Consider the following 91,781-nt stretch of genomic DNA (forward strand, 5'->3'; position numbering starts at 1 on the left):
TCTGTATATGGGCTTAAGCCTAATGTTTGTTGTTGAACGAGCATGATATTATTTTTCTAACAGGCTCTAAGATATTAAAAAAGCATCAAGCCAAAGAGTAATTCTTCGGTTTGATGCTTGATAGTATGTTACTTTTTCAGTGGCCTCCAATTAATACAGACTCTTTTTTAGATTATAATTTTACTCGCTAAGCTGATCCTTTGTTCTACTCAGTAAAACAGAATCAGCAAGTTGAATAGCAGTAATTATCAGTAATACAAAGGCAATTGGATATTTGAATTTCAAGGCCAGGTCAAGAAGTATATTTGCCTGATTCACCTTAAAATAGAACAATAATGCCACCGTAAATGCAAATATCACAATTAACCCAAGGCTCATCATCAAATGCTTGAGCAAAGACTCACGTATCGATTTCCGTTTTTCCACCACTTCAGTTACCTGGTTGGCAAAATCATGGGGAATGGAAACCTGAAACTCCTCCTGTAAACTCTCTTTCAGTAAATTATCGACTAGGATTTTTTCATCTGCCGTCCAATCGACAATGCTCTTTTCGAAATCTTTCTTCTGACGATGCATAATCTATGCTTTTTGTTTTTTAATATCAGCAATCAATTCACTCTTAAGCATTAATTCTTTAAGCATTTTGCGTGCTCTAAAAATATAATTTTTCACAGTGCCTTCCGGTAATCCGGTAATTTCAACTATTTCGTTGTATGTCATTTCTTCCAGATGGTATAAAATCAACACTGTTTTATAGGGCGCAGGTAAGCGATTTATCATTTGTTTCACCAAGTCTTTCAATTCCTTTTCTTCTACAATTTTCTGCGGATGATCTTCGGTAATCATATCCTCATGAATAAATTTCTTTTCCGAATCATCAATATCAGCTACAGCTTTTCGTTTTTTTGTATGATTAATCGCCACCCGATAAGCAATGGTGGCAATCCATGTTGATAACTTGGAATCACCTCTAAAGTCTGGCAATTTCTGATGTACCTTAATGAAAACCTCCTGACAAACATCCTCCAAATCTTCCTGTTGATTCAGTAAACGAGCAGCTACATGAAATACCAGTCGCTCATATTGCTTCACCAAAAACCGAAAGGCTTGGGGATTTCCATTACAAATTTGATGTATCAGCTCAGTTTCGTTCATTGTTTGATGGAGTAGACAAGCATTGTCGGCAATAGGTTGCAATAAATCTAATGAAAAATTATTTTTTTAATTGGGGCGTTCCCCTGCGGGTCGGGTCATTCGCTAATACTCCTCGTGCCTACACACTTTCCAAGCCTACTGCGGGGTAACCGCTTCTACCCCTAACGCGGTGCTGCCTTCCAATTCAGTAGTCCTAAAGATAGGATATTTTTCTGCTTATGTTTTTATAAAAACATGCTTACGTTTTCATCAAAACATGCTTATGTTTTTATAAAAACCTCAGTACGTTTTTTTAGACAATATTTTTCTAAGGAATTTTCTTTTATTGCTACCAAGTTTGGTCTTATTAAAGCTTTCTTAAAACGAAAGATATTTTAAAAAGATACCACTGTTCAAGCTACTTAAAAACAAGCCCTTTATAGTGTTATTAACCTGAGTTCGATAAAATAGGACATAGGAAAGGAAGCAACAATTGCAGGTTTAACTTTAGTTGTCAGAAAATAATTTAAACTTTTTGCAACATTTAAAAAGCTTGCTTGGTCTAATGGGCAAATCGAGTTCAAAACTAAAATTTAAGAATATGTCAATAGGAGATTTATTAATGGCAGCAGTGGTATTCTTCAGTATTATCACTTTCGTAAAAATAATATCATCGCATTTTTTAAAGCGGAAAATTATCAAATCAGGACATTTTGATAGAGCCGGAATTTTGGAACAGGATGCAGAAATAGAAGTGAAAAAGCAAGTGAAGTACGATCAGTATCCTGCTTTAAAATGGGGTTTAGTAGCCTTTTTCGGAGGAATCGGATTTATTGTGATGGAAGTTCTGGCAGTTTCAAATCCAATTTTTAAGCAATACGATAGCACGATGCCTTACGGGATATTTTTTGTTTCTGTAGCCATAGGATTTTTGTTATACTATGTTATTATGAGCAGAAAAGTAAAAGAGTAGGCACGCAAAAAGCTTTTAAATTCAATAGAAAAACATCCGGCTCCCGAAATATCGGGAACCGGATGTTTTTATTTGTGCCGCTGCTGAGTGGTGCTAATTTGTTTCAGCATATTATCAGGAAAATCAAGCCTGGCATATCAGAAACAATACCGGTTTTCTTCTATCAACTTTTTGGCAATAAGCCGGCGTTCCTCCTTACTGTTGAGCCCGCTGTGTTTGGTGAATCGTTTTAATCCCAAAAGGATCATTCTCAGCTCATCGCCCTGTGCAATGGAATTGGCAGCATCTTTGGCATTTTTGTGTATTCTGTCGGCGGCATCGTAGAAGAATACTTTACACATGGCAATTTGTTCTGAACAGTTTTCCAAACCTTTCAAGTCTATTCGTTTTTTCACTCTTAGCAGGAGCGATTCAGCCTGATAGCAATCTATAATGATGTCCGCAATATTCATGAGTATTTCCTGCTCATCGCTTAGTTTCTTCATAAATTTTTGAGCTGCTGCTCCGGTAATCAGTAAGGCACACTTTTTAAAGCCTAATATCAATTTGTCCTCCAAAGCAAGTAAACTGGTATTTTCTTCTCCAAATTCAGGAATCGACATTAATTCTTTCACCACATTTTTAGAGGCTGACAGCAGTGGCAATTCATTTTTGAAAGCTTTTTTCAGAAGATAATCAACAATCAGCATTCTGTTGATTTCGTTGGTTCCTTCAAATATGCGGTTGATACGGGAATCGCGATAAGCTCTTTCCATGGGAGCTTCGGTAGAATATCCCATTCCGCCGTATATTTGAACACCTTCATCTACTACGTAATCCAAAGCTTCGGAGCTGGCAACCTTTAAAATAGCAGCTTCGGCAGCAAATTCTTTTTGAGCTTGAATCACTGCTTTTTCTTTTAATAAGCCATCTTCCATCAATTGATGCATGCTGTTTTGTATGTCGTTACTACAACGATATATTGCGGATTCGATGGTGTAAATACGTATAGCTTGTTGTGCCATTTTGTACTGAATAGCGCCAAAATTAGCAAGGGGGTTTTTAAATTGAACCCGCTCATTGGCATAGCTTACAGTATTACTGATTACTTTTTTTGCAGCTCCCAAAACTGCTGCAGCTAGTTTAATTCTGCCATTATTGAGGATATTCAGAGCAATCTTAAAGCCTTGGCCTCTCTCGCCCAAAAGATTCTCTACCGGAATCTTACAATCTTCAAAAAACATCATACATGTGGAAGATCCTTTGATGCCCATTTTTTTCTCCTCTTGCCCGAGGGTAATTCCGTTAAAATCTTTTTCAATGATGAAAGCACTCAGGTATTTATCATCATTAATCTTGGCAAAAACAGTATAGATATCAGCAAAACCACCATTGGTAATCCACATTTTTTGTCCATTGAGTAGATAATGAGTTCCATCTGCAGACAGGCTTGCTTTACTCTTGCCTGAATTAGCATCCGATCCGGCTTCTGGTTCGGTTAGGCAATAAGCTCCTTTAAATTCTCCACTAGCCAATTTGGGTAAATATTTTTTTTTCTGATCTTCGGTGCCATAATACAGAATGGGCAGGCTTCCAATTCCTACATGAGCTGCAAATGCAACTGCAAAAGAACTGTAGGTTCCCATAACTTCTGTACTCAATATCGAAGTGTTCATATCCTGACCAAAGCCACCATACTCCTCGGGAATAGAAATTCCTAATAATCCCAGCTCTCCGGCTTTATCCATGAGTAAGGGCATTAATCCTTCCTTTTGACTGTCGATTTCATCTAGTAAGGGAAAGATTTCTTTCTCCTGAAAATCACGACAGGTATCCATGATCATTTTTTGTTCTTCGGATATTTCTTCCGGAATAAAAATATTCTGAGGATCGCTTTGCTGAACTAGAAATTGTCCGCCTTTTACAGTTTTTATCTTTTCCATATGATTTGTGTTTATGCAGGTTTAATTTATAGTAATGGTCAATGGTAATTAGGAACTTGTTTTTAATGTTATTTTAGTTTTTATATGGTATTTGAAGCTTGTTATAGTAACTCAAAAATTCCGGCAGCACCTTGTCCGGAACCCACGCACATGGTAACCATGCCATATTTTTGTTTTCGACGTTTCATTTCGTGCAGTAATTGCACCGAAAGCTTAGTGCCTGTGCAACCAAGAGGATGTCCCAATGCAATAGCTCCTCCGTTCACATTTGTGATTTCGGGGTTCATATTCAACTCTTTCATCACCGCTAAAGCTTGCACAGCAAAAGCTTCGTTCAATTCAAATTGCTCGATTTGATTCATGGAAAGGCCGGAAAGCTTTAAGACTTTTGGAATTGCCTCCACCGGACCAATGCCCATATGCTTTGGTTCAACTCCTGCCACAGCATAGGAAACAAAGCGTGCGATAGGTTGCACATTTAACTGTTTTAGCATTTTTTCGGATACAACAAGAACGAAGGCAGCACCATCTGAAGTCTGTGAGGAATTGCCAGCAGTAACACTTCCGCCCTGTGCAAATACCGGACGTAGTTTACTTAATCCCTCTATGCTTGTGTCTGCTCTCGGACCTTCATCTATACTTACCAAATGTTCCTTGGTGATCATTTTTTCATTTGAATTCATGATAGATTCCAATACTCTTATTGGTACTATTTCATCGGTAAAACGATTTTGGGCAATTGCCTCTAAGGCTTTTCGGTGCGAATGGTAGGAGAATTCGTCTTGCTCCTGTCGTGAAATATTGTATTTCTTTTGCAAGGCTTCTGCCGTAATTCCCATATTCCAGTACCAATCGGGGTGGGATTTAGCAATTCCCAGATTCGGAACCATTCGCCAGCCACCAATGGGCATCAGCGACATCATTTCTACACCACCAGCAAGAATGCAATTGGCCAATCCGGCTTCAATTTTCGAAGCTGCAATGGCAATACTTTCCAAACCAGAGGAACAATATCGGTTGACGGTCATTCCGGGAATACGGATATTATCGAGTCCCATTAAGGCAATCATTCTACCAATATTCAAACCTTGTTCTGCTTCGGGGGTTGCATTGCCAACAATCACATCATCAATCATCATCGAATCTAATTGTGGTATTTCTTCCATGATGTGTTGAACCACTTTAGCAGCAAGATCATCAGGTCTAATAAAACGTAATTTTCCTTTTTTTGCTTTGCCCACTGCGGTTCGGTAGGCGGAAACTATATATGCGTTCATAATTGTTGTTTTTCTGTTTAGTAAATGAATTTATTGATCAGGCTTTAATCAATTTCTTAAAATCTTTCCTTTTTGAAGCAGGCTTTGCATTCGCTCTAATGTTTTTTTCTGCTGACAAAGTTTCACAAAAGTCATTCGTTCTAAATTCAGAAGATAGTTTTCCGATACTTTTGTAGGAATGCTCAACTCACCACCACTCAACACTTTTCCCAATTCAATGGATAAGTATTTGTCGTATTCCGAGATGTAGTTGCCAACTTCCATACCGTCGGCACCAGAGTATACCAGAGCGAGACCTTCGTTTCCCAAAACAGTGATATTGGTAGTTCGAAGTGGAGGAGTATAGCCTTTTTCAAGCATTAATAAAGCGGTTTGTTTTGCGTAAGTCAATTGATGTTTTTTGCTGATAATTACTTCATCTACATGCTTGCGCAGATATCCTAAGTTAAAAGCTTCGTAGGCTGATGTGGAAACCTTAGCCTGACCAATACTCAGGAATTTATCGCGAAAGCGGTTGGTTCGAATATCATCGGGAGCCATCTCTTTAGAGAGACGATAAGCGAATTCTTTTGTTCCTCCTCCGGCAGGGATTACTCCTACTCCTAATTCTACCAAACCCATATAAGTTTCGGCATGAGCAATTACCTTATCAGAATGCATGCAAAGTTCACATCCACCGCCGAGTGTCATTCCATGTGGAGCGGCAATAACCGGTACCGATGCATATTTTAATTTCAGCATGCTATTCTGGAAAGTACGAACTACCATATCCAGCTCCTCAAATTCCTGTTCCACGGCGAGCATGAATACCAAGCCTATATTAGCACCAGCAGAAAAGTTTTCGCCTTCGTTGGAAATGATTAATGCTTTGTAATCTGTTTCTGCCAATTCTATTGATTTATTGATTCCCTGGATAATTTCACTTCCAATGGTATTCATTTTGGTATGAAATTCCAGATTGATGATGCCATCCCCCAGATTAATAATACTGCATCCCTCGTTGTGCCAGATGGTATTGGATGAACGAAGATTGTTGAGAAGTATAAGATTCTCTGTCCCCGGTATTACTCGATAATCATTCGTGGCAATATCAAAGAATTGTTTTTTACCTTTGTTTAATTGATAAAAGTTAAAATCCTGATCCGCTATTTTATATACCCAATCGGCAGCTTTATATCCTAATTCTTCCATAAGCGGAAGCGTATTTTTTAAACCGATGGCATCCCATATTTCAAATGGTCCCATCTCCCATGCAAATCCCGAACAGATCGCTTCATCTATCTTGTATATTTCATCAGAAATTTCTGGAATTCTGTTCGATACATAAGCGAATAATCCTAAGAATAACTTCTGATAAAAGAGATTAACTTTTCCTTTGCCCTTTAATAAAGCTTTAAACCTTTTATGCAGATGAGGAATAACTTTTACTGCCTCTAATTCGGCAAATTTTACACGTTGCCTGTTTTGATATTCAAACTTATTCAGATCCAAACTCAATATTTCACTTTTTCCATCTGCTTTGATCTTTTTATAGAAGCCTTGTTCTGATTTTGTTCCCAGCCATTGGTTCTCCAGCATTTTCTGTATGTAGGAAGGAATACGAAATGTATCTGCTTTTTCATCTTGGGCAAGTGTTTTTTGTAGATTTTGAGCTACCAAAACCAAGGTATCTAATCCTACTACATCACATGTTCTGAAAGTGGCAGATTTAGGTCTTCCAATAATCGGACCTGTTAGCTGATCTATTTCTTCTACCGTAAATTCAAATTCATCCAACAAATGAAAGACCGACATCATGGAATAAACACCAATTCTGTTAGCTATAAAGGCAGGAGTATCTTTACAAATCACCACCGATTTGCCAAGGAATCGTTCTCCAAAATCGCTTAAAAACTCAATTACTTCTCTTGAGGTTTTATCCGACGGAATTACCTCCAGTAATTTTAAATATCTGGGAGGATTAAAAAAATGAGTACCACAGAAGTTCTCTGCAAAATCTTCTGATCTTCCTTGCAATAATAATTGAATGGGAATACCCGATGTGTTGGTACTTATTAAAGATCCGGGTTTTCTGTGTTCCTCTATTTTGGAATACAAACTCTGTTTAATACTCAGATTTTCGATAATTGCCTCAATTACCCAATCGCAATCTTTAATTCGGTGTAAATCATCTTCGAAATTTCCGGTATGGATTCTCGAAACATAGGATTGTAGATATAAGGGAGCAGGCTTGTTCTTCACCATTTTTGCCAAAAGTTGATTCACCATGCGGTTTCTTACTTTGGGATGATTAATGGTGAGTCCCATCTGTTTTTCGGATTCATTTAATTCTTTTGCAGGCATATCTAAAAGGAGAACTTCCAATCCTATATTTGCAAAATGACAGGCAATTTGGGCACCCATTACACCAGCACCCAGAACAGCAACTTTTCTTATTTTACGGGTCATCATCTTTTTTTTTAGTGTGTGTATATAAAATCTTGTATCAGGTTTTATGTTTTTAGTTACATAAAGCAGAGCTAACATTTAAAAATGAAGTACTTATTGCTTGGAATATATCTCTTGAATGATCTGATCGTATTTTTCCTTTAACACTCTGCGTTTTAACTTTAAGGTTGGTGAAAGTTCTCCCGTTTCGGGAGTCCAGACATCGGCAACCAGCCTACTTATTTTAATTTTTTTAGGACGATCGAGGTTGACATTTGTTTTTTCTACCTCTGTCCAAATACGTTTTTGAATTCTTTCATTTCGAATGATTTGCTCTGGATTATCAAAGGCAATCTTTTTGCGTTTACAATACTCTTTTAAAAATTCAAAATCAGGAGATATGATAACAGATGGGAATCGTTTGGATTCACCAATTACAATATTTTGATCTATAAAAGGAGATTCTTTCAGAAGATTCTCTATTACTTGAGGAGCAATATATATTCCACCTGAAGTTTTAAATATTTCTTTTTTCCTATCAGTTATTTTCAAGAATTTATTGTCTTCCCAACAGCCAATATCACCAGTATGAAACCATCCTTCCGAATCGATCACTTCCTTTGTTAGTTCCGGATTTTTATAATACCCAATCATAACATTAGGTCCTCGAGCTAGAATCTCACCATCTTCTGCAATTTTAACTTCCACACCTTCCAGCACCGGGCCAACTGTTCCAAATCTTACATCAGGGTATGCGTTTTGGTTGGCTGCAATAATAGGAGAGGTCTCTGTTAGTCCGTAACCTTCCTGAACAGGTATTCCAGCAGCCCAAAACAAACGCTCCAACCGTACTTGCAATGCAGCTCCACCCGAGCACATGAACTGGATATTTCCGCCCAAAGCCTCCTGCCATTTTATGAAAATGAGTTTCCTTGCAATTTTCAATTTGAATTCGTACCACCAACCATTGGCGCCATTTAATTCATACTTTTGCCCGAGATTTACTGCCCAAAGAAAAATGGATTTCTTTGGAAAGGATAAACTCTTTCCTTTTGCCATGATTTTGTCATAAACTTTTTCAAGTAATCGGGGAACTGTGGCAAATCCATGAGGTTTGAGTTCTCGTAAATTATCACCAATAGTCTCCATGCTTTCGGCATAATAAATGCTAATTCCTTTGTATTGATATTGGTAATTCACCATTCGCTCATAGACATGATTGATCGGTAAAAAGCTCAAAGCTTTATGAGATGAATCCAGAATGAGATGAGCAGCAGATGCCAATACATTACTCATGAAATTTTGATGGGAAAGCATTACTCCTTTAGGATTCCCTGTAGTTCCTGAAGTATAAATGATGGTGAGTAGATCTTCAGGCTTAATGTTCTTTTTTATATCTACTAGTTCATGCTTGAACTTGTTTTCTGCTTTTGTTCCAGTATCCAATAAATTACTCCAGTGAGCAACGGATTTTATCTTATTAAAAGAATAAATAAATTGTACTGATGGATGTTCTTCGAGAAGAGGAGCAATTTTTTCATATAGAATGGAATCAGATATGAAAATGGCTAAAGGTTCACAATGACGAATAATAAAATCATAACTCTTTGCACTAATGGTCGGATATAAGGGAACATGAACAGCACCAATTTGTGCCAAAGCCATATCTACAAAATTCCATTCGGGACGATTATTGGAAATGGTAATTACCCGGGCTCCTTTGGTGAAGCCATTCTCTAATAAGGCATAACTGATTAGATTGCTGTATTCTATATATTGAGCTGTGGAATAGGTAATCCAATTTCCATTTTCTTTTTTTACAAAAGCATCGGTTTTAGCTAAGAAATATTTCCTGTAATTATCCAACAAGTCAAAAGTGCGTGTTACCATAGTCATAGATTTAAGGATGTAAGCAGGCGGTGCAGTTCAACAATACCATGTTAATTGTTAAGATGCAAAAAAAAGACAGTCTCTATTTCGAGATGAGAGGATGTATTGCAGTCAATATTTTATATCATTGATGTAGAATGATTCGATCTGATTTAGAGAATCATATTTCACTTACATAAAATTTACGAAAAGGATTCCGAAAATAAAAGAATAAATGATAGGAAGCATATTTTATTTGGCGAGCGAAAAAAAGGGAAGCTTTAAGTAGCTTCCCTTTGAATATTATAAATGATAATTGGATATTTGTTGAAATCCACGGAGAAAATCTTCTGTTTTCATTCGTTTCTTTCCAGATTGTTGCAATTCTGTAATGTTGAGGAATCCACCTTTTACTGCTACTTTTAAGTAAGATTTACCATCTGTAATCAATGTTCCAATTTTTTCAGAATGTTGATTTGGCTCTTTTCTTGAGCTAAAGATCTTTAATCCAATTTTTTTTCCTTCATCATTAGGTAATAATTCTGTCCAGGCGGCAGGATAAGGACTCAGACCGCGGATTAAATTATGTATGTTTGCTATATCTTTAGACCAATCTATTTTACAATCTTCTTTGAAAATTTTAGGGGCAGATTTTAATACTTCACTATTGGAATTGTAGTTTTCCTGAGGTATTTGCTTATAATCTCCGCACTCAATTGCTTGTATTGTTTTTACAACTAAATTGGCACCAACATTCATGAGTTTGTCATGAATGATTTCTACATTATCATTTTCTGCAATATCAATTTTTTCCTGAAAAAGAATGTTACCAGTATCAATTTCGTGTTGTAGTAAAAAAGTGGAAACACCTGTTTCTTTATCTCCATTTATGATTGCCCAGTTGATTGGTGCAGCACCACGATATTGCGGTAATAGAGATGCATGAAGATTTAAGGTTCCATATTTTGGCATATTCCAAACCATCTCCGGTAACATTTTAAAGGCAACTACCACTTGAATATCGGCTTTTAATTCCCTAAGAGCATTCAGGAACTCTTCATTTCTGAATTTTTCTGGCTGAAGAATGGGAAGTTCTTTTTGTACTGCAAATTTTTTAACAGCAGCTTCTTTCAGCTTTTGACCTCTTCCTGCCGGTTTATCCGGATTGGTAACCACACCAACTACATTACAACCAGCATTTATTAATGCCTCTAAGGGAGCTACAGCAAAATCGGGAGTTCCCATATATACAATTCGTAAACTCATGTTATTCCTCTTTTAAAGTTCGGTTTCCCTTGTTGTGTTTTGGAAAATAGGGACAATGCTTACAACCATTTCCACAGCAATACCCTCGTTCACTTAAATATTTCTTAGTTAGAATCCGATATCCTTGCGGACTCATATAATAGTCAATATCTGGCTTTAAATCATCAAACATATTTTTCTTAATTCATATAAATGGAGGCATAACTATTAGTTATCCGCAGAGGATTTCCTTTTAAGAAGTTGAAATGGATTCAATTTTTTTAAGAAATCGATATAATTTTCAATATTGAATAAGGTGGAATCAGTAGTTGCTTTATAGGTTAAAATGATTCCCAGAGGCATAATAATAATTGTAGATGTCCACATTCCCCAAAATGGTTGCATAACCAATTCTTTAGAAAAACGTTCTGCAGTCATTGAAATAATGTAATAAATAATAAAGAATAATACAGAAATTATCACAGGCATTCCAAGTCCGCCTTTGCGTATAATAGCACCTAAAGGTGCACCGATAAAAAAGAAAATTAAACATGCGAAAGATAAGGTGAATTTTCGATGCCATTCATTTTTGTATTTTTGAATCCATTTTGTACTGGCGATAAATTCCTGGTCTTTTCGTGAAACATTTTCTCTAGCTTTTCGCGCATAACTTAAAGCATTACTGATAGAAGTAAGCTTTTTATTTACACTCAATGAAGAAAATAAAGAATCCACATCTGAAGTCTTTGCTAATAATTTCTTTCGTTTGATGCTATCTGTTCTCAGGCTTTTCATTTCCTTTCGGAAATAGTATTTTGCAATTAGTGATTTCCCGAAGTTTTCTTTTTTCTTCAAAAGGCCATTTTCTAAAGAATCTTTTTGATTTTCCAGCTGAGTAAGATTTAGCATTCTGTAGCTATTCTTAAACTTGTCTTCATCGGTTCTATGCAATTCATTTCCAGGTAATGCAATACTGGTTCTGTATGCGCCAAATTTAATCCTTCGAAAAGGATGATGTTTATTTCTTCTTCTAATTTTTTGACGAACCTCCTCATAAATGTTTCCACTATAAAGTGTAAGATTCATCGTTAATTTATCTGCTGATGTAATCATGGTTCCGGAATCAGCAACAGTAACATTGGTGTTGCCACGATTTTCACGATGATCGTAAATTAACAGATCATACAACATACCGGATTGTTTATCTATTTTTCCAACTTTAATACTAAATTTTGGTAAGTCATTTGTGAAGATGCCTTCTTTGAGAATTAATTCAGGGTTTTGTCTTTTTATATCATATAGTAATGAACTTGTCTTAAGGGAGGCAATGGGCATTATATTATTGGAAAAGAAAAATGCTCCCAAACTGATTAAAATAACCAAAATTGTGAGAGGCTTCATAATTCTTTGAAGCGAGATTCCTGCAGCTTTCATTGCAGTTAATTCATAGTTTTCACCCATATTCCCGAATGCCATAATGGAAGCAAGAAGAATAGCAAGTGGAAGCGCCATAGGAACAAGGGTTGCCGAAACATAAAATAAGAATTCAGCAATAACTGTCCATTCTAATCCTTTTCCAACAAATTCATCGATAAACCTCCACAAGAACTGCATTAACAGCACAAACATACATATCAAAAATGTAAAAGCTAAAGGTCCTAAAAAACTTTTAAGAATAAAGGAGTGTAATCGTTTCATTGGGTAAAATATTGATTTAATAAGCTTTGATAGTTACCAATTTATATGCTACAAATTATAAGTATATCAGAACTAAATTATCATCTAAAAAATAAGACCAATAACGAAAAGAAACTGGTCTTAGAGCTTACAAAAATAAGCTATTTTTTCAGGATTTGAGGATAGGTGGTGCTAAAATTTATATACCCAATACATGCTTTAATTCGGCTATTTGTGAATCCCATAATTCGATGCTTTCATCAATTTCGTCTTCCTCAGCAAAATCAGTAATAATTAAGGATAGATCATTGGTAAGTGCATCTATTTCAAGACGAAATTCAAAATAAGCTTCCTCGTCCTCACTTTCTGTCCATTTAAATCGAACTAATCGATTATCCTTTTTAGTTAAGAGCTGCGCTTCCTGCTCTGATCCATCCCAAAAAAAAGTGAAATTTTTCCCTTTTTGATTCACATCATCGGCAAACCATTCGGATAAACCACTTGCTGTGCTTAATCTATCAAAAATAACTTTTTGGGAAGCTTGCAATACATATTCAAGTTCAAATTTTTTCATTTATTGGGGCTTATAATTGTTATATTAAAATCAGAAAATATGCAAAAACCATTAGAAATAAATACTGGTTTTTGGAATTTGTTAAGCGTAAATTTAAATTTTGTCGCAAGATACTCAAGAATAAGTAATTTAAAAAAGAGAATTACAAAGTTTAACCATTACCATATTGTTAATATTAAGAATTCTCACGGATAAATTGACCTTTATAAGGTAATGAAAATTTTAGACTTGATTATGCAAAAAGAAATTGCGAGTCCTAATAAAAAAATGGAAATTGATTTTTTATTAATGAAAAAGGATTTTATATTTGCACCGCATTAGAAAAATTGGCGAGGTAGCTCAGTTGGTTAGAGCGCATGATTCATAATCATGAGGTCGGCGGTTCAACCCCGCCTCTCGCTACTAAGGAAGAAACGAAATTGATTGGTTCAGTTTCGTTTTTTTTTGCATTAGAAATTGTTTTAGTTATATTAAAAAATATTAACAGGTGATAAATCTGTGATTGAGCGAGTTTGCATGGGACGAGAGTTTTTCTGAAAAGTTTTTTGTCCGAAAGATTTTTTATTAATGAAAAAGGATTTTATATTTGCACCGCAATCACGCAAAAATGGCGAGGTAGCTCAGTTGGTTAGAGCGCATGATTCATAATCATGAGGTCGGCGGTTCAACCCCGCCTCTCGCTACAAAAGGGAAATAAGGAAACTTGTTTCCCTTTTTTTATAAAAATATTTATCCAATTCGATAACTTAAAAGGGATTGGATATTTTATCTTTGCTATCCTTTAAAAAATTAAAATTTCTATATCATGACAAATAATTGGTTTGAATGCAAGGTGAAGTATGTTAAAATGGACGAAGTATCAGGAAAAGAAAAAAAAGTTTCTGCTCCCTATCTAGTAGATGCTATGTCTTTTACCGAAGCTGAAGCGAGAATACATAAAGAATTGGAGCAAATGATTAGCGGGGACTTTAATGTTACTAATATCAGTAAATCGAATGTAATTGAGTTATTCCCGAATGAGAATGGGGATCGTTGGTTTAAAGCTAAAGTTGCCTTTGTAGATGTTGATGAAGCTTCAGGAAAAGAGAAGAAAACCAATCAATACATGTTAGCAGAAGCTAATAACGTGAAGCAAGCCTACGAATTTTTGGAAGAGTGTTTGAGCGATATGATCGTTCCTTACGAGATTCCTGCAATTACCGAAAGTCCGATTTTAGATGTCTTTCCTTTTTTTAATGATGGCGAAGAAGCTATTCCTGAAAATTTAAAACCGATTTCAGAAATTGAATCCAACAGTAATGAATTTGAATAATTATTGATTGTTGATGTCAAAACGACAATTTACATTATAGAATTTTTGAGAGAGGTTGATCCGTTTATTCGGTTTCATCCTCTTTTTTTAGTGGATAAATTGATTAAATTTAGACTAATTTATTGTTCTTAAAAGATAAAAAAATGTCGAAGATTAGTTTTAAGCCAATAGGTATCATACATACCATTTTCCAAACTATTGAAAATATGCCCATACAACCGATGGGAGCAAAGGGTGTAAAAGCAAAAATTGTATTACAAGACGAATTTGCCTCTGGCTTAAAAGATTTGGAAGAATTTACCCATCTTATTTTAGTTTATCATTTTCATGAAGTAAAAGGATACAAGCTACGCGTTACTCCTTTTATGGATCAGGAAGAGCGTGGATTATTTGCAACAAGAGCTCCTCGTCGACCGAATGCTATTGGGATTTCTATAGTTCAACTCCTCGAGATAAAAGATAATGTCTTGTATATTGAAGATGCAGATATGCTGGATGGGACACCATTACTGGATATTAAACCTTTCTTTGCGGAATTCGATAATCGGGAAAACACAAGTTCTGGTTGGCTAGATCGAAAATGGGAAGAAAAAAATAGAAATTTAAAATCGGATGAGAGATTTAAATAAAAAAAGTAAGCTTAGGAATAAATTGAATTAACTTTTAAATGGCACTAGCTATTAATTACTAAATCTTTTAAGCATTGTATCCATTTGGGATGATCGTTCAGACTTTCAACAAGAACTAATTTTTCTCCTCCATTTTTTTTAAATAATTCCCGGTATTCAATTCCAATTTCAACCGTAGTTTCTAAACAGTCGGCAACAAATGCAGGGCTGAAGATCAAGAGATTTTTACTTCCATTTTTGGCTTGTTCTGTTACAATTTTATCTGAAAATGGTTCTAACCAATTTTTATTCAGGCGGGATTGGAAGGCAACGGTATATTTTTCTTTTGGGATGTTGAGTTTTTTGGCCAATAATCTACTGGTCTCAAAACAAGTAGCACGGTAACAAAAATAATCTGTTGAGCGATCATATTGTTCGTGACATTTACAATCTAAACAATTTCTGTCAGGATGAACTTTGTTGATTTGTCTTACAGGTAGTCCATGATAGGAAAAGACAAAATGATCGAATTTATTCAAATCATATTTTTGAGCTTTGTCTACGATCGTGTTCAGAAATCCATCATGGTCAAAAAATTGCTTGACAAATTTTATTTCCGGAATCACTTCCCAGGTTTTTATAATCTCCATCGTTTTTTCAAGAGTAGAGCCAGTAGTAGAAGATGCATAATGAGGATACATAGGAAGAATAATCAGCTTTTCGGGAATATCTTTTCTGATCTTTTCCAAAACCTTATTCATGGATGGTTGCTGATATCGCATCGCTAATTCCACTTTGAAATTTTCCTGTAACTCCGCTTGAAGTAGTTCTTTTACTTTCTCTCCATAAATCATAAGTGGAGAACCTTGCTTTGTCCAAAGTTTTTTATAGATTTTAGAGGATTCTTTTGCACGAAATGGAACAATAATGAGATTTACTAATATTTTCCGAAGTAACCAGGGAATATCAATAACCCTCCTGTCATTTAAAAACTCAAAAAGATAGCTTCGAACATCAGATACATTGGGACTTTTTGGTGTTCCAAGATTAAGAAGTAAAACGGTAGTTTTTTTGGGCATAGCTAATTTTGGATTAGACAAATTAACAAGGAGATATTGCCATTATATTTTCCAGATGAAAGTACAAAAATTTTCTCTTGAATAGTAATACAAATGGCTAGCTAAATTATTCGATGGCTCAGATTATTATTGCGAGATCCAATCTATTTCTTTTTTAAGCAAGTGTAAGGTTTGTTCCTCCTTCGAAGCTTTTTCAATAGGATATTCATACGTCCATTTCACCTCAGGTGGCATGCTAACCAAAATAGACTCGGTTCTGCCATTAGTATCCAGACCAAATTTAGTGCCTTTATCCATTACCAGATTGAACTCCACATATCTGCCTCTGCGATGTAATTGCCAATCTTTTTCTTGTGCAGAATAGTTTCTACTGGAATTCTGCTCCATAATATCACAGTATAAGGGAGCAAATAAATTGCCAATCTCCATCACAAAATCAAACAGCTGTTTTTTGCTTTGCCCGTTTGCACCATTTAAATGATCAAAGAAAATTCCTCCAATACCTCTGGTTTCTTTTCTAAAGGGAAGATAAAAGTAATCATCAGCCCAAGCTTTAAAGTTAGAATAGTACTCAGCATCGTATTTATCACATACTTCCTTCAGTTTTTGATGGAAATATTTGGCTTGCTTCCGATCAATATAAATAGGAGTAAGATCAATACCTCCACCAAACCAATAACTACCATCGGGCAGTTCGAAATATCGAACGTTCATATGAATAATAGGAACATGGGGATTTTCGGGGTGCATTATTAAGGATACTCCGGTAGCAAAAAATTCATCTTCCTGCAATTGCAACTTCTGCTTTATTTTCTCTGGCAGCTGACCATGCACTGCAGAAAAATTAACGCCGCCTTTTTCAATAATATTTCCGCCTTGAATTACCCGGCTTCGTCCACCACCACCGCCTTCACGCTTCCAGTTGTTTTCTGTAAACTTAGCTTTGCCATCGGTATTTTCGATGGATTTAGTAATTCTATCCTGTAGTTTCTTAAATGCTTCTGCGATCTGATTCTTTTGCATAGGTATTTCTGTTGTGCTGTTTGAGGAGGATACAATGGGATTGCTGATCATGGAGTTGGAGTACTCTTTTTTTTTGGTAAAAAGCGACCAAGCATTTTCTTTTCGAATCTCCAGAAGAATTCAAACTGCCCCAACAGACTTCCTACGATAATGAGTAGAACCTGATAGCTAGGGGTTATTATGAGTATACTCAATACAATTTTAATGATCAAATTAGTATCTGGCCCTATAGAAAGATATTCAAATACGAACTTGCGCGCCGTAACGGCAAGGCTACCAGTAACAGAGAAGGCGATGAAAATAAGTACCAAGCGTATGTTAGAAGTAACTCCCCATCTCCTTTTAAGTTTTTCAAACATGAATTTTTATTTAGAATAGTTTTGAATAAGACAAATATAGTATAAAAATACTTTTAGGTCTGAAATAGGAGATGAAATTTCTGTTTGATTTCATTGATGTATAGATAGGAAACGACATAAACATTTACAATTTAAATCGATAGTATGGATTTTTAGGACCTTTTGCGAAAGCAGTGGAGTTTGCATAAAAAAAGAGCTATCGAAATAGTATCGATAGCTCTGGAATTATTTAATAGAATCGAGTTCCTATTTAGGATACCTTTTCCAGTTTTTTCATGATAGAGAAAATGAATGTAGCAGCAATGAAACACAAAACAATGAAGATGGTCCATACTTGCCAAATTTCAACTCTCTCGTATAAATAACTACCAACACCTAAAAACAGGTTACCAACAGCTGTCGCACCTAACCAACATCCTTGCATGATTCCCTGATATTTTGGAGGAGAAACTTTTGATACAAAAGATATTCCCATCGGACTCAAGAACAATTCAGCAATTGTCAAGGTGAAATAAGTACTAATCAACCAACCAGTACCAACACGAAGATGATTTGGATCTGCCTGCATTGCATTAAATGGATCTAAACCTAAGGAACCAATTAATAGAATTAAGAAACCAACAGAGGTAATGATCATACCAATACCAATTTTTCTTGGAGCTGATGGTTCTTTGCCTCTTTTGTTTAGCCATGCAAATAATCCCACAATTATCGGTGTAAGTAAAACAATCATCGTTGGATTAAAGTGCTGGAATAACTCTGGAGAGAATGGGTTCACCTCGGGATTTTGGCTATAAAAATAATAGGTTGATAGAGCCGAAACAGCAAAAACAACTGCACTGATTAATTTAGTTTTAGCAGAGGATTCTCTTTTTAGGAGAGAGCTTAATGCAAGAATTCCAATTACAATGGATAGTAAAGACCAAATATTAAATACCAGATAAGTTGCAGGCCCAACGCTTGTAACTGTATAGTCTCTGGCAAAGAAACTCATGGTCAAACCATTTTGATGGAAAGCCATCCAGAAGAAAATCACTACTCCAAATACAAGGAATAGGGCAGTAAGTCTTTGTTTTGTTTCTGCTTTCGACATTTCAACTACTGGTCCATTGGCTTCTTCTGCTTTTTGAACATCTGGAAGATGTCTTTTGTATATAGAATAAACAACCAGCGAAAGAATCATGGTTAATCCTGCTACACCAAAAGCATAGTTAAATCCATCGCTATATACAGAAAGATAATTGCTTGCAAAACTGGATAAATCAGCAACATGAGCACCAGATACTTTATCAGCCAGAGTTTGTAATTCAGAAGTTATTCCTGCATCAGGAGCAGCCTGAAATTTGTGAATTAAAGCAGGAAGTGCATCATCACGCAAAAATCCTTTTGATTTGATAAACCAATTGATGATTCCGGCTGCAGCACTTGGAGCAAATAAAGCACCAACATTAATCCCCATATAGAATACACTAAAAGCAGAATCTCTTAAATGAGAATATTTTGGGTCGTCGTATAACTGGCCAACTATTGCTTGTAGATTTCCTTTAAACAAGCCATTCCCAAATGCAATAATAAATAATGCAAAAACAGTGAATATCAGTCCAAAACCAGGGATAGCCATTAAAACATATCCGGCAAGCATGGTAATCAAACCAATGTAAATAATGCCTTTGTAGTTTCTCGTTTTATCGGCAAGTAATCCACCAACAAGGGCTAATCCATAAATGGAACCGTAAAATATGCTGTATATCATACCTGCTTTGGTGGCAGATAAACCATATTTTGCTGTTAGGTAGTAAACCAAAATCCCCATCATGGTATAGAAGCCAAAACGCTCCCCCAGATTGGCGAAAAATGCGACGTAAAGTCCTTTAGGATGTCCTTTAAACATAAATGTTAGTTTTAGTTATTTAATGGTTTCGTTTTAATTCTGAGATTGACAAATATATAGAAAAAAAGCACATGCCTATAATCAATTACTATGCTATTGGTCATATTTAAATCGATTTCGGTGTCGATTCCAGATTGAAAAGTTTAGTATCTTTGATTGTGGGGCTATAACAGGGTAGATTCCAGATGTTAGTAAGGCAGAATTGGAAGGCTAAAAGACAAAAAGGAAAGAGACTTTGTAAATTCTTATTCAATGCAAGTCAATAAAGCTCTGAATTAAAGTCGAAAATGAATTATTTACAGCATCCATTTTTAATCCGATAAACCGAAAGCACTTTGAGTAGTAAATGAATGCTATAAAAAGAATGGGATAGTATCCAATTGAGAAATAGAAATCAAAAATAATCCACAAGAAAATTATAACACATGAAAATATACTCTACCAAACAAATTGCTGCTATCGATGCTTTTACCATTGAAAATGAACCCATTTCCAGTATTGATTTAATGGAACGCGCTGCCGGAGAATTGTGTAAGTGTATTTTGGAAAAATTTCCGGAACCAATCTCCTGTAAGGTATTTGTCGGTCCGGGAAACAATGGTGGCGATGGTCTGGCTCTGGCTCGAATGCTTGCAGAAAATAAATATACGGTAGAGGTGTATGTACTTCAAATTAGCAGTCATCTTTCTGCCGATGCAACAACCAATTTACAAAGACTAAAGTTGTTGGGGAACATTGCATTATTTGAAATAGATGCAGCAGAAGCCATACCATGGATTTTCCCCGATGATTTGGTGATCGACGCTATTTTCGGAGCAGGTCTATCTCGCCCGATTGCTGGTTTTGCGCTTGATGTAGTAAATGCCATTAATGCAAGTGAAGCTACTGTTGTTGCAATTGATATTCCTTCGGGTTTAATGGGGGAAGATAATTCTCAAAATAATAGAAAGGGAATTGTGAAGGCAGATATTACCCTTAGTTTTCAATTTCCGAAACTGGCTTTTCTCTTTCCCGAAAACGAAGCATTTGTAGGGGATTGGAAGGTGTTGTCAATTGGTCTTCATCCTGATGCGATAGAGAAAGGAAAGACTCCCTTTAAAATGTTAAGTCGCGATTTTGTAAAAAACTTATTGATGCCTCGTAAAAAATTCGATCACAAAGGAACTTACGGGCATGGTCTCCTAATTAGTGGAAGCTACGGAAAAATGGGTGCTGCAATCCTGGCATCACGGGCAAGTCTGCGGTCGGGAATCGGATTACTCACCTCTCATATTCCGCGTTTGGGTTATCAAATCCTGCAAACAGCAGTTCCCGAAGCCATGGTAAGTATCGATCGGTCGGATATTATTTTCACCGAATATCCCGATTTGAGTCAGTACAAGGCAGTGGCCATTGGTCCGGGTATCGATAAAAAACAAAATTCCTTTCGGGCAATGGTTGACCTATTAAAGGAAGTGAAAGTACCTGTGGTTATCGATGCAGATGCCATAAATATAATAGGGGAACATCCCGAATTGAAGGAACATCTTCCAATGGGTTCTGTTTTTACACCACATGTAAAAGAATTTGAGCGATTGGTTGGGGAATCAAAAGATAGTTATACCCGAAATTGTATGCAGCGAGAGTTTGCCCAAAAACATAGTATTTGCCTTATTCTAAAAGGAGCTTATACGGCTATAGCTTGCCCCAACGGGAATTGCTATTTCAACCCGACAGGAAATCCGGGCATGGCAACTGCAGGTAGCGGGGATGTGCTGACCGGAATAATATTATCTTTGCTTTCGCAGGGATATCCTTCCAGAATTGCTGCAATTATCGCAGTATATTTACATGGCTTAGCAGGCGATTTGGCAGCAGAAGAGGTGGGGGTAGAGGCGTTAACAGCTGGTGATATTATTTCTTATCTGCCTAAAGCATGGCTAAGTCTTAAAAAATAATGGATATATAAACTCAGGTATGAGTTCAACTTGTACCAGTGGAATTCGATAATAAATTACAATTAGATAGCGCAATCAGCGTTTATAAGCGAAAACAATATATAAAATGATTTGAAAAGGCGTTTGTGCAACGTCTGCATCTAAAAAATATGTGAAATGAATCGATCGATAATTAAAAACTTTTCAGTAATTCTTTTACTTGTAGTATTGCCATGGAATACGATGGCACAGAAAAGAAGAGCTCTTGAAACGCCCAGTACTGTTGTTTATGCATTGCCAAAAACTGTTTTAAAACTAGATGTTGTAGCCGAAAAAACGATTTTAAAGCGAGGTCCATTTGCCGATTTTGCCGAGAAGTATTTAGGACTATCAGATATAGTGAACCAAGACGGATTGGACTGGAAACTAAAATCTGTAAGGCTTACTGGAGTAGGAGAAGTGGATTCGGAGCAGTATCATAAAGTTACTACATCGGTAGATTATGAACCTGGATTAATTGCTTTAACCCCCGAAGGGTTGATTCGTGGGTTTAATTTACAGAAAGGGGAGGAAAAGATTCAGATGCAAAAGACACTTGCTATTGTGGATGAGGATATAAAGATTGAGTATGGCAAATTCTCTATCGACCCGATTTTAAAATATCGGGAAGATACCATATATAAGGTGGTTGAAACCGATACTGCATTTATAAAAGTGCCTGTTCTCGAAAAACAAGCTATGGAGAAAACATTGGAGGAGAAAGCAGCCGAAGCTGCCCATCAGATTTTTAAACTCAGAAAACGACGTTTTAAAATATTAACTGCCAACTTCGATCAGTTGCCACCCGATGGAAAAGCATATCAGGTAATTGTTGATGAATTGGCAAAATTGGAAAAGGAATATATGTCCTTATTTATAGGGAAGAGAGTAAGTTTCATGAAGCACTATCAATTTTCCTATACGCCTAAAAAAGGAGAAAAAGGAGGTGTGATTTTTCGTATGTCCCCTAAATCAGGTCCCGTTGGAGTGGATGATCTTTCCGGTCGTCCCATCCGAGTTGATTTTAAGAACTTGAATATCACCGATGAATTGGTTCTCTTGTCGAGTGTAGGCGAGCAGCCCCAAAAACAAATTTATTATCGTATTCCGGGAATGGCAGATGTTACTGTTTCAAATGGAAAAGATATCCTGTTTAGCAAACGAATGGGCATTGCGCAGTTTGGTAAGATTGCCAACATGCCAGCCGAAGTATTACTAAACGAAAACTTTGGTATTGAATTCTATCCTAACTTGGGCTCTATTAAAAATATTAGCAAATAGATCTGCAAGCTATCTTGAGCTTTTCGGCTTGGATAGCTTACTGTTTCAATAAGAAAAACAAAAAATCCCTTTCCGTTTGGAGAGGGATGTTTATTGTCCTATAGATTTGAAAATTTTTATTAGAATCGGTACCCAAATAATAGGTAGAATCTTTGAGTTATGGATTGAATTGATTTAGACATACCATTTCCTTTCTCATATCGTAATTCAAAAGATATTTTTTTGTGTTTTACTCCTAAGCCCAAAAGAAAACTTTGTTCATAACTTCTCGAGTCATCTAGCGCCTTTCCTTTATCTGTACTAACTGTAGTACCACGTGTTGATTTTTTAATTTGACTGTTCGTTTCACTAAATGCAAAGCCATTAGAGATACCACCATTTAGGTAGATAAATAGTTTTCCAATTGGGTATCTATATCTAATCAAGTTGTTTAATTTTAAATACGATTCACCTATTTCATTATAGGTTATAGCGTAGCTATCTTCGTTTATATAGTCATCATATTGTGATGTATAAGTAGCAGATGTGTAAAACAATTCATTACAAATAGACCATTTTTTTTGCTTTTTAGATAGAATTAAATCTAAAAATATACCTGCAGCAAAGTCGGTTGATTTTGAGAAATTAGTCTTGGTTAGAGTGAAAAATTTGCTATTATTAAATTTAAGGCTACTGAAGGATGCACCCGATAGCAAACCTAATTCAACAGATATCTTTTCCTTCTTCTTTTGAAATGATATTTTTGTTTGGGATATTGAATAATAATATTGGAAGAGTTTCTTTAAACTCTTGAGATTATATTTATAGATTTTAAATTTTGATGAGCTTGTAATATAATCTTTTAGATATTCTGATAGTTGCCCCAAGTATTTTTTATTCTCAATTTGAATTTGATTTCCTTCTTTTTCTTTTAGGTACTTTTTGTAGATTAATAATTCAAATTTTGAATCTTTTTTGATGTAAAAATTGACGTTCCCATTTTTGCTTTTTAGATAGTAAAGACTTTTATTTCCTTTAATTACTGTCTGAAGAAAAATCGTATCCTTGTGCAAATGCAATGATGGATCAGTCGTTAATTTACCTGTATGATATGCGCTAGTTTCAAAATTAATGATGGCACTTTCATATATTTCATTTGCCACTCTAAATTCAAGTAAATCGCATGGTTTATAAATATTTACTTTATTGGTTATCTTATCTTTAAAAGTAATTTCGTGTGGGTTTTTAATCCAATCTCTAAAATCAATGAATCCAGATACAGTATCTTTCTGATTATTAATAATAATGCCTGGTTGAAAATTTTCCTGTGAAAAGGACACTTGAAATAGCAATATCCCAAGTACTAATAGTACTGTTTTTTTAACTTTCATAATGAAATAAATGTAGAGTTTGTGAGTTAAAGTGTTATTTATTTGAAATTGAAAAATAATCTGAAATAGGATGCCTTATTTTGAGCCAAATAATATTGTAAATATCAATTAAGTTGGATTTAGCGTGTTCCGATAATCCCAACTTTCTGTTGATTTATTATAGATATAAAATTCTAAGATTTAGAAAAATGTAATATTTTATTTACTCCTTCAACACCATGTCAATAGACATTACTGCTGCAAGAATCAAGAGTCTTAGCGGAGTATCAGCGGGTACTTTCGGTGCAATTTCCAGCATGTAATTATCTGCGCTGGTGAATAGTTCTTTGCCTAAGCCGTTCCATTTTTTTGCCACATGAGCAAATTCATCTTCGTTTTTGATAAACTTAAAATTCCAGCTGGTCCATTTTCCTTTTAGAGTACACAGGTAGTTATCGTTCGGGTCGAGAACATTAAATTTACCCCCAATAGAGAAGAATTGCTGTTTGAATTTACCTACCAGCTTATCCTTATCGTCGAGTACCTCAACTGTGGAAACAAAGAAGGAAACACCACGTTTCACACTTAGTACTTTTTCGCCTGTTTTGGTTTTTATTTCGATATGAAAAGGAGTCATCCTTTTATAATCAGTAAAGCGTAATAATTTTGTAAAGAAACCTAGTTTTTCTTCCCGGCATTCGAGTATGATTTCTTGAGTAGTTGGGTCGAGAATGTCGTAGTTATTGGCAGCTTTGAACAAACCAACATGTTCTTTTACAAAGAATAGGTTACGATTTAGAATTGGGTGCATAGTTCTTTAGTTTAGGTTTAATCTTTTGAGTTATAATTAGTTTCAAATTTTTTAAGTTTAATAACAAGTATTTGGATAAAACACCTATCATAAAAAAAATCAAATCTAACAAAATTATTTTATTTGTGATATAAATTTTTTCCTTATTTATGTAATTACAAATTAATATTGTCTTACACGTTTCTGATCGCTTATGTCTTTTATTGCAAACAAGATATTTATGGCTAATAACCCTATAAATGCCTTATTTTTGAACAATAGTATCTTGAGCAAAGCGCTAATTTATTAGGACAATTTGGATTAAAAACCCATTCTCTGGAAATGCTGTGTTAGCTGCATGATTATTAGTTGTAATATTTTGAGGCAGGAGAAATTTATCTATCATGAAGAACTACCATACACGTACAATCTATTTCATCTTATATAAACTCAGCTTCAAGTCTTCCAATACAAACTTCAAGTCTTCCAATTTGAATTTCAAGTCAACTATTTTACGCTTCAAGTCTTCCAATACAAACTCCAAGTCAATTATTTTACGCTTCAAGTCTTCCATGGCAAAGTTCAGGCCTTACATGGAGGTGTTAGCATTAGTAATGTATAGATGTAAACCCATAAAGCAAATCTGCAAGTCTGTTTAAATAAGGAATAAGCCTTTCATCATCAGAACAAAGGGTGTAATACTCCGCTGTCAGCCTATTATTAGTCGATGTTAGCCTTTAATTTTACGATACAAGCCTATAGTCTTCCAAGGCAAGCCAAACATTTTCCGGCACAAGCCAATCATATAGCTGGGCAAGCCTGTAAACATGCGCCATCCATTTATAATAGTAAGGGGAAAGCCAACGAATATAACCTACAATTCTATCATAGGCAGACAGTAGCTAATGTCAGAATTGCCTGAAAGAAACCAAAAGAGCTGCGTACATTGAACAGGTTTATTTGAAAAACGTCAATTATTAATAAGCTGTGAGAATAGAGCAATCTGTGAGTGTTAGGGGCCTGAGAATATATCCAGAGTAATGGCACTACCAAATTATGCAGCTGCGCTTTGATATATATTGCGGACAGGTTTATTTCTGTCATCCTGAATGGCGGAAATTAGGAAAGGATCTGCTCACATTCCGATAAGAATGTTGTGAAAGAAAGTTATAATTCAATACTTGGTGCATTAGTATCTGCTTTGTTTTAATATTATCCATCTTAATTAGAAATTAACTTCTGGGATTTGAATTGCTCTGGGATTTGAATTGCTCTGGGATTTATCCCAGAGACAAATATTAAAATATCTTAATTCCCACTCTCTTTTCCTGATTCTCTTTTCGACTTTCTCAAAAAATATTACCTTTAGTGCTCTTAAATAATTAACACTAAAAATTTAACGGAGGAAAAATATAATGAGCAAAGAAATTTTAAGCCTCGAGCCCAAGGCAATCTGGGAAAACTTTTATTCATTAACTCAGATTCCACGTCCATCGAAGCACGAAGATGCAATTCAGGATTTCATGTTGAAATTCGGTCAGGATCTAGGTTTAGAAACCATCAAGGATGCAACTGGTAATATCATCATCAAAAAACCAGCTACAGCAGGAATGGAAAATCGCAAGTGCGTAGTAATGCAGGGACACCTGGATATGGTACCTCAAAAAAATGCAGATACAGACCATGATTTTGAAAAAGATCCTATCACTGCAATTATTGATGGCGATTGGGTAACTGCACAGGGAACTACCCTTGGTGCCGACAATGGAATGGGTGTTGCTGCAGCAATGGCTGTTTTGCAATCAAAAGATATAGCACATGGTCCTATTGAGGCTTTGTTTACTGCCGATGAGGAAACCGGAATGACAGGTGCTTTTGGTTTAGAGCCAGGTATATTAAATGCAGATATTCTGCTTAATATGGATTCTGAAGACGAAGGCGAATTGTATGTTGGTTGTGCAGGTGGTATCGATGCTAACATTAGCTTAAAATATAAAGAGGAAAAACTAGACAAAGGATATGTAGCGCACAAACTATATATGAAAGGTCTTAAAGGGGGACACTCTGGAATGGAAATCATTCTTGGAAGAGGAAACTCTAATAAATTGTTGTTCCGTTTCTTAAGATATGCAACTAAGAACTTCAAAATGAAGTTGGCTGCTGTTGATGGTGGTTCTTTGCGTAATGCAATCCCTCGCGAATCGTTTGCTGTGGTTGCTGTACCTGAGAAATACAACGAAAAATTTCTTGCTGCTGTTGCCGAATTCGAGGCTACTTATAAAGCCGAATTATCTGCTGTAGAGCCAGATTTGGCATTCTTTGCCGAAGCAACAGATACTCCTAAGAATGTATTCAAGAAAAAATATCAGAAAAAACTGATTAATGCTATTTATGCTTGTCCAAACGGAGTTATCCGCATGAGCGATGACATGCCGGGATTGGTAGAGACTTCTCTGAATTTAGCTCGCGTAGTAAGCGAAAATGGAGTAGTAATTATTCAGGCTTTATTGCGTTCTTCAGTAAATTCAGCAAAAGACGATTTGGGACAAATGGTTGCTTCTACTTTCGAATTAGCTGGTGCTAAAGTGAAATTGGAAGGCCAATATCCAGGATGGAAACCAAATATGGATTCTCCTATCCTAAAAACCATGCAGGAAGTTTATAATAACAAGTATGGCAAGATTCCTGAAATCAAAGCTATTCACGCTGGTTTAGAGTGTGGTTTACTAGGAGCAGTTTATCCTAATTGGGATATGATTTCTTTCGGACCAACCATTCGCTACCCACACTCTCCTGATGAAAAAGTGAAAGTGGATACTGTGATTAAATTCTGGGATTTCTTGGTGGAAAGTTTGAAAAATATTCCAGTTAAAGAATAAATAAATCGTTTATCGATTGCAAGGGACGTGCTAGGGTGCGTCCCTTTTTTATTAACCTATTCTCTTCCTGGTTTTAGGGGGTTCCCTTTCAGGTCGGGCTTTCCGCTACTACTCCTCGTGCCATCCCACCATCCGGCACCACTGCGGGGTAACCGCTACAATCCCTAACCCATCCGCTGCGAGCATAGAGCTACTTAGTGTGCGATCTATACCGAAATTGAAAGACGCTTACTAATCTATGTTTTTATCTGAATTTCTTTAATATCAAATAAGCCACTATAAAGAAAAGTGCACCAACCAAGAAGGCAAAAATCAAGGATCCGATTACAAATTGGTAATAGTTTTCACCAAGACTTTTAAAACTCATTAATTGGGGAACTTCCTTTTGAAATGATCCGGTAAGTACCAAAGCACCGGTTTGGTATCCGGCAATAAGAATCAAGGGGATGAAAGGTGGGATACTGCTAATATTAACAGTTATTAGAGTTAATGCTTTATTCAGCCGAAACAAAAAGGCAAGGGAAACAGCAAGCACAGTTTGAAATCCCCAGACAGGCGAAAAGGCAAGAAAAATCCCTAATCCCAGCGAGAGAGCAATAACAAGATCCGAATTGTTTGCACAGGTAACTTCCGTAACAATGGCTTTCTTTAGCTTGTTGAGTTGGAATTTTTGTAAATATTTGGGATAATTCATTTATTCAATTGTAAGCAGTAATTATTTAGGCATCATCTCCAGCCAATTTCCATCTGTACTTAAATACTGTCCCATCAGGTTGGCAGTTAAACAGGAGTGAACAGGCAGAATACCAATTAAATCGCCTATCTGAAAGCTATCGAATAAGCCATCGCTACAGCGTATTATTCCATGTTCCTGCGATAGACTTGCCAGGTAAGCACCTCCTAATATTTCGCCCCATCCATTTTCGGAGATCCGTACAATGCTGCCAAATAATTTGGTGCCTTCCTCATCGGCTTCCAAATATTCTTTCGACAGGTGAATGGCTCCTCCATAAATCACTAGCTCTTTTCTATCTATATTGCGGGCAATAATGGGGCAGGCCATGGCAACAGCAATCTGGTTTTCGTCGCAGGAGCCAAGTACATATTGCATAACATCATAAAAAACAAAATTACCCGGTCGTATTTCATCAATACCATAAAATTCTTCGCTAATGCTGCATGCCGGAGTATCGCCCAACGAAACGATCAGATTGGGAATATCTTTTCGAAACAGATCTTTCAGTTCATTTAAATCCAAGAGGGCTTTGCTGTGGTTTTTGTGAATTTCGGTTTGATCTTTAGCCTTGTAATTCTGCCCTGTATGAGCCAAAAAACCTTTGCATGTTAATTTTTCAGCATCTTTCATTAAATCAACCAGCATACGAACAGATTCTGTAGCCTCTGTTGGTATTCCACATCTTTGATAACCGGTATCTACTTTAATGAAAATACCTACAGCATGTTTTAACTCTGACTCCAGAAACAGAATACTTTCTCTTGATTCCACCACTAAATTCAATTGAATTTTTGAGGCTAGTTTATCAATTAAATCTATTTCGCGAACATTTACAGGAATAGCAAGGGTAATATCCATCCATCCGTTATCGGCAAAATAATTGGCCATGCTCATAGAAGAAACCGCAATGGAATTTATACCTCTATCCATAAACCATTTTCCAATTTCAGACGATTGATGTGTTTTAAAATGCGGACGAAGAATGGTATTAGATCGTTTCGCTTTGGCAATCATAGCGTCGATATTCATCAAACACTTTGCTTTATCAAGTAAAAGGGTAGGGCGGATTATTTTGGATTCTAACATGATTTATAGATTTAATAAATTTCAATTTACTTCTGAAACGCTATCGTCTATTTAATTTTTAGTCGAATATTCTTTAGCATCTGATCTCTTAATTTAAGGAGATTGGCGGAGATTCCTACTTTATAAATATGCGGACTAATAAAACGTTTGTGTCCTTCGGGAAGTTGTTTAAATCGTTTTAGCAGGTAGGCATTTATTTCGGCTGGATTTTGATCTTCAATCAGGATTTCTCCATTTTCCATCACCTTGTGCAGGAGTTCTTCGCAAGTATATTTACTTATATCGGTATTCTTATCAGCATGAAAGGGATGATACAAACGATCTGTAGTCTTTTCATCTTCTAATAAAATACCATCACGGAAGAACCTCCCCTCTGCATCAAAATAGCGAACCAGCTTCTTCCTGCCGGGCATTGTAATCTTTTCAATGTTCTCTGATATTTTTAAACGGGGAATACCATTGTTGTCCACCAATTTATATACACCATCTAACGCTCCGGCATCTTTTCCTGTCACCAATTCTGTTCCAATACCATAACCATCTATCTGAGCACCCTGTTCGTTCAAACTCTTAATAACATATTCGTTGAGTTGATTGGATGCGAATATTTGTACATAATCTAAGCCTGCATCATTAAGCATTTTTCTTGCCCTTTTACTAAGATAGGCAAGGTCACCGCTATCCAAACGTATACCTAGCATTTTAGATCCTTGTGCTTCCAATTCTTTAGCTACAATTATTGCATTCGGCACTCCTGATTTTAAAGTATTGTAGGTGTCCACCAATAAAACGCTCGAATCCGGATTGATGCAAGCATATTTTCTGAATGCTTCCAATTCCTCATCAAAACTCTGAATCCAGGCATGGGCTTGTGTTCCCGTTACAGGAATCTGATAATTAAAGGCACTATATACATTAGAGGTTGAGTTTGCACCTCCAATCACAGCAGCCCTACTGGCATGAATTCCTCCTAAGCCTTGGGCACGGCGCAAGCCAAAGTCGGCAAAGGTTTTATTGCCCAACACATATCTTATGCGGCAGGCTTTGGTAGCAATTAGGGATTGAAAATTGAGATAATTCAACAGTAGTGTTTCAATAAGCTGGGCTTCAATAATATTTCCCTCCACTCGCACGATGGGTTCGTTCGGAAAAGCAATTTCTCCTTCCTTAATACTATAAACACTGGCAGTAAATTTAAATTTTAGGAGATAATCAAGAAATTCCTCCTTTAAGCCTGTTTTTCTCAGAAAATCGATGTTTTCTTTACTGAAACTAAAATTCTTTAGAATATATAATAAGTCCTGAAGACCTGCAAAAACTAGATATCCACCTTGATAAGGGTTGGTACGATAATAGTAATCGAAAACAGTTTGTTCATTTTTCTTTCCGCATAAAAAATATCCCTGAGCCATGGTAAGCTCATAAAAATCGGTATATAAACCAGTATTCTCTGATAATGTATTCATAGTATTAAATTAAATAGAATCAAGCCAAAGATAGGGATTAATACGCATGTGGCCTAGAAATGTGGAATCAATATGTATTGAATGAAACATGACAAATGCTTTTTGTTTCTTTCCGGATTAATCTTAATTTAGCAGGCCTTAAAAACACTCACTTAAACATTAATTAGGAAATAAAACAAAAAATATGACTGAATTAATAAGACGTAGTCTTCGGGATTCGAAGGCAGCAAGATGGGGAGCATTGGGGATAATTTCTATCACCATGTTTGCAGGTTATTTTTTAACCGATGTAATGTCTCCTTTAAAACCAATGCTCGAAACTGAGTTTGGATGGTCAAGTACTAGCTATGGTATTTTCACAAGTGCCTATGGATGGTTGAACGTATTTCTTCTAATGCTTATTTTTGGTGGAATTATCCTGGATAAAATGGGCGTTCGATTCACAGGACTCTTGTCTTCATTCATTATGGTAATAGGTGCTGCCATTAAATATTGGGCTATTACAAATCCTACATTGGTAGATCATACTATTTGGGGAATTCATGCTCAAGTATTTCTTGCATCCATAGGATTTGCGATTTTTGGTGTAGGTGTTGAGATTGCGGGTATTACTGTTTCTAAAATCATTGTAAAATGGTTTAAGGGCTATGAGATGGCCTTGGCAATGGGAATGCAGATGGCTGTAGCACGATTAGGTACTATGTTAGCAATTGCTGCTCCTGTGCCATTGGCAATGTATTTCTCAAACATACACACTCAGGTAGTAAATGGAGAGTTGGTAGAAAAAATGGGTCCAAGTATTTCGGCACCTATTGCTTTTGCATTAGTTCTTTTGGTGATTGGTTTCATTGCCTTCTTTATCTATGTGGGAATGGATAAAAAGTTAGATGCTTCAGAAGCTGCAAATGGCGAAGAGGCTGAAGATCCATTTAAGTTTAGTGATATAGGACAAATTGTTACCAATAAAGGTTTTTGGTTGATTGCTTTCCTTTGCGTATTATTTTATTCTTCGGTTTTTCCATTTATTAAGTATGCTGCGGATTTAATGGTGAATAAGTATGGCTTAGATCAGCAAACTGCTGGTATTATTCCAAGTTTATTGCCTTTAGGTACTTTGTTTTTAACTCCTCTTTTTGGTGGTGTTTACGATAAAATTGGAAAAGGAGCAACCATGATGATTATTGGTGCTGTACTTATTATCTTCGTTCACACCATATTTGCCTTACCAATATTGAATACTTGGGTTGTGGCTGTTATATTGGTTATCATCTTGGGTATAGCTTTATCTCTTGTTCCTTCAGCGATGTGGCCTTCAGTACCAAAAATTATTCCTGAAAAACAATTGGGTACTGCCTTTTCATTAATTTTCTGGATTCAGAACTGGGGATTAATGGGAGTACCATTATTGATCGGTTACGTATTAGATAAGTCTAATCCTCAAGTTGCAATTGCAAAAGCACAAGGACTTGAAGTTCCTTTGTACGATTATACCAATCCTATGATTATTTTTGCAGCTCTTGGATTTTTAGCAATTATAGTAAGTCTATTGCTTAAAAGAGAAGATAGAATTAAAGGTTATGGTTTGGAATTACCAAACATTCAAAAATAATCTTTCTTCTAATATAATTATTGAAAGCTGTCCTTAGGGACAGCTTTTTTTGTTTTTGGAATTTCATAGTTCAATTTTTTTAATCATAGGGTAGGGCAAAGGCTCATGAAAGCGTTTTAGAAGTATACAAGTGAAATGCAAGAATGTATCGAGGGGTTGAATAATAAAGGCCGTGTTTCATTATAAAAATTTAAGGAAGAATATTAATTAATAATTGAAGCATATGAATAAATATTTCATCAGAATCAGCTTACTATTGATTTTATTAACCGGATTAATAGGGGTTTCAGGCCAAGCGGAAGCAAAAAGAGTGTATAAAAAGCATGTGGTAGTCCGTCACCGAAGATATCGAAGCTACCCAGCTAAAGGAACTGTTATTGTCAATGTGAAATCTGCTCATTCTTTTCGATATAATAAAAAAGCATATTATAGATCTAATGGAGTTTTTTATGCCAGATCAGGAAGAGGATATAAGATAATAGCAGCTCCAATAGGATTTAGATTAAGAACCTTACCTTCCAAACATGTGCGAATTCTTGTTCATGGTACATCCTACTTTTATCATTACGGAACTTTCTATATTACACAAGGGAATGAGTATGTTGTTGTTTTACCACCAGTTGGCTTACAAGTTGATGATCTGCCTGATGGATATCAGATTATTAAAAATAATGGTGTGAGATTTTATGTGGTAGATGGAGTTTATTATAAGAAAGTATATCTGAGAAATGGGCATACCGTTTTTGAAGTGGTAAAAGCAGCATAAAAAAAATCCCGCAATTGCGGGATTTTTTTTATGTGATGACTAGATATTAGTCAAGCATTCTTTCTATGGTTTGTTCTCTGTTAGGACCAACCGAAACAATTTTTACAGGAACTCCTGTCTCTTTCTCAATGAAATCAATATAAGCATTAAATTCTTCAGGGAATTCATTTTCATGCGACATAGAGGTCATGTCGGTTTTCCAACCTTTAAACTCTGTATAGACAGGTTGTGTTTCATCGTTCATTTCATATGGAACGTGTTCTACTTCCACACCGTTAAGATTATAGGCAGTACATATTTTGATCGTTTCGAAATCATCCATTACATCTGATTTCATCATAGTTAATTGGCTTACTCCATTAATCATGATTGAATATTTTAGAGCTACCAAGTCTAACCAACCACATCTTCGTGGGCGACCGGTTGTAGATCCAAATTCATTTCCATTCTCTCTTAACTTCTTGCCATCTTCATCAAAAAGTTCGGTTGGGAATGGTCCCATTCCTACACGGGTACAGTAGGCTTTAAAGATACCAATTACTCTTCCGATACGATTGGGGGCTATCCCTAAACCAGTACAAGCACCAGCACAAACAGTATTGGATGAGGTAACAAAAGGGTAGGATCCAAAATCAATATCAAGTAAGGTTCCCTGGGCTCCTTCTGCGAGAATACTCTTGCCATTTTTAAGCTCATCATTAAGGAATTGTTCACTATCTATTAATTGAAATTCACTCAATACCTTTATTCCGTCAAACCATTCTGTTTCATACTCCGAAATATCGTAATCAAATTCGTAGTACTTATCTAACATTAATTGGTGTTTGGTCACCAATTTGTCATATTTTTCTTTGAAATTATTTTTAATATCGCCTACACGTAAACCATTTCTTCCGGTTTTATCCATATAGGTAGGTCCAATTCCTTTTAAGGTAGATCCAATTTTAGACTTTCCTTTAGCAGCTTCAGAAGCAGCATCTAAAATACGATGTGAAGGCAATATCAAATGAGCCTTCTTCGAAATAAAAAGCGTTTTGGAAAGATCTATTCCCAGTTTTTTGATTCCTTCAATCTCTTTTTTGAAAATAACAGGATCAATTACAACTCCGTTGCCGATTACATTAATTTTATCATTTCTAAAAATTCCGGAAGGAATAGTGTGCAACACATGTTTGATTGCATTAAATTCCAAAGTATGTCCAGCGTTTGGTCCACCTTGAAACCGTGTTATTACATTGTACTTTGGAGTAAGTACGTCCACAACTTTTCCTTTACCTTCATCGCCCCATTGCAGGCCTAAAAGTACATCAACTTTCATCTCTTTATTATTTGATTTAAAATTCTGGCATGTTAGTCACCCTATAACTTCTCTATGGAGACTGATATTAGTGGCATGTATGCTAAAAATTATAGGTGGATATTACTGTTAACAGTCAAAGGTAGTAATATTTTTAGACTTTAGAGTCGGTAAAAGTTCCTTGTTAATAAGTCCTTTGAGGGTATTAAAAAACCCCTTTATTAAAGGGGTTTTGAAAATATTATTTGTTGATAATTATTTATTTTCAAGTTTACGACATTCAGGACATATACCATAAATGTATAAGGAATGATGAGACACTAAAAAATCCATATCGCTGGATACATTATCTTTCACGTCATCTAAACGGGTATCACAAAACTCCAAGACCTTACCACAGCGAGTACAAATTAAATGATCGTGTTTGTTGCTGTCATATGCTTTTTCAAATTGAGCTATATTTCTACCAAACTGGTGTTTGATTACCAATTTACAATCCTGAAGGAGATCAATTGTATTGTAGAGGGTTGCTCTACTCACCCGGTAATTTTTATTTTTCATGAAAATATAGAGGGATTCAATGTCAAAATGTCCTTCCCGGGAATAAATTTCATCTAATATAGCATATCTTTCAGGGGTCTTTCGGTGTCCTTTTTTCTGAAGATATTCGGTAAACATCTTCTTGACAATTTCTTTAGTGTCCTCGTAGCTCATATGTAAGAAATAACCTAAGTGTTATCTAATCTAATTTAAAATAATGGGTCTAAAATAGTGATTTTTTTTAGAAAAGGAATATTATTTAGAACAATTTTTAATTTAGCTATATTCCTCAATATTTTCGATACGTTTCACTGTATCAAGCCCTTTTATTTTTATTAATTTCATGATTAGATTGTTAAGGTCTTCAGTATTGTGAACATAGAGATGTATAAGACCTTCAAAAACGCCATCGTGACTTTCAAAGTGCAAGGATCTCATATTTACATCATGATCCTTAGAAATTATATTGGTGACATCATTTACAATTCCTATTTTATCAATTCCCGAAAGTTCGATTATCGCTAAAAAGGACATCAATCGATGGCTTGTCCAATCAGCAGCTAGTAATCTGTCTCCTTGGCTAGTCATAAGTTTTAGAGCATTCGGGCATTTCCTTTTATGTATTGTAATATTGTTTTCTGTATCCAAATAACCCAGAACCTCGTCACCGGGTATTGGATTGCAACAGGTAGCTATTTTATAACTTTCATTAGCAGCCATTTCACTTAAAAGGAGTGTTTTTTTCTTATCTACATTTGGCTTGCTTTCAGTTACATCTTTTTCTGCTTCAACGGTTTCTTCTTTTTCTTTAGGTTCTCCGAAAAATTGCAGTTTCCAGTATTTTATAAATTTACTTTTTGATTTTTTCTTTACAACAGCTTCAATTTCATGAACATCTATTTTTCCTAAGCCTATTTTATAGAAAAGTTCTTCTTTGTTGGATAACTTATAGTACTCCAACATTTTTCTGTAAGCTTTAGCATTGACCATTAAACCAGCATTATTTAATTGATCTTCTACCATTTTGGTTCCCTTTATAGTAAACTCTTTTCGTTCCTTCTTAAATGCGGATTTAATTTTCGATTTTGCTCGGGCAGTAACTGCAAATTCAAGCCATTCATGCTTAGGTTTTTGTTTTTCCGAAGTTAATATTTCTATCTGATCTCCACTTTTTAAGACATGACTCAATGGTACTAATTTATGATTTACTTTAGCACCAATACATTGGTTGCCTATATCTGTATGTATTTCGTATGCAAAATCAAGTGTTGTTGCATTCTTGGGTAAGGTTCTAATATGCCCTTTGGGGGTAAACACTTGAATTTCTTGTGAGAACAAGTTTAATTTGAACTCATCTAAAAATGCCAAAGCATCCGCTTCCGGATTATCAAGTATCTCTCTCACATCTTTGAGCCATTTGTCTAATTCTGATTCGCCGGATGCGTTGGTATTGTATTTGGATTGAACAGCAAAACCTTTCTCCGCAATATCGTCCATTCTTTCGGTGCGAATCTGAAATTCTACCCAATTGCCATAAGGTCCCATTGCGGTAACATGCAATGCCTCATAACCATTAGCTTTAGGAGTACTTACCCAGTCTCTTATTCGCTCTGGTTTAGGTTTGTAAATATCGGTTATCAGAGAATAAATATTCCAACATTGATTTTTTTCAGGAATATCTGGAATTGGCTTAAAAACAACACGAACTGAAATTAAATCATAGATTTCTTCTATGCTAAGGTCCTGAGTTTGAATTTTATTCCAAATAGAAAAGATAGATCGAGGCCTGTTTTTGATGGAACAGGTTACATTATTTTCTTTAAGTTTTAGCTCAATTGGAGCGATAATATTTTGCAAAAGCTCTTCCTGATTGGTTTCGTGAAGCTTTATTTTTTCGGATATGGATTGATAATCTTCCGGGTGCTCGTATTTTAAGCTTAAATTTTCAAGCTCTGTTTTAATGGTATACAGCCCCATTCGATGAGCCAGAGGAGCAAATAGAAATAGCGTTTCACCGGCTATTTTCATTTGTTTACGCAGTGGCATGGAATTTAGCGTTCTCATGTTATGCAGGCGATCGGCAATTTTAATCAATATTACCCTTAGATCATCAGAAAGTGTAAGAAGCATTTTTCTGAAATTTTCCGCTTGCATGGAGGTTTGTTGATCAAAAACTTCGGATATTTTTGTTAGTCCATCAACAATTTGAGCAACTTTTGCTCCAAATAAATTTTGAATATCATCTAGTGTGTAATCCGTATCCTCTACTACATCATGTAATAGTGCCGAAACAATTGATTTTGTTCCCAGTCCCATTTCCTTGGCTGCAATATGAGCTACTTCTATGGGATGAATGATATATGGTTCTCCGGATTTTCTGCGTACTCCTTTATGTGCTTCCCATGCAAAATGGAATGCTTTATCTATCATCTTAAGACTTTCCGGACCTTTACTCCTTTTAAAGTCTTTTAATAATAGCTTATAGGCTTCATTAACCAGTTGTTTATCTTTTTCCGTTTCTACACTCATTTTAATCTACTCTGTGGTTTGATGTTCCTCCTAAATGTAGCGAAAACTAACAATTTTTAGTACGAATGAGCATTCTTATTTTTCCTTTTTTCAAAGATTAACCTTCATCTTTAAGGCTTAAATTAAAGATGAGTTGTTATACAGACTTTAACTTTTATATCAGAAATAAATTTAGTTAAGAGTCATAGTTGGTGCTATCTTCTGAACCACAGACAATAAGATATAGGTCTTTTTCCTGAAGATATGTGTTCGCAAGTTTAGTTATTTGGTCTGGACTGATTTTTTTTAATTCAGAAATAAATTTTTGATAATAGGAATTGTCAAAGCCGAATGCAAGATTGCCTTTTAGACTTTCCGAAAGAGCAAAGGGACTATCTAGATTCCTCAGCATCTCTCCTGAAATATAGTTTTTCACTAGATCCAGTTCTTCCTCAGGGATCCTTTCTTCTCGCAATGTTTTTATTTCCTTAAAAATCTCTCTAATCGCATTTCTGCAAACATCTTTCCCAACTTCGGTTACGATAGCAAAGTGCCCAGCATTCAAGTGGGATATCATAAATGAATTAATACCATAGGTATATCCTTTGTCTTCTCGTATATTTTGCATTAATCGAGATCCAAAATATCCGCCTAAAACAAGATTCAACAACTGCATAGCAGTATAATCTTTATGGGTTTTATTAAAAATTGGACGACCAATTCGAATGCTGGATTGTACTGCATCTTTCTTTTCAACAAATGCTCTTCTCTTATTTGTAGCCCGAAGATTATATTCTTTCTTAGGGAGATTTGTTTGCAATGGCCATTTATTAGAACCAAATAGAGCTTCTAATAAATCTAATATCTCTTGATTGATTTTTCCAGCGATGATAATTTTACAGTTATTGGGGGTATAATGTTTTTGGTAAAATTCCTTTACGGATTTATAGTCGAGACTGTCAAACACCCCAATATCGTAGGTATTTGCATAGGGATGATTTGAGCCGTAAACCAATTCATTAAACTTATCCTTAGCCAATACGTTTGTCTTTTGGTGATTAATTTGATATTTCTGCTTCTTGTTTAATAATATGGTTTGAAATTCTTTTTGAGGAAATGTTGAGTTCTTGATTATGTCTTCCGTAATCTTCAAGGTATCCTTAATATGTTTGGTTAAGGTGTAAAGACTTATACTCGCATCATGTTTTCCTGTTGAAAATCCAATATATGCACCATAAAAATCAATTTTCTCCGCAAGTTCTGAAGCTGTATAATTAGTAGTGCCTTCATTAAGCATACTATTAGCCATACTTGCTACTAATGGAGAATTCTGATGCCAAATGCCCGCCTCAAAAATAAATTCTATTTTTAATACATCCTGGCTTCCTCCATTAATAATGTGTATTGGGATATTATTGCTTAATAGTTGTTTCTCAGAAGGTAAAATATCAATAGAATCAATAGTTTTAAAAGCTGGAGCTATATTTCTTTGTGTAGGATTCATGCTTATTTTTTTGAATGGTAATAAAGGGTTGAGCAATTCTCTTTTCTAAAAAGTTTCGCTGATGCATTTAGAATATCCTCAATATTAACTTTTCTGTATAGCAACACTTCGGTATTGATTATATTTGCATCTCCTAATATTTCATAGGTAGCGAGATTCATTGCTTTGTTCAGATAACTTATTTCTGAAAAAACCAATGAGGATTCAATTTTGTTCTTCACTTTCTGAAGTTCATATTCTGAAACTTTACTTTCCTTCATTTTATTTAGCTCTGTCCATATTGCCTGCTCCGCTTCTTCCATGCTGACACCATCCGAAAGTTTTCCGGTTATCAGAAATAATCCCGGATCAAAATCACCAGTTAAGTAGGCATCTATCGAAGAGAATAGATTTTGATCTTTTACCAGAGATTGAAATATTCTCGAGGATTGACCATTGGATAATATATCAGAAATAAGATCAATGATATAAAAATCTTCATCCAATCTTTTTCCCATGTGGAAAGCCATGTAAATAGCATCAAATGGAACATCACGCTCCAAATGCATGCTTCTAAATTCGGTTTGCTCCGATTCCTGTGGAATAGCTTTTTCAGCAATTTCCCTTTTTTCTATAGGCGCAAACCATTTTTGAGCAAGAGCCTTTACTTCTTCAATTTCTATATTTCCGGAAACTACAACTACAGCATTGTTTGGAGCATAATGGTGAAAGAAAAAAGATTTTACATCTTCCAGACTAGCATTCTCGATATGATCTATAGACTTTCCTATTGTAGGCCATTGGTAGGGATGTTGTTTATAAGCAAGAGGTCTCAGATATAACCAGACATCACCGTAAGGCTGATTAAAATAGCGTTGCTTGAATTCTTCAATTACAACATTCTTTTGCACTTCTAAGCTTTTCTCACTAAAAGCAAGACTGAGCATGCGATCAGATTCCAACCAAAAAGCTGTTTCTAAATTATCTTTAGGAACAGTTAGGTAGTAGTTGGTGATGTCATTATTTGTCCATGCATTATTATCGCCACCAACACGCTGCAATGGTGCGTCGTAATTGGGAATATTTACCGATCCTCCAAACATAAGGTGTTCGAATAGATGCGCAAACCCAGTTTTCTCCGGATTCTCATCTTTTGCACCAATATTATAAAGTATATTCACTGCAGCCATTGGAGTCGTTTCGTCCCGATGAACAATGAATCGCAGACCATTTTCCAGTGTGAATTTATCGAATTTTATCATATCTGTTTTATTTGTAAGAAGGAAATGAAAGTAGGTTACAAATCGAGGTAACTATTCTTTATTTCGGTAAGCATTGTTTGATATTCCTCTTTAATTTCAGAAATGATATCTGAAACAGATTGTATCTTTGATATCAAAGCAGAGACCTGACCAATTTCCAATTCTCCATCCTCCAGGTTCCCCTCAAATATTCCTAATTTAGCTCTTCCTTTTCCTAAAATTTGACGCATTTCATCCGGATTTGCACCTCTGCATTCGGCGGCATGAATCTGCTCGAAAAAATTATTTTTTACCAGACGAGTAGGAGCTAGTTTTTTTAGTGCTAGTTTGGTGTCGCCTTCCTGTAATTTGATAACCGAATTTTTAAAATTAATATGTGCTGATGATTCTTCAGAGATTGCAAATCGACTTCCCATTTGTACTCCATCGGCACCTAAAACCATTGCTGCCAACATACTTTTTCCAGAGCTGATTCCACCGGCTGCAATTAATGGTAGACTTGTTGCCTTACGCACGGATGGTATCAGAGCCATGCTTGTTGTTTCCTCTCTTCCATTGTGACCACCTGCCTCGAAACCCTCTGCAACAATGGCGTCAACGCCAACTTCTTCACATTTCTTTGCGAAAAAAGCACTGGAAACCACATGCACTACTTTTATGCCATGTTCTTTTAAAAAGGGAGTCCATTTTTTAGGGCTTCCTGCGGAAGTGAATACTATCTTAACCTCTTCATCGATAATGATATTCATGATTTTATCCATCTCGGGATAAAGAAGCGGCACATTCACACCAAAGGGTTTTGTTGTTGCAGCTTTTGTTTTTTGGATATGCTCCCGGAATATTTCCGGATGCATCGATCCGGCACCTACCAATCCCAAACCACCGGCATTACTTACTGCACTGGCAAGTTTCCATCCCGAACACCAGACCATTCCTCCCTGAATCAAGGGGAATTCTATATTAAAAAGTGAGGAGATTCTATTCGCCATATCTTTATTTTTTTATTCCAATAAAAAAGACACAAGAACAAATATTGTATGCTTGTGTCTTATTAGGTGTTTTTGTTTGCTGCACAAATTTAGAAAAATTCTTGATAGGAACACTGAACCTGAAAAACCTTTTCGTAATAATATCTGATGATCAGTGGCTTCATTCTATATATAGCTTTGTTTTGATTGGGTTTTTAGAATGTCCTCAATAATAAATACATGGAAGAGGCTTGAAGTTAACGAATTTTCAATTCGCTATGGTTTGTTCCTAAAAGATATTGTTTATTTTTAGAGGTCTTTGAAAGGTACAATTTTGTCTGTATCAATTCTTGAAATTTTAAAAGCTTGACTGAATAAAATTAAATGGAGAAGAAAAAATCCTTATTAGCACGTTTTTTAGTGTGGCGCCTTAAGCACATTAGCGATCGTCAATTTATATCCTTTTTAGCCGTAATTATAGGAATCTGTTCCGGATTAGGGGCTGTTGTAATTAAAAAGGTAGTGCATGTAATTAGCCATGTGCTACAAGGTAATTTCCCGGTTGATCGTCAAAATTTATTTTACGTTATTTTTCCCACTATAGGTGTTTTTCTGGTTGTTATATTTGTTAAGTATATTAATAAACGTCCGGTCCGGCATGGAGTGCCAAGTGTTTTGTACAGTATTTCTAAAACAAATGGTGAAATTAATTCTCACAATATGTTTTCGTCAATAGTAACTTCGGCACTAACCGTAGGATTTGGAGGATCTGTTGGTTTGGAAGGTCCAACAGTATTAACTGGTGCTGCTTGGGGATCTAATATTGGTAGGCTCTTTCACTTAAATTACAAACAACTTACGTTATTAATTGGATGTGCTAGTGCGGGTGCTATGGCTGCTATCTTTAAAGCACCTATTGCAGCTATTGTTTTTGCTTTGGAAGTGATAATGCTGGATTTAACCATGTGGGCATTAATACCATTATTGTTATCAACAGCAAGTGGAATTATTACTTCCTATTTTTTTCTGGGAATGCATGTATTGTATCCATTTAAAATATTATCAGGATTCAATTTAGCAGACTTACCCTATTATATTGCCTTAGGTATATTCACCGGATTGATCTCCACCTATTTTACCAAAACCTATATGTTCATCCAACAAATGTTTGCAAAAATAAATGGTGTATATCGCAAAATGCTTGTCGGAACCATTTCTTTAGGAGTTATTATATTCTTTTTGCCAGTATTATATGGGGAGGGATATGAAGCTATTAATGGTTCATTAACTGGGGATTATTCTTATCTTTTTAATAATTCATTTTTCTATTCCTATAGTGATAATTTTTTGGTGCTCCTTATTCTATTAGCATTGATTGTTTTCTTTAAGGTTATTGCTACATCCTTAACATTTGGCGCCGGAGGTATTGGTGGAATTTTTGCTCCAACACTTTTTATGGGAGGAAATTCAGGTGTTCTTTTCGCCTTAATTGTTCGACATCTTGGCTTGCGAAATGTCGATGTTAATAATTTTGCTTTGATTGGAATGGCAGGAATGATAGCTGGAGTATTGCATGCACCCTTAACCGGATTGTTCCTGATTGCGGATATATCCGGAGGATATCAATTGTTTGTGCCTTTAATGATTACTGCTACCATATCCTATGCTACGATATTAGCTTTTGAGCCTCATTCTGTTTATACCGTTCAATTGGCTCGGCGAAAAGAGTTGATGACTCATGATAAAGACAAAAATGTTTTGTCCTTAATGAGTGTCTCCAGATTAATAGAAAGAGATTTTAGTACGGTAAGTGCGGATGCTTCGCTTGGAGACTTGGTGCAAGTTATAGCGAAAGCGCATCGAAATATCTTTATTGTGATTGATGAAGAGAATAATTTTCAAGGGATCGTAAAATTGGATGATATTCGCGAAATCATGTTTCAATCGGAGAAGTATAATATTGTGCATGTACGTGATTTAATGGTTATACCACAGGTAATAATTCAATACGATGAATCGATGGCGGATGTAGCAAAGAAATATCAGTATTCAGATAAATTTAATTTGGTAGTTCTTAAAGATGGTAAATATTGCGGCTGTGTTTCCCGGGCACAAATTTTTTCTACCTATCGCAGAATGCTGAAACATTTTTCAGAAGATTAAGTAGTAAAATATTGTCTGGCTTTTAAGCAAACGATTGCTTTCGACTTTCAGTATTTCAAACAGTTACGATCTGTAGGATGGTCTTTTTTAAAATTATTGGAAAAACAGTTTCTTCTTCCTAATTATCTATTACTTTTGCATTCAAATTTTACTAGTTATACCTCTCTTAGATTGTGAAATCTATGAAAATCAATAATCTGCCCCTTAAAATTCTTGATTTTTTATGGTTATGAGCTAAAAGGCCGACTGACTTCTGGAGCCATCCGACCTGTTATTTGATAAAGGATATTTTTGGGACATTAAGAATGATTCATTAAAATGAAGAATAAGAGTTTACTTTCTCGGTTTTTAATATGGAGATTAAAAAATATTAAGGAACGGCAGTTCGTTCTTATATTGAGTTTTATAGTAGGTATTGTGAGTGGATTATCAGCGCTTGTATTAAAAAGTGCAATTCACTTTACACATCATTTCCTAACAAAAGGATTAAATGTTGATTCTGCCAATCTTTTGTATTTGGCATTTCCTGCCATTGGTATATTGCTTACAGTTCTGTATGTGAAGTTTTTTGTGAAGGACAATATTGGACACGGTGTTTCACGCATTTTATATGCCATATCCAAAAAGAATTCACATATAAAAAGTCATAACAATTACTCTTCGATAATTGCCAGTACACTCACCATTGGGTTTGGGGGTTCTATTGGATCTGAGGCTCCAATCGTTCTAACGGGCGCATCTATGGGATCCAATCTTGCCCGCATGTTTCACATGAATTATAAGATAGTTACTCTTATGGTAGGTTGTGGTGCAGCAGGTGCCATCGGGGGTATTTTTAAAGCTCCCATAGCAGGAATGGTATTCACACTGGAAGTTTTAATGCTGGATCTTACCATGGCTTCCCTAATACCTTTGTTGATTTCATCGATGACAGGAGCTAGTATCGCCTATTTCTTTATGGGAAAAGGCGTTTTACTTTCCTATACTGTTACTGAGCCATTTGTTTTTGGTAATTTTCCCTATTATATACTCTTAGGTGTCTTCGCAGGATTTGCTTCTCTTTATTTCACCAGAATATCAATGTTCATTGAATCCAAATTTGAGGGAATAAGCAACAGTTATCGAAAAATGCTTATTGGAGGTACGGTATTGGGTGTTCTCATTTTCTTGTTTCCTCCCTTATATGGTGAAGGATACAATACTATTCAAGCCCTGCTTAGTGGTAGTCATACCGATATTGTAAACAATAGTGTTTTCTATTTTTTAAGGGATAATTACTGGTTACTATTGGGATATGTGATGATGATTATCCTGTTTAAAGCCATTGCATCTTCTGTAACAACAGGTAGTGGTGGTGTTGGGGGTATATTTGCTCCTTCTTTATTCCTTGGTGGAGTATCCGGATTTTTTGTAGCGCGATTTGTCAATGGATTCAATTTCATAAAATTATCTGAAAGTAATTTTACATTGATTGGGATGGCAGGAATGATGGCAGGAGTGATGCACGCTCCACTTACAGCAATATTCCTAATTGTAGAAATAACCGGAGGATATGAGTTATTTATCCCAATTATGGTAACCGCAACCATAGCATATTTAACTATCATGTATTTCGAACCGCATTCTATCTATACCAAACATCTTGCAAAAAGAGGGGAATTGATAACTCACAATAAGGATAAGGCTGTTTTAACACTGATGAAATTAGGTAAGGTTATCGAAACGGATCTTAAACAGGTGAGTCCGGATGCTACCTTGGGCGAATTGGTGAAAATAATATCTCATTCTCAACGGAATATTTTTCCGGTTATTGATGAGGAGGACAAATTAATGGGAATCGTTTTGTTGGATGATATTCGACACATCATGTTTAATCCGGAGATGTATGATAATATCTTTGTAAGAAACCTAATGATAATGCCACCTGCCATATTGGATGCAGATGCTCCAATGGATAAAGTAATGCGTAAATTTGAAGAAACAGGCGCTTGGAATCTTCCTGTAACGCAGGATGAAAAATATCTGGGATTCGTATCTAAAGCCAAAATATTTAATGTGTATCGTAGAGTTTTGGTACACTTTTCGGATGAATAGAAAATACTGCCCTGCAAATACACATTTCTATACTGCGAGATGCAATTTCCGCACAATAAGTACACATTTCGGTGCTCCGAGATATAATTTCCATGCTCCGAGATACAATTTTCATACGGCAAGCACATATTTCGATGCTCCGAGATGCAATTTCCATGCACCGAGATGTAATTTCCGTACGGCGAGCATATATTTCGATGCTCCGAGGTGTAATTTCTATGCTGCAAGTACTCGATGCTAAACTGCAAAATATTTCATGTTCAAAATAGTATCGTGGACAAATACATCCTGCAAATAAGTATATTTGTTTGCAATAAGAAAGCTATACTAAATGAATAAATCCTACTATAAAACAGCAGATACCAATATCTGGAAGGGAAGAATTGATGATGAGGAAGACTATGATGCTTTTCGCTGGCATCAAATTGTGCAGTTCATTAATCTAACAGAGAACGAGCAATCGATTAAAAAAGGTTTTGGTTTGCTGGGTTTTTGTTGCGATAAGGGAGTTTCCAATAACTTAGGACGTACAGGAACTTCTCAGGCACCCAACAGTATCCGTAAAGAAATGGCGAATTTGCCTTGCAGTTTTCCTGCTGATACAAAGATTTATGATTGTGGAAATATTATTAGCGAGGATGGACAATTAGAGGATTTACAATTGGCATTGGCAGATGCCGTTTACCAAATATTACAATTAGGATTGTTCCCGATTATTCTGGGGGGAGGACATGAAATAGCATACGGGCATTACCTGGGAATTGAACGATTTTTGAAGGAACAGAATTTAAGCAATCCGGGTATTTTTAATTTGGATGCACATTTCGATATGCGACCTTATTCTAAGGGAAGTAGTTCGGGAACTATGTTTGCTCAGATTGCTGACCGATGCCAACAAAAGGGGCAGCAATTTAAATATATGGTAGCCGGAATTCAGCAATATGGCAATACGGTAAGTCTGTTTAAAAAGGCGAAAGAGTTAGATGTGAAATACATTATGGCCCGGGATATATCCAGCGACAATATGTTTGCTGTAGGACAGGATATTGTTCGTTTTGCCAAAAAACAGGAAAGCATTTACCTTACCCTTTGTTCTGATGTTATTTCTTCGGCATATGCTCCGGGAGTTAGTGCACCTCAACCATTTGGATTGCATCCCGAAAGCCTTCTGAAAATAATGAAGACGCTTATTCAATCCGGCAAAGTAATCAGTTTTGATATTGCCGAAGTTTCCCCTCGATTTGATGAGGATAACCGTACCTCAAAATTGGCGGCAATTATTGTGTTTGCTGTAATAAATGCAGTACTGGAATTTGGTGATTTGAGGAAATAAAACAATCCTGTTTTAAACGTTTTTCCACCGTCATTATCACAACCTGGAATCAGATATTTTAAGGGTATTTAAGTCATATTCTAAAAAAGAACCCTCTGTGTTACAATTATTCACATAAACCGATAAATTTCCACCGTAATCAAGCAAAGTGTGCATTTTTACAGCTCCTTTGGCAGTCTTATATTTAGCCCAATCAAACAGACTTAAACAAAGACTAATTGTAGATCTAAAAGGAATATTTTTGATTTAATTCTGAATTTACATTTTTTTAAGCCTTCCATGGTTTCTTTCCCGAAGCTGTCAAAATCAAATTTCTCTTTTCCCATGTCTTAAGTTGCTTATTTAATCATTAAGCCTTTATATACACAGTTGCGTGAACAATATTTTTTCAGATAAACAACAAAAGATCTCGCTAGTGGAGGTCTTTTGTTGTTTACGGAGTAAGTTAGTCGTTCCTGCTCCTTTTTTATTCGCGCTGCGGCAAAATTATAGCGTCCTGCACGAATTTTTGCAACATTGTCCAACTATGTTTTATCCTTTATTTAGAACTATTATCAGAATCTAAAATCGGTCTTCTAAATAATGTTTTATTAATTTTAAAAAACAAAAGGATAAAACACTTTTACGTTGTAGCTCATTAAACGCAACCTTTACATAGTTTTAGCATCTATATTTTAAGACTATCTTTTAACGAACCTATATTATGAATAAGCTTTTCTCACTTTTCTTAATTATCCTTACGCTATCATGTAGTAAAGATTCTGAGCCGGAATCAAACTGTTATACAGAAACAGACCCACCAAGAAATAGCCATAAAGTAACTATTTAGCAGGGTGTCTGGGGAGATGTTTGGTTTTGGAGTGGAGATTTCATGCCAGTAGGACGTGGAGAAATATGTCAAGTGAAAAGAAAAGTCTATGTATATGAATTAACGACATTTAGTGATGTTGAACAAATTGACTACACTTCGTTTTTTTCTGCAATAAATACAAAACTTGTGACAATAGTTGAATCTGATAATGAAGGATTCTTTCAAATTGAACTTGAACCTGGAAACTATAGTCTTTTCGTGAAAGAAGATGGTAAATTTTATTCAAACCTTTTTGATTCAAATGGTATTTTTCCTGTCTATATAGAACTTGACAAAGTTAGTGAAGTGAGATTTGACATTACATATAAAGCTACCTTCTAAAATTAATGAGCTACAATAAATAGAACTATGAGCGGTATGCAAGACCCAGCGATGAGTACATGTTGAACTACATCCCGTGTTGCTTTGGAGTTTCTATGCTTTTACCGAGGATTTTTCTTGTATTCTGAAGTATTCAGAGGGGAAGCTTGCATGAATTTGCTGCATCAATCTTCCTAATTTATGGATTTTCAACAGGCTGTACCGTGCAAAAAGCGATGAAAACCGAGAGATTAGGCCGTACAAATCCAGTCTTCATGAGAATGAAGATTGAAATGGGAAAATCCAATGCATCATGTATTCTGATTATTGCACAGTAGCTTGGTTCGATGGGTACGACGAAAGTACAAACGTTACAAGAATAGTATCTACCGTGCTTATGGATGGCTTAAGAGAATAAAGAAACAGTTTCCATATCTATTTTATCATTGGAAGCTGCATTTTTCTATTTAACTTGTAACATGATTTATATACGACAAGAGCCGTATGATGGGAGACTATCACGTACGGTTCTGTGAGAGACTTAGGGGGAAGTTCCCTTTGCCTACTCGACCAATTTACCGTTAGGTCTCATGTAAAAAAACGCACTGCAAATATTGATATTTGTACCATATTTTATATTTTTGGTACAAATAAGAAGAATATGGGACAAAATGCACCACATTATAGACTCGAAAAACTTCCACCTCTCAGAGAGAAAGTGGAAACGATTGAGATATTGAGACAAACAAATAAATCAACGGCTGCATTAGCTGAATTAAAAGGTATTGCAAAGACAATTCCGAATCAGGCAATGTTAATTAATGCCATTGTTTTACAGGAAGCTAAAGATAGTTCCGAGATTGAGAATATTATTACAACACAAGATGAGCTTTATAAAGCATTGACTGTTAATAAAACTCACATTTCACCAGAGACTAAGGAAGTTGTAAATTATCGTAAAGCAATATTTCAGGGATTTGACCTTGTCAAAAAACAAGGATTTTTAAGGGTTAATGACATTGTGAGTATTCAACAAGAACTAGTGGATAATGATGCAGGGATTAGAAGTACACCAGGAACAGTTTTAAAAAATTACACAACTGGAGAAATTGTTTATACACCACCACAAGATAAAGTCGAAATACTTGACTTACTGACCAATTTTATTAATCAATTTAATCAACAGGATGATTTGTCTCCATTGATTAACTTGGCAATATTACATTATCAGTTTGAGAGTATTCACCCTTTTTATGATGGAAATGGTAGAACTGGACGGATTTTAAATATCTTGTATTTAATCCTAAACGAGTTGATTGATGTTCCGATTTTATATTTAAGTTCTTATATCATCGCAAATAAACCAGAATATTATCGACTTCTAAACCAAACTAATAAGAATGGAAAATGGGAAGAATGGATAATGTTTATGCTTAAGGCTGTTGAAAGTACTTCAAAAGATACAATTTCGAGGATTACCAATATTAAAAACCAACTTGATTTTACAATAATTAAGGTTCAACAAAAAGCACCTAAAGTTTATAGAAAAGAACTTGTTGAACTATTATTTGAGCAACCTTATTCAAAGATTGAGTTTGTTGTAAATACATTAGGTGTAGAAAGAAAAGCTGCGTCAAGATATTTAAAAGAGTTGGAAAGTATTGGTGTAATAGAATCTCAAAAAGTTGGAAGAGAAACATTATATATAAACAAAGAATTGATTGAAATATTGAAACGATAATGTACGAAAGCCTAATAAATAGAACTATGAGCGGTCTGCAAGCCCAGCGATGAATAGGTGTTGAGCTACATCGCGTTTTACTTGACACTATCCCGCAAAGTGTGTAAGTTATATTTGACACTATCGTCACAAAAAAACTACGATTGCAGTACCTGTGCAATCGTAGTTTTTTAAAGATCATCCACAATTCATACTACATACTGATTGTTTTGCCTAATTTGTTGTGGTGTTTTCGATTCAAAGAATTTCTCTTCTGAAAATATTCTTGTTGTTTTTGAATCCATTCCTTGCGAAGCGAATCCATTTGATGATTCATTCGTTGCATGTGTTCTTCACGAAATTTCATATGTTCATTCATCATTTTATCAAAATCTTTGAAAAAATTCTGAGATTCATGCAAGGAGTCTTTGTTGAAAAAATCCGGATTAAAAAAATCATCATCAAAGAAGTCATTTGAAAAGAAAGGATCGGTAAATCCTCTTTCCATAAGGCTATCGTTTCTAAAGAACTTTCGAAAATGATTCATCATGAATTTACTCTTCATCAATTTTTGATTAAACTGTTTCATCATAGAAGAATCAGCAATAAAATTTTTACTACTATCCGAAGACCAGGAATAAACATAGGTAGAATCGTATCTTATCAAGTTACCATTCTTGTCAAATTCCTTTTTAACCTTGATGTTTTCGTTTGGAGAATTGGTTTTGTTTTTGGTTTGCGAAAATCCTAAACAGGGAATCAATAAAACCAAAACAAGAGGTGCAAATTTGCTTAAAGTTTTCATTTTTAATTCCATTTAATGTTAATAGGATAAAATTACAAAATAGATATATAAATTGTCCGTTAAATAAGTTTAAAAGATATTAAAAAGGCTACTCTTGATGGGAGTAGCCTAAGCTAAGTGTTAAGATGCAAAATTTATTATTCCATGTGTTTTAAATTAACAGCATAAAGAATTACAAATAAAACTGTGAAGCCTGCTCCAATCATCGTATTGGTGAGCATAGCATCAAAATCTATAAGTGCCAAAGGAACCAGTAACCAAAACAAGTTGGCAAAAGTATAAACGTAAAAACCGTTCTTCTTTAATTTAAACATCATAAAAACACCAATTAGACTAATGATGGCAAATAAGCAATTTGCTCCAGTGATAAGATCCAGATTTTCTGCTGTAGCTTTTAATCGAATAATATTGTTTTGAACACTATTATATAAAAATCCGGAATCTATGTCAGCATCATTAAATTGATCCATTGCTGTTTCCATTTTTTCCATTTCTGTCGTATAGGTAGTATCAAAAGTGACATACTGATAGGCAGAATAGATTAGTCCAAGTCCTCCGCTTCCAATCAATGATAGAATACACAAAACGGTTAAAAAAGTTGGTCTTTTTTTAGGGAGTTCAATTGTTGTAACATTTTCTTCCATAGTTAAATAGTTTTAGGGTAAATATTAAATTAGCTTAAATGTTTAAAATTGATGGCATATAAAGCGATGAACAATATACTAAAAACACTTGCGAACAAAACTCCAATATTAATAATAAAATTAAATCCAATAAATACAGGAGCAACAAATATCAATAATATTTGTGCAAGGGTATAAAGATAGAATCCAGATTTTTTTAAATGAAACATCAGGATAGCCCCTGTTAAACTTGCAGCATACAATAAGAAATTAACTAAAGAAATTTCAAAAACATGATCGAAAGCTTTTTGTGCAATATCTATTGCCATTTGAACAAATTTAGTTGCAAAATCATCCTGTACATTATCGAGAGCTTCTTCAAATATCGAAGGATCGATAAGGTTTTTGAGAGGGGATAAGATCATTCCCATTAAATTGCTAAGTGTATTAAAACCACTACCAATAAAAGTAAGGATACAGAGAACGGTTAGCAAAGTTGGTCTTTGTTTAGGGGTAGGTTCGATGACTTCCATTTTGTTTATGTTTGATGAGGATAGTTTGTATTATCTGCTTAAATTTACAATAAACGCTAGAGGTAGAAAAATGATAGGTGATAAATTCGATTTTAGCTATAGATTGTAGGTTGAGTCCTGCTTTTTACTCGATGATTGCATCTAAATAGGCACAATGCGTAAGGATTGCCTTTTTGAAATGATTGGAGCCGCTGATTAACTTTAAAGTGATTATCTCGAATTTTATTAAAATTTCATTCTATTTAATCTCTTCGTATGATTTTATTACTTTAATAATTTGCAGTGCAAATTCGATTTACTAATGAAAAGCAAGCAAAAGAAGATGTTCTAAAAATGTGTTTTGCTAAGGGAATAATAATAGAAATAATTTTTTTAGTATGGCGATTTGTCTAATTTTGAAGCTGCACTTAAAAGACTATGAATAAGAGTAATTATTACGGTGCATACTCTTCTCTTACAGGAACAAATTTCTCAGAGAGAAGGGATTTTCCTTAAACACTAACAAAAAATTAATTCATTCCGACAATGATCGGAAAAAAGACAAACATCGATGGAAAGAGATATCCAAATTTTCGACTTAATTGATCAGGAATACCTGCGTCAGAAAAATGGTATAGAATTGATTGCTTCAGAAAACTTTGTAAGTGAGCAGGTTATGGATGCAATGGGATCTTGCCTTACCAATAAATATGCAGAAGGTTACCCAGGAAAACGTTATTACGGGGGTTGTCAGATTGTAGATCAAACCGAACAATTAGCAATCGACAGAGCATGTGAATTATTCGGTGCGGAATATGCAAATGTACAGCCACACTCTGGAGCACAAGCCAATGCTGCTGTTTTTTATGCATGTTTAAAACCAGGAGATACATTTCTTGGATTGGACTTGTCTCATGGTGGTCACTTATCGCATGGTTCTCCTGTGAACTTATCAGGTACACTTTATAATCCTGTTGCTTATCATGTAAAAGAGGAGACAGGAACAGTAGATTACGATGAGCTAGAACAATTGGCGATTGAGCATCAACCTAAAATGATTGTTGCAGGTGCTTCTGCATATTCTCGTGATTGGGATTTTGTTCGACTTCGTGAAATTGCTGATAAAGTTGGAGCTTTATTGATGGCAGATATTGCTCATCCTGCTGGTTTAATTGCTAAAGGATTGCTAAATAATCCAATTCCTTACTGTCATATTGTTACTACAACAACACACAAAACTCTTCGTGGACCACGAGGAGGTATGATCTTAATGGGTAAGGATTTTGAAAATCCTTGGGGACAAAAAACTCCTAAAGGGGAGATTAAGATGATGTCACAGGTTTTAAATTTTGCAGTTTTTCCAGGACAACAAGGTGGACCATTAGAGCATATTATTGCAGCTAAAGCTATTGCTTTCGGAGAAGCTTTAAGCGATTCTTATAAGGAATATGCAATCCAAATGCAGAAAAATGCTAAAGTGATGGCTGATGAATTCATTAGATTAGGCTATAAGGTTATTTCTGATGGTACTGATAATCACTCCATGTTAATTGATCTTCGCTCTAAGTTTCCTGAAATTACAGGTAAGAAGGTGGAGAATACATTGGTGAAAGCAGATATTACTATCAATAAAAATATGGTACCATTTGATACTCGTTCACCGTTTTCAACATCTGGATTACGTGTAGGAACTCCCGCAATTACTACACGAGGATTAAAGGAAGAAGATATGCCGGTAATTGTTGAAATGATTGATGAGGTTATTTCAGATATTGATAATGAAGAGGTTATTGCATCGGTACGTAGTCGTGTAAATAACATGATGAGCGAAAGGCCAATGTTTGCTTGGTAAACATTTTATTTTTGATAAATATTTGATGGGAAGAATTTATTTTCTTCCCATTTTTCTTTTGTACTATTTCAAATTAGGTATTTATCTTTAGCTTAATGGTTTAATTGGGAATATATGGAATGGTTTAATTATTTATTAGTAGTTTTTGTAGGTGTTTTTGCAGGTTTTTTAAATACACTTGCGGGTAGTGGATCGGTTATTAGTTTAGCCATGTTGATGTTTATGGGATTACCTGCAAATGTGGCAAACGGCACAAATAGAATTGCAATATTATTACAAAATGTTGTTGGTGTAAGTAGTTTTAAAAAGCAGAAGGTTTTTGTTTTTCGGGATGGAATATGGCTGGCGATTCCTGCAATTATAGGATCCGTTCTGGGAGCAGGTTTGGCAGTGGAGATTAATCAGGATATGATGGAAAAAACTATCGGTGTCGTTCTTGTTTTTCTATTCTTCATTGTATTGTATAAGCCTGATGCATGGGTGAAAGGTCAGGTGGGCTTGATACGTTCAAAACCTAGTTTTATTCAAATCATTATCTTCTTTTTTATAGGTATTTATGGTGGATTTATTCAAGCTGGAGTTGGCTTTTTTCTTTTATCGGGATTAGTTTTAGGTGCAGGTTATGATTTGGTAAAGGCGAATGCCATAAAAGTTTTCATAATTCTACTCTATACAATATTTGCAATAGGAGTTTTTATTTTTAACAAACAAATTGATTATACAATCGGTTTTGTTCTGGCAGCGGGGAATATGCTGGGAGCATATATTGCTGCAAATTTTGCAGTAAGTTGGGGAGCTAAATTTGTTCGTTATATCCTATTAGCAGTTATTGTTTTTGCTTCTCTTAAATTTATAGGAGTGTACGATTTGTTAGGATTAATCTAATTGAAAATGGTAAGTAATAGTTCCTTTCTGATAAGCAGGAGCATTACTGTCGGAATTAAAAACTGCTTTTAAAGCCGCCTTGCGTGCAGCATCGAAAAGAATAGAATTACCCGTTGTGGTTCCTGGCATTCCTGGCCGTGCATTCACAACTTTACCATTTTTGTCAACCGTAATTTCCACAACTACTTTTCCGCTTTCTTGCAGACTATATTTCGGTTTAGGTATGCTTAGAGAATTTCTACCTTTTAAATCATAGGAATAACCATTATTTCCCATTCCACTTCCTATATAATTATTGGAGGAGTTAGAACCACTGGTAGCTCCTTGATTTCCCGAGGAATAAGTTTTACCTTGCGATTTGTTTGACGAATTGCCTTTGCCAAAAATATTTTTCGCCTTATTATTGATGTTATCAATTTTTGCTTTGCGTTCCGCTTCTTCTTTTCTTTTTCTTTCAATTTCTGCAATTCTCTTTTTTTCCAGTTCCGCTTGGTGTTGTTTTTTTAATTCTAACTGATATTGCTTCTCTTTTTCGATTTTATGAATTCGATCTTGCTCTTCTTTAACTTTTCTTGCTTTTTCTTTAACGGCCTTTTTCTTAGCTATTTCTTTTGTTGAAAGTAAAGCTGGAGCATCTTCTGTTTCCTGAGTAATTATTTTTTCTTTGGGTGAAGATTCAATTGGTTCTGATTTAGCTTTTGTTGAGGATGCTGGAACAACAGTTTTTGATTTTGGGGAATTTTGAGATTTGGCTTTGGCAGGAGCGGGATCGTTTAATCCTTTTCCCTGATTGCTATTTCCAAAATTAATAAGAATACCTTCTTCCTCAGGAAGTGGAAGAGGAGTATGAAAGCCCAGAAAGAACAAGACGGCAATTAATCCTATATGGAAAAATAGTGTTCCTGCAATTCCAATTCTATTGCTTTTGGTATTTCTCATGTTTATTTAGCTCTCGTTGCTAAAATTAGTTTGTATTTATTGTCTTTCGCAATATTCATCACTTTTACAACCTGTTCCATTGGTACTGATTTATCAACGTGAAGTGATATAGTTGCGTCTTTTTCGCGTGCAAGCTTACGCTGTAACTTGTTTTCTAGTTGTGAAAAAGGAACCGGAGTAGTTTCAATATAAAAGTTGTAATTCTTGTCAATGGAAACACTGGTAATAGGTTTTGCTGCAGTTTGATTACTACTTTTAGGTAATAATAACTTTAGTGCATTCGGACTAATTAAAGTAGAGGTAACCATGAAAAATATCAATAATAAAAACACAATATCCGTCATGGACGACATGCTAAAGTTTGCATTTACTTTATTTCGGGTCTTAAGTGCCATATGCAGATTATTTAATTGGTTCGTTCAATAAATCCATAAATTCGGTGGTTGTTGCTTCCATATTAAACACAACTTTCTCCACTTTAGCAACTAAAATGTTATAAGCAAAATAGGCTATAATACCAACAATAAGTCCAGCTACTGTAGTCACCATAGCAGTGTAAATTCCATTTGATAATAAAGAAATATCAATATTGTTTCCCGCATTTGACATGTCGTAGAAAGCTTGAATCATACCCATAACTGTACCTAAAAATCCAATCATTGGTGCTGCACCGGCAACAGTTGCTAGTGTAGGTAGGTTTTTTTCCAATTTAGATACTTCCAGATTGCCTATATTTTCAATAGCTGCATTAACATCATTTAATGGGCGACCAATTCGTTTAATACCTTTTGAAATCATTCGGGATACAGGAGTATTATTAGAATCACAAAGAGCAACTGCGGAATCAATTTTGCCGTCATGTATATAGTCTCGAATTCTATTCATGAAATTAGAGTCTTTTTTTGCAGCCTTTCGGATGGCATAATATCTTTCGAAAAAAATATACATGGCAATTGCGGAGAGTACTAATATTGGAATCATGATCCAACCTCCTTTAAAAGCCAAGTCAATAAAATTTAAGCTAATTTCTGTGGCTTCGGCTCCTTTATCATTAATAGGAGTTGTGCTTTGAGCCAAATTTTGAATTCCTGCAAAAATCAAAAGATAATTCATATTCTATGTTTTCAAGTTAGTTCTATCTCATAAAAAAACGAGATATAATACGGAATATTATATCTCGCTAAATTAATATTATTGTTTCTGATTCCCCATCTAAAAAAAGGGAAATTCATCTATCAGTGAAATAATACTGATTCAAGAATGTAAAAGGCAGCTCCTGAGGCGTAACCGATAAAAGCTAAAAATGAGATTTTTCTCAAATACCAGATAAAATCTATTTTTTCCATTCCCATTGCAGCAACACCTGCGGCAGAACCAATAATTAATAAACTTCCTCCTGTTCCAGCACAGTAAGCCAAAAACTCCCAGAATAAACCATCCTGTACAAAGTTGGCAGCATAACCAACGGCACTAGCAGATTCGATAGGATACATTCCCATAGCACCTGCAACGAGTGGTACATTATCAACAACAGAGGAAAGCATACCAATAATGATATTTATCGCAAAAATATTGTGAACATGCTGATCTAAATATTTAGCTAGAATATCCAAATGTCCAGCAGACTGTAAACTGGATACAGCTGTTAAAATTCCAAGAAAGAAAAATACTGTAGGTACATCAACTTTTTTTAGAATACCAATAACAGTAAGTTTTTTTTTGTCTTCAATATCCTTGTGCTTATGCATAATCTCAGTAACCAACCACATTATTCCTAACCCAAGTAGCATTCCCATATAAGGAGGTAAATGGGTAAAGGTTTTAAATACTGGTACAAATAGTAAGGAGAATACTCCCAAACAAAGAATGAAAACACGTTCCTTTTGTGTGGTATGTTCGTTATTATTACCATTCTCTAAAATAGGACGAACTACATTTCCTTTCATTCTGAAAGAAATAACAATTAATGGAACAATTACTGTTATTAAGGAAGGGAGTACTACTCCTTCAATAATTTTAAGAGTAGTAACTTGACTGCCTATCCAAAGCATAATGGTGGTTACATCTCCAATAGGAGACCATGCACCACCGGCATTAGCTGCTAGTACCACCATAGAGGCGAAAAACCATCTGTTTTCTTTTGCTTTGATTAGTTTTCGGATGAGTGCCACCATTACAATTGTAGTCGTAAGGTTATCTAGTGCTGCTGACATGAAGAATGTCAACAGACTTAAAATCCAAAGTAGTTTTACCTTATTTGTGGTTTTTATTTTATCGGTAATAATTTTAAAACCTTGGTGTTGATCCACAATCTCTACTATTGTCATTGCACCCAAAAGGAAAAATAAAATAGCTGATATCTCTGAAAGATGATGTAGTACTTCATGATGGGTTATAAAATCAAGCATCCCGTGCGCATTATCCATAGATGGATTTAGTTGGACATATTCATTCCAGGCTCGACTCACGCCTGAGGAAAGAATATCAATGCCTCCAAAAGCATATAATACCCAAGTTAGTACTCCAATCAGAAGTGCCGAAGCGGCTTTGTCAATTTTGAGTGGATGTTCTAGAGCAATAGCGGTGTATCCCAGAACAAATACCACAATCATTAGTGTAAACATAGTAATTGATTATTTTTTTGATGTATTAATTTCGATTTCAGAAGCTGCTAATATACTAATATTTGTTATTAGAATGCAGGCAACAATTAAAGAAAAATATCTCTTGTTTACGCTGCTGAAAAACATCAAAAAGCAATAGTTTAATGACTTAAACAATCAATTATTTGTGGGGAAATTTATTTTTTGTAGGTTTTAAAAAATTGAGGTATTTTTTTAGAAGTCCGGAAAACGTATTAAAATCCTCTTTATAGAATATACCAATGCCCTGTGTATTTCTGGATTCTTCATAAACAAGGTATTCATTAGATCGAGTAAATGCACTTAAGTGTAGTTTTCCTTTTTTGTCAAGCTTAATGTTCACATCCATATCTCCAACAATATCATTGGCTCTTTGCTGACTATTTCCTGTTCCCACATTTCCATTGATTGTAATTTTATCATTAAAAATCTGAGTAGAAAGTGCAAGTTCTATTTCATCACTTGTTAATTCATCACCAGGACGATAACTCACGCCAATATCAAAGTCATTACTGATCTTGCTAAGCCAATTTGATAATTGATTGGATAATAATTCACTTGTTGTAATACCTACAGCATAGCTTGAGTTTTTATTTTCAAAATTTGGGTCTGTAGATCTTAAATATTCAGGAGTGTAAAACCGATTTAATACCAGCAAGGAAAGAATTTGTTTATTCATTTCATCTTCAGTAGAAAATAATCCTTCCAAAATACTTTGAGTTTGCTGATCGAGTGTTGGAAAGGCGATACTAAATTTGATATTGGGGTTTTCAAGACGATTACTAAGATTCATATTACATTGCACAGGTACTTTACGTGTATTATCAATATAGGGAGTGTTTAGTAATAAGTCGTATAGTGTAGTTTTTACGTTGTAAACAGCATTAATGTTTACAGTTGCATTATACGGATCTCCAGTCCATTTGATATTTCCACCGTTTGATAAATCGAATTTTTTGTTGATAACATCCTGAAGAGTGAAAAGATAACTCCCGGTTTGTATTGTATAATCACCAAATATTTTAAAGTCTCCTTTAGTATCGATTTCTAATTTTAGGTTTCCATTTCCTTTTGCTTTTAAAACATCACCTATTTTCGAATCAAATATGATTTGAACTTCTGTTTCTGGTGTTATATCCAAATCGCAATTCATTTTAATTCCGCTTAAATCAATCTTATATTGATCTGATTCTTTATTGTTTACGAAATGAGTGGAGTTTACAAAAGTGATAAAATTACTCTCCTGGATATCACCACTATTATTCAAAGGGATATAAATTCTGGTATTTTTATCTGTTTTGGCGGTGATATCAATATCCATATTATCTGTGGGGCCAAAAAGGTGGGTGATTCCAGTTAGGTAGGCCTGGCCATAAAAAAGTTCATTGTCCGTCACCTTTGTATTTAGGATGTTAAAATTTTGAGTATTGATGGCCAAATCTAAATTGAAATTTTGCAATTGTTCGTGTGAAATTACACCATATATTGTTGCAATTTTATCGTGTTGATCAATTAGTCTAAATTTGTTGAATTGAAATTCCTTAGGGGTTATTTTTATACTATCGTTACAATAATAAGTAGTTTTAAGCTCGTTTATTGTAAAGGATACATTTTTAAATTTTAATTTACCAGAGGATCTTGGTTCTTCTGTTGATCCTTCTAAATGAAGATTCCCTGAGGTATTTCCTTTGATATTTGAGATATTATCTTGTAAATAAGGAGAAAGTAAACCCATGCGAAGATCCTGCATATCAATATTCATATTGATAGAATCAGATTCTGGGAAATAATTACCTTCCAGAGATAATTCCTTTTTTGAATTATAATTGGTAAAGGAAGAAAAAGAGAGTTTTCTCTGATCTTTATCCCAATCACTTATCAAATATAAATTACCAAGTGTATCCTGATTAAAAATAAGATCCTCAATCATTAGATTGGAATTAGAGTATCTATTTCCATATAGATCAGAGAGCTGAACGTAGCCACGAACCAATCCATTAACACCGATTTTCTTATCTCGGGTTAAATTGTTTAAGTTTTTTAGGCTGATATTGTGAACTTCAAATCTAATGCTATCTTTTGGATTGGTAGAAATTTTTCCATCTAAACCAAAATACTGATTTTGCCGCTGAATTTTAAAATTATCAACTTGGTAGCTCGTACTATCAATAACAATTTGTGATGATGGGATATTCCAAATACTGTCATCCATTATTAGAGTACTAGGCAACAAATTAATATTCCATATTGGATTACCACTTGCTTTTGATTTTTTAACCATTCCTTCTGCTGATAGATAACCACTATAAGTTCTCTTATCCCAATTATTCCAGAGTACATCTAGCTTGATTTTATCTTTTCCAACAGTTATTTTGTTTGTTAAATTATAAAGCCTGAAATCATCAGAAAAAGCAAGTCTATTCGTTCTGCCTTTTAGCTCTAATTGATGATTATTTGTTTCAAGATCTATTTTGAGTTCATCAAAATTTTTGCCTTGAACACTTAAACTTGGAGAATTAAAATGCATTTCAAGTTTGTGATCTTTTGCAACTATAATTCCATCAAGATTGGTATGGGAGGCTAAATTAATATCCGGATACAATACTTTTGTAATTGAATCGACATCTTTTAGATGGAGTGAGAATTTGAAATTGTTGGTACTATCAATTTTTGTATAATCCTTATTTGGCGCATAAGCAGGTAAATAATAATATGCCATGTTGGCAATAGACGAAATGAGACTGCCTACTTCATAATTTCCTTCAACTTTTGCATCCGAAACATCAGATTCCAAGGTTAGTCTTTTAAAATCGGGAGAAGTAAAGGAGTTAATAGTTAATTTATTTAGGGAAAATTCGCCCAGGCTATTTTTGTAATTAGTATTATTTATCTCTATAATTCCATTGGCATTATCCACACCGCTTCCAGTAAAATTTGCATTAATGGATAAGCTTAATTCTGATTTGAGATCTTTCTTTGATAAATGAAGTGGAAAAAGTTTCGCATGAAGGATATGAGAACTAAAGTTCATTGTCGGAACTTTTTGTGAGAAGTCAATTTTACCCGCAAAATCAAATCCTATATTAGGGTCTTGAATAGAAATTTTTCCATCGAATTGCGATTGAGAGAAGAATCCATCCAGAGAAAGATTTTTATACTCGTAATCGTTGAAATTAAGATTACTAATGTTTCCTTTCATTATTCCTTTCGTTGTCTCTTCGTCGGTAGAACCATTCACGGAAACATTTAATGATACTGTACCTACTTTATCCTGTTCTAAGAAGCCTCCAAGATTAAAATCTGTAGTTTTCAAATCCCCATTAAAAACAAGTCGATTGTCTTTTTTATTAGGTTTAAAGAGGATATCTGTTTTTATACTTCCTAAATCTGTTTTAAAGTTGCCGTAAAAAACAAAATCATTAATAAAGCCGTTGAATTTACCTTTATAATGAATCAAACCTAGATTACTAAAATATTCAGGAAAATTTAAATTTTCCTTATCATATCCCGGGATATATACTTTTTCAATGTCTGCTATGCTAGTGGTCAATTCGTCAAAATTTGCTTCCAAATATGCATCTCTCAAATAGGGAAGACCATTCATGTAGAATTGTCCTTTTAAGATGGTTTGTTCTCCATAAATAACATCAATATCCTTACCTTTCAGATCAAAGACAGTACCATAAATGTGTCCTTTTATACGTCCTGTTTCTCTGAATCCTTCTAACTCATCGTTAAAGTAGGCTACATCTAAAAAGCTTATTTTTGACGAGTTTAGGAGGAAATCCAATTGCATTTTTTTTGTAAATTTTCGCCAATATCCTTTGCCTGGTTCATAGTTAAAGTGCAGATATTTTGCATTTAACTCACTATGAGTAGCTGAAATTTTGACATCAGTTAATCCCCATTGATGGCTAGTGACCCAGGAGTTAGCTTTAAAATCCTTTAATTTAAAACCTGATTTTTCGGAGCAACTTAGATGTTGTATCTGAAAATTAATGGAATCTCCAATTACTTTTATATCTCTGGCTTTTAAGTATATATTTTTAACCAAAATATCGTCGTAATTTATCCCGAATTTTTGGGTTTTGGCAGCAACTGTTTTATATCCAAATTGAGAATCAGAGATATCAATATTTGAAACTAAAGTAATCCATGATTTTTTAGTGGTATCTATGGCAGGGGTTGCATTTTTATTTCTGAGAGAATCTAAAAAGACCTCCATATTTAGAATGCGATTTTTATCCTCGTAAAGGTTTACAAAAGTTTTGCTTAAACTTAATTTGTTAACGTAGATATGCTTAGTATCCAAATTAAAAGAGTCTATTTTAACCTTTAAATTGCCGACGTATACTAATGTGTCCTTCTGATAATCTTCCACATACAATCCTTTAATGATAATGCTTTTAAAGGGAGATATATTAACACCCTGTATGGACACAGGAGTATGGGTTTGTTCAGAAATAGAAACAGCTATTTTCTGACTTACATAAGTTTGCACCCCACTGCTCAAAAATATCAAGTAAGCGAGAAGGGGTAAAAGTAGAAGGACGATAATGGTCCAGATTGATATTTTGAGAAATTTTTTAATAATTTTGTATTTTCTTTGTGAGCAGCACAAAATTAGCTAAAAAGAAGAAGAATAGTATGCATAGATTGGTGCGATTGAGTGGATTTTTGATTTTTTTAACGATTTGTAGGACAAATTCTCTTTCAGCTCTGATATAATATAAATTTAATGAGTATAACAATTTTAGGAATCGAATCATCATGTGATGACACTTCTGCATCTATTTTAAGAGATGGAGTTATTTTTTCAAATATCATTGCAAGTCAGGATGTACACATGGAATATGGAGGAGTAGTTCCTGAATTGGCATCACGTGCCCATCAAAAAAACATAATTCCAGTTGTTCATCAGGCAATAGAGAAAGCTGGTATTCAGGCCAATGAAATTGATGCAGTTGCATTTACTAGAGGACCCGGATTACTGGGTTCTTTAATGGTTGGAACCTCTTTTGCTAAGGGGTTTGCATTATCTCAGAATATTCCTCTAATTGAGGTTAATCACTTACAAGCACATATTTTAGCACATTTTATCGATGATGTAAACAATAAATACGAACATCCTGAATTCCCATTTCTAGCTTTACTTGTGTCAGGTGGAAATTCACAAATTATAGTTGTTAAAGATTATTTGACGATGGAAGTAATCGGAGAAACTATTGATGACGCAGCAGGGGAGGCCTTTGACAAGTGTGCAAAAGTGATGGGCTTGCCTTATCCTGGAGGACCAATAATTGATAGCAATGCGAAGAATGGGAATCCCCATGCTTTTGAATTTAATCGACCACGAATAGCTGGTTTAAATTATAGTTTTAGTGGATTAAAAACCTCATTTCTTTATTTTGTAAGAGATAGGATCAAGGAGAATCCTAATTTTATTCAGGAAAATAGGAACGATTTATGTGCTTCGTTACAATATACAATTGTAGAGATACTTATGAATAAGGTGAAGCGGGCAGTTAAGGAAACAGGAATAAAGCAAGTAGCGATTGCTGGTGGTGTTTCTGCTAATTCAGGCTTACAAGATGCATTGCGTGAAGCTGAAGCAAATAAAAATTGGAAAGTTTTTATTCCTCAATTAGGATATTCTTTGGATAATGGTGCTATGGTAGCTATTACCGGATATTTTAAATTTTTAAAAAATGAGTTTGTAGGGCAGGAAACTGCGCCTTTTGCGAGAATGACTATAAAGTAGATTAGAAAATTATTATTCGGAGAGATTAAGGTAATTTTTTAATACCGAAATTGCATGTTCGTTAAAATGGGAGAGATCCAAAACTTGAATTTCTTTATTTTTAAGAATAAGGTTTAAGTGCTTATTTGTGATATTTATTTCCTTTATATCCTTCAAATAGATTTTAACCTCTTTATTCCTCCACCCAATTTTATATTTTAATTTTCGCGAATTTATAGTGAGGTATTCATTTGGATAAAGAACTTTACAACCAAGTAGCAATCCTATAAAATATAGTGCAAGAACTGTAAAAATGAATGCGAGATAATAATTGTAAGGAAAAAAATTGAGATGCTTTTTATAAGCAAAGAATAATACTGCGGTAATCAAAAACGCAATACCTAAGGCTAATTGAAAACCTTTCGATTTATTATTGCTGATTTTATATTCCCGTATATTGAATTCAAACTGCAGCATAAGTGATTTACTTAGATTCGTATTTAAAGGTAATAAATACTTGAATAACAATAACTAAAAAAGAGCCACTTATTCTTCGATGAAAATCTGATTAAAAAGATTATTTTGTTTTAAAAGATCGCTGTATGATTCGGAAATAATATCCTTCATATTAATTTCCAATAATTTGATAAAGTAATTGCATTGCTCTTGAAGTTGTTCTTTAGAATATAAACCATTTTCGTCATTGGCTTCAATCTCAACAAAATTTCCCAAATTCATTACCTGATCGAGTTGAAATTTCACATTCCCGATTCGGAAAATTTCTCTTTGTTTATCCACAATACAACTCACTCCCATAGATTGTTCTAATATCTGTTTTAGATTGGATTCTTTATCTGTTTTATAAAGTTGATATTTACTTTCTTTTAAACCTTTATGATCTTCCCGGAAATAATGGATGAGATTATTTTCAAAGTTTCCTTCTCGTAGTTTTAATCTTCCCTTACTTGAAATAAAATAGGTGTCAACCTGATGATCTATTCCGAGATTAACGGCATTATTGGCAAGTAAGATTTCTCTGATTTTCTTCAGATTATTGCATTTGGCTTTTATTTCAATATTTATCGGCATATTCTCAATATTTGATCTGCATTTAGTCTTGAAATATCGGTAAAATAGATCAGCTTTTCAACTAGGAGATTAACTAATATCGAGCATAGAGTAAGAAAGAGTATTGTAAATCAATGGGATGTAATTTATAGCAGTTTTAAGATTTGCTTTGCAATATCTTCAATTGTAAGGATGTAATCTGGCTTACAAGCATATATCGCCGAAAGAGGCATGATAGAAGCTATTGCTCTTTCCGGGTCTTCAACAATGCTAATACCTCCATATTTTTTAACCTGTTTCAGCCCTTCTGCACCATCCTGGTTCAGACCAGTTAAAATTATACCAATTAATTTATTTTTATAGCACCATGCTGCTGATTCAAAAAGAACATCGATAGAAGGTCTTGAATGATGGACTTTGGCTTCTGTACTCAAGCTAATTATGCCGCCTGATTCTATTAGTATATGATAATTTGGCGGTGCAAAATAGACAAAGCCAGATTTAATATTCTCTTTTTCTTCTGCCTCTTTTACTTGTAATTTGCTTATGCTGTTTAAATAGGCAATAAATGAATCATTATTGTTCTCGCCAATATGAAGTACTACTATAATTGCGAGTGAAATATCCTTAGGAAACTTTGGAATTATTACCTTAAGTGCTTCTAATCCTCCGTAAGAGGCTCCTATGACGAGCACCTTATTCATCTCCCGATTATCTTTTTAAATATTTTTTGATTGGCGTTGATATCCGTAAAATTATTTTCAAAATCAGTAAATCGCAGGCTTTCTTTCGTTCCTAAGCATAAGTATCCGCTGTATGAAAGACTTTCGTGAAACAATTTGATGACTTTGTTTTGCAATTCTCTATTGAAGTAGATAAGTACGTTTCTACACAGAATTAAATTCACCTCAGCAAAAACATGATCTGTAACCAAATTGTGATCTGCAAATACGATCCTTTTCGATAAACTTTGGTCAAATTTAATCGAGCCATATTTTACGGTGTAATGATCTGATAACTTTGATTTTCCTCCTGAATTTTTGTAATTCCTTTGGAATTTCTCCAGATTTTGAATAAGGTAGATACCGGATTTTGCAATTTCAAGAACCTTGCGATTAAAATCTGTGGCATAAATTTGACATCTATCCAATAAATTTTCTTCTTTCAGAACAATTGCCAAAGAATAAACTTCTTCTCCCGTAGAACATCCTGCATGCCATATCTTTATGAAAGGATAAGTTTTTAATGATGGTACAACCTGTGTTCGAAATGCAGTATAAAAATCGGGATCGCGAAACATCTCTGTTACATTTATAGATAAATCTTCCAACAATTCTAGAAAGAATGCTTTATCACGAAGAATTTTATCCTGCATTTGGGAGATTGTCGTGAAATTGCTTACAGCCATCCTATGCATTAATCTTCTCTTGATATGAGCCTTTGAATAATCTCTAAAATCGTAACCATATTTTTGAAATATGGCTTCCAAAAATAAAGGAATCTCTATATCTATATTTTCAATTTGGCTTTGATCCATGCTGTAGATTATGCCGTTTTTTTTGTGATTTGGCTTAATATTTTGCGCAAGTCTTCCTCTTTAAATGGCTTACTCACAAAATCATTCATGCCTGCATCAATACATCTTTGTTTATCTTCAATAAAGGCGTTTGCTGTCAGTGCTATTATAAATGCTTTATTTTCAACAGACTCCTTGTTTTCAAAGCTACGGATTTTTTGTGTTGCATTAATGCCGTCAAGTACAGGCATTTGCATATCCATTAAAATGACTTCGTATTTTTTTTCTTGATACATTTCGAAAGCTTCCATACCGTTTTTTGCAATATCACATTGCAAACCCATATGTCTTAGAGTTAGCATAGCTACTTTTTGATTAATTGGATTATCCTCTGCTACCAATATTGATAATTGTGTTGGTATTTCTTTTTCCTCATTGCTAAACATATTAACCTCCTTTTCTTGGTATCCAAATTTTAGTTCAAACATAAATTCTGAGCCATGTTCTGGTTCACTTACCAAATTAATTGTGCCACCCATTAAATGGGTTAGGTTTTTAGAAATTGCCAAACCTAATCCTGTTCCTCCGTATTGGCGAGAAATAGAACTATCTGATTGTGTAAATTCTTTAAATAATTTTTTTTGTGCCTCTTGCGATATTCCTATTCCTGTGTCTTTAATTTTGAAAAATAGGGAAATATTTGATTCTGTTTTCTCTAGACATTTAACACTTAATTCAATATAGCCTAAATTGGTAAACTTAACTGCGTTGTTGGCTATATTCATTAATATTTGGTTTAAACGAAATGAATCACCATTGATAATCTCAGGAATTTCATCATCTACCAAAATGCGTAAATCAAGCCCTTTTTCTTTGGCTTTAAAATTCAATAAATGATAAATTGTATCGAGTAATTCCCGGATATTAAAATCTATATTTTCAATCTCAATTTGTCCGGCCTCTATTTTAGAGTAGTCGAGAATGTCGTTAATGATTTGGATTAGATTTTCTCCGGTTGTACTCATTACTTTCAGCAGTTCTTTCTGATCTTTTGTTAAGTTGGATTTTAAAAGTAAGTGGGATAATCCTAAGATACCGTTCATTGGAGAGCGAATTTCATGAGACATATTCGCCAGAAATAAGGATTTCGATCGAACAGCTTCTTCCGCTTTATTTTTTTGCAGGATTAATTCTTCATTTTTTTGCTCCAAATATTTTAAAAGATTATCTAATTCTTTTCTTTGTCGATATAAATCTAGAAATACCCGAACCTTGCCAACCAGGATTTCCGGAATAATTGGTTTAGGTATAAAATCAACAGCCCCCGTTTCGATACCTTTAATAATATGTAAATCACTCTGGTGAATTGCAGAAACAAAAATCACCGGAAGTAAACTGGTTTTCTTTCGCTGACGCATGAATTCCAGAGTTTCATAGCCATCCATACCAGGCATTTGCACATCTAATATCGCCATTGCAAAATCCTCCTTTAAAGTGTGTTTTAAAGCCTCCTCTCCAGAAGAAGCTCGCACAAACTCAACTTTAAAATCGCATAGAATACGTTCTAAGCTAATTAGGTTCTCCACCTTGTCGTCGACGATTAATATCTTTTCTTTTTTCATTTTATGCGTAAACTTTTTAATTGTAAAGCCAGATTTTTAGCATAGAAAACAATTTATTTTCATCAATAGGCTTTGTTAAGTAATCATTTGCCCCGGAAGCTATTGCTTTTTGATAGTCTTCCTTCATTGCTTTTGCCGTTAAACAGATGATTGGCACTTCGTTTATTTTTGGAGTTTTCCGGATAATATCCATCGCTTCATAACCATCCATTTCGGGCATCATAATGTCCATTAAAACCAAATCTATATTCTGATTTTCCTTTAAAACATCAATTGCGATTTTTCCATTTTCTGCTTCTAGAACTTGTATGTCCTTATCCTCAAGTATTTTACCTAGGGCAAAAATATTTCTGATTTCATCATCTACTACCAGAACTTTTTTGCCTTTAAAAATGGAATCATCTAGTTCTGTAACATTGATTTTTGGATTATCAGGAATCTGAGTTGCCACTTGATGTAAGAATAAGCTTACTTCATCCATAAGGCGTTCGTCTGACTTTAAGCCTTTAAGAATTATTGAATTGGTAAACTTGCTTAGTTTTCTGTGTTCTTCACGTGATAGTTCTGATCCAGTATATATTATAGTATTAGGAATTTTAATGTTGGATGCTTTTAGCTTATCCAATACTTCATATCCCGAAATATCGGGTAATCCTAAATCTAGAATGACACAATCATATAGGTTCGATTTTATCATCGCGATTGCATCTTCCCCTGTAGAAGCTTCCTCAATTATCACATTGGTTGGGATGAGTAGGCTTTTAATAACTTTCCTTGTACTTGAATTATCTTCCACTACAAGAATTTTTTTGGATGCTAGGAATAGTTGATTTTTGATTTTATCAATTGCACGTGTTAAGTCTGTGGCATCGACTGTTGGTAATTTATTTGTATCATGCTCCCGTATTCCTTCAACAGGATTAACAATATGAATTGGTAATTTGGATGCAAATGGGTGATTGCGAAGATTATCTAGAGATTGTTTTCCGTTTTGCATTAAAAATTCCATTCCAACAATTATCGAAGTTGGATGATGTGCTTCAATCAATATAATAGCATCATTGATACTAGATGCTACAATAGCTTTAAAATTACTTTCGTGTACTTTGTGATATAAGGATTTAGCTTCATTAATATTTGAATGAATGATTAAAACCAAGGAATTTGGCAAATGAGGAATATCTCTATCGTCGGTAATAAAAAATGGTAAATTGACAGGACTCTCCAATTCATTGCTCCTAACTTCTATCTTTATTGGCGATTCAACAATTTTCTCCTGATGAACCGGGATTATCAACGTAAATATGGAACCTTCTCCTACCTTACTTTCCAGATGTATCTCTCCACCTAACATTCTCGCCAATTCTTTAGAAATGGATAATCCAAGTCCAGTACCCCCATATTGTCTCGAAGTGCTACCATCAGCTTGCTGAAATGCTTCAAATATTGCATCCTTTTTATCCGCAGGAATACCAACACCAGTATCTGAGACTGTAATTGTACAAGTTTCCAGGCCTTTCAATTCTTCTCTCCAAAAATTCAATCTGTCAGCTGTTTTCTCCATCCTAACAGCTACAGAGCCTCGAGAGGTGAATTTGAAAGCATTCGACAATAAATTTTTAATTATCTGATTAATTCGTAATGAATCTGTTTCAATTGTTGGAGGGAAATCTTCTGAAATTTGAACAGAGAAATCAAGTTTCTTTTTTTGTGCATGATGTGTAAAATCTTGTAGAATTTCACTTTTTATATCTTCAGACTTCACAGATTCGATTTGAATAGACATCTTACCTGCTTCAATTTTTGATAGATCAAGTATTTCGTTGATTAATTGGAGTAAGTCCTTCCCGCTTTTATGGATAATTTCAATGGATTCGATATCTTCTTTGTTGAGGTTGCCTTTTTTATTCTTGGATAACAAACCGGATAATATCAATAAACTATTTAGTGGTGTTCGTAGTTCATGAGACATGTTTGCTAAAAAGTCTGATTTATATTGACTTGCTTGTTCCAACTCACGTGCTTTATCCTCCAGATTGTTGTGAGCTTTTGAAAGATGCTGATTTTGGTTTTCAATTTCGTTCTTCTGATGTTCCAGTTGATTGGTCCTTTCTTCCAGTTCTTCATTTGCAACACGCAATTCTTCTTGTTGTACTTGGAGTTTCTTTTCGCTTTCGATCAAAATTTTTGTTTGTTCAGCAAGCTCTTCATTAGCAACTCTTAATTCTTCTTGTTGAACTTGAAGCTCACTGGCTTGGTTTTGAGTTTTTTCCAAAAGGTTTTCCAGTTTGTTTCTGGCAATTGAGGATGCAATTTTAACGGTAATACTTTCCTGTACAGTTTTAATAAATTCTAATAAATATTCTTCAAATATTTGAATAGAGGCTAATTCTAATACTCCCCATAAAATATCATTATAAATAAGCGGAACAATAACTATATTTTGAGGTTTCATTTCGCCAGTTCCCGAAAATACTTCAAAATAGTCCTTTGGTATGTTTTTAATGTTTTTCCATTGTTTTGTTTCAGCAACATGACCTACTAATCCATGTCCTTTTTGAATCGTTTTAAACTGATTTTTACTCGGAATACCAATAGCAGCAGAAAGAGACAAAATCTCTTTCTCTTCTTCATATACATAGATTGCTGCAAGTTCAGCACTCAAAAAATCACTTAGAAAGTCTAAAGTATTTTTGGAAACTTGGGTTATATCCTGATCACCTTGCAAGAGGTCATTTAACTGGTTAACTCCAGATCGAAACCAAATGGTTAGATCATTTTTTGATTTCGAATCCTTCAGGTTTTGAACCATCTGGTTGAGAGATAGAGCTAGTTCATCATGATTGGATTTAGGTTCAAGAATTACGCTTAAATCTCCTTTCGCAATATTCTGTGTATTATTTACAATATTTTGAAAGTCTTGTTGTATGATATTGAAAGAACTTGCCAAAGCACCAATCTCATCTTTAGTGGGGATCAATAATGGAGTATTAAAATTACCTTTGGCAATTATTTTAAAATTGGCTACCATTTTGTTGACAGGAACCGTTATTGATAAGGATATGTATCTGGCGAGAAGTAATATTAAAATACCCAGGATAAGTGTAATAACTATCATTACCCATACCAGAATGGAATTTGTTTTATGTGCTAGATTATTTACTTCTGAACTAATATTGGAATAGTACTTTTGAATTTGTAATAATTGAACTTGTGTTTTGTTGATATCAATTTCTTCATTAGAAGTAATTAATTCCTTTTTTATTTGATCAACAGCGTCTAATGTTTCGATTACTAATTTTCTTGAGGATTGCATTTCCTCATTTCCCAACTTATCTAAAATACGAAGTCTGCTGACTAGTAATAACGCATTATTAAATTCATGATTATAGATTTCTGGATAACCATCATAGAGGTAGGTTGCAATTTCTTCATCACTTTTAGAACTGTAATCATTTCTAAGTTTTAGCAAATCTTTAATCATTTGATTGGCTAAATCTAAATTTTTTGCAGAGGAAGTAATGTATTCTGGATCTTCGTGAATTTTATAATAATATAGATCTTCAAAAGCATTCTGTAATAATTTTTGATGAACCCGAACAGCATTAATCATGATACTAAGCGTTCTGCTTGTATTGAAAAAATAACTTGAGGTAAAACTCAAAATAAAAATGCTCGAGATGGTAATGAATGTCAGCAATAAAAGCTTTGATTTAATGCTCCAGTCTGCTAACTTTCTTATAGGTATTTGCATAATATTGTGTCGAAATTAGTTTTGGTGAAGTATCCTATGGAATATTCATATTTCAAGTTCGTTAGTAGTACGGTTATAGGGATGAATGGTTACTAATATTACGTCAATACGTGTAATATTTCCGTTAAAATTCCAGAAGTGTAAGGGGGTCATTTCCGGAAGTCATTGTTTTATTGTAATATATAGCAATTTCGATAGTGTGTTTGTTGGTAAAATCAGTAGTGATTTTATTAGAAAAAGCTGGCTAATTTCATTCTTAAATTCGAGGAGAACTTATTGTGTATTTATGAATGAATCAAATTGCTAGAAAGAAAATGATTTTTGAAATTCTATTATCTGGTTTATTAAGGGAAGATTCTCTATTTTAGAATTGAAAATATTAAAGTAAATTGCCAATTCAAAAATTTGAACTCAATGAGTAAATTTATTATTCTATTTTTCCTGCTTTTTAATTTTTTTTATTCCAATGCTCAAATTAAAGAGTTGCAGAAGCTCTATTCTAAAGGAGAATTTGATTTAGTAATTCAAAAGGGTAGATCCATGGTTTTGAATGAAGAAACTGAATTGGGTATTAATTTATTAATTGGCAGGGCATACGCAGATAAAAAGAAGTTTGGAGATGCGATACCTTATTTGGAACGTGCAAATTCAATAAAATCCATCAAAAATGAGTCGAAGACTTGGGTACTTGCATATTTAGGAGTATGCTATTTTACATTTGATGAGATTGAAAAAGCTCATCAATTAATACAGCAATCAATTGATCTGCATGGATCTAGAAAAGTAACAAAATTTGCCCAACGATATCGCTATTTATTTCAAAACACATCATTTTATAGTGATTGGGAAGTTGAAAGTTCTGAACATTTTCGTTTCCACCTTCAGAATAGTAAAATAGCAGGGAATTTAAATATCTATATGGCGAAGCAGGAAGTTTTGTATAAGCGGTTGACTACTTTTTTCGAATATAAGCTAACTAAAAAAATAGACATTTATATTTGGGCAGATAAATACGAGGCCTATCGAAAATTAAAGCGTCCCTTAAATTATTCTAATACTGATTTGTGCATTATAAATGTTTCTGATGATGAGAATATGGATTTTGAATTATGTCATCTGTTTGTAAATAAAATTATTAAGCCCAAGAAAAGATCCATGCTACTTAATGAAGGTTTGGCAGTATATATCAATAATATGGACAAGAATCTGTTTCTTTTGGCTCGAAAATCTATTCCTAAAAAAAAGTTTAACGTCCTTGAATTATGGGAAGAGCCAACCAGGTATGAGCGGAATCTTAGTTATCCTGTTGGAGGAGCATTAATTGAATTCTTAATTAATAAAGGAGGTAAAGCCAAATTGCAGAAATTTCTGGAAGAACAAACCATAGAAAATGCAGAGGCAATATATCCCAATTTTGATCAATGGATGAAAACATTCGAGGCCATGTTAATGAGGTAAATTTGTACTTAACTTTTACTTAGAGATATATTAGTAATTAGTTTGGTTCTTTTTGTTGTCCATCAAAAAAATCAATTAAAAATCTTTAAAACGAATTGTGAGATGATTTTTTATATATTTTTGCACCAGTAACACTTAAACGGTTCATTAATGTCAAAAATAAATAAGACAGAAATACAGGATAGAATTAAAAAAATAGCTTTAGATATGATTCTAAAGTATGGGTTACGTGGATTAAATATGATAGATCTGGCTTCGGAATGCGGTCTTGCTAAAGGCACTCTTTACAAGATAATCAGTTCTAAGGAGGATTTAATTTATCAGATTGCATCAAATATTTATGATGCAAATACGACGTCTCTTTTAGAACCTTTTACATTGTTTGAAGATCCTTTGGAGGCAACGAATAAATTTTTAGAAAGATATCTGAATTATGGTGTTGAATCTCAGCGTAGTTTAACGATACAGATTTATAAGGAATATCCTTCCATTGAGAGAAAATTGGAAGAGGATTTTAAAGATAAATCGGAGAAGATAAATAGTGTTTTTTTAAAATGGCAGGAGAAAGGTTTATTACGACAAGATATTGATGTTGTTGATTGTGTGGAAGCAATGACTGCATTAAATGATTTTTATATAAAAAGTGATTATTCTACCGAAGAAATAATTAAAAGATTAAGATCTGGATTTCGGTGTATTTTAATCGGAATGGGGATATCTATATAATATATAGAAGTAAGATTAAATAAAAGAGAGCAGAAATGTTACTCTTATTTTTGGAAATAAAATGAACTAAATAGACAGTAAGAGTACAAAACAAACAAAGGTGATGAAGAAGACATTTTTTTTAAGTAAAATTATTTTATCAATTGGTTTATCAATTGGATTATTCTCCTGTGAAAACAGAGAGAAAACTGATGTGAAGCTAGTGCAGCCAGTAAAAATTTATAAGGTAAATGAGAATCTTTCACAAAGTGAAACGAGGGTGTTTACAGGATTAGTTAAGGAGTCACGAGAGGTTAAACTGGCCTTTCAGATTCCGGGTCCACTGGTGAAATTGAATGTTGAAGAAGGGCAATATGTAAAAAAAGGTCAGTTGATAGCTGTTTTAAATGACAGGGATTATCAAGTTCAATTGGAGTCTGCAAATGCAAATTTTGAAAATGCCAAATTGCAAGCAGAACGTTATGCGGCATTATATGATAAGAGAAGTACTTCGAAAAGTGTTTTTGATCAGACACAAGCAGGATTTAAATTAGCAAAGGCTCAAAAAGAAGCTGCTGAAAATGCATTAAAGGATACCAAAATTTATGCTCCATTTGCTGGATACATTCAGACAAAGTATGCTGAAAATCATGAAAAAGTGGCTGCAGGACATCCTATAGTATCCTTACTGGATTTAAGCCATTTGGAATTATCAGTAGCGCTTAGTGAAAATGATTTTTTGAGAAAAAATAGCTTTGTAAGCTACGAATGCCAATTTGAACAGAATTCAAAAACATTTCAACTGCAATTAATAGACATTGACCGAAAACCAAATCGTGACAATTTTTATATTATGAGGCTTGGTCTGAATCCTAAGGATAATCAGATAGTTCCCGGTATGGTCGCCAATGTAAAAGTCCAGGTTAAGAATTTTGGTAAATCTCAGATAAAAGTTCCCATGGAGTCTGTTTATAGCGAAAATGGTAAAGCTTTTGTATGGAAATTTAATCCTGATAAAAGTAGTGTAGAGCGTATTCAAGTTAATCTTGCAAAATTTGAATCGAATGGTATGATCCGCATTAATAAAGGCATTAAGAATGGGGATTTAATCATTGCTGCAGGAGTTCATAATTTAACTAACGGACAGAAAGTAAAAAAATTAGAGGTAACATCAAGCTCTAATATAGGAGGACAACTATGAATTTTACAGAGTCGGTTTTGAAACAAAAAAAGGTATTGCTTTTTGTTTTAATAGCCATAACGATAGGAGGGGTCTTCTCGTTTTTTAAGATGGGAAAATTGGAGGATGCCGAAATTTCTGTTAAAACAGCTTTGGTTATAACACAATATCCCGGAGCTTCACCACATGAGGTGGAGCTACAGGTTACCGATTTATTGGAAAATGCCATTCAGAGTATGGATAATATCGACAATATTGAGTCTCGTTCCTTGGCAGGCTACTCTGAAATTACCGTTAATATTAAAAAGTCAATAAGAACCAAGGAGTTACCTCAGATTTGGGATGTTCTTCGTCGTAAGGTACGTGATGTGAATGGCCGATTACCGCAAGGCACTCACACACCAATGGTATTGGATGATTTCGGAGATGTATATGGTATTTTTCTGGCAATGAGTGGCGATGGATTCTCCTATGAGGAATTGCGAAATTATTCGAGATATATAAAAAGAGAATTGCTTCTAGTACCAGGAGTGAAACGAATTAATCTATTTGGGGAACAGCAAGCATGTGTAAATATTGAGCTTTCACAGGAGAAGATGGCCTATTTGGGAATTCATCCCTATCAGGTTGCTAAAATTCTTAATAACCAGAATAAGATGGTGAATCCCGGAGCTTTAAAATTGGGGAATAATAGAATTAGGATTGCTTCAGAAGGAAACTTCCATGAGTTGGAGGATCTTAAAAATTTATTGATATCAGGAACTGGTGAAAATTCGGTTTTTTTAAAAGACGTTGCCAATATAAGTAAAGATTACATTAAGCCCTATTCTCAGAAATTAAAGTATGATAACATACCTGCAATAGGTTTGTCCATAGCTATGGAAAAAGGTGGAAATGTTATTGAATTAGGAGAAAAAGTTCAAAAAAGAATAGATGAGTTAAAATCTAATATTCCCGTTGGGATAAATGTGAATAAAGTATTTTATCAACCAGAACGAGTGGAGAGTGCAATCAGACAATTCATGATTAACTTAATAGAATCTGTCTTGATTGTTGTTTTTGTACTTCTGCTAACCATGGGATTTCGTACGGGTTTGCTTATAGGGAGTGGATTAATATTTACCATTTTGGGAACTTTTATTGTGATGTTAGGCATGGATATTACTCTACAGCGAGTAAGTCTTGCTGCAATTATTGTTGCCATGGGGATGTTAGTTGATAATTCTATTGTAATAGCTGACGGGATTTTGGTTGATTTAAAAAAGGGAGTGCCGCGAAAATTAGCGATGACAAAATCATCGAAGCAAACAGCTTTACCCTTATTAGGCGCAACATTAGTTGCAATTCTTGCTTTTTTACCCATCTATCTATCTCCCGATAGTACAGGCGAATTTTGTCAGAGTTTATTCCAGGTAATCGCAATTTCGTTGTTTCTAAGTTGGATTTTAGCACTAACACAAACCCCGTATTTCTGTGATCTATTTTTAAAAGGGAAAAAATATGAAAAAGGAGAAGATGGGAAATCGGATCCATATAGTGGTAAAATTTATCAAGTATTCAAACATTTTGTGAAGTATTCTCTACGTCATAAAACTGTAATTATTATGCTGACTCTCGCTGTTTTTATTTCTTCAATTTTTGGCTTTAAGTATGTGAAACAATTATTTTTTCCAAATCTGGCATACAACCAATTTATTGTGGAGTATTTTCTTCCCGAAGGTTCAGATATTTCCAGTGTTGAAAAAGATTTAAGTGATATAGAATCCTATTTGATGAAGCAGGATGAGGTCTTGAATGTAACAACAAGTTTAGGTGCTACACCTGCACGATACACTTTGGTTCGTCCATTTAATCTTCAAAACCAGAATTATGGAGAGTTAATTGTAGATACAAAAGATTATGAGGCAACCTTAAATTTCGGAAAAAAATTACAAGTTTACTTGAATGAGAATTATCCTTCTGCTACGGCAAGGGTTAGATATTATGCGGCAATTCAGAGTGAATATCAGGTAGAAGCAAAATTTTCCGGACCTGATCCTAAAGTGCTGAGAGATTTATCGAATCAGGCAAAGCTTATAATGAAAGATGAGCCGTTGGCAGCAAAGGTAACCGACAATTGGAAAAATCAGGTTCCTGTATGGAATCCTCATTTTTCTCAGGCTCGTTCCCGAATGACTCATATAAGCAGATCTGATGTTTCCAATGCGTTAGCTTGTTCTACAGATGGTTTGCTGATTGGTGCTTTTCATCAAGGGGATGAGATGCTCCCAATTTTACTGAAAACCAAATTGAAGAAAGATACTTATATGGAGAGTATCGAGAACACACCAGTTTGGGGAAGTGTAGCGAAGAGTCTTCCTCTTCGACAGGTCGTTTCCAATTTCAGTATTGATTTTGAGAATCCAATTATTAGGAGGTATGACCGCCGACGAGCTATAAAAGTGCAATGCGATCCGGCACCGGGTTATAATGCAACAGATGTATTCAAAAAAATTCATCCTAAAATTGAGGCTATTCCTTTACCTGAAGGTTATGCTTTGAACTGGCTAGGGGAATACAAACAGAGTAAAGATGCGAACGAAAGTATTGGTAAATTTTTACCACTTGCATTTTTGTTAATGATCGTCATTATCATGATGTTGTTTAATAATTTCCGTCAGCCAATTATTATTGTAAGTATTCTTCCATTAGCTTTTATTGGAGTAAGTTACGGCTTATTGATAACTGGAAAAGCTTTTGGGTTTATGGCAATAATCGGAACACTAGGATTAATGGGTATGATGATTAAAAATGCTGTTGTACTATTGGATCAGATTAACTTGGAAGTTCGGGAAGGAAAAGATGTTTTACATTCTATTGTTGATTCGGCAATTTCCCGAATGCGTCCGGTGATGATGGCCTCAGCAACCACTATTTTAGGTATGATTCCTCTAATAAGTGATGAGTTGTTTGGAGGTATGGCTGTAGCGATCATGTTTGGTTTGATGATTGGAACGATTATTACTTTAATTATCGTTCCTGTCTTGTATGCTATATTTTATAGGGTGTCAACAAAGAATGTAATGGATATATAAATTATTAACAATGACTAGGAGATTATACATATTAGGTATTTTTTGTTTATTCGTATTGCCGGGAAAAGCACAAGAGATTCTTTCTCTAAAAGAGAGTAGAAAACTTGCATTGGAATACAATCAAAAAATAAAAATAGCAGAAGAAATGATTATTGAAAGCAAATCTAACGTAAGTTTTGCTTTTACTCAGTTTTTGCCAAATTTAAAGGCTGAAGGCACCTATAACTATTTCCATAATATCAGTGATATAAATATTCCCGGCTTTTTTTTGGGGACAGCGAATAGTGTAGAAGAGGCCCGGAAAGGAATTTATACAGGAGTCAGCGATGTTTATTTTCCAGGGTTCAATATTGCTTTGGGAAATGTAGATTATTATAGTGCCAACTTAAATTTAAGCCAACCAATTTATATGGGAGGTAAAATTCATAGTATCTATAATATTACCAAGCTTGGAAGGGAAATTTCTATTTTTAATCGAAGTCTTCAAAAATCGGATGTGTTATTAGAAACCGATCAGGCCTATTGGAATTTGGTATCCGTTAAGGAGAAAGTATATTTAGCAGCAAAGTATGTGGAAATGCTATCGGCTTTGGTACAGGATTTACAAAATGCCTTTGATTTAGAATTAACAACTAAAAATGAATTGTTAAAAGTACAAGTACAATTAAATCAGGCAAAATTAAATTTGTTTCGTTCCCGTAATGCGCAAAAATTATCTAAAATGGCACTTTGCCAGGTAATTGGTACCAATTTAAATAACAATGTTACCGCATCCGATACTATTGTTACCATTCAGAAAAGTGAAATTAAGCAAGACTATTTAGGAAAAGCACTTGCTCAGCGCCCTGAATTGAAGATGCTGGAAAAACAGATGGAAATAAATAAGCAGAAGGAGATAGAGAGCAGATCTGATTATTTACCACACCTTGGAGTAGGAGCATCCTATAGTTATACGAGTGATATTGCAAATTTAACTGGCAATATGAATTTGTTTGCTGTACAGGCAAATTTAAGTATGCCTGTATTTCATTGGAAAGAGCGTAAGCATAGTGTAGCCGCAGCTAAGTCCAGAACAAGGCAAAAAGCTTTAGAATTAGACAGAACCAAAGACCTGATAAGTTTGGAAGTGCAACAATCCTATTTTAATTTACAGGAGGCATTTGAACAAATTGAATTGGCACGAGTGTCACTAAAACAAGCCAGCGAAAATGTGAAGTTAACTAAAAATAGTTTTTATGAAGGATTGGCCAATACTACTGAATTGTTAGATGCTCAGGCATTTTGGCAACGAGCCTATAGCGAATTAATTGATTCTAAAATAAACTATAAACTAAAAGAAGTAGGCTTTTTAAAATCTATTGGCGAATTAGGAAATATATAGTAGGATGGGAGTAGGTTGAATAATGATTGTAATATTAGGATTACCGGGTTTTGATAATCCTGGTAATTCAGCCTCTCCTTAAATTTGAATATGTTGATGCGTAATACAAAAACCGATCGGGAATTTTTATATCAATATGGACTTGTTAAATTAGTAGTTCTATCAGATGAAAATATTAAAATTTTAAAAAATCATTTGTTTCATTTAAAATTAAATCAGGATTTTATTATCAATACCTATAATGATGTTGATGAATTAGTTAGTTTTATTAACAGAAATGAATAAGATCAAATTTAAAAAGAAGTTATACAATATTGGTGGCTATTTTATTGCTAGTATATTGATATGGATGATCGCATTTTATTTGTTGGTCTTATTTCAATTAAGCGATAGTAGTGAAATATCAATACTAAATACGGTAAGTTTAAAAAACTCATCTTTGGCGGGAGTCTTCTCTGGATTAATATGGGGGTTGATATTCAAAATTACACATCCGGTACGTCACAAAATTCCTACTTATTGGCTTTCTGTTTTAGTTCTTTTCTCCATAAATATTCTAAGTGCCTTCCTATTAGTTTATTGTTTTTATCATTTGAATGGTATTTTCACAATGATTTATTTTCCTCCCCAATATTCAAAATTAGAGTATTTATATACATCGAAATTATTTTATGCGATTTTATCTTATTTCTTCATCGTGGGTACACTTATCGAAATCTTTCATGATATCGATCGAAAATTTGGAAGGGGAGTATTAATGAAATTTTTATTAGGACGCTATTTCAAACCTAAGGAGGAGGATCGAATATTTTTGTTTATGGATTTAAAATCTTCGACTTATTATGCCGAAAAATTGGGGCATTTTAAATACAGTAGGTTAATACAGGATTGTTTTAGAGATATTTCCAGTGCTGTAATCAAGAATAAAGCACATATTTATCAGTTTGTTGGTGACGAAGTGGTTTTAACCTGGAAGTTGAAAGAAGGAATCGAAAAGATAAGATGTATTCAGGTTTTTTATGATTTTAATAATTCGCTGGAAAAGCACAAAGATTACTATCAGGAACATTATGGTATGGTTCCAATCTTTAAAGCGGGTGTGCATTCCGGTAAAGTTATGGTAGCAGAAGTTGGAGATATAAAATCTGAAATTGCATATCACGGAGATGCGATAAATACTGCATCCCGAATTCAAAGTATGTGCAATAATTACAAAACCAGATTTCTTATTTCAGGTGATTTATTAACTTCCATATTAGATAAAAATAGCTTTGATAAAGAGTATTCACATATTGGAAATGTATTGCTCATAGGGAAACAAAAATCTACCGATTTATTTAGTTTACACTTCAATTAAGCTTCTAGCTTTTCGTTTTTCTTGATGTATTTGTTGATGGTATCCAATAATTTACCTTCATCAAAAGGTTTGGCAATAAAATCATCGCAACCTGCCTCCATACTTTTATTACGATCTTCTCTAAACGCATTTGCGGTTTGAGCAATTATCGGAAGATTATCTCTCATTTTTTTTATGGATTGTGTAGCTTCTAAACCGTTAATATCCGGAAGCCTTAAATCCATTAATACCAAATTAATAGTTGGATTTCGTAAACTTAGTTCAATCGCTTTGTTGCCAGAAATGGTATGCAATATTTTAACCTTAGTTGGTTTGAGTGCAGCTTTAATATATTTGTAATTGGTCTCGTCATCCTCCACAACCAGAATCAACTTATCAGCCCACTGATAGTCTTTTTTTTTAGATTTGACATCAGATAAGGCCGCTAATTCTATTGGTTTGTAGGGGATTGTAAAGTAGAAGGTAGTTCCATTATCTTCCATCGTTTTCATTCTGATTTTGCCACCCATCAGTTCTACAAATCCTTTTGAGATAGCAAGGCCAAGACCTGTTCCACCATATTTACGTGTAAAAGATTCTTCTACCTGCCGGAATCTCTCAAAGATAATTTCTCTTTTTTCTTTAGGAATACCAATCCCAGTATCCTTCACATAGAACTCAAGAAAATTGCTTTCAAGTAATTTGTATCCAAATTCTATTCGACCCGATGAGGTGAATTTAAAAGCATTATTCAACAAATTAATCAGTACTTGCTTTAATTTTCTTTCTTCGGTAATCACTATAGCTTTTTTGTTAGGTAAGGACTTGCTTACCTTAAATTCTATTTCATCATCGGCAGTATTTTCTTTGCTGAATTGCATGTGAAGGTCGTCGAGAAGCACATTCACAGAACATTGTGTTTCTTTAACAATCGTCTGGCCGGCATCTAGCTTAGAAATATCAAGAATATCATTAATAATTTTAAGCAACTGGTTAGAACTCTTGTAAATAATATCAATATAAGTATTGTGCTGATCGTCGCTCTTACCGGGTTTGCGCAGCATATCGGCAAAACCAATAATACCATTCATTGGAGTTCTAATTTCATGCGACATATTGGCAAGAAAAGCCGATTTTAAACGATCACTTTCTTCCGCTTTCTCTTTTGATTTTACCAGTTCCTGCTGGGTATTAATGATGGTTGTGATATCATTAATAATAATCATAGATGAAGTGTCGAGAGGAACCATGAAAAATTCACAATGTCGGAGGTCACCGGTTTTTGTATAGATGTCAAGCTCTTGCTTAGGGATGTCTGAATTTTCTTTTTGGGCTTTCTTAACTGCTAAATCCCATATTTTCCGCACCTTTTCGCGATACTCAATATCCGGGAAACATTTCATATACCAATCTTCTGCTGTCTTGATATCTTGAAGAGTATAACCAAATAATTCGATAAATTTGTCGTTGAAATATTCAATATTTTGTTGATCGTCGGCAATTACAATTGGTAGAGGCGATTTGTAAATCATTTTCTTTAATCTGCGCTCGCTTTGTATGATGGCTTGTTGGGCATGTTTTCGTTCGGTAATGTCGCGGGCAGTTGATAGAATGACATGCTTTCCTTTTAAGGTCACAAGTTGGTTAACGGTCTCCATTGGAGTTGTTTTACCATACTTGGAAATAAAAATTTGCTCAGTAAGAAACTGCTTCTCGCGGGTTAATCTTTTTATAGAATTTTCCACGTAGTCAGCATCGAGATCCTGAATGAAATCCTGTATGGAGAGGTTGAGTAGTTCCTCTTTCGAGTAGCCTAGCAGAATACAAGCGGTGTCATTGGCTTCAATAATTTTTGAATTACCATTACCAAGATATTCATTTACCAGAATTATATCTGTACTACCATTAATCAAATTCCGGTATTTTTCTTCACTTGCTGCAAGAGCAGTAGTTCGTTTGGCAACACGATCCTCTAACTTCTCATTAAAGAGTCTCAGCTTTTCAGAATATTCATGAATTTCTCGATATTGCTCACGTATGGTTTCTTCCCCTTTTTCTCTTTCTGTTATCTCGTTTTGTAGTTTGGTATAGGTTTCTGTGAGTTCAGTTATGGAGCGATCGAGTAGATATTCTTCACTCATTCGTTGCGCAGAACCATATCCTTGCCCCTGATAAATTGCTTGTGCTTTATATATGAATTTTTTAATCGGTCTTGAAATACTATCAGAAATAAAATAGGTAATAACTAAACTGGCTATAACTATTAGAATAGATATGATGGTAAACCAGAATATAGTTTTTTGATGAGTTTCCGAAGCTTCTCTATAACTGGTAGTTGCCATGTTCTCAGCAAAATCAGTCATTACCTTGGTTTTTTCTTTTAATTTATTCAGATGTGCAGTAGCAATACCGTCTACCATTTGTTTTGCTGTAAGCTCTTTTCCACTAACCTTTAAATCAATTATCTGATTTCTGATTTTCTCCCATTCAACAAAGGTGTGATATGCAATTCCCACATCCCGTTTATCGCCTAAAAATCGATTGAAGACGGTATCGAATTCGGTCATAACTTTAAGATGATAAAGATTGATGGTATCAATAGCCTGATCGAATTGTTCTTGTGTATTTGCCAAAAGAATATCCTTCATGGCACTTTCCATAATCTGAATGTGAGTATTGATATCTCTTACGCTATTACTCACAGTATAAGTGTGGTTATAGATAAATTCAGATTCTTCTCTTAAGTTTTTTAGTTGGTAAATAGAGAGGACAACAAATGATACCGTAAACAGTAGAATTAGTCCGAAGCCAGCAAGCACTCGGGTGCGGAATTTCATTTTATTTAGCATGAAACCTCAACGTGTTTTAGTGTGTAATATCGTGGTGGTTGAGCGCCACATTGAATCGCATTTGTTTCTAAGTTAATTATTCTGATGGATTTACACAAGATTTTTGATAAAGCTAAGGTTATTGCTTATGTAGAGAAGAAATCAGGCAATAAAAAAGGCAACTCAAAATGAGTTGCCTGGGAAATATAATGAATTGATTTTTGATTACACAATTCCTGAAAAGCCCATGAAGGCCATTGCAAGTAATCCTGCAACGATTAATGCTGCGGGAGTTCCTTTAATACCTTTAGGCAGATCAACCATATCTAAATGTTCTCTTAAGCCAGCAAAAATAACAAGTGCCAAACCAAAACCAATGGCAGTAGATCCGGAAAATACTACCGCTTCCATAAGATCGTAGTTTTTTTGAATGGTCAAAATAGCCACACCTAAAATAGCACAGTTAGTGGTGATCAAAGGAAGGAAAACACCTAGAGCCTGATATAAAGCAGGACTCACCTTTTTTAAGATAATCTCAACTAACTGAACCAAGGCTGCAATTACCAGAATAAAAGTAATGGTTTGCATGAAGCCAATACCAAAAGGATCCAGTATGTTTTTTTGAATTAAATAGGTTACAATCGTAGCCAGAATCATTACAAAAGTTACTGCACTCGACATACCTACAGCTGTAGATACTTTCTTGGAAACACCCAAAAATGGACAAATTCCCAGGAATTGAGCTAGCACAACATTATTTACGAATATGGCTGATATAATTATAATAATAAATTCCATGGTAATTTTTATTTATGCTTTTTTAATGCGATTAATAATAGCAATTAGGTATCCCAATGCAATGAAAGCACCTGGAGCCAGAACAAATATCAGCATACCGTAATTATCACTATAAAGAGAAATGCCAAAGATTTTACCACTGCCTAAGAATTCACGAATAGAACCTAAAAGTGTTAATGCCATCGAGAATCCTAAACCCATACCTGCACCATCTAAGATAGATGGTAAAACTTTGTTTTTAGAAGCAAAAGCTTCTGCGCGACCTAATACGATACAGTTTACTACAATAAGAGGAATGAAAACACCTAATTGAATAAACAATGTGGGAGTATAAGCCTCCATTAGAAAACTGATGATGGTAACAAATGCTGCAATAATCACAATAAATGAAGGGATCTTCACTTTATCCGGAATCTGCGAACTAACCATTGAAATTACCATATTCGACATGATAAGAACAAAAGCTGTGGCTAAACCCATTCCCAGGCCATTAATTGCCGAGGATGTTACACCCAAAGTAGGGCACATTCCAAGTAGCAATACAAAAGTTGGATTTTCTTTAATAAATCCTTTGGTGAAATGTTGTAAGTTACTCATTGCTTACCTCCTCCTTCTTTTGATTTTTTTTCATATACTCGTTATAGCCAGTCCGAATGGCATCTAAAAATGCTCTGGAACTAATTGTTGCTGCGGTTATCGCATCAATATCTCCACCATCTTTGCTTACAGTGAAGTTTACTGTTCCCGGATTTTTATTAATAATGCTGGATTTTTCACGTGCTGGATCCGTAGGTTTAAACCATTTTACCATCTTGGTTCCTAATCCCGGGGTTTCTTTGTGTTCTAAAACCGAATAATTGTACACGGTTCCATCAGGTTTAAAACCAACCATTACCCATACATTTCCACCAAATCCTTTACTAGTGAATGTTTTAACTGCAGTACCGACTAATTTTCCATCTTTTTTAGCAGGATAAAATTCTAGAGTGTCCTTTTCGTTTATTCCAACTTTATAGGCTTCTTCACTAGGATTATTATCAAATGCAGGAACAACTTCCTTTATTGCATTCAGTTTTTTTGCCAGCTTAGCAGCGGCAATTGGTTCTTTGGTGATTTCGTAAACTCCACCCAAAGCAGCAGAAGCTACTAGTGTTACAACAAATAACACCAGAACCATATTTATAAATGTTGATTCTCTTTTCTCAGCCATGATTATTTCCTTTTTTCACCGAAACGTTTAGGTTTAATGTATGCATTAATTAAAGGAACAAATGCATTCATAATTAGAATAGCAAAAGATACTCCTTCGGGATATGCTCCAAAAGCACGGATTATAACTGTTAAAAATCCAATTCCGATACCATATATGATCATTCCTTTATTCGACATAGGCGAGGTAACGTAGTCAGTAGCCATAAAAATAGCTCCCAGAAGCAAACCTCCACTTAATAGTTGGAACATAGGTCCAGCATATGCTTCAGGATTTGCTAAATGAAGAATACCTGAAAATATTGCTACAGTAGCCAGAATGGTAATTGGGATGTGCCAGCTAATGATTTTTTTCGCGAGCATATAAAATAATCCCAAGATTAAAGCTGCACCGGCGATCTCACCCATTGATCCACCCATATTACCCAGGAACATATCCATATTGGAAGGTACATGAGGCATCAAACTGGAAAGTGCTTCTCCTTTTTTCAATCCCTCTTTGATAAGAGCAAGAGGAGTAGCAGCTGTTTCAGCATCGAAATAAGAAGTGCTAAATCCTAAAGGTTTCGGCCAGCTTGTCATTTGAACCGGAAAGGAGATCAGTAGAAATACACGACCTACCAATGCTGGATTAAAAACATTGTTTCCCAATCCTCCAAAGGTCATTTTTCCAATTCCGATTGCAACTAAAGCTCCAATAATAATGATCCAGATAGGAAGATTAGCAGGAACATTAAATGCCAACAGCATACCTGTAATTAAAGCCGAACCATCGTTAATAGTTGGTTCACCTTTAAGCAGGTATTTTTGTATGGTATATTCAAAAAGATAACAGGATGCTACAGCGGTTAGGGTAACGATAATGGCACCCATGCCAAAGTAAACGAACGAAAAAACAAGCGCCGGAAGCATCGCAAAAACCACTCCATACATGTTTTTTTGTATGGTGTCTCCACTATGTACGTGTGGAGAAGGGGCGACAAGTACTTTGGTGTTCATATTTATTATTTGTTAATTAATTTTCAATTTATTCATTCCAGTACTTAAAGTTTGTAAGTTAAAAGTACTTCGGATTGTTATTGTTAAAGTATTTTAAGTACTTAAGGCACTTAAAATATTTATTTTCTGGATCTCATAATTTGTCCCACTCTTCCTTTTCCCAATCGGATATAGTCCAAAAGTGGACGATTTGCAGGGCAAGTAAAACTACAGGAACCACATTCGATACAATCCATTACGGCATCTTTCTCCAATCTCTCGTAGTTTTTCTTCTCAGCCAAAACCATCAATAAGAATGGTTCTAAACCCATCGGACAAACAGATACACATTTACCGCATCGGATACAGTTTTTACTGTCTTTACGAATTGCTTCTTCGCGAGGTAAAAGCAATAATCCCGAACTTCCTTTGGTTAAAGGAACCTCAAGGTTGGATAATGCTTTTCCCATCATCGGACCGCCACCAATCACTTTACCAGTATCTTCAGGTAATCCGCCAGCAGCATCAATCAAATCATGAACAGGAGTTCCGATTCTGAATTTCCAGTTCGAAGGATTTTGTAATGATTTTCCGGTAATGGTAGCAACACGCTCAATTAGTGGTTTGTTTTTTTGAACTGCTTCGTAAACAGCAAGGGAAGTCCCTACATTTTGAACCACAGCGCCCACCTCAATAGGAAGTGCTCCGGATGGAACTTCGCGTTTGATAGTAGCAGCAATCAGCTGTTTTTCCCCCCCTTGAGGGTATTGTGTTTTTAAAGGACAAATCTCTATTCCCTGATAGTTGGCTGCCAGTTTTGTGAGATGAGCAATGGCATCAGGTTTGTTATTTTCGATTCCGACGATGGCTCTTTTTACATCTAAAGCTTTCATCAGGATTTGAGTACCAACCAGTACTTCGTCTCCTTTTTCCAACATTACGCGGTGGTCAGAAGTAAGATAAGGTTCGCATTCCACTGCATTGATGATTAAAACCTCGGCCGTTTTTCCCGGAGGAACCGATAGTTTTACATGAGCAGGGAAAGTAGCTCCACCCAATCCAACAATACCGGCATCGGCTATCTTTTTTATAATCTCCTCTTTGCTTGCAGTAATCTCTTTAAGCAAATCTTCGCTGCGGTCGATTTCTTCCATCCACTCATCGCCATCTACTTTAATGATGATAGCGGTTCTTCTAAAACCAGTTCCATCAACAATAGCATCTATTTTGAAAACTGTTCCCGAAACCGAAGAGTGAATATTTGCGGATACAAATCCGGATGATTTAGCGATTAGCTGTCCTACTTTAACCTGGTCGTTCTTTTTAACAACAGGTGTAGCAGGTGCTCCAATATGTTGAGCAATTGGAATGCTAACCATTTGGGGTATTGGCAATACCTGGATTGCGCTGTCTGCCGACAATTTGTTCTCGGCTGGATGAATACCTCCTATAGAAAATGTTTTTAACACTGATGTTCCTCCTGTTTATATTTAAGTGTCTTAAGTATTTATGAGTGCCTTGAGTTAAAAAATATCTAAAGTTATTTTACAACTTTAAGTACTCCTAAATACTTTAAACTCTAAGTACTTAATTTTATTTGTTATCAGATGTTTCTTCTTTCGAATCATTTGTTTTCGCCTCGGTTTGTGCTTTTGGGCTAACAACAGGTTTTACTGTTTTGGTATCGGCAGCAACCGGCTTTTCCTTGCGTGGTGGAAAATTTAGTTCATGAATTGCATGTGTTGGGCAAACAACCACACACTTTCTGCACAATCTACATTTATTGTAATCGATATAAGCCAAATTATTTTCAAGGGTAATGGCATCGAAAGGACATTCCTTTACACATTTACCGCAACCGATACAGGCAACACTACAAGCCTTTTTGGCTACAGCACCTTTATCTTTGTTCACACACGAGACAAATATTCTGCGGCTTTTCGGACCTTTTTTACGAAGCTCGATAATGTCGTTAGGGCAAGCTTTTACACAGGCACCACAGGAAACACACTTGTCTTCATCAATTACCGGAAGACCTGTTTCTTCATCCATATACATGGCGTCGAAATTACAGGCATCCACACATTCGCCAAGGCCTAAACAACCAAACTGACAACCAGTTTCTCCTCCGTAAAGCGATGCTGCTATAGAACAAGATGCTGCTCCATCGTAACTATTTGTTTTGGGACGATTTTCACAGGTTCCGTTACAACGAACAACAGCAACCGTTGGTTCTGCTGCTTTTACTTCATGTCCTAAAATGGCACCTACATGGGCCATAACAGGTGCTCCACCCACAGGACAAAGAAAATTGTCGATATTATCGGCTTTTACCAATGCTTCGGCAAAACCTCTACATCCGGGATAACCGCACCCGCCACAATTTGCTGCAGGTAATGCTTCTTCCACCTCGTCGATGCGAGGATCTTCGTACACTTTGAATTTTTGTGCTACAAAATACAGTATGATAGCTGATGTAACGCCAATAGCACACAAAGCCAGAATAGTGATGACTATAATGCTCATAGAATTAAATGTTTACAATTTTTTCGATAGTAAATGAAAACGTTTTCTTTAATCGCCCTTTATAAAAGGACAATACGATATAATAAGGGAATAAAATGGCCAGAGCCAAAATTCCGCTGATTAGTTCACTGGATATAAGTATTGTTGAGATAAGAAGGGTAAGGATTACCAAAACAAATGGAATTACATATGCCAAAGTCATTGCTAACCATCCCAAGGATTCCTGATAGGTGATTTTCACCCTTTCTCCCAGGCTGTATTGATTGCTGTAATCAACTATCTCAATTGATTTTTCCTTCATATCGGACATGCTGCAAGCACCTTTTGCATGACAAGCCGAACAGGCAGATACATTAATGATACCTACCGTTATCTTACCATCCTCTATTTCGAGAATGCTCCCCTCGTGATCAATTTTACTGGGATTTTGCATGAATAACTTCCCCCTTATTAAAGATTTTAAATAGGCTAATACCTATTAAATCAGATAAATCAAACAGGTGTGATATTTAACACCGCGACAAAAATAACACTTTACACTACATTTTATTCCGGGTAAAGTCAATTTATAGCGTGTTTAAATAGAGGGAGTTCCTTGCTTTTGTAAACTGGAGATTACAATTTCTAGTCTATCTGTATTGAATACAGTTAGTTTGACGTATTCGTGAAAAAATTCGTGAATTCCCTGTGGTTTTGTTTCCCTATTAATTTAGATTCTGTATAAATAACAGCACCTCAAAAATGCCTGTATGCCGTATTCTAAAGAAAAATATGGTGTTTAGACTTGACGAAATACACTTATGGATAAAAACAGATTGTCTGAATTGTTTTTTAGAATGGTTTTAAATAAACGTATTGTTAAAAATGGTATTTGATTATTATTAACTTTAATGTCGCATTAAAACAGATCCTAACATCATGGGGAGGAGCAGCCAATCCATATCTGTTTTTTTTAATAAAGTCAATAATTCGATGGGTAGAATACCTGTCGGATTGGTATTAATTAAAAATCATATTATCATGAAAAAAAATGATTTAATACAATTAGTGTTTACTCCCGAAGAAAAGGAGACACTGGAACAGAGCCTAAGTAGCCTGGAAAGTATGGCATCGAAAAACACACCCGATTTGAGTAGCGAAGATCGCCAGAATTTGGGTTCGATTAATGACATAAACAAGTTGTTTGTGAATAAGTGCCAGGTTATGATGGAACAAAATCCACAGCTAATACCCGCTTTTGTTGATGTAGATGAGTTTACTCGTGATTTTGATGCGCGAAAACAAGTAGAAGATATGATCTTGCGTTTGGATGTAATTCAACGTCAGTTGTCCGATACTAAAGTGTTGTTAGATCACGATAACTATCATGATGCACTTACCTTTTACCGTTCGGTTCGTTACTATGCACGGGAACAGCAAGAATCGGCAATACCGATTTATGATGTATTAAAAAGGTATTTTCCGGGACACAAAGCGGAAAGTAATCCGGTAGAGACGGAAGAATAATTTTAAGCATATAGTGTTGAAAACAGGGCAGGGTGTTATGTCCTGTTTTTTTTTGTATTAAATACCCGTATATATTGGTGTTTGTTGATTTATATTGAACAATATCCAGTAGGTGGGTGAGGGGGTATTTTTAGCTCTTGAAGTCCGGATTTTAGGTCCCGAGGCTCGGATTTTAACTCAGCAAGCCCGAACCTTTAGTAGGGGAACCCCGGCGAGTAGGTTCCAAAGCTGGAATTTTACCCTCCGATACCCCGACGAGTAGCTTATCCAGGTCCGATTTTTAAGTCGGTGAGCTAAACGAGGCACTTAGGGAACCCCCTTGTCGGGGTAGGTTTAGTCACTTGCCGCACTTTGGGAGCWGCAGCATGGCATTGTTTTAGGTATTTGTCGGGCTTCAGTACCACGAGYATGGCAATCWGKAACCGGTTCTCCGYACTAATACAAGCTGCTYTTCCTRCTCACTGCATATAATATATGGGGATATTTCAGAGTTTCTCCAAATCCAGCTGTCGGGAACGTTTTGCCAACGGTTTTTGTCAGATCTGACTTCCTGAAATACGCAATTAATACAAACTTGCCATCCCAGAATACGAGGTATTATCAGCTATTKAAATTTACACTTTACTCACAGGCAAAGATGTAAGCCATTGCCCAAAATGTAAAAAAGGCAGAATCTTATGCAGGGCTTTGCCAAAACCTGAAACGTGATTGATTGGAGGATCAAAACGTTCTTTGAATATCAAAAAGTAAATTTAATAGTATTGGCTTAAAGGGTAAACTATGCTCTATTCTGAACGAAAAATCTTTATGAAACGCTCTGGTTTCCTGCCACACACAGCAAATAGGAAGTCCGAAACTACTTGTCGAAAAAACAAACCAATTAAATACCCATAGTTCCGGCGACATTGTCCAACTATGTTTTATCCTTTATTTAGAACTATTCTCAGAATCTAAAATCGGTATTCTAAATAATGTTTTGTTAGTTTTAACAAACGAAAGGATAAAACACTTTTACGTT

72 protein-coding genes, 2 tRNA genes and 1 pseudogene are annotated in these 91,781 nt (G+C 34.9%); 27 read left to right on the forward strand and 48 right to left on the reverse strand.

What is annotated here, in order from left to right:
* Positions 1-180 precede the first annotated feature (180 nt).
* The gene (locus tag DLK05_RS10340; RefSeq protein ID WP_127343935.1) at positions 181-576 is read right to left on the reverse strand and encodes a hypothetical protein; all 396 of its coding nucleotides are present in this window, start codon (positions 574-576) and stop codon (positions 181-183) included.
* A 3-nt stretch (positions 577-579) separates the two neighbouring features.
* The gene (locus tag DLK05_RS10345; protein WP_127343936.1) at positions 580-1,155 is read right to left on the reverse strand and encodes an RNA polymerase sigma factor; all 576 of its coding nucleotides are present in this window, start codon (positions 1,153-1,155) and stop codon (positions 580-582) included.
* 580 nt (positions 1,156-1,735) lie between these two features.
* On the opposite strand from DLK05_RS10345, the gene DLK05_RS10350 reads away from it, so the two are divergent.
* Positions 1,736-2,107, forward strand: a complete 372-nt coding sequence (locus tag DLK05_RS10350; RefSeq protein WP_127343937.1) for a hypothetical protein — start codon at positions 1,736-1,738, stop codon at positions 2,105-2,107.
* A 137-nt stretch (positions 2,108-2,244) separates the two neighbouring features.
* On the opposite strand, the gene DLK05_RS10355 is transcribed toward DLK05_RS10350, so the two are convergent.
* The 8 genes from DLK05_RS10355 to DLK05_RS10385 form a co-directional block, all read right to left on the reverse strand.
* The gene (locus DLK05_RS10355) at positions 2,245-4,029 is read right to left on the reverse strand and encodes an acyl-CoA dehydrogenase FadE (protein ID WP_127343938.1); all 1,785 of its coding nucleotides are present in this window, start codon (positions 4,027-4,029) and stop codon (positions 2,245-2,247) included.
* Between the two features lie 101 nt (positions 4,030-4,130).
* Positions 4,131-5,306, reverse strand: coding sequence for an acetyl-CoA C-acyltransferase (locus DLK05_RS10360; protein WP_209319827.1), 1,176 nt, complete (start codon positions 5,304-5,306; stop codon positions 4,131-4,133).
* A 48-nt stretch (positions 5,307-5,354) separates the two neighbouring features.
* Positions 5,355-7,754 carry a 3-hydroxyacyl-CoA dehydrogenase/enoyl-CoA hydratase family protein gene (locus DLK05_RS10365; protein WP_209319828.1) on the reverse strand — a complete coding sequence of 800 codons (2,400 nt, stop codon included), beginning with the start codon at positions 7,752-7,754 and terminating at the stop codon, positions 5,355-5,357.
* A 93-nt stretch (positions 7,755-7,847) separates the two neighbouring features.
* Positions 7,848-9,623, reverse strand: coding sequence for an AMP-dependent synthetase/ligase (locus DLK05_RS10370; RefSeq protein ID WP_209319829.1), 1,776 nt, complete (start codon positions 9,621-9,623; stop codon positions 7,848-7,850).
* Between the two features lie 282 nt (positions 9,624-9,905).
* Complete coding sequence (gene fmt, locus DLK05_RS10375; protein ID WP_235831987.1) at positions 9,906-10,868, reverse strand: methionyl-tRNA formyltransferase; 963 nt, start codon at positions 10,866-10,868, stop codon at positions 9,906-9,908.
* Position 10,869: 1 nt separating this feature from the next.
* Positions 10,870-11,040 (reverse strand): DUF5522 domain-containing protein, encoded by a 171-nt coding sequence (locus DLK05_RS17520; protein ID WP_209319830.1) that lies wholly within the window; start codon positions 11,038-11,040, stop codon positions 10,870-10,872.
* 35 nt (positions 11,041-11,075) lie between these two features.
* Complete coding sequence (locus tag DLK05_RS10380; RefSeq protein WP_127343942.1) at positions 11,076-12,545, reverse strand: LptF/LptG family permease; 1,470 nt, start codon at positions 12,543-12,545, stop codon at positions 11,076-11,078.
* Between the two features lie 178 nt (positions 12,546-12,723).
* A complete protein-coding gene (locus DLK05_RS10385) occupies positions 12,724-13,098 on the reverse strand; it encodes an START-like domain-containing protein (RefSeq protein ID WP_127343943.1) in 375 nt (124 codons plus the stop codon).
* A 328-nt stretch (positions 13,099-13,426) separates the two neighbouring features.
* Here DLK05_RS10385 and DLK05_RS10390 point away from each other — a divergent pair.
* From DLK05_RS10390 to tsaA, 4 genes are all read left to right on the forward strand, one after another.
* Positions 13,427-13,500, forward strand: a tRNA-Met gene (locus tag DLK05_RS10390).
* A gap of 207 nt (positions 13,501-13,707) precedes the next feature.
* Positions 13,708-13,781: transfer RNA gene (locus DLK05_RS10395), tRNA-Met, on the forward strand.
* 122 nt (positions 13,782-13,903) lie between these two features.
* Positions 13,904-14,410 carry a DUF4494 domain-containing protein gene (locus tag DLK05_RS10400; RefSeq protein ID WP_127343944.1) on the forward strand — a complete coding sequence of 169 codons (507 nt, stop codon included), beginning with the start codon at positions 13,904-13,906 and terminating at the stop codon, positions 14,408-14,410.
* A gap of 143 nt (positions 14,411-14,553) precedes the next feature.
* Entirely contained in the window at positions 14,554-15,039 is a 486-nt protein-coding gene (gene tsaA / locus DLK05_RS10405) for a tRNA (N6-threonylcarbamoyladenosine(37)-N6)-methyltransferase TrmO (RefSeq protein WP_127343945.1), read from the forward strand.
* 44 nt (positions 15,040-15,083) lie between these two features.
* Here tsaA and hemH read toward each other — a convergent pair whose 3' ends face one another.
* From hemH to DLK05_RS10425, 4 genes are all read right to left on the reverse strand, one after another.
* Entirely contained in the window at positions 15,084-16,097 is a 1,014-nt protein-coding gene (gene hemH, locus DLK05_RS10410; protein ID WP_127343946.1) for a ferrochelatase, read from the reverse strand.
* 126 nt (positions 16,098-16,223) lie between these two features.
* Positions 16,224-17,120, reverse strand: coding sequence for an oxygen-dependent coproporphyrinogen oxidase (gene hemF / locus DLK05_RS10415; RefSeq protein WP_127343947.1), 897 nt, complete (start codon positions 17,118-17,120; stop codon positions 16,224-16,226).
* Between the two features lie 47 nt (positions 17,121-17,167).
* Positions 17,168-17,479, reverse strand: coding sequence for a DUF6787 family protein (locus DLK05_RS10420; protein ID WP_127343948.1), 312 nt, complete (start codon positions 17,477-17,479; stop codon positions 17,168-17,170).
* Between the two features lie 250 nt (positions 17,480-17,729).
* Complete coding sequence (locus DLK05_RS10425) at positions 17,730-19,370, reverse strand: peptide MFS transporter (protein ID WP_127343949.1); 1,641 nt, start codon at positions 19,368-19,370, stop codon at positions 17,730-17,732.
* Between the two features lie 425 nt (positions 19,371-19,795).
* Here DLK05_RS10425 and DLK05_RS10430 point away from each other — a divergent pair, with 425 nt between their 5' ends.
* Positions 19,796-21,307 carry an NAD(P)H-hydrate dehydratase gene (locus DLK05_RS10430; protein WP_127343950.1) on the forward strand — a complete coding sequence of 504 codons (1,512 nt, stop codon included), beginning with the start codon at positions 19,796-19,798 and terminating at the stop codon, positions 21,305-21,307.
* Between the two features lie 156 nt (positions 21,308-21,463).
* Positions 21,464-22,606, forward strand: coding sequence for a DUF4831 family protein (locus DLK05_RS10435; protein ID WP_127343951.1), 1,143 nt, complete (start codon positions 21,464-21,466; stop codon positions 22,604-22,606).
* 119 nt (positions 22,607-22,725) lie between these two features.
* Here the strand turns inward: DLK05_RS10435 and DLK05_RS10440 are convergent, their stop codons facing one another.
* The 3 genes from DLK05_RS10440 to DLK05_RS17525 all read right to left on the reverse strand — a co-directional run bounded on the left by DLK05_RS10440 (position 22,726) and on the right by DLK05_RS17525 (position 25,319).
* Complete coding sequence (locus tag DLK05_RS10440) at positions 22,726-23,976, reverse strand: porin family protein (RefSeq protein WP_127343952.1); 1,251 nt, start codon at positions 23,974-23,976, stop codon at positions 22,726-22,728.
* A 202-nt stretch (positions 23,977-24,178) separates the two neighbouring features.
* A complete protein-coding gene (locus tag DLK05_RS10445) occupies positions 24,179-24,766 on the reverse strand; it encodes an LURP-one-related family protein (RefSeq protein ID WP_127343953.1) in 588 nt (195 codons plus the stop codon).
* 409 nt (positions 24,767-25,175) lie between these two features.
* Entirely contained in the window at positions 25,176-25,319 is a 144-nt protein-coding gene (locus DLK05_RS17525; RefSeq protein ID WP_209319831.1) for a hypothetical protein, read from the reverse strand.
* Between the two features lie 841 nt (positions 25,320-26,160).
* Between DLK05_RS17525 and DLK05_RS10450 the strand changes: the two genes are divergently transcribed.
* Positions 26,161-27,624 carry an aminoacyl-histidine dipeptidase gene (locus tag DLK05_RS10450; protein WP_127343954.1) on the forward strand — a complete coding sequence of 488 codons (1,464 nt, stop codon included), beginning with the start codon at positions 26,161-26,163 and terminating at the stop codon, positions 27,622-27,624.
* A gap of 244 nt (positions 27,625-27,868) precedes the next feature.
* Here the strand turns inward: DLK05_RS10450 and DLK05_RS10455 are convergent, their stop codons facing one another.
* From DLK05_RS10455 to DLK05_RS10465, 3 genes are read right to left on the reverse strand one after another with little or no spacing between them, the layout of a single operon-like run.
* Positions 27,869-28,318, reverse strand: a complete 450-nt coding sequence (locus DLK05_RS10455; RefSeq protein WP_127343955.1) for a DUF2062 domain-containing protein — start codon at positions 28,316-28,318, stop codon at positions 27,869-27,871.
* Between the two features lie 21 nt (positions 28,319-28,339).
* Positions 28,340-29,446: an alanine racemase gene (locus DLK05_RS10460; protein WP_127343956.1), complete on the reverse strand. Its 1,107-nt coding sequence runs from the start codon at positions 29,444-29,446 to the stop codon at positions 28,340-28,342.
* A gap of 47 nt (positions 29,447-29,493) precedes the next feature.
* Positions 29,494-30,912: a nicotinate phosphoribosyltransferase gene (locus DLK05_RS10465; RefSeq protein WP_127343957.1), complete on the reverse strand. Its 1,419-nt coding sequence runs from the start codon at positions 30,910-30,912 to the stop codon at positions 29,494-29,496.
* 184 nt (positions 30,913-31,096) lie between these two features.
* On the opposite strand from DLK05_RS10465, the gene DLK05_RS10470 reads away from it, so the two are divergent.
* Positions 31,097-32,521 (forward strand): MFS transporter, encoded by a 1,425-nt coding sequence (locus DLK05_RS10470; protein WP_127343958.1) that lies wholly within the window; start codon positions 31,097-31,099, stop codon positions 32,519-32,521.
* A 223-nt stretch (positions 32,522-32,744) separates the two neighbouring features.
* Positions 32,745-33,287 carry a DUF6515 family protein gene (locus DLK05_RS10475; RefSeq protein ID WP_127343959.1) on the forward strand — a complete coding sequence of 181 codons (543 nt, stop codon included), beginning with the start codon at positions 32,745-32,747 and terminating at the stop codon, positions 33,285-33,287.
* 46 nt (positions 33,288-33,333) lie between these two features.
* On the opposite strand, the gene DLK05_RS10480 is transcribed toward DLK05_RS10475, so the two are convergent.
* The 6 genes from DLK05_RS10480 to DLK05_RS10505 all read right to left on the reverse strand — a co-directional run bounded on the left by DLK05_RS10480 (position 33,334) and on the right by DLK05_RS10505 (position 41,366).
* A complete protein-coding gene (locus DLK05_RS10480) occupies positions 33,334-34,605 on the reverse strand; it encodes an adenylosuccinate synthase (protein WP_127343960.1) in 1,272 nt (423 codons plus the stop codon).
* A gap of 234 nt (positions 34,606-34,839) precedes the next feature.
* The gene (locus tag DLK05_RS10485) at positions 34,840-35,298 is read right to left on the reverse strand and encodes a Fur family transcriptional regulator (RefSeq protein ID WP_127343961.1); all 459 of its coding nucleotides are present in this window, start codon (positions 35,296-35,298) and stop codon (positions 34,840-34,842) included.
* A 102-nt stretch (positions 35,299-35,400) separates the two neighbouring features.
* Entirely contained in the window at positions 35,401-37,653 is a 2,253-nt protein-coding gene (locus tag DLK05_RS10490) for a RelA/SpoT family protein (RefSeq protein ID WP_127343962.1), read from the reverse strand.
* A 175-nt stretch (positions 37,654-37,828) separates the two neighbouring features.
* Positions 37,829-39,136, reverse strand: a complete 1,308-nt coding sequence (locus tag DLK05_RS10495) for a M16 family metallopeptidase (protein ID WP_127343963.1) — start codon at positions 39,134-39,136, stop codon at positions 37,829-37,831.
* Positions 39,137-39,138: 2 nt separating this feature from the next.
* Positions 39,139-40,377 carry a M16 family metallopeptidase gene (locus DLK05_RS10500; RefSeq protein WP_127343964.1) on the reverse strand — a complete coding sequence of 413 codons (1,239 nt, stop codon included), beginning with the start codon at positions 40,375-40,377 and terminating at the stop codon, positions 39,139-39,141.
* Between the two features lie 35 nt (positions 40,378-40,412).
* Entirely contained in the window at positions 40,413-41,366 is a 954-nt protein-coding gene (locus DLK05_RS10505) for an NAD(P)H-dependent flavin oxidoreductase (RefSeq protein WP_127343965.1), read from the reverse strand.
* A gap of 363 nt (positions 41,367-41,729) precedes the next feature.
* On the opposite strand from DLK05_RS10505, the gene DLK05_RS10510 reads away from it, so the two are divergent.
* From DLK05_RS10510 to DLK05_RS10535, 5 genes are all read left to right on the forward strand, one after another.
* The gene (locus DLK05_RS10510; protein WP_127343966.1) at positions 41,730-43,508 is read left to right on the forward strand and encodes a chloride channel protein; all 1,779 of its coding nucleotides are present in this window, start codon (positions 41,730-41,732) and stop codon (positions 43,506-43,508) included.
* A 318-nt stretch (positions 43,509-43,826) separates the two neighbouring features.
* The gene (locus DLK05_RS10515; RefSeq protein WP_127343967.1) at positions 43,827-45,602 is read left to right on the forward strand and encodes a chloride channel protein; all 1,776 of its coding nucleotides are present in this window, start codon (positions 43,827-43,829) and stop codon (positions 45,600-45,602) included.
* 331 nt (positions 45,603-45,933) lie between these two features.
* The gene (hutG, locus tag DLK05_RS10520) at positions 45,934-46,935 is read left to right on the forward strand and encodes a formimidoylglutamase (protein ID WP_127343968.1); all 1,002 of its coding nucleotides are present in this window, start codon (positions 45,934-45,936) and stop codon (positions 46,933-46,935) included.
* 997 nt (positions 46,936-47,932) lie between these two features.
* Positions 47,933-48,127, forward strand: a complete 195-nt coding sequence (locus DLK05_RS10530; RefSeq protein WP_127343969.1) for a hypothetical protein — start codon at positions 47,933-47,935, stop codon at positions 48,125-48,127.
* A gap of 640 nt (positions 48,128-48,767) precedes the next feature.
* Positions 48,768-49,847, forward strand: a complete 1,080-nt coding sequence (locus DLK05_RS10535) for a Fic family protein (protein WP_127343970.1) — start codon at positions 48,768-48,770, stop codon at positions 49,845-49,847.
* 193 nt (positions 49,848-50,040) lie between these two features.
* On the opposite strand, the gene DLK05_RS10540 is transcribed toward DLK05_RS10535, so the two are convergent.
* The 3 genes from DLK05_RS10540 to DLK05_RS10550 all read right to left on the reverse strand — a co-directional run bounded on the left by DLK05_RS10540 (position 50,041) and on the right by DLK05_RS10550 (position 51,787).
* Positions 50,041-50,631 (reverse strand): hypothetical protein, encoded by a 591-nt coding sequence (locus DLK05_RS10540; RefSeq protein WP_127343971.1) that lies wholly within the window; start codon positions 50,629-50,631, stop codon positions 50,041-50,043.
* A 137-nt stretch (positions 50,632-50,768) separates the two neighbouring features.
* Positions 50,769-51,275 (reverse strand): hypothetical protein, encoded by a 507-nt coding sequence (locus DLK05_RS10545; RefSeq protein ID WP_127343972.1) that lies wholly within the window; start codon positions 51,273-51,275, stop codon positions 50,769-50,771.
* A gap of 29 nt (positions 51,276-51,304) precedes the next feature.
* Entirely contained in the window at positions 51,305-51,787 is a 483-nt protein-coding gene (locus tag DLK05_RS10550; protein WP_127343973.1) for a hypothetical protein, read from the reverse strand.
* Positions 51,788-52,337: 550 nt separating this feature from the next.
* Here DLK05_RS10550 and glyA point away from each other — a divergent pair.
* Both glyA and DLK05_RS10560 read left to right on the forward strand, forming a co-directional pair.
* Entirely contained in the window at positions 52,338-53,618 is a 1,281-nt protein-coding gene (gene glyA / locus DLK05_RS10555; protein WP_127343974.1) for a serine hydroxymethyltransferase, read from the forward strand.
* Between the two features lie 114 nt (positions 53,619-53,732).
* Positions 53,733-54,503, forward strand: a complete 771-nt coding sequence (locus DLK05_RS10560) for a sulfite exporter TauE/SafE family protein (protein WP_127343975.1) — start codon at positions 53,733-53,735, stop codon at positions 54,501-54,503.
* Here DLK05_RS10560 and DLK05_RS10565 read toward each other — a convergent pair.
* The 5 genes from DLK05_RS10565 to DLK05_RS10585 all read right to left on the reverse strand — a co-directional run bounded on the left by DLK05_RS10565 (position 54,495) and on the right by DLK05_RS10585 (position 62,525).
* Positions 54,495-55,442, reverse strand: a complete 948-nt coding sequence (locus DLK05_RS10565) for a cell envelope integrity TolA family protein (RefSeq protein WP_127343976.1) — start codon at positions 55,440-55,442, stop codon at positions 54,495-54,497. The genes DLK05_RS10560 and DLK05_RS10565 overlap by 9 nt on opposite strands.
* 2 nt (positions 55,443-55,444) lie before the next feature.
* A complete protein-coding gene (locus DLK05_RS10570) occupies positions 55,445-55,837 on the reverse strand; it encodes an ExbD/TolR family protein (protein WP_209319832.1) in 393 nt (130 codons plus the stop codon).
* 7 nt (positions 55,838-55,844) lie between these two features.
* Positions 55,845-56,555: a MotA/TolQ/ExbB proton channel family protein gene (locus DLK05_RS10575; protein ID WP_127343977.1), complete on the reverse strand. Its 711-nt coding sequence runs from the start codon at positions 56,553-56,555 to the stop codon at positions 55,845-55,847.
* 122 nt (positions 56,556-56,677) lie between these two features.
* On the reverse strand, positions 56,678-58,066 hold the full coding sequence (gene nhaD / locus DLK05_RS10580) for a sodium:proton antiporter NhaD (protein ID WP_127343978.1): 1,389 nt from the start codon (positions 58,064-58,066) through the stop codon (positions 56,678-56,680).
* A 160-nt stretch (positions 58,067-58,226) separates the two neighbouring features.
* Positions 58,227-62,525, reverse strand: a complete 4,299-nt coding sequence (locus DLK05_RS10585; RefSeq protein WP_127343979.1) for a translocation/assembly module TamB domain-containing protein — start codon at positions 62,523-62,525, stop codon at positions 58,227-58,229.
* Between the two features lie 297 nt (positions 62,526-62,822).
* Here DLK05_RS10585 and tsaD point away from each other — a divergent pair, with 297 nt between their 5' ends.
* Positions 62,823-63,845: a tRNA (adenosine(37)-N6)-threonylcarbamoyltransferase complex transferase subunit TsaD gene (tsaD, locus tag DLK05_RS10590; protein ID WP_127343980.1), complete on the forward strand. Its 1,023-nt coding sequence runs from the start codon at positions 62,823-62,825 to the stop codon at positions 63,843-63,845.
* Positions 63,846-63,857: 12 nt separating this feature from the next.
* Here tsaD and DLK05_RS10595 read toward each other — a convergent pair whose 3' ends face one another.
* From DLK05_RS10595 to DLK05_RS10620, 6 genes are all read right to left on the reverse strand, one after another.
* Positions 63,858-64,301, reverse strand: a complete 444-nt coding sequence (locus DLK05_RS10595) for a hypothetical protein (RefSeq protein ID WP_127343981.1) — start codon at positions 64,299-64,301, stop codon at positions 63,858-63,860.
* 69 nt (positions 64,302-64,370) lie between these two features.
* Positions 64,371-64,913: a class IV adenylate cyclase gene (locus DLK05_RS10600; RefSeq protein ID WP_127343982.1), complete on the reverse strand. Its 543-nt coding sequence runs from the start codon at positions 64,911-64,913 to the stop codon at positions 64,371-64,373.
* A 125-nt stretch (positions 64,914-65,038) separates the two neighbouring features.
* Positions 65,039-65,596 (reverse strand): chemotaxis protein CheB, encoded by a 558-nt coding sequence (locus DLK05_RS10605; protein ID WP_127343983.1) that lies wholly within the window; start codon positions 65,594-65,596, stop codon positions 65,039-65,041.
* Complete coding sequence (locus tag DLK05_RS10610; RefSeq protein WP_127343984.1) at positions 65,593-66,429, reverse strand: CheR family methyltransferase; 837 nt, start codon at positions 66,427-66,429, stop codon at positions 65,593-65,595. The genes DLK05_RS10605 and DLK05_RS10610 overlap by 4 nt, the downstream gene beginning before the upstream one ends.
* Positions 66,430-66,437: 8 nt before the next feature.
* Positions 66,438-68,030, reverse strand: a complete 1,593-nt coding sequence (locus DLK05_RS10615; RefSeq protein WP_127343985.1) for a response regulator — start codon at positions 68,028-68,030, stop codon at positions 66,438-66,440.
* Between the two features lie 16 nt (positions 68,031-68,046).
* Complete coding sequence (locus DLK05_RS10620; RefSeq protein ID WP_127343986.1) at positions 68,047-71,784, reverse strand: response regulator; 3,738 nt, start codon at positions 71,782-71,784, stop codon at positions 68,047-68,049.
* A 414-nt stretch (positions 71,785-72,198) separates the two neighbouring features.
* Between DLK05_RS10620 and DLK05_RS10625 the strand changes: the two genes are divergently transcribed.
* The 7 genes from DLK05_RS10625 to DLK05_RS10655 all read left to right on the forward strand — a co-directional run bounded on the left by DLK05_RS10625 (position 72,199) and on the right by DLK05_RS10655 (position 80,939).
* Positions 72,199-73,242: a tetratricopeptide repeat protein gene (locus DLK05_RS10625; RefSeq protein ID WP_127343987.1), complete on the forward strand. Its 1,044-nt coding sequence runs from the start codon at positions 72,199-72,201 to the stop codon at positions 73,240-73,242.
* Between the two features lie 150 nt (positions 73,243-73,392).
* Positions 73,393-73,968 carry a TetR/AcrR family transcriptional regulator gene (locus tag DLK05_RS10630; protein ID WP_127343988.1) on the forward strand — a complete coding sequence of 192 codons (576 nt, stop codon included), beginning with the start codon at positions 73,393-73,395 and terminating at the stop codon, positions 73,966-73,968.
* 103 nt (positions 73,969-74,071) lie between these two features.
* A complete protein-coding gene (locus tag DLK05_RS10635) occupies positions 74,072-75,148 on the forward strand; it encodes an efflux RND transporter periplasmic adaptor subunit (protein WP_127343989.1) in 1,077 nt (358 codons plus the stop codon).
* A complete protein-coding gene (locus DLK05_RS10640) occupies positions 75,145-78,201 on the forward strand; it encodes an efflux RND transporter permease subunit (protein WP_127343990.1) in 3,057 nt (1,018 codons plus the stop codon). The genes DLK05_RS10635 and DLK05_RS10640 overlap by 4 nt, the downstream gene beginning before the upstream one ends.
* A 10-nt stretch (positions 78,202-78,211) precedes the next feature.
* Positions 78,212-79,582 (forward strand): TolC family protein, encoded by a 1,371-nt coding sequence (locus tag DLK05_RS10645; protein WP_127343991.1) that lies wholly within the window; start codon positions 78,212-78,214, stop codon positions 79,580-79,582.
* Between the two features lie 96 nt (positions 79,583-79,678).
* On the forward strand, positions 79,679-79,867 hold the full coding sequence (locus DLK05_RS10650) for a hypothetical protein (protein ID WP_127343992.1): 189 nt from the start codon (positions 79,679-79,681) through the stop codon (positions 79,865-79,867).
* Positions 79,860-80,939: an adenylate/guanylate cyclase domain-containing protein gene (locus DLK05_RS10655; protein ID WP_127343993.1), complete on the forward strand. Its 1,080-nt coding sequence runs from the start codon at positions 79,860-79,862 to the stop codon at positions 80,937-80,939. The genes DLK05_RS10650 and DLK05_RS10655 overlap by 8 nt, the downstream gene beginning before the upstream one ends.
* Here the strand turns inward: DLK05_RS10655 and DLK05_RS10660 are convergent.
* The 8 genes from DLK05_RS10660 to DLK05_RS10695 form a co-directional block, all read right to left on the reverse strand.
* Complete coding sequence (locus DLK05_RS10660) at positions 80,936-83,767, reverse strand: PAS domain S-box protein (RefSeq protein WP_127343994.1); 2,832 nt, start codon at positions 83,765-83,767, stop codon at positions 80,936-80,938. The genes DLK05_RS10655 and DLK05_RS10660 overlap by 4 nt on opposite strands.
* 204 nt (positions 83,768-83,971) lie before the next feature.
* The gene (rsxA, locus tag DLK05_RS10665; RefSeq protein ID WP_127343995.1) at positions 83,972-84,544 is read right to left on the reverse strand and encodes an electron transport complex subunit RsxA; all 573 of its coding nucleotides are present in this window, start codon (positions 84,542-84,544) and stop codon (positions 83,972-83,974) included.
* Between the two features lie 12 nt (positions 84,545-84,556).
* Complete coding sequence (locus tag DLK05_RS10670; RefSeq protein ID WP_127343996.1) at positions 84,557-85,141, reverse strand: RnfABCDGE type electron transport complex subunit E; 585 nt, start codon at positions 85,139-85,141, stop codon at positions 84,557-84,559.
* A complete protein-coding gene (locus tag DLK05_RS10675) occupies positions 85,134-85,754 on the reverse strand; it encodes an RnfABCDGE type electron transport complex subunit G (RefSeq protein ID WP_127343997.1) in 621 nt (206 codons plus the stop codon). Before DLK05_RS10675 ends, DLK05_RS10670 begins: the two co-directional genes overlap by 8 nt.
* Before the next feature lie 2 nt (positions 85,755-85,756).
* Entirely contained in the window at positions 85,757-86,752 is a 996-nt protein-coding gene (locus tag DLK05_RS10680) for an RnfABCDGE type electron transport complex subunit D (RefSeq protein ID WP_127343998.1), read from the reverse strand.
* Positions 86,753-86,871: 119 nt separating this feature from the next.
* Positions 86,872-88,200 carry an electron transport complex subunit RsxC gene (rsxC, locus tag DLK05_RS10685; protein WP_127343999.1) on the reverse strand — a complete coding sequence of 443 codons (1,329 nt, stop codon included), beginning with the start codon at positions 88,198-88,200 and terminating at the stop codon, positions 86,872-86,874.
* A gap of 124 nt (positions 88,201-88,324) precedes the next feature.
* Complete coding sequence (locus DLK05_RS10690) at positions 88,325-89,257, reverse strand: Fe-S cluster domain-containing protein (RefSeq protein ID WP_127344000.1); 933 nt, start codon at positions 89,255-89,257, stop codon at positions 88,325-88,327.
* Between the two features lie 4 nt (positions 89,258-89,261).
* Positions 89,262-89,690 (reverse strand): SoxR reducing system RseC family protein, encoded by a 429-nt coding sequence (locus DLK05_RS10695; protein WP_127344001.1) that lies wholly within the window; start codon positions 89,688-89,690, stop codon positions 89,262-89,264.
* 587 nt (positions 89,691-90,277) lie between these two features.
* On the opposite strand from DLK05_RS10695, the gene DLK05_RS10700 reads away from it, so the two are divergent.
* The gene (locus DLK05_RS10700; protein ID WP_127344002.1) at positions 90,278-90,763 is read left to right on the forward strand and encodes a hypothetical protein; all 486 of its coding nucleotides are present in this window, start codon (positions 90,278-90,280) and stop codon (positions 90,761-90,763) included.
* A gap of 579 nt (positions 90,764-91,342) precedes the next feature.
* A pseudogene (locus DLK05_RS18540) lies at positions 91,343-91,471 on the forward strand (IS91 family transposase); the annotation flags it as partial.
* Between the last annotated feature and the right edge of the window lie 310 nt (positions 91,472-91,781).

This window comes from Ancylomarina longa (assembly GCF_003996985.1).
GTDB lineage: Bacteria > Bacteroidota > Bacteroidia > Bacteroidales > Marinifilaceae > Ancylomarina_A > Ancylomarina_A longa.

Coding starts and splice junctions, on each gene's coding strand:
- DLK05_RS10340 (WP_127343935.1), bottom strand. CDS start 576: ATGCATCGTCAGAAGAAAGATTTCGAAAAGAGCATTGTCGATTGGACG.
- DLK05_RS10345 (WP_127343936.1), bottom strand. CDS start 1,155: ATGAACGAAACTGAGCTGATACATCAAATTTGTAATGGAAATCCCCAA.
- DLK05_RS10350 (WP_127343937.1), top strand. CDS start 1,736: ATGTCAATAGGAGATTTATTAATGGCAGCAGTGGTATTCTTCAGTATT.
- DLK05_RS10355 (WP_127343938.1), bottom strand. CDS start 4,029: ATGGAAAAGATAAAAACTGTAAAAGGCGGACAATTTCTAGTTCAGCAA.
- DLK05_RS10360 (WP_209319827.1), bottom strand. CDS start 5,306: ATGAACGCATATATAGTTTCCGCCTACCGAACCGCAGTGGGCAAAGCA.
- DLK05_RS10365 (WP_209319828.1), bottom strand. CDS start 7,754: ATGACCCGTAAAATAAGAAAAGTTGCTGTTCTGGGTGCTGGTGTAATG.
- DLK05_RS10370 (WP_209319829.1), bottom strand. CDS start 9,623: ATGGTAACACGCACTTTTGACTTGTTGGATAATTACAGGAAATATTTC.
- fmt (WP_235831987.1), bottom strand. CDS start 10,868: ATGAGTTTACGAATTGTATATATGGGAACTCCCGATTTTGCTGTAGCT.
- DLK05_RS17520 (WP_209319830.1), bottom strand. CDS start 11,040: ATGTTTGATGATTTAAAGCCAGATATTGACTATTATATGAGTCCGCAA.
- DLK05_RS10380 (WP_127343942.1), bottom strand. CDS start 12,545: ATGAAACGATTACACTCCTTTATTCTTAAAAGTTTTTTAGGACCTTTA.
- DLK05_RS10385 (WP_127343943.1), bottom strand. CDS start 13,098: ATGAAAAAATTTGAACTTGAATATGTATTGCAAGCTTCCCAAAAAGTT.
- DLK05_RS10400 (WP_127343944.1), top strand. CDS start 13,904: ATGACAAATAATTGGTTTGAATGCAAGGTGAAGTATGTTAAAATGGAC.
- tsaA (WP_127343945.1), top strand. CDS start 14,554: ATGTCGAAGATTAGTTTTAAGCCAATAGGTATCATACATACCATTTTC.
- hemH (WP_127343946.1), bottom strand. CDS start 16,097: ATGCCCAAAAAAACTACCGTTTTACTTCTTAATCTTGGAACACCAAAA.
- hemF (WP_127343947.1), bottom strand. CDS start 17,120: ATGCAAAAGAATCAGATCGCAGAAGCATTTAAGAAACTACAGGATAGA.
- DLK05_RS10420 (WP_127343948.1), bottom strand. CDS start 17,479: ATGTTTGAAAAACTTAAAAGGAGATGGGGAGTTACTTCTAACATACGC.
- DLK05_RS10425 (WP_127343949.1), bottom strand. CDS start 19,370: ATGTTTAAAGGACATCCTAAAGGACTTTACGTCGCATTTTTCGCCAAT.
- DLK05_RS10430 (WP_127343950.1), top strand. CDS start 19,796: ATGAAAATATACTCTACCAAACAAATTGCTGCTATCGATGCTTTTACC.
- DLK05_RS10435 (WP_127343951.1), top strand. CDS start 21,464: ATGAATCGATCGATAATTAAAAACTTTTCAGTAATTCTTTTACTTGTA.
- DLK05_RS10440 (WP_127343952.1), bottom strand. CDS start 23,976: ATGAAAGTTAAAAAAACAGTACTATTAGTACTTGGGATATTGCTATTT.
- DLK05_RS10445 (WP_127343953.1), bottom strand. CDS start 24,766: ATGCACCCAATTCTAAATCGTAACCTATTCTTTGTAAAAGAACATGTT.
- DLK05_RS17525 (WP_209319831.1), bottom strand. CDS start 25,319: ATGGAAGACTTGAAGCGTAAAATAATTGACTTGGAGTTTGTATTGGAA.
- DLK05_RS10450 (WP_127343954.1), top strand. CDS start 26,161: ATGAGCAAAGAAATTTTAAGCCTCGAGCCCAAGGCAATCTGGGAAAAC.
- DLK05_RS10455 (WP_127343955.1), bottom strand. CDS start 28,318: ATGAATTATCCCAAATATTTACAAAAATTCCAACTCAACAAGCTAAAG.
- DLK05_RS10460 (WP_127343956.1), bottom strand. CDS start 29,446: ATGTTAGAATCCAAAATAATCCGCCCTACCCTTTTACTTGATAAAGCA.
- DLK05_RS10465 (WP_127343957.1), bottom strand. CDS start 30,912: ATGAATACATTATCAGAGAATACTGGTTTATATACCGATTTTTATGAG.
- DLK05_RS10470 (WP_127343958.1), top strand. CDS start 31,097: ATGACTGAATTAATAAGACGTAGTCTTCGGGATTCGAAGGCAGCAAGA.
- DLK05_RS10475 (WP_127343959.1), top strand. CDS start 32,745: ATGAATAAATATTTCATCAGAATCAGCTTACTATTGATTTTATTAACC.
- DLK05_RS10480 (WP_127343960.1), bottom strand. CDS start 34,605: ATGAAAGTTGATGTACTTTTAGGCCTGCAATGGGGCGATGAAGGTAAA.
- DLK05_RS10485 (WP_127343961.1), bottom strand. CDS start 35,298: ATGAGCTACGAGGACACTAAAGAAATTGTCAAGAAGATGTTTACCGAA.
- DLK05_RS10490 (WP_127343962.1), bottom strand. CDS start 37,653: ATGAGTGTAGAAACGGAAAAAGATAAACAACTGGTTAATGAAGCCTAT.
- DLK05_RS10495 (WP_127343963.1), bottom strand. CDS start 39,136: ATGAATCCTACACAAAGAAATATAGCTCCAGCTTTTAAAACTATTGAT.
- DLK05_RS10500 (WP_127343964.1), bottom strand. CDS start 40,377: ATGATAAAATTCGATAAATTCACACTGGAAAATGGTCTGCGATTCATT.
- DLK05_RS10505 (WP_127343965.1), bottom strand. CDS start 41,366: ATGGCGAATAGAATCTCCTCACTTTTTAATATAGAATTCCCCTTGATT.
- DLK05_RS10510 (WP_127343966.1), top strand. CDS start 41,730: ATGGAGAAGAAAAAATCCTTATTAGCACGTTTTTTAGTGTGGCGCCTT.
- DLK05_RS10515 (WP_127343967.1), top strand. CDS start 43,827: ATGAAGAATAAGAGTTTACTTTCTCGGTTTTTAATATGGAGATTAAAA.
- hutG (WP_127343968.1), top strand. CDS start 45,934: ATGAATAAATCCTACTATAAAACAGCAGATACCAATATCTGGAAGGGA.
- DLK05_RS10535 (WP_127343970.1), top strand. CDS start 48,768: ATGGGACAAAATGCACCACATTATAGACTCGAAAAACTTCCACCTCTC.
- DLK05_RS10540 (WP_127343971.1), bottom strand. CDS start 50,631: ATGAAAACTTTAAGCAAATTTGCACCTCTTGTTTTGGTTTTATTGATT.
- DLK05_RS10545 (WP_127343972.1), bottom strand. CDS start 51,275: ATGGAAGAAAATGTTACAACAATTGAACTCCCTAAAAAAAGACCAACT.
- DLK05_RS10550 (WP_127343973.1), bottom strand. CDS start 51,787: ATGGAAGTCATCGAACCTACCCCTAAACAAAGACCAACTTTGCTAACC.
- glyA (WP_127343974.1), top strand. CDS start 52,338: ATGGAAAGAGATATCCAAATTTTCGACTTAATTGATCAGGAATACCTG.
- DLK05_RS10560 (WP_127343975.1), top strand. CDS start 53,733: ATGGAATGGTTTAATTATTTATTAGTAGTTTTTGTAGGTGTTTTTGCA.
- DLK05_RS10565 (WP_127343976.1), bottom strand. CDS start 55,442: ATGAGAAATACCAAAAGCAATAGAATTGGAATTGCAGGAACACTATTT.
- DLK05_RS10570 (WP_209319832.1), bottom strand. CDS start 55,837: ATGGCACTTAAGACCCGAAATAAAGTAAATGCAAACTTTAGCATGTCG.
- DLK05_RS10575 (WP_127343977.1), bottom strand. CDS start 56,555: ATGAATTATCTTTTGATTTTTGCAGGAATTCAAAATTTGGCTCAAAGC.
- nhaD (WP_127343978.1), bottom strand. CDS start 58,066: ATGTTTACACTAATGATTGTGGTATTTGTTCTGGGATACACCGCTATT.
- tsaD (WP_127343980.1), top strand. CDS start 62,823: ATGAGTATAACAATTTTAGGAATCGAATCATCATGTGATGACACTTCT.
- DLK05_RS10595 (WP_127343981.1), bottom strand. CDS start 64,301: ATGCTGCAGTTTGAATTCAATATACGGGAATATAAAATCAGCAATAAT.
- DLK05_RS10600 (WP_127343982.1), bottom strand. CDS start 64,913: ATGCCGATAAATATTGAAATAAAAGCCAAATGCAATAATCTGAAGAAA.
- DLK05_RS10605 (WP_127343983.1), bottom strand. CDS start 65,596: ATGAATAAGGTGCTCGTCATAGGAGCCTCTTACGGAGGATTAGAAGCA.
- DLK05_RS10610 (WP_127343984.1), bottom strand. CDS start 66,429: ATGGATCAAAGCCAAATTGAAAATATAGATATAGAGATTCCTTTATTT.
- DLK05_RS10615 (WP_127343985.1), bottom strand. CDS start 68,030: ATGAAAAAAGAAAAGATATTAATCGTCGACGACAAGGTGGAGAACCTA.
- DLK05_RS10620 (WP_127343986.1), bottom strand. CDS start 71,784: ATGCAAATACCTATAAGAAAGTTAGCAGACTGGAGCATTAAATCAAAG.
- DLK05_RS10625 (WP_127343987.1), top strand. CDS start 72,199: ATGAGTAAATTTATTATTCTATTTTTCCTGCTTTTTAATTTTTTTTAT.
- DLK05_RS10630 (WP_127343988.1), top strand. CDS start 73,393: ATGTCAAAAATAAATAAGACAGAAATACAGGATAGAATTAAAAAAATA.
- DLK05_RS10635 (WP_127343989.1), top strand. CDS start 74,072: ATGAAGAAGACATTTTTTTTAAGTAAAATTATTTTATCAATTGGTTTA.
- DLK05_RS10640 (WP_127343990.1), top strand. CDS start 75,145: ATGAATTTTACAGAGTCGGTTTTGAAACAAAAAAAGGTATTGCTTTTT.
- DLK05_RS10645 (WP_127343991.1), top strand. CDS start 78,212: ATGACTAGGAGATTATACATATTAGGTATTTTTTGTTTATTCGTATTG.
- DLK05_RS10650 (WP_127343992.1), top strand. CDS start 79,679: ATGCGTAATACAAAAACCGATCGGGAATTTTTATATCAATATGGACTT.
- DLK05_RS10655 (WP_127343993.1), top strand. CDS start 79,860: ATGAATAAGATCAAATTTAAAAAGAAGTTATACAATATTGGTGGCTAT.
- DLK05_RS10660 (WP_127343994.1), bottom strand. CDS start 83,767: ATGCTAAATAAAATGAAATTCCGCACCCGAGTGCTTGCTGGCTTCGGA.
- rsxA (WP_127343995.1), bottom strand. CDS start 84,544: ATGGAATTTATTATTATAATTATATCAGCCATATTCGTAAATAATGTT.
- DLK05_RS10670 (WP_127343996.1), bottom strand. CDS start 85,141: ATGAGTAACTTACAACATTTCACCAAAGGATTTATTAAAGAAAATCCA.
- DLK05_RS10675 (WP_127343997.1), bottom strand. CDS start 85,754: ATGGCTGAGAAAAGAGAATCAACATTTATAAATATGGTTCTGGTGTTA.
- DLK05_RS10680 (WP_127343998.1), bottom strand. CDS start 86,752: ATGAACACCAAAGTACTTGTCGCCCCTTCTCCACACGTACATAGTGGA.
- DLK05_RS10690 (WP_127344000.1), bottom strand. CDS start 89,257: ATGAGCATTATAGTCATCACTATTCTGGCTTTGTGTGCTATTGGCGTT.
- DLK05_RS10695 (WP_127344001.1), bottom strand. CDS start 89,690: ATGCAAAATCCCAGTAAAATTGATCACGAGGGGAGCATTCTCGAAATA.
- DLK05_RS10700 (WP_127344002.1), top strand. CDS start 90,278: ATGAAAAAAAATGATTTAATACAATTAGTGTTTACTCCCGAAGAAAAG.